Genomic DNA, 111,515 nt, shown 5'->3' with positions numbered 1-111,515 from the left:
TCCCCGGCCCGGACCGACGCTGGCACGGCCCGGCCGGCACCGCCGGCGGCCGCAGCCCGGACCCGGCCGACCGCCGTCCACTGCTCGGCGAACCCCTCGCCCTCGACCTGCTCAACACCCGCTGGGACGCCCCGGCCGGCACCCGCGACCTGCTCGACGACCTGGACGGCTACCGGATCTGGCTCTCCTCCGCGGGCCTCGCCGGCCTCTGCCCCGCCGACGGCGCCGCGCTCTCCGCGACCCGGCACACCCGCGAGGCGCTGCAGGCCACCCTCAGCCCCCCGTACGACCAGCGCCGGCCCGGCCGGGCGCCCGCCGACCCGGACGCCGTCCGCGAGGTCGACCGGCTGCTCGGCCGCGGCGCCCTGCGCTACCGGCTCACCGCCGACGGGCCCGCCACCACCGTCGAGGTCGACGACCCGGCCTGGCTGGCCGGCTGGCTCGCCCTCGACGACTACCTCCAGCTGCTCGGCACCGCCCCCGAGCGGATCCGCAGCTGCGCCGGACCGCACCGGCTGCCGCTCTGGTTCCTCGACACCTCGCGCAACGGCATGCGGCGCTGGTGCTCGATGGCCGAGTGCGGCAACCGCGCCAAGGCCGCCCGGCACTACCGGCGGCTGCGCGCCGAACAGCCCGCCGCCCGCGGCGGCGCCCGGGTCGCCGTCGGCTGACCCGCCGCGGACGCACGACGGGCGTGGCCGTGGCCCCGGGGAGTCGACTCCCCGGGGCCACGGCCGTCCCACGCGTCCTCGCGGACGCGGTGCGCCCTACTTGATGCGGTTGCCCGCCGAGCGCAGCTGCTGCGCCGCCTCGAGCACGCGGGAGGCCATGCCGGCCTCGGCCAGCTTGCCCCAGGTGCGCGGGTCGTAGGTGTTCTTCTTACCGACCTCGCCGTCGACCTTCAGCACGCCGTCGTAGTTGCGGAACATGTGGTCCACGACCGGGCGGGTGAAGGCGTACTGGGTGTCGGTGTCCAGGTTCATCTTCACGACGCCGTTCTCCAGCGCGGTGGCGATCTCCTCGGCGGTCGAGCCCGAGCCGCCGTGGAAGACGAAGTCGAACGGGTCGGCCTTGCCGTACTGCTTGCCGATCTCGGCCTGGAGCTCCGCGAGCAGCTCCGGCTTCAGCACGACGTTGCCCGGCTTGTACACGCCGTGCACGTTGCCGAAGGAGGCGGCCAGCAGGTAGCGGCCCTTCTCGCCCAGGCCGAGCGCCTCGGCGGTGCGCACCGCGTCGTTGACCGTGGTGTACAGCTCGTCGTTGATCTCGTGCGAGACGCCGTCCTCCTCGCCGCCGGTCGGGGTGATCTCGACCTCGAGGATGATCTTCGCGGCGGCGGCCTGGGCGAGCAGCTCCTGCGCGATCGCCAGGTTGTCGGCCAGGGTCTCGGCCGAGCCGTCCCACATGTGCGACTGGAACAGCGGGTTCAGGCCCTTGGCCACGCGCTCGGCGGAGACCGCCAGCAGCGGGCGGACGTAGCCGTCCAGCTTGTCCTTCGGGCAGTGGTCGGTGTGCAGCGCGACCGTGACGTCGTACTTCGCGGCCACGATGTGCGCGAACTCGGCCAGCGCGACGGCGCCGGTCACCATGTCCTTGTTGTGCTGGCCGCCCAGGAACTCCGCACCACCGGTGGAGATCTGGATGATGCCGTCGCTCTCGGCCTCGGCGAAGCCGCGCAGCGCGGCGTGCAGGGTCTGGGACGAGGTCACGTTGATGGCCGGGTAGGCGAACTTGCCCGCCTTGGCCCGGTCCAGCATCTCGTTGTAGACCTCGGGAGTTGCGATGGGCATGCGAATTCGCTCCTGTCGGTGTGGGGCGATCGAACGACGCTGTCCGATGCTCTTACGCCTCTGGCTCACGGCGTGCTTCGCGGTACGAGAAGAGGGTGGTCCTCGACCGCAGGCCGGACACCGGGGCCATCTTCCCAGACTCACCCTCCGCGGTCACCCACGGCCCGCCAGTCGGGACGCGAACGGCGCCTACGCGCCAGTAGCCCCACGGGTGCGCCCGGACGGGCCCACCGGCCACCGCTCCTTAAGCCGTCTTCAACAGCAGGGCGCTATCCTGCGCGCGTGGACTACAACCAGCTCGCCGTCAATCTCCTCGACGCCAAATCGCTGATCTCGTCGCTGGGCGCCATCGGCCTGCTCGCGATCATCTTCGCCGAGACCGGCCTGCTGGTCGGGTTCTTCTTCCCCGGTGACTCGCTGCTGATCCTCGCGGGTGTGGCCGCCTCCGGCGCGGCCTCCTCGGTGCTCGGCGAGGGCGCCAGGCTGCCGATCGCCCTGCTGCTGATCGGGGCGCCGCTCTGTGCCATCGCCGGTGCGCAGCTCGGCCACTTCATCGGGGCCAAGCTCGGCCCCCGGATGTTCGACAAACCCGAGTCGAAGATCTTCCGCCGCGAGTACGTGGTGAAGGCCGAGTACTACTTCGAGAAGTTCGGCCCGGCCAAGGCCGTGGTGATGGCCCGCTTCATCCCGATCGTGCGGACCTTCCTCAACCCGGTCGCCGGCACCCTGGAGATGCCGGCCCGGACCTTCTTCGTCTGGAACGCCGTCGGCGCCGTGCTGTGGACCGAGTCCATGCTGCTGATCGGCTACTTCTTCGGCGACGCTATGGCTCCGGTGATCGACAAGTACCTGATCCCCGCGATGGCGCTGATCATCCTGATCTCGATCTCCCCGATCATCATCGAGGTGATCCGCGAGCGCCGGAAGAAGAAGGCCGGCGGCGACGTCCCGGCGGCGGAGCCGGTCAGCACCGGCCGCCACCGCAAGAACTGACGGGCCCCTGCCCGCCCCGGACACGGCAACGGCCGGTGTGACACGTGGTTTCACGTGAAACACCGGCCGTCACCGTTTCCGGCCCCCGTACCGGCCCGATCCGGGCGGCACGGGGCCGTACGGGCTCAGAGGCCCAGGTCGTCCAGGGTGTAGGCGGTCACGTACGGCAGGCCGGTCTCCGCGATCGCCGGGGCCGCGCCGCGCTCCACGATCACCGCGACGCCGACCACCTCGGCGCCCGCCTCGCGCAGCGCCTCCACGGCGGTGAGCACCGAGCCGCCGGTGGTGGAGGTGTCCTCGACCGCCAGCACCCGGCGGCCCTTCACGTCCGGGCCCTCGATCCGGCGCTGCAGGCCGTGCGCCTTGCCCGCCTTGCGGACCACGAACGCGTCCAGCTTCCGGCCGCGGGCGGCGGCGGCGTGCAGCATCGCGGTCGCCACCGGGTCGGCGCCCAGGGTCAGGCCGCCGACCGCGTCGAACTCGAGGTCCGCCGCGGCGTCCAGCATCACCCGGCCGACCAGCGGCGCCGCCTCGGCGTCCAGCGTGATCCGGCGCAGGTCGACGTAGTAGTCGGCCTCCAGCCCGGAGGAGAGGGTGACCTTGCCGTGCACGACGGCCTTGTCCTTGATCTGCGCCAGCAGGGCGTCGCGGTCCTCAGTGCTCATGAGCAGCCAGTCTAAGGGCCGCCACCCTCCGCTCAGCGACGGCGCAGCGCCCGCACCAGCACCACGGCACCGCCGATCAGCGCCACCCCGCCGCCGATCACCCAGGGCATCGCACTGCGCTCGCCCGCCCCGCCGGTGAGCAGCGTGGGCTCCGGGCCGCCCCAGCGGCTGGCCGCCCGGGCGCGGGCACTGCGGGCCGGGGGAGTCGGCGCGTAGCGGCCGTGCGGCGGCGCGTGGTCCACCTCCTCCGCCGAGCGGCCCACGATCGACCGCCGCACCGGCCCGGACGCCGCCGGCTCCGGCTGGTACTCGAACCCCGCAGGCTCCGGCTCGGGCGAGGGCAGCGGCTCGTCCTCGTCCGAGAAGGCGATCAGGTCGGACAGGTCGTCGTCGAGGTCCCGCTCCGCCCGGTCGTCCAGGTAGACCACGGTCGCCCCGGGCTCCTCCTCGTCCCCGGACTCGCCCTCGGACTCGCCCTCGGGCTCCCCGGGCTCCTCCGCCTCCGCGGCGGCCTCCTGCGGCTCCTCGACAGGCTCGGCCTCAGGCTCAGCCTCTGCCTCAGGCTCCTCGACGGCCTCGGCGGCGGGCTCCTCGACAGCGGGCTCCTGGACAGGGACGGCCGGCGTCTCGGGCTCCTCGGCCTCCTCGGCCTCCTGGGCCGACTCCGCGGGCTCCGCGGCCTCTGCGGCAGTCTCCTGCAGCTCCTCGACGGCGGGCTCCTCGACGGGGGCGGGCTCCGCCCCTGCCTCGACGGCAGGCTCTTCGACGAGCGGCTCGACGGCCTCGGCGGCAGGCTCCTCGACGGGGGCGGTCGGCGTCTCGGGCTCTTCCGCCTCCGCGGCAGCCTCCTGCGGCTCCTCGACAGGGGCGGGCTCGGGCTCAGGCTCAGCGTCTGCCGCAGGCTCCTCGACGGCCTCGGCGGCGGGCTCACCCTCGGCCTCCGCCTCGACGGCAGGCTCTTCGGTGGCCTCGGCCGCGGGCTTCTCGGCCTCCTGGACCGACTCCGTCGCCGCAGGCTCCTCGACGGTGGCGGGCTCCTCGGCAGGGGCAGGCTCAGCCCCCGCCTCGGCCTCGGCGGGCTCGGCAGCCGTCTCCTCGGTTTCGTCGTCCGCCGGCGGCAGGACGGCGTCCGGGCCGGCGCCGGCCTCGACGGCGAGGGCGGCGACGAGGCGGTCGAGGAGTCTGCGGCCGGCCGTCTCCAGGACGTCGTCCGGGAACTCGGCGAGGCGGCCCTCGGCGCTCAGGTCTCCGGCGAAGCGCATGACGCTGCCGTCCGCGTGGTCGTGCACGCTGACCCGCACGGTCGCGGTGACCTCGCCGGAGCCCCGGACCTCCTCGCCCTCGGCGAGCGCGGTGAGCACGCCCTCGCGTCCGGGGATCAGCGAGAGCGAGCCGCGGTAGGTGATGGTGGAGCTGCCGACGCGCAGCCGCAGCCGCCCGTCGACCTGCCCGTCCGGTGTGCGGGACGTCCCGGCGTCGGTGCTCAGGCCGGGGACGCAGCGGGCCAACAGCTCGCTGTCCTGCAGGACCTGCCGGACGGCGTTGGCCGGCAGCGGGACGACAACCTCATGCTCCATACCGGCGAGCCTACCCACCCGGGTGCCCGGTGCGGGGGGTTGGCGTCGGGTCGATCCGCGGAGGTTCGGCAGCTGTACACGGACGGCCCCCGCAGCCCTGCCGCCGCGGGCGGGCCGGGCGGGCGGCGGGGGCTCAGCCGAGCAGCCGGTAGGGGGCCGGCAGCCGTGCGGGGCGGCGGGCCGCGAGTCTCGCGGCGGACTCCCGGAGTCCGTCGGTGGTGAGGGCCCGCGGCGGCGGGGCGTCCCGGCCGAGGGAGAGCACCGGTTGGCTGCGGGCGGCCAGCAGGAAGGCCGGGCGGGGCGCGGCCGCGGGGGTGTGCGGGCAGGACGGCGGTGCGCCGGGCGGGGCCTGGTAGGCGACGGTGCGCAGGCCGTCGGCGCGCAGTCCGGCCTCCGCCGTCCACAGGCCGCGGGCGACGGCGCCGCCGCGGACGGCGAGCCGGCCGCCGGGGGCGAGCCGTCCGGCCGCCAGCCCGAAGAACTCCTGGCTGTGTGCGGCCCGGCCGGTGTCGCCGTGCGGCACGGGCAGGTCGGAGACGATGACGTCGAAGCGCGGGCGGCCGGTGCGGCGCAGCCAGGCGATCGGTTCGGCGTGCACCACCCGCACCCGGGGGTCGTCGTAGGCGTGCCCGGTGAGGGCGGCGAGGGCGGGGTCGCGGCGGACGAGGGCGGTGAGTGCCGCGTCCGGTTCCACCACCACGACCTCGCGGACGGCGGAGTGCCGCAGCACCTCGCGGACGGCGGGGCCGCCGCCGCCCAGGACCAGGACCCGGCCGTTGGGCGTGCCGGCGAGCGCGGGGTGGACGAGCGCCTCGCTGTCCCGGTACTCGTCCGGGCCGCAGACGGCCAGCCGGCCGCCGACGAAGAGCTCCAGCGGTGCGGTGGTGCCGGGGCCGCCCGCGAGCACGATCTCCTGGTCGCGGCCGGGCACCGCCAGGCGGACCTGCGCCCCGTACAGGGCCTGTCGGGCGGCGCGCTCGATCGCGCCGGTGAACGCGGCGGCGCAGGCCAGGACGGCGAGGACCAGTCCGCAGCCGGCCCAGAGCAGCAGCCGGGCCCGCGGCGGCGGCTCCTCGCGGAACAGCCACAGCACCACGGCCGCGCCGGCCACCGCGTTGACCGCTCCGGTGGCGAGCGCGCCGGCGGCCGGGCCGAGGGCGGGCAGCAGCAGGAAGGGGAAGGCCAGCCCGCCGATCAGCGCACCGACGTAGTCGGCGGCGAACAGGTCGGCGACCGCCCGTCCGGCGTGTTCCCGGCGGATCCGCTGGACGAGGGTCATCAGCAGCGGGATCTCGGCGCCGATCAGCACCCCGATCAGGAAGGTGGTGCCGGTCAGGCCGGCGGCGGCCGTCCGGTGGCCGTCCAGCCAGGCCCAGCAGGAGTACAGCGCGAGCACCGACAGCCCGCCGGTGAGCGCCAGCCCGCACTCCACCAGGGCGAAGGCGGTGGCGGGGCGGCGGGCCAGCCGTTTGGCGAGCAGCGAGCCGACGCCCATCGCGAAGACCATCACCGACAGCACCAGGGAGGTCTGGGTGACCGAGTCGCCGAGCAGGGTCTGCCCGACGGCGACGAGTTCCAGTTCGTAGACGAGGCCGCAGGCGGCGCAGACGAAGGCGGCCAGCAGGACCAGCGGCCGGGCCAGTCGGCCGCGCACGCCGGGCGGGGCGGCACCGCCGGTCCACGGCCGGGCGACGGCCCGGACGCGGGGTGCTTCGGCGCGGCCGTCGAGGCCCGGCCGAGCGGGTGGATCCGCCGGACGGTTGATCATGCGCAAACGCTAGCGACATCCACCGGCCGTGGCGGCACCCGTTGGAAGGACGCCGCACCAGATGGAATTGACGGTTCGTCGGCGTTCCGGTCGGGCGCTGCTCCGTTCGCGTGAATCACCCGGCCTCGGCCGCCCAGCCGGCGCCCTGCAGCACCAGGGCGGAGCGGGTGCACACCAGTCGGCCCTCCTGCGGGTAGGCGTGCCAGGTGCGCCAGAGGACCCGCCGCTCCTCGCACTGCGCGACCAGGGCGGTGAAGGCGCAGGGGTCGCCGGGGAAGATGCCCGCCAGGCCGTGCGGGTGTTCGGCGACCAGGGCCAGCAGTTCCTGGGCCCGGGCGGCGAAGGTGTGCGCGGGCAACTCCTCGATCCGGGCCGCGAACTCGTACTCCCAGCCCGCCACGCGTTCCGCCACCCGGGCGGGCAGCGGGGTGCGGCGGCCGGGCAGGCAGGCCACGGTCTCCAGGCAGTCGCCGGGTCCGGCGGCCACCACGACCTGGTGCGAGGCCCCGAGCAGGCGCAGTTGCAGGGTGGCCGTGCCGACCCCGGCCGCGCCGTCGGCGGGGGCGTCGAAGCTCAGCTCCCGCACGGCCAGCGCGGGCAGCGGCTCGCCGCCCAACTGCCAGGCGAGGTCGCCGGCGCGGGTGTCCGTGTACGAGGTCTGCAGTGTGGTGAGCATGCTCCGCTCCGCGTTTCGAACTCCGTAACGCGCCCGCCGTCAGCGTCCGACTCCACCGACGGGCCGGCGTTCGAGGCTGTGCGGTCCAGGACGCGGCCGACCGTGGAAGGAAGGATTCCGGCTGGAGACTCAGCAGCAGAGAAGCACGAATTCCGCGGGTCCGTCGGGGATTTACCCATCCTCGACCAGCATTCACCGTTCCGGGTGGAACGGCCGGAGCGCCCCGCTCATTCGGGGTGTCGACTCTGCGAACCGTGTTCCCATGCACCCGCGTACGCGCCGTCCGCGCCGGGGGTGCGCCCCGCGTACCCGCTCACCCGTTCGGCCTCCGGGGACCGGGCCGTCGGACCAGGTCCCCCGGAGGCGGCGCTCAGAGGCGGCGCAGCCGTTCGACCGCCTCCCGGAGCACCTGGTCGCGCTTGCAGAAGGTGAAGCGGACGAGGGAGCGGCCCTCGTCGGTGTTGTCGTAGAAGACGGCGTTGGGGATGGCGACCACGCCGCAGCGCTCGGGGAGGGAGCGGCAGAAGTCGGCGCCGTCCTTCTCGCCGAGCGGGGTGATGTCGGTGGTGATGAAGTACGTGCCCTCGGGGACGAAGACCCGGAACCCGGCCTCGGCGAGCCCGTCGGCGAGCAGGTCGCGCTTGCGGAGCAGGTCGGCGCGGAAGCCGTCGAAGTACTCGTCGGGCAGCCGCAGGGCCTCGGCCACCGCGTACTGGAAGGGGCCGGCCGAAACGTACGTCAGGTACTGCTTGGCGGTGCGGACGGCGGCCACCAGCTCGGGGCTGCCGGTCACCCAGCCGACCTTCCAGCCGGTGAAGGAGAAGGTCTTGCCGGCCGAGGAGATCGAGACGGTGCGCTCGCGCATCCCCGGCAGCGCGGCGAGCGGGTGGTGCCCGCCGCTGAACACCAGGTGCTCGTAGACCTCGTCGGTGACCACCAACAGGTCGTGCTCGACCGCGAGTTCGGCGATGGCGCGCAGCTCGTCGGCGTTCAGGACGAGGCCGGTGGGGTTGTGCGGGGTGTTGATCAGCAGCAGCCGGGTGCGCGGGGTGATCAGGGCGCGCAGCTCGTCCAGGTCCGGCCGGAAGGCCGGCGGGCGCAGGGTGAGCGGCACCCGGACGGCCCCGGCCATGGCGATGCAGGCGGCGTAGGAGTCGTAGAAGGGCTCGAAGGCGATCACCTCGTCGCCGGGTTCCAGCAGGGCCAGCAGTGCGGCGGCGATGGCCTCGGTGGCGCCGGCGGTCACCAGGACCTCGGTGTCCGGGTCGTAGGTGAGGCCGTGGAAGCGCTGCTGGTGCTCGGCGACCGCGGTGCGCAGCTCGGGGATGCCGGGGCCGGGCGGGTACTGGTTGCCGCGGCCCTCGCGCAGGGCCCGGACCGCCGCCTCACGGACCTCCTCGGGCCCGTCGGTGTCGGGGAAGCCCTGCCCGAGGTTGATCGAGCCGGTCGCCGTGGCCAGGGCGGACATCTCCGCGAAGATCGTGGTGCCGAGGCCGTTCAGGCGGCGGTTGAGCAGGGGCCGGGCTTCCATGGGGTCTCCAGCGGTGTCGTCGGCGGCTGCGCCCACCGTAGTGCCCGGACCGGGCGCTTCCCAGGGGCCGCCGGGGCCGACGCGCGGGCGGCCGGAGGACGGCCGGAGGACGGGTCGGGCCCGCACCCCGGCGTACCGGAGTGCGGGCCCGACCGCGGACCTGGCGGGATCAGGCGTCCTCGCCGCCGTCCTCGGGCTTGTCGCCCTCCTCGATGTCGCCCTGGAGGCCGAGGCGCTCGATCATCCACTGCTCGAAGCCGACCGAGGCCTGGGTCCAGTTCGCGGTGGTGGTCACGAAGTACTCCAGGCTCACACCGGTGCCGACGATCATCTGGGACTCGCCGATCAGGCGGACGACGCCGTCCTCGTGGGTGTGGGTGTAGACCTTCGGCCAGAGGGTCTCGCGGTTCCACTCGTCGACGAGGTCGAGGATCTCGCCCTTGCGCTCCAGCTCGTACGCGCGGTCGTAGAAGGCGCGGACCGCGAAGAGCTCCTTCTGGTCGCCGCGGAACATGTAGTAGACGCGGAAGCCCTCCCAGGGAGCGGTGAGGTCACCGTCATCGTCGACGACGTGCTTCAGCTGCATCTGGTCGAGCAGCTGGGCGACCAGGTTCTGGTCCGGCACGATCACCGGCGGAGGGCCGGCCGGGGCGCCGCCGGGCTGGCCGCCCTGCGGCGGCTGGGGCGCGCCGAACGACGGGATGGACGACGGGTCGATGCTCATGGGGTCCTCAATCTCACAGCACGGGGAGTGGTCGGCGATGAGAGACCGCCTCCATGTCCCATCCTGCCTCATCCGGGCCCGCGGGCACAGGGCCTCCCGGGCGGCGGCGGGGCGGTCCGCCGCCGAACGGTCGCCCTGGTCAGAAGATCTGCAGCCAGCGCACGGTGCCCTCCGCGCCGTTGTCGTAGTAGTGGTCGTCCTCCCAGGTCCACGGGTCCAGGTGGCGGGTCACCCCGCCGTTCACGCTGGTGTAGTAATACAGCAGGTTGTTGCCGGAGTAGATGTTGTCGACCTTGTAGATGGTCACGTCGGCGTAGCCCGCGTTGGCGAAGCACAGGTGCCCGGACCACCCGTAGTTGTAGATGTTGACGAAGTCCGTCCGTCCGTTGCAGCTGACCCGGTTGATCGCCGAGGCCCCGGTCGCGGGCAGGGCGAGGACGAGGGCCGCTGCGGCCGCCGCAGTGAGGGCGGCCTGCTTCCATCGGCGTGTCATTGCGGTCACCGTTCCTGTGCGGGGCCGGACGGGCCGGCCGACGGTCGTGGCGGACGGGAGTTTGGCAACCGCCCCGTCGGCCGGGCCAGGTGGTTGTCAGGACGTTGAACGGCAGAACGACCGGTCGGTACGGACAAACCAGATTCTTGAGTGATTCATGTCACGCGATGGCGGATCGGAACGCGTTGCCGCCCGCCACGGCGGCGGTTAGTTTGCGGTGCAACCCTCCCGGCGGCGACAAGTGCGGCCGCCGGACGTCCGGTTGGGTGCGTCGACTGACGAGGAGTCGTACGGTGGGGGATTTCGGGGCGGGGGCGCCGCAGGACCGGTTGGGGACACTGCTGCGCAGCATCCGGCTGGACCGGGGGATGACCCAGGAGGAACTGGGTGCGGCGTCCGGCATGAGCGTGCGGTCCATCCGCGATCTGGAACGCGGGGTCTCCTGCCCGCGGATCTCGACGCTGCGGCTGCTCGCGCACACCTGGCAGCTGTCGGAGGCCCAGCGGGCCGAGCTGCACCGGCTGGCCCGGGCCAAACGCGACGGCGCGGGAGACACCCGGGGGAGCGGGGCACGACCGTGAGGGCGGCCGCCGGGCGGCGGTCCGCCGCGGCGGTGCTGGCGCTGCTCGCGCTCGTCGGCTGCGGCGCGGGAGGGGACGGCACGCCCGCCCCGGCGCTCACCCCGCCGGCCCTCGGAGCACCCACCGCCCCGCCGTCGGGGCGCGAGGGGATGCTGGCCCTGCCGCTGTCGGCGTACGGGTCGGACCGCGAGCAGAACGCCCGCCGGGAGCAGGCCGTCCGCGCGCTGACCGCCGACTGCATGCACGCGGCCGGCTGGACGGGGTTCACCGGGGACGACGCGCTGGACAGCGGCGGCGAGGTCCCCGACGCGTCGGCGCTGCCGGCCGGGGCCTTCGGCTACCTGCGGGCCGAGGTGGCCGCCGTCCAGGGCTTCCACGGCCCGACCGCGGCGGCCCCGGTGCGCACGCCGAGGCCGCCGGCCTCCGAGGCGGAGGGCACGGCGGCCCAGGGGTGCGTGAAGAAGGCGCTGACCGCCGTCCGGCCGGCCGACACCGCCGGGTCCGAGCTGGTGGACGCGCTGTTCGGGCGGTCGCTGGAGGCGACCGGCCGGGACGCCCGGGGGGGGGGGGGCCCCCCGGGGGGGGGGGGGGGCGGCCCTTCGCCGTGCCTCACGGCTCCTGCGGGAGCAGCAGCCAGAGCGCCAGGTAGATCAGGAACTGCGGGCCGGGCAGCAGGCAGGACAGCAGGAAGATGATCCGCACGGTCCACGGGGCGAGGCCGAAGCGCTTGGCCAGCCCGGCGCAGACGCCGGCGATGACGCGGTTGTGGCGGGGGCGGGCGAGCGTGCTCATGGGGTGACTCCCGGGTCGCGGGCCCGGTCCGGTCCGTCCGGCGGGCATGTGTCCATCGTGCTCGGCCGGGCCGCCGGAAACGTCAGCCCCGATAGTGATCCACGCCCCTGACCTCTCACCGGGGCGGCGGACGCCGCTCTCAGGGTCGCCCTCAGGGCCGCCCCCGAGACGCACAGCCGGCCGGCGGTGCCGACGGGCCCGTGGGGGAGGCGCATTCGGGCTCGGGAGCAACGGCTTGCCGGGTCGCGGGCGGCTGCGTGGGCGGTGTCGGCGGCAAGTCCGCGGTGGAGAAACGGTGTTACCGAGTCTGCTCGCACGGGCCCGTCGGGGCGGCTCGTCCGGCCCATGAGCAACGGCTTGCCGGGTCGCGGGCGGCTGCGTGGGCTCCGCCGGCGGCAGGTCCGCGGCGCGGGAGCGGCGTTACCGGGCCGGGCCGGAGTCGAGTCCGCTCGCACGGGCCCGGGCGCCGACGTGTTGCCGTGTCGCGGACAGCTCTGTGGGCGCCGTCGGCGGCAGGTCCACGGTGGGGAAACGGTGCTGCCGGGCCTGGGTGGCAGCCGAGTTCGCTCGCACGGGCCCGCGGGGGCAGCTCGTCCGGGTTCGGAACCAAGGCGTGGCGCCGGGTCGCGGGCGGCCGCGTGGGCTCTGCCGGCGGCGGGTCCGCGGCGCGGGAGCGGGGTTACCGGGACGCGGCCGCCGGCCGTGCCGCGCGGGTGTCACCGGACGGTGGGGCTGCCCGGGGTGGTGAGGCGGCCCAGCGGGGAGGCCGGGGAGGCGAGTTCGTAGGTGCGGTGGTGCGGCTGCGCGGCCGGGAGGGCGGCGCGGCGCCGGCGGCGGGCCCGCAGCCGGAGCAGGGCGCGGGCGGCCGGCACCAGCAGCAGGTGGCAGGCGGCCGCACCGGCCGTGCCGAGGATGATGTCGTCGACGTTCAGTACGTGGCCCGGGGTCCAGCTCTTCAGGATCTCCAGCCCGGTCGCCAGCAGGGCGGCCCCGCCGACGGTGCGCAGGAAGGACGGCAGCACGGGAGTGCGCAGCCGGCCGACCGCGATCGGCAGCAGCACCCCGAACGGGGCGAGCGGCAGGATGCCGGCCGCGAGCTGCCGGGCCCCGGCGTAGCCGCCGAGCGCGAGCGCCCGGTCGACGGAGGCCAGCGGGGTCAGGTTGGCCGGGTAGGTCCAGTTCACCGCGTTGGGCGTCAGCACCAGCCAGGCGAGCAGCACCGCATAGCCGGCCAGCAGGAGCCGTGCGGTCGTCCGCAGCGTGCGGCAGGCCTCCGGCGGCTGGGTCCGACCGGTCGGCCCGGTGTCCTCGATCGGGTCGTCCCCGGCCGCTGCGCCGGTGCGGGTGGTGGTGCCATGTCGGTGCACAACCGGGTGGACGCGGTCTCGGCCGCGGACGGTTCCACCGCCCCGGCCCGGGCGGCTCAGGGGCAGTGCGAGGCCGAAGCGCTCGGCGTCGGCGTGACGCTGAACAGCGGTGCCGGGCTCTTCGCCGCGACGGACGGCGCGCCGGTCGGGGCCGGCGAGGCCGCCGTCGGCGTGGCCGCCCGCGGCACCTGCACGGGGCTCGGGCAGGCCGTGCGGCTGGCGGGCGCCCCGGCGTCCACCGGGACCGCCGTCGGCCGGATGCCGCAGCCGGCGGCGGCTCCGGCCAGCAGGACCAGTGCCGCCGCCCTCCGTACCGCGCTCACTGTGCGTCCTCCTGGCTGGGTGGGGTGTGCGGCAGGGTCAGGGTGAAGACCGCGCCGCTCTCCCCGTTGGCGGCCGTGATGGTGCCGCCGTGGATCTGTGCATTGGCCATCGCGATGGACAGCCCGAGGCCGCTGCCCTCGGAGCGGGCCCGCCCCTTGTCGGCCTTGTAGAAGCGGTCGAAGACGTGCGGCAGCACCTCCTCGGGGATGCCCGGCCCGCTGTCGCGGACCTCGACGACCACCCGGTCGCCCTCCTGCCGGACGACGACCCGGACGGGAGAGCCGCCGTGCTTGAGGGCGTTGCCGATCAGGTTCGCGAAGACGACGTCCAGCCGGCGCGGGTCGGCCATCAGCCGGATGCCGCGCGGCGCGTCCACCTCGACGGCGTCGTACCAGGCCCGGCCGTCGATGCAGGACATGATCAGGTCGGCTATGTCCACCTCGTCGGCGACCAGCTTGGCGGTGCCGGCGTCGAAGCGGGTCACCTCCATGAGGTTCTCCACCAGGTCGGACAGCCGCCGGGTCTCGCTGACCACCAGGCGCACCGCGGGCTCGATCATCGGGTCCAGCGAGTCCGCCTCGTCCTCCAGGATGTCGGTGACGGCGGTCATCGCGGTGAGCGGGGTGCGCAGTTCGTGCGACATGTCGGCCACGAAGCGGCGGCTCTGCGCCTCGCGGGCGCTCAACTCCTCGACCTGGTGCGACAGCGACTCCGCGGTGCGGTTGAACGTCCGGGCGAGGTCCGCGAGTTCGTCGCCGCCCTCGACCTCCAGCCGGGTGTCCAGCTTGCCCTCGCCGAGCCGCCGGGCGGCCTCGCCGAGCCGGCGCACCGGCCGCAGCACGGTCGAGGAGGCGGCCTGCGCCAGCAGCGCCGAGCCGATCAGCGCCAGCAGCGTGGCGATCGCCAGCGACCAGCCCAGCGTGTTGAGATCGGCCCGCTCGTCCTCCAGCGACTTGAACATGTACGCCGTCGGGCCGGAGGGCACCACCTTCGTCCCGCCGACCAGGAACGGCCGGTTGCCCAGGTTCACCCGCTGCCAGTACAGGTGGTACGGGTACTGGTTGCCCGCGCCGACCTCCCGCTGGGCGGCCACCGCCCGCTGCAGCGCCTGCGGCACGTCCTGCAGGGTGAACCGCGACGGGTCGGTGGAGACCGCGCACCCCGGCTGCGCCGGATCGGTCACCACCACGTCGTAGTTGAGCCCGGACGAGGCCACCTGCTGCGCCAGGTAGGCGAGTTCCGGGCAGGTGGACTCCAGCGGCAGGTCGGAGACGTTCCGGGTCAGCGACACCCGGAAGTCGTTCAGCGCGGTGTCCTGGGCGCGCTTGAGGACGGCGTCGCGGTTCAGCCAGTACGCGATGCCGGACGCCGACACCGCGGTGATCAGCGCGACCGCGGCGAACACGGCGATCAGGCGGACCCTGAGCGAGCGCAGCCGCCGCCAGGGACGGCGGCGGCGCGGCGGGGTCTGGGGGTCAGTCAACAGGTCTCACAGACGGGAACGGGAACAGGCGGTCGGCCGGGGCGGTCACTGCATCGGCGGGTCGAGCCGGTAGCCGACCCCGCGCACGGTGCGGATCAGCGTCGGCGCGGACGGCACGTCCTCGACCTTGGCCCGCAGCCGCTGCACGCAGGCGTCCACCAGCCGGGAGTCGCCCAGGTAGTCGTGCTCCCACACCAGCCGCAGCAGCTGCTGCCGGGACAGCGCCTGGCCGGGCCGGCGGCTCAGCTCCAGCAGCAGCCGCAGCTCGGTCGGGGTGAGCTGCAGGTCCTGGCCGTCCTTGGTGACGGTCATCGCCGAGCGGTCGATGACCAGGCTGCCGTAGGTGGAGGAGTCCGAGGACTCGCGTTCTCCCCGGCGCAGCACGGCCCGGATCCGGGCGTCCAGGACGCGCGGCTGGACCGGCTTGACGACGTAGTCGTCGGCGCCGGACTCCAGGCCCACCACCACGTCGATGTCGTCGGAGCGCGCGGTGAGCAGGATGATCGGCAGCTGGTCGGTCCGGCGGATGCGACGGCACACCTCGAAGCCGTCGATGCCGGGCAGCATGACGTCCAGGACGATGAGGTCCGGACGCTGCTCCTTGAACAGCTTCAGGCCGTCCTCGCCCGAGGCAGCGGTGGCCACGCGGTGGCCCTGGCGGGTGAGGGCGAGTTCGAGGCCGGTCCGGATGGCGTCGTCGTCCTCGATCAGAAGCAGGAAAGGCACGGGCTCATTCTGGCCCACCCGGGGCCACAGATCACCCACCCGGGTGGTTGCTGAACGGTCGCGGGAACCGGAGGCGCCGGTTCGGGCGTCCGGGCGGGTGTGACAGCGGTGTGCCCGGACGCCCCGGGCGCTGTGACAGCCCTGTGACAGTCGGCGGACACCGCCATGACGACGGGCGGGCAGGATTTTCCTTGTCGCCGGGAACGACCGGGTGAGAACCGGGAGGAACGGCGACGGGGAACCGCACGTACCGACCATGGGGGCGCACGATGAACGCAACGCTTCTGACCCGCAACGCGGCCGTCCGCGCAGCGCGTTCGACCGCGAACCCGCGGACCAGGTACGAGGTGCGGACCGACGAGACTTCCGGTGCCGTGATCGTACGGGGGTGCGCACACCGCACCGGAGCCCACCGCCCCAACGGCGGCGGGCACGGGGGGGAGCTGTACGGGATCGGCCACCGGGGGAACGCGGCCGACAGCAGCTCGACCATGACGCTCCGGGGGATCCTCCCGGTGGGTCAGGGTCGGGCCATCCCGACGGGGGAAGGCCTGCGCGGCACCGGCTCGGGGGAGCCGGACGCCCGCCAGGCCGCAGGCACCACGCTGCTGCGGCTCACCCCCGCGGCGGCCGGTGCCGAGGACGGTCGACAGGGAGGCGCGCAGGGGGAGTGCTCGCCCGAGGCGGCGGACCGCATCGCGGAGTTCACCGCATACGTGCGCGAGCGCCGCGCCTCCCTGTACGCCACCGCGTACCACCTCACCGGTGACCGCTACGAGGCCGAGGACCTGCTGCAGAGCGCGCTCTTCAGCACCTACCGCGCCTGGGACCGGATCGCCGACAAGGCCGCGGTCGGGGGCTACCTCCGCCGCACCATGACCAACCTGCACATCTCCGCCTGGCGGCGCCGCAAGGTCAACGAGTACCCGACCGAGGAGCTGCCGGAGACGGCCGGCGACACCGACGCGATGGGCGGCACCGAGCTGCGCACCGTGCTCTGGCAGGCGCTGGCCAAGCTGCCGGAGAACCAGCGGACCATGCTGGTGCTCCGCTACTACGAGGGCCGCACCGACCCGGAGATCGCCGACATCCTCGGCATCAGCGTCGGCACCGTCAAGAGCAGCATCTGGCGCGCGCTGCGCCGGCTGCGCGACGACGAGCAGCTCAACCGGACGGGCGACACCGTGCACGCCTTCGGCGAGCTGGTCGCCTGACCGCACACCACAGGACTCCCGTCGGGGGACGGGTGAAGGGGTCGCGGAAGCGCGGATGGCCTACTCGGGGGAGTGGCCGCCGACGGGGGAAGCCCGCAGCCCCGCAACAGCAGGAGCCCGGTGCCGGGGAGAGGCACCGGGCTCCTGTGCGTCCGCCCGGGCACGCTCAGAGCGCCAGCCGCAGCTGGAGCCAGGCCGACAGCCGGTCGTCCGGGTGCTCCAGGTCCAGGCCGAACAGTTGCCCGGCCCGCCGCAGCCGGTACTTCAGCGTGTTCGGATGTACGCCGACCCGCTCCGCCGCGGTCGCCACCGAGCCCACGGCGTCCAGCCACGCCGCCACCGACCGGGCGTACTCCGTGCGGTGCTCCCGGTCGTGCGCCAGCATCGCCTCCACCGCCGGGTGCCGCAGCTCCGGGCGCCGGGCCAGCTCGTCGGCGACCTTGGCCAGCAGCACCCGGGCGTGGACGTCGGTCAGGCCGGCGACCGCGGCGCACCCGGGATCCGCGGAGATCACCCGCAGTACGTCGTCCACCTCGGCCCGGAGCGCCGGCACCGCCTCCAGATCCTCCGCCGGCCGGCTCACGGCGGCCCGCACCAGCCCGCCGCCGCTCGGCCCGAGCGCCGCCACCGCCTGCTCCGCCAGCCGGCGCGCGGCCGCCGGTCCGACCTCGGCGAGCAGCACGTAGACCGTCCGGCCGACGGCGGCCACCGCCGCCTCCCCGTGCACGGCTGCCCAGTGCCGCGCCGCCGCCGCGGCGAGCCGCACCACCGAGGGCGGTTCGTCGGCCGGCAGCCGCAGCGGGGTCAGCCCGACCAGCACCAGCCGCGGCCGTTCCGGCAGCCCCAGCGCGTACCGCAGGTCCGCGGTGCGCCCGCCGCCGTGCAGTGCGTCGCGCAGTCCGTCCTCCCGCGCCCGCAGTTCCAGTTCCTGTGCGCTGCGGCGGCGCAGGATGTGCAGCGCGGCCAGCCGGGCGCCGTCGCGCATCGCCCGCTCGCCGGCCGGGTCCAGGCCGTCCGGGCCCTCGATCGCCCAGATGGTGCCGAGCGGCAGGTCGCCCGCCCGGATCGCCACGGCAGCCCGGGGCAGCTCGTCCTCGGCGAGGGTCGGCAGCCGCATCACGCCGGGCGCGGCCAGCACCTCCCGGTACTGGGCCGGCTGCTCGGCCTGGTCCGGCACCCGGCGCTCCAGGATGCCGCGCCGCCGGAGCTCGTCGATCCGCTGGTCGGGCAGCGCGGAGTAGGCGAGCACCCGCCGGTCCAGATCCTCGACCGCCACCGATCCGCCGGTCACTGCGGCGATGGCGTTGGCCAGCGCGAACAGCTCCTCGCTCGTGCCCTCCATTGGCGATTGCGCATCATCCATGTCCCGACCCTAGGCGATTGCGCCAAAGACGTCCGCCCGGGCCGCCGCCACGATGGCTGTGCACCGCAGCCCACCCCCGGAAGGGGCACCATGCAGGACCAGCTGATCGGCCTTTTCCCGCCCGGCACCGAACTCGACGACGACGGCGCCCTGGTGATCGCCGGCTGTCCGGTGGCCGAACTCGCGGAGACGTACGGCACCCCGGCGCTGATCGTGGACGAGGGCGCCCTGCGCGCCCGGGCCCGCGCGTACGCCGACGGCCTCGCCGCCCGCTGGCCGAACTCCCGGGTCACCTTCGCCTCCAAGGCCTTCCCGTGCACCGCCGTCTACCGGGCCCTCACCGAGGAGGGCCTCGGCATCGACGTGGCGAGCGGCGGCGAACTGACCCTCGCCGTGGCCGGCGGAGCCGACCCGGCCGGCCTGGTCGTGCACGGCAACGCCAAGACCTCCGAGGAACTGCGGATGGCCGTCGACGCCGGTGCCGGGCTGATCGTGGTCGACAACTTCGACGACATCGACCGTCTGGAGCTGATCCTCGCCGAACGGCCCGGCCGCGAGCAGGGCGTCCTCGTCCGGGTCACCCCCGACATCCGCCCGGACACCCACGAGGCCGTCTCCACCGGCCAGGCCGGCTCCAAGTTCGGGCTGCTGCTGCCCGAGGCCCGCGAGGCGATCGCCCGGCTGCGTGGCAGCGACCGGTTGCGCCTGGACGGCGTCCACGTGCACGTCGGCTCGCAGATCATGGACACCAAGCCGTTCGAGCAGGCCGTCGAGGCGGTCGCCGGGCTCGGCACGTTCGACGTCTACGACCTCGGCGGCGGCCTCGGCGCCCGCTACACGTACCGGGACAGCCCGCCGAGCGTGGACGAGTACCTCGACGCCCTCGTCGACAGCGCCCGCGGCACCCTGCCCGCTGCCGCCCGCATCCTGATCGAGCCCGGCCGCTCGATGACCGCCGAGGCAGGCGTCTCGCTCTACCGGGTGGTCACCGTCAAGCACGGCCGCCCGACCTTCGTCGCGGTCGACGGCGGCATGGGCGACAACCTCGAAGTCTCGCTCTACCAGCAGCGGTTCGAGGCCACCGTGGCCACCCGGGTGGGCGGCGGCGGGCCCGTCCGGCTGGTCGGCCGGCACTGCGAGTCCGGCGACGTGCTCAGTGCGGGCGTCCCGCTGCGCGACCCCCGCCCCGGCGACCTGATCGCCGTCCCCGTCACCGGCGCGTACACCTACGCGCTCGGCAACAACTACAACGGCGCCCGCCGGCCCCCGGTCGTCTTCTGCCGCGACGGCCGCCACCGCGCCGTGGTGCGCCGGGAGACGTACGGCGACCTACTCCGCCGCGACCTGGACTGACCCGACCCCCCACCCCCGTACGAGAGGTCCACCATGGCATCGGACGTGACGCTCCGCCGGCAACTCCTCAGACGCAAGCCGGTCGGTGCCCTCCAGGGCGGCGGCGAACTGCGCCGCACCGTCGGCCTGTTCCAGCTCACCATGATCGGCATCGGGGCCACCATCGGCACCGGGATCTTCTTCACCCTGGACTCGGCGGTGCCGGAGGCCGGCCCGGCCGTCGTGCTCTCCTTCGTGATCGGCGCCGTCACCGCCGCCCTCACCGCCTTGTGCTACGCCGAACTCGCCTCCGCCGTGCCGGTCTCCGGCTCCTCGTACTCCTACGCCTACGCCACCCTGGGCGAGTTCGCCGGCTACGCGGTCGGCTGGTGCCTGCTGCTGGAGTACGCCGTCTCCGGCGCGGCGATCGCGGTGAGCTGGGGCCAGTACCTCAACGACCTCACCGAGCGGCTGTTCGGCTTCCAGCTGCCGCAGGCGATCGCGGCCCCGCCCGGCGCCGGCGGCTGGGTCAACCTGCCCGGCGCCGTCCTGGTGCTGCTCTGCTGCCTGCTGCTGGTCCGCGGGGCGAAGCAGTCCGCGCTGGTCAACACCGTGATGGTGCTGGTCAAGCTGGCCGTGCTGGCGCTCTTCGTGGTGGTCGGCGCGACCGGGTTCCACGCCGCCAACCTGCACCCGTTCGCGCCGATGGGCACGGCCGGGATCGGCGCCGCCGCCTCCACGGTGTTCTTCTCCTTCATCGGCCTGGACGCCGTCTCCACCGCCGGCGAGGAGGTGAAGAACCCCCGCCGCACGCTGCCGCTGGCGATCGTCGGCGCGCTGCTGGTGGTCACCGCCGTGTACGTGCTGGTCGCCCTGGTCGGTGTCGGCGCCCAGCCGTGGACGGCCTTCGGCGGGCAGGAGGCCGGCCTGTCGGCGATCCTCACCCGGGTGACCGGGGCGGGCTGGCCCGGGCTGCTGCTCTCGGCCGGCGCCGTGCTCTCCATCGTCAGCGTCGTCCTCGTGGTCCTCTACGGGCAGACCCGGATCCTGTACACGATGAGCCGGGACGGCATGCTGCCGGAGCTGTTCCGGCGGGTCGGCCCGCGCAGCGGCACCCCGGTCGCCGGCACCGCCGTCGTCGGCGCCCTGGTCGCGGTGCTCGCCGCCGTCGTCCCGCTGGACGTCCTCGCCGACCTGACCAGTCTGGGCACCCTGGTCGCCTTCGCCGTGGTCTCCCTGGGCGTGCTGATCCTCCGGCGCACCGCCCCCGACCTGGAGCGCGGCTTCCGGGTGCCCGGCCACCCGGTGGTGCCCCTGCTGTCCGTCGCTTTCTGCGGCTACCTGCTGTACGGGCTGCCGGCGGACACCTGGCTGCTGTTCGCGGTGTGGCTGGCCCTGGCCGTGGCCGTCTACCTCGGCTACAGCCGGCACCACTCCGCGCTGCAGCAGGCCGACCGGGCCGAGGCCGGGCCGGTGCTCACCGGTACGGCGCCCTGACCGGTGCGGCTCCCCGGGCGCCCGGTCAGGCCGCGACGCGGACCGGCCGGACGTCCGCCACCGCACGCACCCGCCGCTCGGCCTCCGGGCCGGCGCAGGCGTGCGCGCCGAGGGCGGTCTGGCGGGACACGATGCCGCGCTCGGCACGCATCAGCCGCCAGCCGCGCCGCAGCAGGTAGGGCACCGACTTGCGGCCCTCGCGGACGTCCCGGCGGAAGCGCCGCCAGGCCGTGGTGGACGGGCGGTTGCGCAGGCACAGCGCGTCGCCGAGCAGCCCCTCGGCCTCGCAGCGGCCGACCAGCTCGGCGGCGAAGATGCCCTCCGCGACGAACGCGGCCGCGCCGCCTAGGTCGAACGGGCGGACCCCCACCCGGCCGTTGTCCGGGATCGAGTACACCGGGACGTCCGCACGGCCGTCCTCGACCAGCGCCCGGATCACCGCCATCGCCTGCTCGGCGTGCCAGGAGGCGGGCGAGTCCCAGTCCGTGCCGCCGTCGTCCGGCAGCTGCGGCAGCGTCGGGTCGTCGCCGTCCTTGTAGAAGTCGTCGAGCTGGAGCACGGGCAGGCCGGTGCGCTCGGCGAGGGAGGACTTCCCCGATCCGGAGGGTCCCGACAGCAGGATGACGCGGGCGCGCTGGATCGGCGCCGGGTTCAGCGGGGTGTCACTCACGGGACACCAGTCTGACGCATCACCGGCGTTCACCGGTACCGCCGGGACGCCCCCGGGCCAATCTCACACGGACCTCCGGGGGGCGCCGTCAGACCGACCCGTCCACCGGGCCGCCCAGGGCGAGCCGGGTGGTCACCAGGTAACGGCTGTGCACCTGGACGAACACCGCCGCGCCGCCGTCCGGCGGCAGGTAGCCGGTGGCCGCCCAGTCCTGGTCGAACCAGTCCGCCGGCTCCGGGTCGCGGTGCTCACCGCCGAGCCCGAACTCCAGCCACGGGTGCCGGCGGGAGCCGAAGGCGGCGGTGGGCCGGCCCGGGGTGAACAGCAGGCTCCCGTTCTCGAACGCGGCCGGCCAGCCCGGGCGCTCGGAGCGCACCGAGCACGGGATGCGGGTCGGCAGGCCGGCCATCAGCCGCCGGCGCGCCCGCCGTGCGCGCAGCGCCCGCAGCGGCCCGTCCCCGAACAGAACCGCCAGGTCGGCGGCCAACTCCCACATCGTTTCGTCCTTCCGGTCGTTCCTGCCCGGTTGGACTCGCGGAGGGGCCCGGCCAGTTGCCCGCCGACCGGCCGGAACCCGCAACGACGAAAGTGGGACCCGCACCCCCGGTCGGGAGGGTGCGGATCCCACTTTCGTCGCGGCCCGGTGGTCAGATGCCCATCGGGTGCCAGACCGTCTTGGTCTCCAGGAAGGAGGTCAGCCGCTTGGTGCCCGGCTGCTGGGTCCAGTCCGCGGCGGCCGGGTCGGCGGCCGGCCGCAGGACGCGCTTGAGGGTCTCGGCGGCGGCGGCCTCCAGGGCGGCGGGCGAGCCCGGACCGTCCTGGTGCACCGCGCCGGTCAGGTCGAGACCGTTGACGTCCTGGTGGGACGCCAGCGTGGGGGCGATGTCGGCCGTGCGGCCGGACAGCACGTTGACCACACCGCCGGGCAGGTCGGAGGTGGCGAGCACCTCGCCCAGCGACAGCGCCGGCAGCGGCGCCTCGGCGGCGGCCGCGACCACGGCGGTGTTGCCGGTGGCGATCACCGGGGCGATCACCGACACCAGGCCGAGGAAGGAGAAGCCGTGGCCGGCCTGCGGCGCCAGCACGCCGACCACACCGGTCGGTTCGGGCGTCGACAGGTTGAAGTACGGGCCGGCGACCGGGTTGGCGTTGCCGGCGACCTGGGCGACCTTGTCCGTCCAGCCCGCGTACCAGACCCAGCGGTCGATCGCGGCGTCCACCAGCGAGGCGGCCTTCTTGACGCCCAGGCCCTCGGCGGCGGCGACCTCGGCGGCGAACTGCTCGCGGCGGCCCTGCAGCATCTCGGCGACCCGGTACAGCACCTGGCCGCGGTTGTACGCGGTGGTGCCGGACCAGCCCTTGACCGCGGCGCGCGCGGCCACGACGGCGTCCCGGGTGTCCTTGCGGGTGCCGAGCGGGGCGTTGCCGAGCCACTGGCCCTTGGAGTCGGTCACCTCGTACACCCGCCCGCTCTCGGACCGCGGGAACTTCCCGCCGACGTACAGCTTGTAGGTCTTGAGGACGTCAAGACGCAGTGCCAGATCAGACATCGAGGTAGGCCTCCAGACCGTGTCGGCCACCCTCGCGGCCGTAACCCGACTCCTTGTAGCCGCCGAACGGCGAGGCCGGGTCGAACTTGTTGAAGGTGTTGGCCCAGACCACACCGGCCTTGAGCCGGCTCGCCGTCCACAGGATGCGCGAGCCCTTCTCCGTCCAGATGCCGGCGGAGAGGCCGTACGGGGTGTTGTTGGCCTTCTCGACCGCCTCGGCGGGGGTGCGGAAGGTCAGCACCGACAGCACCGGGCCGAAGATCTCCTCACGGGCGATCCGGTGGGCCTGCGAGACGCCGGTGAACAGGGTCGGGCGGAACCAGTAGCCGGTGCCCGGCAGGTCGCAGGAGGGCGACCAGCGCTCGGCGCCCTCGGCCTCGCCGGCGTCGGTCAGCTCGGTGATCCGGGACAGCTGCGCCGAGGAGTTGATGGCGCCGATGTCGGTGTTCTTGTCCAGCGGGTCGCCGACCCGCAGGGTCGACATCCGGCGCTTGAGCGCCTCCAGGAACTCGTCCTGGACCGACTCCTGGACGAGCAGCCGGGAGCCCGCGCAGCAGACGTGGCCCTGGTTGAAGAAGATGCCGTTGACGATGCCCTCGACGGCCTGGTCGATCGGCGCGTCGTCGAAGACGATGTTCGCGGCCTTGCCGCCGAGCTCCAGCGAGAGCTTGGTGCGGGTGCCGGCCAGCTGCCGGGCGATCGAGCGGCCGACCGGGGTGGAGCCGGTGAAGGCGACCTTGTCCACGTCCGGGTGGGCGGTCAGCGCGGCGCCGGTGCGGCCGTCGCCGGTGACGATGTTGACGACGCCCTTCGGCAGGCCCGCCTGGCGGCAGATCTCGGCGAAGCGCAGCGCGGTCAGCGGGGTGGTCTCGGCCGGCTTGAGGACGACCGTGTTGCCGGTGGCCAGCGCCGGGGCGATCTTCCACGCCAGCATCATCAGCGGGAAGTTCCACGGGATGACCTGTGCGGCGACGCCGACCGGCCGCGGGTTGGGGCCGTAGCCCGCGTAGTCCAGCTTGTCCGCCCAGCCCGCGTAGTAGAAGAACCACGCGGCGACCATCGGCACGTCGAAGTCGCGGGTCTCGCGGATCGGCTTGCCGTTGTCGATCGACTCCAGCACGGCCAGCTCGCGGGAGCGCTCCTGGACGATCCGGGCGATCCGGAACAGGTACTTGGCGCGCTCGCTGCCCGGCAGCGCCGACCAGTCGGCGAAGGCCTTGCGGGCGGCGGCGACCGCGCGGTCGACGTCCTCCCCGGTGCCCTGCGCGAACTCCGCCAGCACCTGCTCGGTGGCCGGGTTGACGGTCTTCAGCGCCTCGCTGCCGGAGGAGTCGACGAACTCGCCGCCGATGAAGTGGCCGTAGGAGGTCGCGATGTCGCCGGCCGCGGCCGGGGACTCCGGGGCGGGGGCGTAGGTGAAGAGGCCGCCGCGGGGGGCCTGCGCCACGGGCGCGTCGGTCTTCTTGGTGTTCTTGGCCATCTGTCTCAGTCCACCGTCACGTAGTCAGGGCCGGAGTACCGTCCGGTGGTCAGCTTCTGGCGCTGCATCAGCAGGTCGTTGAGCAGGCTGGAGGCGCCGAAGCGGAACCAGTGCGGGCTCAGCCAGTCGTCGCCCAGCGTCTCGTTGACCATCACCAGGTACTTCATGGCGTCCTTGGTGGTCTTGATGCCGCCGGCCGGCTTCACGCCGATCTGCACGCCGGTCGCGGCGCGGAAGTCGCGGACCGCCTCCAGCATCAGCAGGGTCACCGGGGGAGTGGCGTTCACCGCGACCTTGCCGGTGGACGTCTTGATGAAGTCCGCGCCGGCCAGCATCGCCAGCCAGGAGGCGCGGCGGACGTTGTCGTACGTCTGCAGCTCGCCGGTCTCGAAGATCACCTTGAGGTGGGCGGAGGTGCCGTCGGGACGCCGGCAGGCCTCCTTGACCGCGGTGATCTCGTTGAAGACGTCCAGGTAGCGCCCGGACAGGAAGGCGCCGCGGTCGATCACCATGTCGATCTCGTCGGCGCCGGCGGCGACCGCGTCCACCGTGTCGGCGAGCTTCACCGGCAGGGCCGCGCGGCCGGCCGGGAAGGCGGTGGCGACCGAGGCGACCTGGATGTCGGTGCCGCGCAGCGCCTCCTTGGCGGTGGCGACCATGTCCGGGTAGACGCAGATCGCCGCGACCCGCGGAGCCGTCGGGTCGGACGGGTCGGGGTTCCGGCCCTTGGTGCACAGCGAGCGCACCTTGCCGACCGTGTCCGCGCCTTCCAGCGTGGTCAGGTCGATCATCGAGATCGCCAGGTCGATGGCGTACGCCTTCGCCGTGGTCTTGATCGAACGGGTGCCGAGGGTGGCGGCGCGAGCCTCCAGGCCGACCTGGTCGACGCCGGGCAGGCCGTGCAGGAAGCGGCGGAGCGAGGCCTCGGACGCCGCGACGTCCGCGAGGCCGCTGCCCGCAGCGCCGGGGGCGTGGGCTGCAAGAGTGGACATAGTCACCAGACCAGCATATCTACGCGCGTAGCGATCCGCTAGGGAGGGGCTGTTTTCGATGCCGGACCGAGATGTGGCGCCCCACCGCCCCCGGACGCCCCCGAGGGCCGGGAAGAATGCCCTGGTGACCTCCGCAGCCGAACAGCCCGCACCCCGCAAGAAGACCGGCCGGCGCCCCGGCGGCGCGGACACCCGGCGGACGGTGCTGGAGGCCGCCCGGGCCGAGTTCGCCGCCCTCGGCTATCAGAAGGCGAGCATGCGGGCGATCGCCCGGGCCGCCGGCGTCGACGCCGCCCTGCTGCACCACTACTTCGGCAGCAAGGACAAGCTCTTCCTGGCCGCCCTGGAATTCCCCGTCGACCCGCGGCTGATCGTCGACCAGGTACTGGCCGGCGACCGCGCGCAGGTCGGCGACCGCGTCGCCCGGTTCGTCCTCGCCCTGTGGGAACAGCCGACCGTCCGCGACCGGCTGCTCGCCGTCCTGCGGACGGCCGCCGCCTCCGAGGAGGTCGCCGCGCTGATGCGCGGCTTCATGGTCACCGAGGTGGTCTCCCGGGTCGCCGTCGGCCTCGACGTGCCGCAGCCGGAACTCCGCGTCGAACTGGTGATGTCGCAGATCCTCGGCCTCGCCATGGCCCGCTACGTGATCGCCGTCGAACCGCTGGCCTCCGCCCCGGGCGAGGACCTGCTGCCGCTGCTGGCCCGCGCGGTGCAGGGGTACCTCGTCGAGACCTGAGGCCTTCCTCTCCGAGGGGGCAGGCAGGCCAGGGGTGCTGGGGCACCTCCCGGCCGAAGGCTGGGGCGGAACTGCGCAGTCCGGGAGCGGGCGTCGTGACGGCATCGGGGTGCCCCTGATTCGCCAGTGAGCCGTATCCGAGTTGCGCAGTTCCCCGCGCCCCCTGGGGTTTTCTACGGCTCCAGGAGGCCGAGGGTGGTGCCCCCAGCGCCCCTGGGGTGCCTCCTCCTTTTACGGCTGCAGGAGGCCGAGGGTGGTGGCGAAGGCGGTGAAGGTGGGGGCGGCGACCCGCCAGGTGTATTCGCGGGGGTTGGTCCAGATGTCGCTGCCCACCACCCGGGGGTCGGCCGGGTCGGTGCGGTAGTCGAGGGCGAGGGCGGTGTCGTCCCCGGCGGTGCGGGCGACCGCGATGAGTACGGCCCGTTCGGCGTCCAGCCACGGCAGTTCGACCGGGTCGGCGGCGGTGCTGCCGCGGGCCTGCCGGAAGAGCGGGCCGAGGTCCTCGCCCGAGAGGTCGTCGAGCGAGGCGGACTGGCGCCGCACCGCCGCCACGTCGGGCAGCAGCTCCACCGGGTCGGCGAACCAGGGCAGGGCGGCCGCGAGTGCTTCGTCGCCCGGGTGTCGCCAGCGGCCGTCGGCGATCAGGTCGAGCAGCAGTTGCGGCAGCGGCAGCCCCCGCACGGTGCCGGGGGCCTCCCGGTCGGTCCCGGTCGGCAGGGCGGCGTCGGTGGGGTCGGCGGCGGCGGTGTCGTCGGAGGGCGGGGCGGGGGCGTCCGGTGCGGTCACGCGCCCACCCTGCTGGTCGGCGGGCCCGTTGTCCATGCCCGGGCCGCCCCGGGCCGCCCCGGTCCACCGCGCGACATCCCGAGCGACATCCCGAGCGACACCGTGCGGCACCCCGAGCCGTCGTGCCGGGTCTCTTGACGGCCGGGGTGTGGAACGCAAAACTCATCGCATGATGAATTCTGAGGCGGGGCCCGGCCCCGCGATCCGGACCGCCGGCCTCACCGTGGTCCGCGGCGGCCGCCCCGTCCTGCACGGCCTCGACCTGGAGATCCCGCGCGGATCGGTCACCGGACTGCTCGGCCCCAGCGGGTGCGGCAAGACCACCCTGCTCCGCTCGGTCGTCGGCGTGCAGCGCACCGCCGGCGGCACCGTCGAGGTGCTCGGCCGCCCGGCCGGGGACGCCGCGCTGCGCCACCGCGTCGGCTACGTCACCCAGGCGCCCTCCGTCTACGCCGACCTCACCGTCACCGAGAACCTCGCCTACTTCGCCGCCGTCCTCGGCGCACCGAAGGGCGACCCGGACCGGGTGATCCGCCAGGTCGGCCTGACCGGCCACGAGAACGACCCCGCCGGGAGGCTCTCCGGCGGCCAGCGCGCCCGCGTCTCGCTCGCCGCGGCCCTGCTCGGCGCCCCGGAGCTCCTCGTCCTGGACGAGCCCACCGTCGGCCTCGACCCGGTGCTGCGCCAGGACCTCTGGCAGCTCTTCCGCGGCCTCGCCGAGGAGGGCGCCACCCTGCTGGTCTCCAGCCACGTCATGGACGAGGCCACCCGCTGCGACCGCCTGCTGCTGATGCGCGACGGCCGGCTGCTCGCCCACGACACCCCCGCCGCCCTGCTCGCCGCCACCGGGGCGGCCGACATCGACAGCGCCTTCCTCCGCCTGGTCGAGGACACCCCCCGCACCGCCGACACCGTGGAGACCGGCCGATGAACACCCGGCGCACCCTCGCCACCGCCCGCCGCGTCCTCGCTCAGCTGCGCCACGACCCGCGCACCCTCGCGATGCTGCTCGTCGTCCCCTGCGTCCTGCTGACCCTGCTGCGCTACATGTACGACGGGCAGCCGGACACCTTCGACCGGATCGGACCGGCCCTGCTCGGGGTCTTCCCGCTGCTGGTGATGTTCCTGGTCACCTCGGTCGCCATGCTGCGCGAGCGCACCTCCGGCACCCTGGAGCGGCTGCTCACCATGCCGCTCGGCAAGCTGGACCTGCTGCTCGGCTACGCCCTCGCCTTCGGCCTGGTCGCCCTCGTCCAGGCGGCGCTCGCCTCCGCGCTGACCATCGGCCTGCTCGGCCTCGACGTCGCCGGTCCGACCTGGCTGCTGTTCGCCGTCGCGGTCGGCGACGGCCTGCTCGGCATGGCACTCGGCCTGCTGGTCTCCGCGTTCGCCGCCACCGAGTTCCAGGCCGTGCAGTTCCTGCCCGCCGTGCTGCTGCCGCAGTTCCTGCTCTGCGGCCTGTTCGTGCCCCGCGAGCAGATGGCGGACGTGCTGCGCTGGGCCTCCGACGTGATGCCGCTCTCGTACGCGGTCGACGCGATGGGCCGGCTCACCGTGCACAGCGGTGTCGGCAGCGAGGTGGTCACGGACCTCGCGGTGATCGCCGGCTGCGCGCTGCTGGCCCTCGGCCTCGGCGCGGCCACCCTCCGCCGCCGCACCCCCTGACCCGGCGCGGCGGACGCACGCCGCGCCGCGCCGCCGGACCGGCCCCGGTCCGGCGGCGCCCGCCGTGACCCGGGGGAATCCGGCGGCCGGGGTCCCTGGGGCGGACGGGTCCCATGCGGCAGAATCGTCCCCATGACCGAATCCGACGGCACGCCCCACCCGGGTCCCGCCGCCCCCGAGGAGCCGCAGTACGCCGACCGCGTCTACCGCTCCGGCCCGGGCATCATCTCCGGTGTCCTGCTGCTCGCCGTGGCCGCCTGGCTGATCGGCGACGCCGTGATCTCCGGCACCGGCCGCACGCCCTGGGTGGCGCTCGCCGCCGCGCCGGTCTTCGTCTTCCCGGTGATCGCCTACACGCTGCGCCCCGCGGTGTACGCCAACGAGCGCCGGCTGCTCGTCCGCAACCCGCTGCGCAGCGTCCACGCGCCGTGGTCGCAGGTGGAGGGGCTGCGGTCGGGGTACTCGGTCGAGCTGTTCGCCGGCGGGCACAAGTACCAGGTCTGGGCGGTGCCGGTGTCGATCCGCCAGCGGAAGGCGGCGAGCCGCCGGGCGATGCGGGTCGCCAAGGACGGCACGCCGTCGGCGCCGCTGCGGCCGGGCGAGAACGACCCGACCCGGGCCTGGTCCGACCAGGTCGTCGGGAACCTGCAGGAGCTGGCCGAGCGGTGCGCCGGCCGGCCCGAGGCCAAGGGCGAGGTGACCGTCAGCTGGTGCTGGTGGGTGATCGTGCCGACCGTGGCCGGCCTGATCGCGCTGATCACCCTGATCGTCGCAGGCTGACGCCCGCGTCGTACGGACGCACGGGCCCCCGCCGACCCGAGAGGTCGGCGGGGGCCCGTTGGCGTGTGGCGGCGCCCGGCGGACGAAGCGGGGTGTCCGCCGGGCGGCGCCGGGCCGTCAGGCGCCGATGCCTGCGGCAGTTGCGAGGTCGCGCTTGATGCCGTCGAGCAGGGTGGCGGCCCGCATGCGGGCGTCGGCCAGTCCGGCGGCGTCGGCGACCGGGAGGACGACCTCCAGGTAGCACTTGAGCTTGGGTTCCGTGCCGGAGGGCCGGACGACGATCCGGGCGGAGCGGACGCCCTCGCCGGCCAGGTAGTAGCGCAGGCCGTCGGTGGCCGGCAGGTCGGCGGAGCCGGCCGTGAGGTCGTCGGCCCGGGTGACCTGCAGCCCGGCCAGGACCGTCGGCGGCCGCTCGCGCAGCCGGTGCATAGCCTCGGCGATCAGCGCGAGGTCGTCGACCCGGGCGGAGAGCTGGTCGGTGGCGTGCAGGCCGTGCTCCAGCGCCAGGTCGTCCAGCAGGTCGGTGAGGGTGCGGCCGGAGCGCTTGAGGGTCGCGGCGAGCTCGGCGATCAGCAGGGCGGCGGTGATGCCGTCCTTGTCGCGGACGCCCTCCGGGTCGACGCAGTAGCCGAGCGCCTCCTCGTAGCCGTAGCGCAGGCCCTCGGCGCGGGAGATCCACTTGAAGCCGGTGAGCGTCTCGGTGTAGCCGAGGCCCGCGGCGGCGGCGATCCGGCCGAGCAGGGTGGAGGAGACGATGGTGGTGGCGAAGGTGCCGCCGACCCGCTTGGCGACCAGGGCCGAGCCGAGCAGCGCGCCGACGTCGTCGCCGCGGAGCATCCGCCAGCCGCCGTTGTCCGGGACGGCCACCGCGCAGCGGTCGGCGTCCGGGTCGTTGGCGATGACGATGTCCGGGCCGGCGGCGGCGGCCGTCCGGAAGGACAGGTCCATCGCGCCGGGCTCCTCCGGGTTGGGGAAGGCCACGGTCGGGAAGTCGGGGTCGGGCTCGGCCTGCTCGGCGACGACGGTGGGCGCCGGGAAGCCGGCCTGCTTGAAGGCGGCGAGCAGGACGTCCCGGCCGACGCCGTGCAGCGGCGTGTAGACCACGTCCAGCGCGCGGGCGCCGGCCGGGTCCAGCACGGTGACCGCGCGGTCGAGGTAGGCCTCGACGACGTCGTCGCCGAGCACCTCCCAGCCGCCCTCGGCGAGCGGGACGTCGGCGAGGGCGCCGATCGCGTCGATCTCGGCGGCGATCTCGACGTCCGCGGGCGGCACGATCTGCGAGCCGTCTCCCAGGTAGACCTTGTACCCGTTGTCCTGCGGCGGGTTGTGGCTGGCCGTCACGGTGACGCCGGCCGCGGCGCCGAGGTGGCGGATCGCGAAGGCGAGCACCGGGGTGGGCAGCGGCCGCGGCAGCAGGGCGGCGCGCAGACCGGCGCCGACCACGGCGGCGGCGGTGTCCCGGGCGAAGTCGTACGACTTGTGCCGGGCGTCGTAGCCGATCACCACGAGGTCGCCCAGCCCGGGGTTCTTGCGCACGTACGCGGCGAGGCCGGCGGCGGCGCGGATCACCACGGCGCGGTTCATCCGCATCGGTCCGGCGCCGAGTTCGCCACGCAGGCCCGCGGTGCCGAACTGGAGGCGGCCGGCGAAGCGTTCGGCCAGCCGGGACCAGGCGATCCGCTCCCCGGACTCGGCGTCGGGGCCCTCGGCGGCGGCGAGCAGCTCGGTGAGCTCCGCGCGGGTCTGCGGGTCGGGATCCTCGGCGAGCCACGCACGGGCCCGGGCGAGGAGGTCGGTGGTGGGTGCCTGCGCCATGCTGCGAGCTCCAAACGGGGGTGTGGGCCGGCCGGCGGCGGCCGCGGCACCGGGGGGGTGCCGCGGCCTGCCGCCGGTCTACTGATTCTGCGTCAGTGCGGGCTCAGATCCGCTCAAGGACCTTCGCGAGCAGCGCGCCCATCCGCTCGGCGCTGGCCTTGCCGGCCTCCAGCACCTCTTCGTGGTTGAGCGGCTCGCCGGTGATGCCGGCGGCCAGGTTGGTCACCAGGGAGATGCCGAGCACCTCGGTGCCGGCCTCGCGGGCGGCGATGGCCTCCAGGGTGGTCGACATGCCGACCAGCTCGCCGCCGATCACCCGGGCCATGTTGACCTCGGCCGGGGTCTCGTAGTGCGGGCCGCGGAACTGCACGTAGACGGCCTCGTCGAGGGTCGGGTCGACCTCGCGGCACAGGGCGCGCAGCCGCTTGGAGTAGAGGTCGGTGAGGTCGACGAAGTTGGCGCCGACGATCGGCGAGTCGGCGGTGAGGTTGATGTGGTCGCTGATCAGGACCGGCTGGCCCGGGGTCCAGCCCTCGCGCAGGCCGCCGCAGCCGTTGGTGAGGACGACGATCCCGCAGCCCGCGGCGGCGGCGGTGCGGACGCCGTGCACCACGGTGGCCACGCCGTGGCCCTCGTAGTAGTGGTTGCGGCCGAGGAAGATCAGGGCGCGCTTCTCGCCGATCTTCACGGAGCGGATCTTGCCGGCGTGCCCGGCGACGGCGGGGGCGGGGAAGCCAGGGAGTTCGGTGACCGGGAACTCGGCCACGGTCTCGCCCAGGGCGTCGGCGGCCGGCACCCAGCCGGAGCCCATGACGAGGGCGACGTCGTGGCGGTCGACGCCGGTCAGCTCGCGGAGGCGGTCGGCGGCGGCCCGGGCGGCGGCGTAGGGGTCGGCGGAGACGACCGACTGAGGAGATGCGTTCACGGGTCCGAGGATAGACAAGATTCGCCTACGCGCGTAGACAATCCCGCCAAGACGCGCCGGATCGTTACCCGAATCATCCGGAAATACCGTGACAGGCGGCCTGCGGACACCCCGGTCCGTCGGATCGCACGAGGCCGCGGACCCGGTCGTGGCGCCCCCGGGCGGTGCCGTCCCGGCCGCGGCGGGCCGCGGCCGGGCTCAGCAGGGGCGGCGGCGCAGCTCGTGCACGTAGTCGTCGGGGGCGCCGGCGCTCTCCGCCGCGTCCGCGATCAGCCCGAGGTAGCGGGCGGCGGGCAGGCCGCCCTCGTAGTCGTTCAGCACGTACGTCCAGACCGGGATGTCGCCGTCCAGGGTGTGCGCCCGCAGCCGGATCTTGCGGTAGATGCCGAGCTGCACGCCCTCCCAGCGGTCGAGCCCCTCCTCGTCCATCGGCGAGACGTCGTAGAGCGAGACGAAGACCTGGTCCTTCTCGTCCTCCACCACCGTCGCCAGCGAGCCCTCCCAGCCCAGCTGCTCGCCGCCGAAGGTCAGCCGCCAGCCGTCCAGCCAGCCGGTGCCGCGCAGCGGGGAGTGCGGGGCGCGCCTGGTCATCTGCCGGGCGTCGAGGTTCGTGGCGTACGCGGCGTAGAGCGACATGGGCGCCAGCCTACGGGAGAGCGCTGCCCCGGACCGGAACGGGCGGGCCCGAGGGGGCGCCCGCAGGAGCCCGCCGAAGGGCCAGGACAGGAGGCAACGCCCCCGGCGTGGCTTTGGTTCCGGCATGCGGGAGAATGGTGCCCGTGACTCGGATCGTGATCATCGGTGGCGGACCCGGCGGATACGAGGCGGCCCTGGTGGCCGCCCAGCTCGGCGCGGAGGTGACCGTCGTCGACCGCGACGGCCTGGGCGGATCGGCGGTGCTGACGGACTGTGTGCCGTCCAAGACGCTGATCGCCACCGCCGAGGTGATGACGACCTTCGACAGCTCCTACGAGGAGCTCGGCATCATCGTCGCCGACGACACCCCGCCGCTCGCGCAGTCCGCCCGGGTGGTCGGCGTCGACCTCGGCAAGGTCAACCGACGCGTGAAGCGCCTCGCGATCGCCCAGTCCCACGACATCACCCAGGCGGTCACCCGGGCCGGCGTCACCGTGCTCCGCGGCAAGGGCCGGCTCGGCGCCGGCGGCCAGGCGGTGGACGGATCCCGCGAGGTCGTCGTCGACCGCGAGGACGGCACCACCGAGACGGTGCGCGCCGACGCCGTGCTGATCGCCACCGGCGTGCACCCGCGCGAGCTGCCCGACGCCCAGCCGGACGGCGAGCGGATCCTCACCTGGACCCAGGTCTACGACCTCGACGAGCTGCCCCGCGAGCTGATCGTGGTCGGCTCCGGCGTCACCGGCGCCGAGTTCGCCGGCGCCTACCAGGCGCTCGGCTCCGACGTCACGCTGGTCTCCAGCCGCGACCGGGTGCTGCCGGGCGAGGACCCGGACGCCGCCGAGGTGCTGGAGGACGTCTTCCGCCGCCGCGGCATGAACGTGATGAGCCGCTCGCGCGCCGAGAGCGCCAAGCGGATCGGCGACAAGGTCGAGGTCACCCTCTCCGACGGCACGGTCATCGAGGGCACCCACTGCCTGATGGCGGTCGGCTCGATCCCCAACACCGCGGACATGGGCCTGGAGGAGGCCGGTGTCGCGCTGAACGACTGGGGCCAGATCAAGGTCGACCGGGTGTCCCGCACCACCGCCCCGGGCGTCTACGCGGCCGGCGACTGCACCGGCGTCTTCATGCTCGCCTCGGTCGCCGCCATGCAGGGCCGGATCGCGATGTACCACGCGCTCGGCGACGCGGTGCAGCCGCTGAACCTGAAGACCGTCGCCTCCAACGTCTTCACCGACCCGGAGATCGCCACGGTCGGCTACACGGCCGCCGACGTGGCCGGCGGCAAGATGGACGCCGTCGAGGTGAAGCTGCCGCTGCGCGGCAACCCGCGGGCCAAGATGCAGGGCATCCGGGACGGCTTCGTGAAGCTGTTCTGCCGCCCCGGCACCGGCATCGTGGTCGGCGGCGTGGTCGTCGCGCCGCGCGCCAGCGAACTCATCCATTCGATCTCGCTCGCCGTGGACAACAACTTGACGGTCGAACAGGTGGCCGGCGCGTTCACCGTGTACCCGTCGCTGTCCGGCTCCACCGCGGAGGCCGCCCGGCAGCTGCACATCCGCAAGCGCGAGGGCTCGGACTCCTGACCTGCCGCGCGCACCGCCCTCCGCGCTCCACCCGCGCGGCCGAGCGTGCGCGGAGCCGCCCGCGGCGCGAATTGTACGGTCGCGCGCCGCTCGTACGTGAGCGTTTCCGGCTACTGGCTGCAAACGCCTGAAAGCAGACGGTCATTCACGTTACCGTCGGTTCCGTGTTTGCTGCAGAACGTCGCCAGTTGATCCTCGAAATGGTGCGCGCCAACGGAGCGGTCTCGCTCCGGGAGTTGGCCCGCGTCGTCCAGACCTCCGAAGTCACCGTCCGCCGGGACGTCCGGGCCCTGGAGGCCGAAGGGCTGCTCGACCGCCGGCACGGCGGGGCGGTGCTCCCCGGAGGCTTCAGTCGGGAGCCCGGCTACCCGCAGAAGACCCATCTCGCCGCGGCCGAGAAGAGCGCCATCGCCGACCTGGCCGCCGGCCTGGTCGAGGAGGGCGACGCCGTGGTCGTGGGCGCCGGCACCACCACCCAGGAGCTGGCCCGCCGGCTCGCCCGGGTGCCCGGCCTCACCGTGGTCACCAACTCGCTGCTGGTCGCCCAGGCGCTGGCGCACGCCAACCGCGTCGAGGTGGTGATGACCGGCGGCACCCTGCGCGGCTCCAACTACGCCCTGGTGGGCAGTGGCGCCGAGCAGTCGCTGGCCGGCCTGCGGGTGTCGAAGGCGTTCGTCTCCGGCAGCGGGCTGACCGCCGAGCGCGGCCTGTCGACCACCAACATGCTGTCCGCGAGCGTGGACCGCGCACTGGTGCAGGCGGCGACGGAGGTGATCGTCCTCGCCGACCACACCAAGCTGGGCTCCGACACCATGTTCCAGACGGTGCCGACGGAGGCCATCACCCGGCTGGTCACCGACGAGCAGTCCGCCGCGCAGGACCCGACCGCCCGGGAGCTCGACGCGCTCGCCGACTGCGGGGTGCAGATCTCGCTTGCCCCGCTCGGCACGCCCGCGGAGCCGACGGTGCACAGCGGCGGCCCGGCGCACCCGATGACGCCGCACCAGGCACCGCCTGCCGGCGGCCCGCGGCGCACCGCACCGCCCGGCACCCCGCTGCCCGGCCAGCGCCGCCCCGGGCACGCCGCTCTGATGGCCCCGCCCGCCGGCCACCGGCCGGCCCTGAGCCGGCCCTGAGCCGGCCCCGAACGGCCGACGGCCGGCCCGCACACCCGAGGGGTGCGGGCCGGCCGTCCGACGTCTGACGCGGGGTCAGTTGTCCTTGATCTCGCAGAGCGCGGCGCCGCTGCTGACGCTGGCACCGACCTCGGCCTTGAGGCCGACGATGGTGCCGGCCTTGTGGGCGTTGAGCGGCTGCTCCATCTTCATGGCCTCCAGGACGACGATCAGCTCGCCCTCGGCGACGACCTGGCCCTCCTCGACGGCGACCTTGACGATGGTGCCCTGCATCGGCGAGGCGAGGGTGTCGCCGCTGACCGCGGAGCCCGCCTTCTTCGCGCCGACGCGGCGCTTGGCGACCTTGGTGCCGGTCGCCGCCGGGGCGCTCGCGACGCCCAGCGAGGACGGCAGCGAGACCTCGATCCGCTTGCCGCCGACCTCGACGACGACGGTCTCGCGGCCCTCGGCCTCCTCGCCCTCGGCGCCGGCTCCGGCGAACGGCGGGATGGTGTTCTGGAACTCGGTCTCGATCCAGCGGGTGTAGACCGAGAACGGCGCGTCGCTGCCGTGCACCTCGGGCGCGAACGCCGGGTCGGTGACCACCGCGCGGTGGAACGGGATGGCGGTCGCCATGCCCTCGACCTTGAACTCCTCCAGCGCACGGGCGGCGCGCTGCAGGGCCTGCTGCCGGGTGCTGCCGGTGACGATCAGCTTGGCGAGCAGCGAGTCCCAGGCGGGGCCGATGACCGAACCGGTCTCGACGCCGGCGTCCAGGCGGACGCCCGGGCCGGACGGCGGGGCGAACAGCGACACCGTGCCCGGGGCGGGCAGGAAGTTGCGGCCCGGGTCCTCGCCGTTGATGCGGAACTCGATCGAGTGACCGCGGATCTCCGGGTCGTCGTAGCCGAGCTCCTCGCCGTCGGCGATCCGGAACATCTCGCGGACCAGGTCGATGCCGGTGACCTCCTCGGAGACCGGGTGCTCGACCTGCAGACGGGTGTTGACCTCCAGGAAGGAGATCAGGCCGTCCTGGGAGACCAGGAACTCGCAGGTGCCGGCGCCGACGTAGCCCGCCTCGCGGAGGATGGCCTTGGAGGCGCGGTACAGCTCCGCGTTCTGCTCGTCGGTCAGGAACGGCGCGGGGGCCTCCTCGACCAGCTTCTGGTGGCGGCGCTGCAGCGAGCAGTCTCGGGTGGAGACGATCACCACGTTGCCGTGCTGGTCGGCCAGGCACTGGGTCTCCACGTGCCGCGGCTTGTCCAGGTACTGCTCGACGAAGCACTCGCCGCGACCGAAGGCGGCGACCGCCTCGCGGACGGCGGACTCGTACAGCTCGGGGATCTCCTCGAGCGTGCGGGCGACCTTCAGGCCGCGGCCGCCGCCGCCGTACGCCGCCTTGATGGCGACCGGCAGGCCGTGCTCGGAGGCGAAGGCGACGACCTCGTCGGCGCCGGACACCGGCTCCGGCGTGCCGGCGACCAGCGGGGCACCGGCGCGCTGGGCGACGTGCCGCGCGGTGACCTTGTCGCCGAGGTCGCGGATGGCCTGCGGCGGCGGGCCGATCCAGATCAGACCGGCCGCGATCACGGCCTCGGCGAAGTCGGCGTTCTCGGAGAGGAAGCCGTAACCGGGGTGGACGGCGTCCGCACCCGCGTCGGCGGCCGCCTTGAGCACCTTGGCGATGTCCAGGTAGCTGGTCGCGGGGGTGTCGCCGCCGAGCGCGTAGGCCTCGTCGGCCGCGCGGACGTGCAGCGCGTCCCGATCAGGCTCGGCGTAGACGGCGACGCTGGCGATACCGGCGTCCCGACACGCCCGGGCGACGCGGACAGCGATCTCTCCGCGGTTGGCGATGAGCACCTTGCGCACTGTGGCTCCCTTCTTGAACCTCGTTGAGTCTAGGGATCTGAGGGCACTACCGGCGAGTAGTCCCTGGTGGTGAGCTAGCCCACACGGAGCGTCACCCGATTTCGTGATCACGCGACCACGCAGCGGCAGACCCCGCTGGTAGAGACGCTACGCGCCGCGGTCCGTCGCGGCGCGCAGCGGCCCCGGGCCGTCGGTGCGGGCCCGTGGCCTTCGCCACACGGAGGTCAGGCCGCCGCCGTGGCGGCCGCCGGCGCCGGCCTGGCGGTCGCCTTGGCGGTGACCTCCGCGGCGAGCTCGACCACGTCCGGACCGTACGCCCCGGGGTTGACCACCTTCAGCACCACCACGAACGTGCTGTCCGTGCCGTGCCGCCGCGCCAGCGCGCGGTGGTTGGCCGCCAGGTAGCGGACCGCCGCGTGGTTGGACGTGGAGGTCTGACCCGATATCAGGAAGACCGGCCGGTCACCCGATCCGGCGTGCACCCTGGCCAGCAGGGCGTACACCGGCACGCCCTCCTGCACCGGCCGGGTGAGCGGGAACTCCTTGTCGCCCACCGTGATCGTGAGGTCGGTGTCCCCCGCGGCGGAGGTCACCCCGGGCAGCCAGGACGCCAGGTGGGCGGCCGTCCGGTTGTTGCTGGACGGCCCGCCGAGGCAGAACTCCGCCTTGGCACCGAGCCCCTGACGCACCTGGTCGTGCGCCACGATCTCGGCCCGCGCCCCGCACTCGCGCACCAGGGCGGCGAGTTCCATCAGCGCGTACACGTCGTTGCGTGCGACGGCCGTGGAGGCGCGCGCCCCGGCGTCCCGATTGACCACCAGGAGGCACTCGGTGCCCTCCGGCATGCCGAAGAACCGCTGGGTGCGCTCCAACCGGCGCCGGCGGCGCACGGTCTGGGCGAGCCAGCCGATGCCCGCGCTGATGGCCGACGCCACCAGCCCGAGCACCACGTTGAGGACGCTGTCGGTCATGTCCCCCGCTCCTTCCGGCCGACGGCTGCGTCAGCCTATCGGGGGACGGTACGGGGCCGGGCTGGCCCGCCGCGACAGTAGTTCGCCCCCGGTTCTGTCCGATTCCGCAGGGCACTGTGCGGAGCGGACCGTTCCGCTTCGCGTCGCCGCCGGTGGAGACTGGTATGGACCATTGACGCTGCCTGCGGCTCCCCCTAACGTGACGCCCCGTCGGGCGGCGGCCGGCCGCCCTCGGCCCGGGGAGACGATGTGATGCGGACCACCACGGCGCTACGGCTCGCGACCGCGCTGGCGGCGGCCGCGGTGCTGGCGGGCTGCTCCTCCGGCGGCGGCACACCCGCGCCCGCGGCCGCGAGCGGCCCGGAGAGGTACGGCTGCCTCACCGAGGAACAGGCCGCCAAGGGTTCGGTCACCGTCGACGGGCTCGCCCCGGTGCAGGCCTACTTCCGTGACTCCGACACCGGCGGCGCGAAGACCGCCGTCGTCCTCTCGCACCAGAACGGCGGCAGCCTCTGCGACTGGATCCCCTACCTGGACGCCTTCACCAAGGCCGGCTACGCGGTGCTGCCCTACACCGCCAACGGGAACGTCTCGGACAACATCCAGCAGGCGGCCGGCTACCTGAAGACCAAGGGCATCGCCGCCCTGGTGCTGGTCGGCGCGTCCAAGGGCGGCACCGGCTCGATCGTCGCCGGCTCGCTGCCCGACCTCGCGGTGCCGCCCGCCGCGGTCGTCTCGCTCAGCTCGGCCGAGTCCTTCGGCGGCGACAGCGCGAGCAACGCCGTCAAACGGCTGACCGTCCCCGTGCTGTTCGCCGCCGAGGCGGGCGACCAGCCCTTCGCCGACTACGCGCACGGCCTGCACGACACGGCCGCCGCCAAGGACAAGCAGCTCAAGATCTACCCGGGCTCCAACCACGGCGCCCCGCTGCTCTCCGACGGCGCGATGCCCGACGTGCTGGCCTTCCTGGCCCGCACCGCGCCGCCGAAGCGCTGACGCGCGGGGGCTCAGACCCAGAGGTCGGTGATCCGCACGCCCAGGTCGGCCAGCAGGCGGCGCAGCAGCGGCAGCGACAGGCCGATCACGTTGCCCGGGTCGCCGTCGATGCCCTCCACGAACGGCGCCGACCGGCCGTCCAGGGTGAACGCCCCGGCCACGTGCAGGGGCTCGCCGGAGGCGATGTACGCGGCGACCTCCTCGTCGTCCGGGGTGCCGAAACGGACCGTGGTCGAGGCGGTCGCCGAGGACTGCCGGCCGGTCGCGGTGTCGACGACGCAGTGGCCGGTCTGCAGCACGCCCGACCGACCGCGCATCGACCGCCAGCGCTCCAGCGCCTCGGCGGCGTCCGCGGGCTTGCCGAGCGCCTGCCCGTCCAGCTCCAGCACCGAGTCGCAGCCGATCACCAGCTCGCCGTCGGACAGGCCCGCGGCCACCGTCTTGGCCTTCGCCTCGGCGAGCACCAGGGCGAGTTCGGCGGGGGTGGCGGCGGTCAGCGCGTCCTCGTCGACCCCGCTGACCCGGACCTGCGGGTCGAGGCCGGCCTGGCGGAGCAGCCCGAGCCGGGCGGGGGAGGCGGACGCGAGGACGAGGATGCGGCGATCGGTCATGCGGCCCAGCCTAGGGGCAACCGGCGAGAGCGAGGGCGCCCCCGGGCAAGCCCTGCCGGAGGGCCCTACCGCACCAGCAGCACGGCCGCGACGAAGCCGAGGACCGCCAGCAGCAGGCCGGCGCGGCGGAGCATCCGCTGCGCCCTCCGCGCTTCCGGGGAGGGCTCGTCGCGGGGGTCTGACCAGAGCACCTCACCAGCCTGCGCCGCGGCCGCGGACGGCGCCTGAGTACGCGTACTCAAACCCTCGTCCTCCGTCCGGAACCCTTGACGTGCGGGGCGGCCGGCCCTCCAATGGTCCGGACGACTTGTCGCGTCCATGATCCGTGCGGGCGGAGGACGCGGCAGCGCCACCAGGTCAGGGACTCCCCGGGTGCCCACCGGCGTCCGGCTTCCGCATGTTCCAGCCGAGGAGACGTACCGTGTCCCGTTCGTCCGTCAGATTAGAGGCCGTCCGCCCGTATGCGGTGGCCCTGTTCCGCGTCGTCGCCGGCCTGTTGTTCACGGCCCACGGCGCTGCCTCGCTGTTCGGCGTCCCGGCCGGTGGCCGGGGCGGCGCGACGGTGGAGGCGTGGTCCTGGCCCGGCTGGTACGCCGCGGTCATCCAGCTCGTCGGCGGCGCCCTGGTGCTGCTCGGGCTCGCCACCCGGGCCGCCGCCGTCGTCTGCTCCGGCTCGATGGCGTACGCCTACTTCTCCGTGCACCAGGAGCACGCGCTCTGGCCGATGCAGAACGGCGGCGAGCCGGCCGCGCTGTTCGCCTGGGTGTTCCTGCTGATCGCGGTGCTCGGCCCGGGGGCGGTGGCGCTGGACGGCCTGCTCGGCCGCCGGCCGGTCGCCACGGGCTGACCGGCCCGCCGCAGCACGCAGCACGCAGAACGGCCCGGCGCACCGCCCCGCGCAGGGGGGTGCACCGGGCCGTCCGGCGGCTCGGCTGCTAGCGGGCCCAGCCGGAGGTCCGCCAGGCGGCGGGGCCGGGGGCCGGCATGGTGCGCATCTTCCGCGCGTGGTCGCGCCACGGGGATGCCGGGCCGCCCGCCCGGCCGGCCGCCTCGGCGTCGCCCCCCCTGGGCCGGGGCCTGCGCGGCGGCGGCCCGGGATTGGACCACCGCCAGGACGGTGGCCAGCTCCTCGGGGGTCGGCTGCCCGTGCAGCACCTGGATGGGGGCCATGGGTCGATCCTCTCCCGGAACGGACTACAGCGGAATGTTGCCGTGCTTCTTCGGCGGCAGCGTCTCCCGCTTGCCGCGCAGCGCCCGCAGTCCGCGGACGACGTGCCGGCGGGTCTCGCTCGGCGCGATGACCGCGTCCACGTAGCCGCGCTCGGCGGCCAGGTACGGGTTGAGCAGGGTGTCCTCGTACTCGGCGACCAGCTCGGCGCGGCGGGCGTCGACGTCCTCGCCCGCCTTGGCGGCCTCGGACAGCTCGCGGCGGTAGACGATGTTGGCCGCGCCCTGGGCGCCCATGACGGCGATCTGGGCGGTCGGCCAGGCCAGGTTGAGGTCGGCGCCGAGGTGCTTGGAGCCCATGACGTCGTAGGCGCCGCCGAAGGCCTTGCGGGTGATCACGGTGATCAGCGGCACGGTGGCCTCGGCGTAGGCGTAGATCAGCTTGGCGCCGCGGCGGATGATGCCGTCCCACTCCTGGCCGGTACCCGGCAGGAAGCCGGGCACGTCGACGAAGGTCAGCACCGGGATGTTGAAGCTGTCGCAGGTCCGCACGAAGCGGGCGGCCTTCTCGCTGGCGTCGATGTCCAGGCAGCCGGCGAGGTCCATCGGCTGGTTGCCGACGATGCCGACCGGGTGGCCCTCGACCCGGCCGAAGCCGGTGATGATGTTGCCGGCGAACAGCGGCTGGGTCTCCAGGAACTCGCCGTCGTCCAGGACGTGCTCGATCACCTTGTGCATGTCGTACGGCTGGTTCGCCGAGTCCGGCACGATGGTGTCGAGTTCGAGGTCCTCGTCGGTGATCGAGAGGTCGGCCTGCTCGGGGTAGGCCGGCGGGTCCGAGAGGTTGTTGGAGGGCAGGTACGACAGCAGGTTCTTGACGTACTCGATCGCCTCCTTCTCGTCCGCGGCCAGGTAGTGGGCGTTGCCCGACTTGGTGTTGTGGGTGCGGGCGCCGCCCAGCTCCTCCATGCCGACGTCCTCGCCGGTGACCGTCTTGATGACGTCCGGGCCGGTGATGAACATGTGCGAGGTCTGGTCGGCCATCACCACGAAGTCGGTGATCGCGGGGGAGTACACCGCGCCGCCGGCGCAGGGGCCCATGATCAGCGAGATCTGCGGGACGACGCCCGAGGCGTGCACGTTGCGGCGGAAGATCTCGCCGTACAGGCCGAGCGAGACCACGCCCTCCTGGATCCGGGCGCCGCCGGAGTCGTTGATGCCGATGACCGGGCAGCCGGTCTTCAGCGCGAAGTCCATCACCTTGACGATCTTCTCGCCGAACACCTCGCCGAGGGAGCCGCCGAAGACGGTGAAGTCCTGCGCGAAGACGGCGACCTGACGGCCGTCGACCGTGCCGTAGCCGGTCACCACGCCGTCGCCGTACGGCCGGTTCTTCTCCTGGCCGAAGTTGGTCGAGCGGTGCCGGGCGAACTCGTCGAACTCGACGAACGAGTCCTCGTCCAGCAGCTCCACAACCCGCTCACGCGCCGTCAGCTTGCCCTTGGCGTGCTGCTTCTCGACGGCCGCGGACGAGCCGGAGTGCACCGCCTCGTCGATCCTGCGCCGCAGGTCGGCGAGTTTCCCGGCGGTGCTGTGGGGGTCGTACGGCGCCTCGGTCATTGAGGTGGCTCTCCCTGGTCCTTGGCCGCTCCCGAAGCCGACGACGGCATGAGGGCAGGGCGGCACTGCGACTACCGCCAAGTAGCGTAGCCAGCCGCGCGCGAATCGTGTTATGGCCAGCGACACAGTGTGTCGGCCCTCCCTTCTGCGGCACGATGGAACGGCCTGTGGCCGGGGCGCCCGCAGCCGCCTCCGCGCACCCCCGCCGGCACCGCGCGGGGCCCGCGCGCCCCCCTGCGCCGCGGCGGCCTCGCCGGTGCCCCGTCGGTAGGCTGGCCAGGTGACCGACGCCGAGCAGCCCGAGCCCACCCGTCCCCGCCGCAGCGGCCTGCGCGGCCTCGGCCAGGGCGCCGGACCCTCCCCCTGGACGGACCTCGAACGCCCGCCGCTGGACACCGTGGCCCTCCGTCGCGACCTGGTCGTCCCCGGCGGCCTGTGGACCTCCTTCGACGTCGTCACCGAGACCGGCTCCACCAACACCGACCTCGCCGCCCGGGCCCGCGACGGCGCCCCCGAGGGCGCCGTCCTGGTCGCCGAGGCCCAGCACGCCGGCCGCGGCCGGATGGAGCGCCGCTGGAGCGCCCCGCCGCGCTCCGGCCTCTTCCTGTCGATGCTGCTGCGGCCCACCGGCGTGCCGGTCGAGCGGTACGGCTGGCTGCCGATCCTGGTCGGCGTCGCCGCGGCCGCCACCGTCGCCAAGATCGCCGAACTCGACACCGGGCTCAAGTGGCCGAACGACCTGCAGGTCACCGTCGGCGGCGAGGAACGCAAGATCGGCGGCATCCTCACCGAACTGTCCGGCGGCGCCGTCGTCGCCGGACTCGGCATCAACGTCTCGCTGCGAGCCGAGGAACTCCCGGTGCCCACCGCGTCCTCGCTCGCCCTCGCCGGCGCCGCCGTCACCGACCGGCAGACCCTGCTGCGCGGCCTGCTGCGCGAGTTCGCCGAGCTGTACGGCGAGTGGCGGGCCGCCGCCGGCGACCCGCACGCGAGCGGACTGCTGCCCGCCTACACCGCCCGCTGCACCACGCTCGGCCGCCCGGTGCGGGTGCAGCTGCCGGGCGAGCGCGAACTCACCGGCGAGGCCGTCGCGGTGGACGGCGACGGACGGCTGGTCGTCCGCACCCCGGACGGTGCCCGCCACCCGGTCGCCGCCGGCGACGTCGTGCACGTCCGCCCGGAGCGTCCGGACTCCGCCTGATCCGGACGGATGCCCCGGATTGCGGGATTCCGTGCGAACATTCCACCTGGCAGCGGTGTGAGGCGCGCCACTACCCCCGGGTGGTCGGCCGCCCTTGACAGGCAGGACAAGAGGAAGTGCGGCGACCGCACGGGGATGGACCGGTGGCAGACGAGGAATCGGGCAACGGCAACGGCGGCCACGGCACCGGCGGGGCGGGCGAACGCACCGTCGCGCTGGACCTGGAACGGCTGATCCTCGACGCCCCGCGCAAGTACACGCCGTACCAGGCGGCCCGCGCGGCCGACGTCCCGATGGACCTCGCCACCCGGTTCTGGCGGGCGATGGGCTTCCCCGACATCGGCCAGTCCCGGGCGCTCACCGACAACGACGTGATCGCCCTGCGCCGCCTCGCCGGCCTCATCGAGTCCGGGCTGCTCAGCGAGCCGATGGCGATCCAGGTCGCCCGCTCCACCGGCCAGACCACCGCCCGGCTCGCCGGCTGGCAGATGGACACCTTCCTGGAGAACCTCACCCAGGCCGTCGAGCCCGGCCTCACCCGCGCCGAGGTCGCCTACCCGCTCACCGAGCTGCTGCTGCCCGAGCTGGAGCAGTTCCTGGTGTACGTCTGGCGCCGCCAGCTCGCCGCCGTCACCGGCCGCGTGGTGCACGCCGCCGAGGACAACGAGATCACCAGCGGCCGGCTCGCCGTCGGTTTCGCCGACCTGGTCGGCTTCACCCGGCTCTCCCGCCGACTGGAGGAGGAGGAGCTCGGCTCGCTCGTCGAGACCTTCGAGACCACCTGCTCCGACCTCATCGCCGGCCAGGGCGGCCGGGTGGTCAAGACGCTCGGCGACGAGATCCTCTACGTCACCGAGGACCCGGCGGTCGCCGCCGAGATCGCCCTCTGCCTGGTGGAGACGCTCGCCAAGGAGGACACCATGCCCGCGCTGCGGGTCGGCATGGCCTTCGGCACCGTCACCTCCCGGATGGGCGACGTCTTCGGCACCACCGTCAACCTGGCCAGCCGGCTCACCTCCATCGCCCCGCGGGACGCCGTGCTCGTCGACGGCGAGTTCGCCACCGCGCTGGAGCAGACCGGCGCCGTCCCGCCGTACGTGCCGGACGACCCGGCGGGCCGGCAGGCCGAGGGCGGCTTCCCCTTCCACCTGCAGCCGATGTGGCGGCGCCCGGTGCGCGGCCTCGGCCTGGTCGAGCCCTGGCTGCTCACCCGGAGCCACGACCCGGAGTGACCGCGGGCCGCCGCGTGCCGCGAACCCCCGCGACTTCACCTTGACAAATCGGGCAATGCCTTACCAAATCGCCATAATCTTGGTCCAGGATGGATGCGCACCAGGGCGGACCAAGGGACGAGGCGATCCGGTTGAGCGGTGAGGCGGACAGCGCGGCGGACGGAGCCGGCCGACCCCCTGCCACCCCGGACGCGCGCCTGCGCGCGGTCGTCGAACTCGCCCACGACATGGCCGGGGCGCTGACCCCGCTGGAGGCCGTCCGGGCCGCCGCCGTCCGCGCCACCGCCGCGCTGGGGGCCACCATGGCCGCCGTCTCGGTCTGGGACCGCGAGTCCGGCCGGCTCCGGGTGCTCGCCAACTACGGCGAACTCGCCGCCGGCGAGGAGGAGTTCCCCGAGGACGAGTCCTACCCGGTGGCCGACTTCCCGGAGATCGTCACCTACCTCGACGAACACTGGACGACCGGCCGGCTGCCCCGCGCCTGGGTGCAGACCGCCGAGGACACCGACCCCGGCCCGGCACCGGACCACCCGGCCGCCGGCGCCTTCTGCCTGCAGCGCGCCGCCGGACTGCGCCGGCGCGGTCGCGAGTGCTGCCTGGTCGCCCCGATCGTCCTGCACGGCCAGGCCTGGGGCGAGCTCTACCTCGCCCGCCGCGCCGGACTGCCGGTCTTCGACGAGGCCGACGTCGACTACGCCACCCTGCTCGCCGCTCAGATCTCCGCCGGCCTCTCGCAGACCGAACGCCTCGCCGACCTGCGCCGGCTCGCCTTCACCGACCCGCTCACCGGCCTCGCCAACCGCCGCGCCGTCGACGCCCGGCTGGAGAGCGCCCTGCAGGCCCACAACCGCGACAACACCGTCGTCAGCCTGGTCGTCTGCGACGTCAACGGCCTCAAACGGGTCAACGACCAGCTCGGCCACGAGATGGGCGACCGCCTGCTGGAACGGTTCGCCCACCAGCTCTCGCTCTGCGCCGCCAAACTGCCCGGCAGCCTCGCCGCCCGGCTCGGCGGCGACGAGTTCTGCCTGCTCGTCGAGGGCCAGAAGGCCGACGAGGTGGTGGCCGTCGCCGAGGACCTCTGCGCCCGCGCCCTGCAACTCACCGAGGGCGAGGGCGTCGCCTGCGGCGTCGCCTCCACCGGCGACTCCATCGGCCCGGTCTCCACCGCCGACCGGCTGTTCCGGCTCGCCGACGCCGCCCAGTACCGCGCCAAGGCATCCCGGGCCGCCCACCCCGTGGTGGCCGGCCGCAGCCACGGCCCCGGCTTCTCGCCCGACCCGACCGTGCTGCTCGCCGACGGCACCGACCCGCACCACCGGGCCGACGGCCGCCGCGGCGGCCCCGGCCAGCGCGGCAACGGCGACCGCCGGCGCGTCCGCGGCGCCGGCCGCAGCGCCGACCCCGGCCAACTGCTCACCACCGTGCTCGCCGCGCTCGACCAGAACGAGGTCCACCGCACCAGCCACCCCGCCGACACCCTGGCCCGGCTGGTCACCGTCGCCGAGACCTCCGCCCGGCTGCTCGACGCCGTCGCCTGGTGGGTCTCCTACGTGCCGCCGGGCTCGCACCTGATGCGCACCGCGCAGCACGCCGTGTACCGGATGACCAGCGGCCCGAGCAGCTCCGGCGCCGCCACCCAGCGCGCCCAGATCGAGGCCCCGGACGCCGTGTTCGACCTGCGGCACTACCCGCTCACCCGGCGGGCGGCCCGCGGCGGCGGCTTCGCCCTGCGGGCCGGTGCCGCGGGCAACGACCCGTCCGAGGAGGCCGTGATGGTGGTCAGCGGCTACAAGGGGATGGTCGCCGCGGGCGGCCCCAACGCGGCCGGCGGCTGGCTGGTCGAACTCTTCGCCGACGACACCACCCTGCCGCTCGGCCAGATCGCCGCCGCCCTGCGCTCCCTGGTCGCCGTCGCCCTCTCCGGCCCGACCTCCCCACCGCCGGACTAGCGCCGCTTTCGAAGGCGCACGGGGCAGCCCCCACGCGCCCCTGGTGGTGCACCCGCGCCGCCGGATTCGCGCCCAGGGGAGTGGAACCGCTGCGGCGGGGCATCCGACGGGGTGGCTGCGACGAGCCCGCACGGGGTACGTCACAGCTGGGCCACAGGGCCCGTCCGGGGGCTGTGCCCCGCGGGCCGCGGCTGCGACAGTGGCCGGACAGCATCGGGGGACCTGGGAGGGACCATGCGCACCAAGTTGGCGGGGGCACTGCTCGCACTGGCACTGGCGGTCGGCGGTTCGGCGCTGGCCGGCGGCGAGGCCGCGGCGGCGAGGCCCCGCACCGCACCCGCGGTGGCCGTTCAGCAGGCCCCGGCCCAGGCGCCCGCCCAGGCCCCGGCCCGGGCCCGCGCGCTCGGGCAGGCGGCGGCGCCCGCCCTCGCCCCGGCGGCGTCCAAGCAGAAGACCAAGGTGGCGAAGTCCAAGTCCAAGTCGAAGAAGAAGAAGAGCTTCTTCGGCACGGTCGCCGGCATCGTGATCGGCGTGGTGATCCTCGGCATCGTGCTGATCGTCATCGTCGTCGTGGTGATGGCGATGCGCCGCAGGAACTGACGGAGCGCCGGGTGGCGGCCCGTCAGCCGGCCGCCACCCGCTCCGCCCCGGCGTACACGTTGGCGCTCTCGCCGCGCAGGAAGCCCACCAGGGTGAGGCCCAGCTCCTCGGCGAGATCGACCGCGAGCGAGGACGGCGCCGAGACCGCGGCCAGCAGCGGCACGCCCGCCAGCGCCGCCTTCTGGGTCAGCTCGAACGAGGCCCGCCCGCTCACCAGCAGCACGTGCCCGGCGAGCGGCAGCCGGCCCTCCCGCAGGGCCCAGCCGATCACCTTGTCCACCGCGTTGTGCCGCCCGACGTCCTCGCGGGCGCAGAGCAGCCTGCCGTCCGCGTCGAACAGCCCGGCCGCGTGCAGCCCGCCGGTGGAGTCGAACGCCCGCTGCGCCGCGCGGAGCCGCTCCGGCAGGGCGTAGAGCAGGGCGGGGGAGACCCGCAGGGCGTCCCGGTCGACCGGCCAGCGGCTGTGCGTGCGCACCGCCTCGACGGTGTCCCGGCCGCAGAGCCCGCAGGCGCTGGTGGTGAGCAGGTTGCGGTGCCCGGAGAGCGGCGCCGCGTCGCCGCGCACCGTCGCGTCCACCACGTTGTAGCTGTTGACGCCCTCGTCGTCGGTGCCCGCGCAGTAGCGCAGCGCGGCCAGCTGCTCGGTGCGGTGGACGACGCCCTCGCCGACCAGGAAGCCCGCGACCAGGTCGAAGTCGTGGCCGGGGGTGCGCATGGTGACGGTCAGCGGCTCGCCGCCGAGCCGTATCTCCAGCGGCTCCTCGGCCGCCAGCGCGTCCGGGCGCACGCCCGTCTCGCTGCCGCGCAGCCGGACCACCCGGCGCCGTACCGTCGCCCGTGCCATCGACCCTCCGCATGCCGTGTCCGCTGTGCCCAGCCTGCGGCACCGCCCCGTCCTGACGGAAATCCTGGCCGCGGTCGGTCCCCGGCGGCCGCAGAACGCGTCCCGGCCAGCGGTTGTCAGATTCCCATTCACCTGATCTCATTGTGCATATGGATATGCACGGTGCTGTGGCCCCCGACGCGCCACTGGTCCAGGTCGGCAAGGCCGACGTCACTGCCGAGGACGTCCTCGCCGTCGCCCGCGGCAACGCCCGGGTCGAGATCGGCCCGGACGCGCTCGCCGAGATGGCCGGCGCCCGCGCCCGGATCGACGCGCTCGCCGCCGAGCCGCGCCCGGTCTACGGCGTCTCCACCGGCTTCGGCGCCCTCGCCGTCCGGCACATCAGCCCCGAGCTGCGCGCCCAGCTGCAGCGCTCCCTGGTGCGCTCGCACGCCGCCGGCATGGGCCCGGTGGTCGAGCGCGAGGTCGTCCGCGCCCTGGTCTTCCTGCGCATGAAGACCCTCGCCTCCGGCCGCACCGGCGTCCGCCCGCTGGTCGCCGAGACCATGGCCGCCCTGCTCAACGCCGGCATCACCCCCGCCGTCCGCGAGTTCGGCTCGCTCGGCTGCTCCGGCGACCTCGCCCCGCTCTCGCACTGCGCCCTGGTGCTGATGGGCGAGGGCACCGCCTTCGGCCCCGACGGCGTCGAGAAGGACGCCGCCGAGCTGCTCGCCGCCGCCGGCATCGAGCCGGTCGAGCTGCTGGAGAAGGAGGGCCTCGCCCTCATCAACGGCACCGACGGCATGCTCGGCATGCTGGTCATGGCCATCGCCGACCTGCAGAAGCTCTTCACCACCGCGGACATCACCGCCGCGATGAGCCTGGAGGCGCTGCTCGGCACCGACAAGGTGCTCGCCCCCGAGCTGCACGCCCCGATCCGCCCGCACCCCGGCCAGGCGCTCTCCGCCGCCAACATGCTGGCCGTGCTCAAGGGCTCCGGCCTGACCGGCCACCACCAGGACGACGCGCCGCGCGTCCAGGACGCCTACTCGATCCGCTGCGCCCCGCAGGTCGCCGGCGCCGGCCGCGACACCGTCGCGCACGCCCGTACCGTCGCCGAGCGCGAGCTCGCCGCCTCCGTCGACAACCCGGTGGTGCTGCCGGACGGCCGGGTCGAGTCCAACGGCAACTTCCACGGCGCCCCGGTCGCGTACGTGCTGGACTTCCTCGCCATCGCCGCCGCGGACCTCGGCTCGATCTCCGAGCGCCGCACCGACCGGCTGCTCGACAAGGCGCGCTCGCACGGCCTGCCGGCCTTCCTCGCCGACGACCCGGGCGTGGACTCCGGCCTGATGATCGCCCAGTACACCCAGGCCGCCCTGGTCAGCGAGAACAAGCGGCTCGCCGTCCCGGCCTCGGTGGACTCCATCCCGTCCTCCGCGATGCAGGAGGACCACGTGTCGATGGGCTGGTCGGCCGCGCGCAAGCTGCGCCAGGCGGTCGCCAACCTGACCCGGGTGCTGGCCGTGGAGCTGGTCGCCGCCGGCCGGGCGCTGGAGATCCGTGCCGAGGGCGGCAGCGGCCCGATCGCCCCGGCCACCGCCGCCGCGATCGCCGCGGCCCGCGAGGCCGGCGTCGGCGGCCCCGGCCGGGACCGCTTCCTCTCGCCCGACCTGGAGGCCGCCGCGGCGCTGGTCGCCTCCGGCGCGCTGGTCACCGCGGTCGAGCGGGTCACCGGCCCGCTGGGCTGACGTCCCGGCGGGACGGCCGGGCTCAGTACCGGTCGTCCCGCCGCCGCTCCCGGCTCCGGCCGGCCCGCGCGGAGGAGATGTTGATGCCGACGATGCCCGCCCAGCAGACGATCAGGCCGGGCAGCCGGGCGCTCTCGGCGGCGATCGCGGACAGCGGGATGCCCATCACCAGCGAGAGCACCTGCACCTTGAACTGGGGGTTCCCGGTCCGCCGCACCGGCTCGGCGGCACCGAGGCGCTCGGTCACGCGCTGCTCGACCCGGGCGTCCAACCGCTCGTCCAGGCGGGCGAGGAAGGAGGCGACGATCTCCGCCTCGTACTCCTTGCCGAGCTCCTTGCGGGTCTGCACGGCGGCGTCGAGGTCGCGCGCGAGGTCGTCCTTGGAGAGGTCCATGGCCCCAGCCTGGCCGCGTCGGTGGGCCGCGGTCCACCGCCGGAGCGCGATCTCGGGGACGGGTCAGGGCCGTCTCGGGGTGACCCCGGGGGCGACCCCGAGCCCGACCCCGCCCCCGGTACCGGCCGCGCGGGCCGTCCCGACCCGCGAAACACCGTTGCCCGCATGCCAGGACTGCGCGACAGTCGTCCCAGCCGCCGCCGCCAACGGTGCGCAGCGCTCACGAGCTCGGAGGAACCGCCGATGACAGCCCTGGACGAGACCGGCACCGCGGGCCCTTCCGCCCGACTCCTCCAGCTGTTCGAGGGCCACCGGCTCACCCCGACCCAGCGCCGGATCGCGCACTCCCTCGTCCGGCACGCCACCGAGGCGCCGTTCCTGTCCAGCGTGGAGGTCGCCGAGCTGGCCGGCGTCAGCCAGCCGTCGGTGACCCGCTTCGCGGTCGCGCTCGGCTACGACGGCTACCCGGCGCTGCGCAAGCAGCTGCGCGAACTCGGCGCGGGGGAGTCCGCGCCGTCCGCGGAGACCCCCGCGGACGCCGTCCGCAACGAGCACCAGCTGGCGGTGCTGGCCGAGATCGAGCACCTGCGCCACCTCGCCGAGCTGCTCGCCGACCCGGAGCCGATCGTCCGTGCCGCCCGACTGCTCGCCGCCTCCCGGCCGCTGCCGGTGCTCGGCCTGCGGGCCGCCTCGGCCCAGGCGCACGGCTTCGCCTACTTCGCCGCCAAGGTGCACCCGGACGTCCGGCTGCTGGACGAGGGCGGCTCGATGCTGGCCGACCGGATCGAGCAGGCCGCCTCGGCCGGTGCCACCGCGCTGGCCTGCTTCGCCCTGCCCCGCTATCCGCGGGAGCTGATGGACGCCCTGATCACCGCCCGGGAGTGCGGGCTGACGGTGGTGACGGTCGCCGACAGCGCCTTCGCGCCGGTCGCCAAGCTCTCCGACCTGATGCTGCCCGCCGCGGTCGGCACCGGCCTGGTCTTCGACACCGCCTGCGCGCCGATGATGCTCGGCCGGGTGCTGCTGCAGACCATGTGCGACGAGATCCCCGGCGCCGAGGCCCGGCTGGAGGCCATCGAGCAGTCGGCGACCGCCCGCGGGCTGTTCCTGGAGTAGCCCGCCGTCCGTCCGGCGCGCCGCTGCCCGCCTCCCGGCGTGCGGAGCCGGTGCACGGGGGCACCCGGCGGCGCGCGGGGTGCAACTGTGCGCGTTTCGACGGGTTGGCGCCCGCCCAGGAGCGGGCATCCCCCAGACAGGGCCCGGCCGCGGGCCGGACGGGGGTGAACGGGATGCGGGTGATCCACCAGATGAGACCGACCGCTCGGCTGGCCGACGGGGCCGACGAGTGGTCCTGTCCGACCTGCGGGCGGCGGATCGTGCTGCGCCGTCCGCCGGACCCGGGCATCACCGTGCTGGACGCCGGCGACGAGTCCGCCGTGCACATCGGGATCACCGAGCCGACCGCCGCCGAGCGGGCCGCCGCGGAGGCGGCCGAGCGGTACGGGCTGGGTCCGGTCCAGGAGATCCCGCGTCCGCCGGCCCGTGGGCCGCGGGACGCCCGGGAGGCGGAGCAGGGTGCGGCCGGCCGGGAGCCGGCCGTCGACGCCCGGGACCGCGCCTGGCTGGCCGAGATCGGCATCGACTGGGAGGGCGGCGCGGCCGCCTGAGCCGGTCGGGGGCGGCGGCGGGAATAGCCGCCGCCGCGGGTTCGTTCAGCCGCATGTAGTTGAAAGCTGAACGATCTGGAGAGTGAGCGCCATGCAGTTCGGGATCTTCACCGTGGGTGACGTCACCGAGGACCCGACCACCGGCCGGACGCCGACCGAGCACGAGCGGATCAAGGCCATGGTGGCGATCGCGCAGAAGGCCGAGGAGGTGGGCCTGGACGTCTTCGCGACCGGCGAGCACCACAACCCGCCGTTCGTGCCGTCCTCGCCGACCACCATGCTCGGCCACATCGCGGCCCGCACCGACCGGCTGATCCTCTCCACCTCGACCACGCTGATCACCACCAACGACCCGGTGAAGATCGCCGAGGACTTCGCGATGCTCCAGCACCTGGCCGACGGCCGGGTCGACCTGATGCTCGGCCGCGGCAACACCGGCCCGGTGTACCCGTGGTTCGGCCAGGACATCCGCCAGGGCATCCCGCTCGCGATCGAGAACTACGCGCTGCTGCACAAGCTGTGGCGCGAGGACGTGGTCGACTGGCAGGGCCGCTTCCGCACCCCGCTGCAGGGCTTCACCTCGACCCCGCGCCCGCTGGACGGCGTCCCGCCGTTCGTCTGGCACGGCTCGATCCGCAGCCCCGAGATCGCCGAGCAGGCCGCCTACTACGGTGACGGCTTCTTCGCCAACAACATCTTCTGGCCGAAGGAGCACTTCCAGCGCCTGGTCAACCTCTACCGCGAGCGGTACGCGCACTACGGCCACGGCACCCCGGAGCAGGCCGTCGTCGGCCTCGGCGGGCAGGTCTTCCTGCGCCGCAACTCGCAGGACGCGGTGCGCGAGTTCCGCCCGTACTTCGACAACGCCCCGGTCTACGGGCACGGCCCGTCGCTGGAGGAGTTCACCGAGCAGACCCCGCTGACCGTCGGCAGCCCGCAGGAGGTCGTCGACAAGACGCTCACCTTCCGCGAGTCCTTCGGCGACTACCAGCGCCAGCTCTTCCTGGTCGACCACGCCGGCCTGCCGCTGAAGACGGTGCTGGAGCAGCTGGACCTGCTCGGCGAAGAGGTGATCCCGGTGCTGCGCAAGGAGTTCGCCTCCGGCCGCCCGGCCGGCGTGCCGGACGCCCCCACCCACGCCTCGCTGCTCGCCCGGCGGGACGCCGCCGACGCGACCGCCGACAACACCCCCGAGGAGGTCCGATGACCGCCCCGCTCAAGCTGGTCGCCGTGTCGGCCGGCCTGTCCGTGCCCTCGTCCACCCGGCTGCTCGCCGACCGCCTGGCCGGCGCCGTCCGGACGGCGCTGGAGGGCCGGCGGGAGGTCGAGGTCGAGGTGGTCGAACTGCGCGGCCTCGCCCGGCCGATTGCCGACCACCTGGTGACCGGCTTCCCCGGCCCGGAGCTGCGGGCCGCCCTGGAGTCGGTGGAGGCCGCGGACGGCCTGATCGCGGTCACGCCGGTCTTCAGCGCCTCGTACAGCGGCCTGTTCAAGTCCTTCTTCGACGTGCTCGACCGGGAGGCGCTGACCGGCACCCCGGTGCTGATCGCCGCCACCGGCGGCACCGCCCGGCACTCGCTGGCCCTGGAGCACGCCGTGCGGCCGCTCTTCGCCCACCTGCGGGCGGTCGTGGTGCCGACCGCGGTGTTCGCCGCCTCCGAGGACTGGGGCCCCGGCGGCGACGCCGAGGGGCTCGGCCCGAGGATCGCCCGGGCCGGCGGGGAACTCGCCGACCTGCTCGCGGGACGCCCGCCCCGGCCCCGGACGGGGCCCGAGGTGGTGCCCTTCGAGCAGCAGCTGGCGGCCCTGCGCGCGGGCTGACGGCACGCTCCACGGCGGGCGGCGGGACCGGACGGTCCCGCCGCCCGCCGTCGTGTTCCGGGGGGCGCGCCGCCGCGCGGGGCGGCACGGATCCTGGTCCGATTGGTGCTGAGGTCTGGCTTCCGAGTGAATGACTGGATATATTCAGTCTCGGTAAGCCTGAATGAATTCATCCGCAAGGAGGCCGGAGGCATGGTGGACCAGGTGAGCGGCCCGCGCGAGGTGCGCGCGGCACGGGGGACGCAGCTGACCGCACAGGGCTGGCAGCAGGAGGCCGCCCTGCGGATGCTCATGAACAACCTCGACCCGGAGGTCGCCGAGCACCCGTCGAAGCTCGTCGTCTACGGCGGCACCGGCAAGGCGGCCCGCGACTGGCGCTCGTACGACGCCATGGTCCGCACTCTGCAGAACCTCAAGCAGGACGAGACCATGCTGGTGCAGTCCGGCCGGCCGGTCGGCGTCATGCAGACCCACGAGTGGGCGCCGCGCGTCCTGATCGCCAACTCCAACCTGGTCGGCGACTGGGCGAACTGGGAGGAGTTCCGGCGCCTGGAGTCGCTCGGCCTCACCATGTACGGCCAGATGACCGCCGGCTCCTGGATCTACATCGGCACCCAGGGCATCCTCCAGGGCACCTACGAGACCTTCGCGGCCGTCGCCGACAAGAAGTTCAACGGCACCCTCGAAGGCACCATCACCCTCACCGCCGGCCTCGGCGGCATGGGCGGCGCCCAGCCGCTCGCCGTCACCATGAACGGCGGCGTCGCGATCTGCATCGACTGCGACCCCTCCCGGATCGCCCGTCGGATCGAGCACCGCTACCTGGACGTGGAGGCATCGAGCCTCGCCCACGCCCTCGAACTCGCCACCGCCGCCCGGGACAAGAAGCAGCCGCTCTCCATCGGCCTGCTCGGCAACGCCGCCGAGCTCGTCCCGCAGCTGCTCGCGATGGACGCCCCGATCGACATCGTCACCGACCAGACCAGCGCCCACGACCCGCTGAGCTACCTGCCGATCGGCGTCGCCTTCGACGACATGGCCACCTACGCCGCCGAGAAGCCCGCCGAGTTCACCGAGCGCTCGCGCGAGTCGATGGCCAAGCACGTCGAGGCCATGGTCGGCTTCCAGGACCGCGGCGCCGAGGTCTTCGACTACGGCAACTCGATCCGCGGCGAGGCCCAGCTCGCCGGCTACGACCGGGCGTTCGCCTTCCCCGGCTTCGTCCCGGCGTACATCCGCCCGCTGTTCTGCGAGGGCAAGGGCCCGTTCCGCTGGGCCGCGCTCTCCGGCGACCCGCAGGACATCGCCAAGACCGACAAGGCCGTCCTCGACCTCTTCCCGGAGAACGAGTCGCTGCACCGCTGGATCAAGATGGCCCAGGAGAAGGTCCACTTCCAGGGCCTCCCGGCGCGCATCTGCTGGCTCGGCTACGGCGAGCGCGACAAGGCCGGCGAGCGCTTCAACGACATGGTCGCCTCCGGCGAGCTGTCCGCGCCGATCGTCATCGGCCGCGACCACCTCGACTGCGGCTCCGTCGCCTCCCCCTACCGCGAGACCGAGTCCATGCTCGACGGCTCCGACGCCATCGCCGACTGGCCGCTGCTCAACGCCATGGTCAACGTCGCCTCCGGCGCCTCCTGGGTCTCCATCCACCACGGCGGCGGCGTCGGCATCGGCCGCTCGATCCACGCCGGCCAGGTCACCGTCGCCGACGGCACCGCCCTCGCCGGCGAGAAGATCCGCCGGGTGCTCACCAACGACCCGGGCATGGGCGTCATCCGGCACGTCGACGCCGGCTACGACCGCGCCGTCGAGGTCGCCGGCGAGCGGGGCGTGCGCGTCCCCATGGGCGAGCTGTGACCGACACCTTCCAGCGGATGTGGGCGGAGCTGCTCCCCGTGGGCCGCTCCGCCTCGTCCGGCGGCTACCGCCGCTTCGCCTGGAACTCCGCCGACGCCGAATGCCGGGCCTGGTTCGAGCAGCAGGCCCGCGACCGCGGCCTGCACCACGAACTCGACCACAACGGCAACCAGTGGGCCTGGCTGGGCGATCCGCACGGCGAGGGCGCCGTGGTCACCGGCTCGCACCTGGACTCCGTACCGGACGGCGGCGCCTTCGACGGCCCGCTCGGCGTGGTCTCCGCCTTCGCCGCCCTGGACGAACTCCGCTCCCGCGGCGCCCGGTTCACCAAGCCGCTGGCGATCGTCAACTTCGGGGACGAGGAGGGTGCCCGGTTCGGCGTCGCCTGCATCGGCTCCCGGCTCACCGCCGGCGTCCTCTCCAAGGAGCAGGCGCACGGCCTGCGCGACGCCGACGGCATCCGGCTGCCCGACGCCATGGAGAAGGCCGGGTACGACCCCGACGCCATCGGCGCCGACCGCGAACGGCTCGCCCGCATCGGCGCGTTCGTCGAACTCCACGTCGAGCAGGGCCGCTACCTCGCCGAGGGGCAGAGCGTCGGCGTCGCCAGCGCGATCTGGCCGCACGGCCGCTGGCGGTTCGACTTCCACGGCGAGGCCAACCACGCCGGCACCACCCGCATCGAGGACCGCCGCGACCCGATGCTCACCTACGCCAACACCGTGCTCGCCGCCCGGAAGAAGGCGAAGCTGGCCGGCGCCCTCGCCACCTTCGGCAAGGTCGCCGTCGAGCCCAACGGCACCAACGCCATCGCCTCCCTCGTCCGCGGCTGGCTCGACTCCCGCGCCGCCGACGAGGCCACCCTCGACGAGGTCGTGGAGGAGATCCGGCGGGCCGCGTACGAGCGCGGCGAGCGCGACGGCGTCCGGGTCGAGCTGACCCGCGAGTCGTACACGCCCGTCGTCGACTTCGACGGCCCGCTGCGCGACCGGCTCGCCCGCGTCATCGGCCGCGCCGACGGACACCCCGTCCCGGTGCTGCCCACCGGCGCGGGACACGACGCCGGAATCCTGGCATCGGCCATTCCGACCGCCATGCTGTTCGTACGTAACCCGAGCGGAGTCTCGCACTCCCCGGCGGAGCACGCCGAGGAGGACGACTGCCTCGCGGGTGTGGCCGCGCTCGCCGACGTACTGGAGGACCTCGCATGTCAGGGCTGACGTACTGGGCGGAGCACGCCTGGCTGCCGCACGTCAGCGGCACCGTCGTCGAGAAGGACGTGCTGATCACCGTCGGGCCCGGCGGGCGGATCGGCCACGTCACCCCCGACAGCGGGCCCTGCCCGCCCGGTGCCGTCCGGCTCGGCGGCCTGCTGCTCCCCGGTCAGGCCAACGCGCACTCGCACGCCTTCCACCGGGCGCTGCGCGGCAACGTCCAGGTCGGCTCCGGCACCTTCTGGACCTGGCGGGACACCATGTACCGCTTCGCCGGCGCCCTCGACCCCGACAGCTACCTCGACCTCGCCACCGCCGTCTACGCCGAGATGGCCCTCGCCGGCATCACCGCCGTCGGCGAGTTCCACTACCTGCACCACGCCCCCGGCGGCAGCCGCTACGAGGACCCCAACGCGATGGGCCTCGCCCTCGTCGAGGCGGCGAACCGGGCCGGCATCCGGATCACCCTGCTCGACACCTGCTACCTCTCCTCCGGCTTCGGCGAAGAGGTCACCAAGCCGCAGCTGCGCTTCAGCGACGGCGACGCCGACGCCTGGGCCGCCCGCGCGGACGCCCTCAAGCCCACCGAGCACGCGAGGATCGGCGCCGCCGTCCACTCCGTCCGCGCGGTGCCCGCCGACCAGCTGGCCACCGTCGCCCACTGGGCCGCCATGCGGAAGGCCCCGCTGCACGTCCACCTCTCCGAGCAGACCGCGGAGAACGACGCCTGCCTCACCGCCCACGGCGTCACCCCCACCCGGCTGCTCGCCGACCACGGCGTGCTCGGCCCCCGGACCTCCGCGGTGCACGCCACCCACCTCACCGACGAGGACATCCGGCTGCTCGGCGACTCCGGCACCACCATCTGCATGTGCCCCACCACCGAACGGGACCTCGCGGACGGCATCGGCCCGGCCCGCCGCCTGGCGAACTCCGGCTGCCCGGTCAGCCTCGGCAGCGACAGCCACGCGATCATCGACCCCTTCGAGGAGGCGCGGGCCCTGGAGCTGAACGAACGGCTCCGCACCCGCACCCGCGGACACTGGACGGCACACGCCCTGCTCCGCGCCGGCACCGAGGACGGCCACGCCTCCCTCGGCTGGCCCGAGGCCGGCCGGATCGAGGCCGGCGCACTCGCCGACTTCACCGCCGTCGCCCTGGACAGCGTCCGCACCGCGGGGCCCGGGCCGCAGCTCGGGGCGGAGACCGCGGTGTTCGCGGCCACCGCGGCGGACGTCCGCCACGTGGTCGTCGGCGGCCGCCACATCGTCAAGGACGGCGTCCACCAGCTCGTCCAGGACGTCCCCACCGCCCTCCGCAACGCCATCACCTCCCTCGGGACGTAGGCACTCGGCCCGAGGGGCAGCGACCCCGGGGGCGCGGGAACTGCGCAGTCCGGGAGCGGGCATCGAGACGGAACAGGGTGACCTCGGTTCGTCCGTGAGCCGCATCCGGACCGCGCGGTTCTCCCCCGGCCCGGCGGCCGGGAGGTGCCCCCACGCGCCCCCACCGGCGTTCCCCACCGTGAAAGGACAACGTTGAGCACCCTCATCACCGGCATCGGCAGTCTGGTCACCAACGACCCCGGGCTCGGCGCGGGCCCGCTGGGGCTGGTCGAGGACGCGGCCGTCGTGGTGGACGGCGACCGCATCGCCTGGGTCGGACCGGCGGCCGCCGCCCCCGCCGCGGACGACCGCTTCGACGCGGCCGGCCGCGCCCTGCTCCCCGGCTTCGTCGACTCGCACTCCCACCTGGTCTTCGCCGGCGACCGCACCGCCGAGTTCAACGCCCGGATGTCCGGCCGGTCCTACTCGGCCGGCGGCATCCGGACGACCGTGGCCGCCACCCGGGCCGCCTCCGACGCGGAGCTGGACGCCAACCTCGCCCGCTTCCTGCGCGAGGCGCTGCGCCAGGGCACCACCACGGTGGAGTGCAAGTCCGGTTACGGCCTGACCGTCGAGGACGAGGCGCGGGCGCTGCGGATCGCCGCCAGGCACACCCCGGAGACCACCTACCTCGGCGCGCACGTGGTGGCGCCCGAGTTCGCGGACGACCCGGCCGGCTACGTGGAGCTGGTGACCGGCGAGATGCTGGACGCCTGCGCCCCGCACGCCAAGTGGGTGGACGTCTTCTGCGAGCGCGGCGCCTTCGACGGCGACCAGGCACGCGCCGTCCTCACCGCGGGCGCGGCCCGCGGCCTGGTGCCGCGGGTGCACGCCAACCAGCTGTCGTACGGCCCGGGCGTGCAGCTCGCCGTGGAGCTGGGGGCGGCGTCCGCCGACCACTGCACCCACCTGACCGACGAGGACGTGGCGGCCCTGGCCGGCTCCCGGACCGTGGCGACGCTGCTGCCCGGTGCCGAGTTCTCCACCCGCGCCGAGTACCCGAACGCCCGCAGGCTGCTGGACGCGGGCGCCGCGGTGGCGCTCTCCACCGACTGCAACCCGGGGTCGAGCTTCACCAGCTCGATGGCCTTCTGCATCGCGGTCGCGGTGCGCGAAATGGGGATGACCCCGGACGAGGCGGTGTTCGCGGCCACCGCCACCGGCGCCCGGGCGCTGCGCCGGACGGACGTCGGCACCGTCACCGTGGGCGCCCGCGCGGACCTGCTGCTGCTGGACGCCCCCTCGCACGTGCACCTGGCCTACCGCCCGGGTGTGCCGCTGACGGCGGCGGTGTGGCGCAACGGCGTGCGCGAGGTCTGAGGCCCGCGGGGTCACCGGTACCCCGGCGGGACGGAAAGGGAGGGCGCGATCCGCGCCCTCCCTCGTTCCGTGCAGGGTTGTGCCCTGGGCGGGTCCATTTTTTCCGGTTCGCCCCGCCCGGGACAACCGCCGACCGGGGGGATTCCGCACCCGGTGCACCCCGCCGGTCGGCGGGTACGGCAGCGGCCCGGCACGGATGGTCCGTGCCGGGCCGCTGCGTCGCGCCGGGTGCGTCAGTGCACGTCGCCCATGAGGCGGACGACCTTCTTGCGGTACATCGCGAGGCCGAGGCCGGCGACGATCGCGGCCACGCCCTGGACGGCGAAGTACCAGGTGGTGCCGGTGGCGTCGCCCAGCACCAGCTGGACGATGGCGGCCACGCAGTCACCGGCGGTGACGGCGAGGAACCAGACGCCCATCATCTGGCTGGCGTACTTCGCCGGGGCCAGCTTGGTGGTGACGGAGAGGCCGACGGGGGAGAGGGTCAGCTCGCCGACCGTCTGGACCAGGTAGACCACGGCCAGCCACAGCGGGGTGACCTTGACGCCGCCCGCGGCGGCGGCCATCGCCAGCATCATGACCAGGAAGGAGGCGCCGATCATCAGCAGGCCGATGGCGAACTTCATGGTGGTGCTGGGGTTCTTGCCGCGGCGCGAGAGCGCCACCCAGAGCCAGGCGAAGACCGGGGCCAGCGCCATGATGTAGAGCGGGTTCAGCGACTGGAACCAGCTGGACGGGAACGCGAACCCGAACAGCGTGGAGGCGGTGCTGTCGTCGGCGAAGACGCTCAGGGTGGAGCCGGACTGGTCGTAGATCATCCAGAACACGGCGGCGGCCACGAAGAACCAGATGTAGCCGCTCATCTTGGACTGCTCGGCCTCGTCGAGGTCCTTGTCGCGCTTGACCCGGGCGAAGACGAACACCGGGATCGCGATGCCCGCGATCGACAGCGGCCAGATCGCCCAGTCGATGGTGAAGCGGCCGCTCAGGACGACGACGGCGTAGAACGCGACCGCGACGGCCAGCCACAGGCCGGCCTTGCGGAGGACCGCGCGCTTCTCGTCGGCCGGCATCGGGGCGGTCACGACGTCGCTGGCGGCGGCCAGGTGGCGGGTGCCGAGCAGGAACTGGCCGAGGCCGAGCGCCATGCCGACGCCGGCGAGGGCGAAGCCCAGGTGCCAGTTGACGCTCTGGCCGACGGTGCCGATGACCAGCGGGGCGGCGAAGGCACCGAGGTTGATGCCCATGTAGAAGATCGTGAAGCCGCCGTCGCGACGCGGGTCGTTCGGGCCGTCGTACAGGTGGCCGACCATCGTCGAGATGTTGGCCTTGAGCAGGCCGGAGCCGAGCGCGATGAAGCCGAGGCCGGTGAAGAACGAGGCCGGGAACGGCACGGCCAGCAGGAAGTGGCCGATCATGATGATCGTGCCGCCGAGCGCCACGGTCTTGCGGGCGCCGAGGAAGCGGTCGGCGATCCAGCCGCCCGGCAGGGCGAGCAGGTACACCATCGCGTTGTAGACGCTGTAGACCGCCGTGGCCACGGCGATCTTCATGCCGAGGCCGCCCTCGGTGGTGGCGGCCGTCATGTAGAGCACCAGCAGGGCACGCATGCCGTAGAAGCTGAAGCGCTCCCACATCTCGGTCATGAAGAGGGTGGCGAGCCCTCGGGGGTGCCCGAAGAAGGTCTTGCCACTGGGAGGGGCCTGGCGGATGCCGGCGTCCAGGGTGGTAGTCGCCATGTGTGGTGGGTTCCTTGCCTGTGTTCGTCCGCCGAGGGGTGTTGGCGGGCGGGGACCGGACCACTGTACGGGGGCGATGGCATGACATTTGATGACAAGTGCGTGGGCGTCGGTATTGTCCGAGTAAAGTCCCCGCGACTACAGGTCATCCATTCGATGGTAACTCGGAAAATCTTCCTTCGAAACGAAGATCGAATGACAGAATCTCCGATTGTCACCCTCCGAAGCGGCTCTCGACGCGGACATGGCGGGCCAAAGGTAACGATCACGGCTCTGTGAAACAGTTCACAGCGCCTTGCGATCACCGGAGCGGACTACCATCACCCCCATGACCTGTGTGCTGCTGGCCGAGGACGACCCGGCAATCTCCGAACCGCTGGCCCGCGCGCTCCGTCGCGAGGGGTACGACGTGCTCGTGCGCGAGGACGGGCCGGCCGCGCTGGCCGCGGGCCTCGCCGAGGACGTCGACCTGATCGTCCTGGACCTCGGCCTGCCCGAGATGGACGGCCTGGAGGTCTGCCGCAGACTGCGTGCCGACGGCCGCAGCTGCCCCGTGCTGGTGCTCACCGCCCGGGCCGACGAGGTGGACACGGTGGTCGGCCTCGACGCCGGCGCCGACGACTACGTCACCAAGCCCTTCCGGCTGGCCGAGCTGCTGGCCCGCGTCCGGGCGCTGCTGCGCCGCGGCAACGTGGACCAGCTCACCACCGGCGCCCACGGCGTCAAGATCGACATCGAGTCGCACCGCGCCTGGCTCGGCGAGGAGGAGCTCACCCTCTCCGCCAAGGAGTTCGAGCTGCTGCGGGTCCTGGTGCGGGACGCCGGCCGGGTGGTCACCCGCGAGGAGATCATGCGCCAGGTCTGGGACACCACCTGGTGGACGTCCACCAAGACCCTGGACATGCACATCTCCTGGCTGCGCAAGAAGCTCGGCGACGACGCCGCGAACCCGCGCTACATCGCCACCGTCCGCGGCGTCGGCTTCCGGTTCGAGAAGAACTGACCCCGGCCGTACCTCGGCAGCACCCGAACCACCGACCCGAGCGAAGGCGTTCCCCGGCGTGAAGCGCAGAATGATCAACTCGCTGCTGGGCGTCGTCCTGGTGGTGGTCGCGGTGTTCTGCGTCCCGCTGGCGCTCATCGAGAAGCAGAGCATCGTCAACGCCGCCGAGGACCGGGTCGACGCCGCCGCCGTCCGGGTCCTCGGCCTGGTCGAGAACCGGCTCGCCGCGGGCGAGCCGGTGACCGGCGAGAAGTTCGCCGCCCAGGTCACCGACGGCTCCTTCGTCACCGTCGACATCCCCGGGCAGCCGCTGATCGCGGCCGGCCGCCCGGTCGACGGCCCGGCGCTGACCGCCACCGAGGAGGGCGCCAGCGGGGAGACGGTGACCGTCCAGCAGTCCCGCGAGGACGTCGACCACGAGATCGGCAACATGCTGCTGCTGCTCGGCGTGGTCGCCCTGCTCGCCGTCCAGGCCGCGGTGGCCCTCGCGGTCTGGCAGGCCAAGCGCCTGGCCCGCCCGCTCACCGAACTCGCCGAGACCGCCGAGCGCCTCGGGTCCGGTGACCCCCGCCCCCGCGACCGCCGCTACGGCGTGCCCGAACTCGACCGGATCGCCGAGGTGCTGGACGTCAGCGCGGTGCGGATCGCCCGGATGCTCACCGCCGAGCGCCGGCTCGCCGCCGACGCCTCGCACCAGCTCCGCACCCCGCTCACCGCGCTGTCCATGCGGCTGGAGGAGATCACCGCGCTCGCCGAGGAGCCGGACACCGTCAAGGAGGAGGCGACGATCGCCCTCCAGCAGGTGGAGCGGCTCACCGACGTCGTGCAGCGGCTGCTCACCAACCAGCGGGACCCGGCCAGCCCGACCGCCGTCACCTTCGACCTCGACGAGGTGCTCAAGCAGCAGGTCGAGGAGTGGAGCGCCCCGCTGCGGGCGGCCGGCCGCCGGCTGCTGATGGAGGGCATGCGCGGCACCACGGTGGTCGGCACGCCCGGCACGGTGGCCCAGGTGATGGCCACGCTGATCGAGAACTCGCTGATGCACGGCGGCGGCGACATCACCCTGCGGGTCCGCCGCACCGGCTCGTCGGTCGTGGCCGAGGTGCAGGACGAGGGTCCGGGCGTCCCGCCCGAGCTCGGCAACCGGGTCTTCGAGCGGGCGGTCAGCGGACGCAACTCCACCGGCATCGGCCTGGCCGTCGCCCGCGACCTCGCGGAGGCGGACGGCGCCCGCCTGGAGCTGCTCTCGCTCAGGCCCCCGGTGTTCGCGCTCTTCCTCGGCAGCGGCCGGGACGAGGACGCCGTCGAGCCGCGGCGCTGAGCGCGGCCCGGCCGGGCGTCACTTCGCGTAGTGCGGTTCCTCGGCGGCCAGCAGCAGTTCGGCCTCGGTGACCACCTCGGGCTCGGCCGCGGCCTCGGGCCCGGCCAGCTCCGGCATCGCCTTGAACACCCAGGTGCGGTAGGAGACGAAGCGGAAGACCGTGCCGACCGCCAGACCGGCCACCTTGGCGGCGACCTGCTCCATGTGCGTGTTCAGGCCCAGCGCGTAGACCGAGAAGCCGAGCACGCCGGTCTCGATCAGCATGCCGGCGCCGCTGAACACCAGGAAGAGCGTGATCTCGCGCTTGCGGGAGGCCGCGTCGCGGTCCTTGTAGAGCCAGTACCGGTAGCCGAGGTAGTTGGTGGCGATGGCCACCAGGGTCGCCGCCACGTTGGAGCGCAGCGAGGCGAGGTTCAGCCCGTTGATGCAGACCCAGAAGACCAGGAAGTTGACCACCACGCCGCTCAGCCCGACGACGCCGAACTTGATCATCTCGCCGGACATGCCGCGCAGGCGCTGCACCAACGAAGGCTGGGTCGCGGTGGTCGTGGTCATCCGGGTGTCTCCTGAGTGACGTACGGGAGGACGAGCGGTGCCCGCGCGGGCGCAGCGCGAAGGGGCGCCTCGTGTACGCACGTGCGTGGCGAAGGCCCGGGCCACCAGGCTACTCGCTCCCACGGGCCCCATCGGCGCCCGGTCGCCCTCCCGTCTCCCGGTGAACCACCGGTGCACCGGCTCCGACCGGCCCGGATATCCTGGGCAGCGTGACTTTCGCGGGCAGTGCAAAATTTCCAGTGGTCGGCGTGATCGGTGGCGGACAGCTGGCGCGCATGGCGCACCAGGCCGGCATCCCGCTCGGCATCCGTTTCCGGCTCCTCGCCGACACCCCCCAGGACTCCGCGGCGCAGGTGGTGTCCGACGTGGTCCTCGGTGACTACCGGGACCTGGAGACGCTGCGCCGCTTCGCCGCCGGCTGCGACGTGATCACCTTCGACCACGAGCACGTGCCGACCGAGCACCTGCGGGCGCTGCAGGCCGACGGCGTGGCCGTCCGGCCCGGCCCGGACGCCCTGGTGAACGCCCAGGACAAGGGCGTGATGCGGGCGAAGCTGGACTCGATCGGCGTGCCCTGCCCGCGCCACCGGATCGTCGCCGACCCGGCCGACGTGACCGCCTTCGCGGAGGAGGGCGCCGGCTACCCGGTCGTCCTGAAGACCGTCCGCGGCGGCTACGACGGCAAGGGCGTCTGGGTCGTCGCCGACGAGGCCGAGGCCGCCGCGCCGTTCCTGGCCGGCGTTCCGGTGCTGGCCGAGGAGAAGGTCGACTTCCTGCGCGAGCTGGCCGCGAACGTCGTCCGCTCGCCCAGCGGCCAGGCCGTCGCCTACCCGGTGGTGGAGAGCATCCAGGAGAACGGCGTCTGCGCCGAGGTCACCGCGCCCGCGCCGGACCTCGCCCCGGAGCTCGCCGCCGAGGCCCAGCAGCTCGCGCTGCGGATCGCCGGCGAGCTGGACATCACCGGCCACCTCGCGGTGGAGCTGTTCCAGACCCGGGACGGCCGCATCCTCGTCAACGAGCTGGCGATGCGCCCGCACAACTCCGGCCACTGGTCCCAGGACGGCTCGGTCACCTCGCAGTTCGAGAACCACCTGCGGGCCGTCCTCGACCTGCCGCTCGGCGACCCGCGCCCGCGCGCCCCGTGGACGGTCATGGTCAACGTGCTCGGCGGCGACTACCCGGACATGTACCACGCCTTCCTGCACTGCATGGCCCGCGACCCCGGCCTCAAGATCCACATGTACGGCAAGGACGTGAAGCCGGGCCGCAAGGTCGGCCACGTCAACGTCGTCGGGGACGACCTCGACGACGTCCGTGAGCGCGCCCGCCACGCGGCCGCCTACCTGCGAGGGACGATCACCGAATGACCAACCCCGAGGCTCCGCTCGTCGGCATCGTCATGGGCTCGGACTCCGACTGGCCCGTGATGGAGGCCGCCGCGCAGGCGCTGGCCGAGTTCGAGGTCCCCTTCGAGGTGGACGTCGTCTCCGCCCACCGCATGCCGCGCGAGATGGTGGCGTACGGCGAGCAGGCGCACGCCCGCGGGCTGAAGGCGATCATCGCCGGGGCCGGCGGCGCCGCCCACCTCCCCGGCATGCTGGCCTCCGTCACGCCGCTGCCGGTCATCGGCGTCCCGGTGCCGCTGAAGTACCTGGACGGCATGGACAGCCTGATGTCGATCGTGCAGATGCCCGCCGGCGTACCGGTGGCCACCGTGTCGATCGCCGGCGCCCGCAACGCCGGCCTGCTGGCCGTGCGGATGCTCGCCGCCTTCGACCCGGAGCTCGCCGAGCGGATGGTGGACTTCCAGGCCGAGCTGAACGCCCAGGCCACCGAGAAGGGCAAGAAGCTCCGCGCCCGCGCGGGCGGCAACCAGGGCTGAGCCCCTCGACCGGCCCGGGCCGATCGCCCGGGCCGGGCGGGCGCGCCGGTGTAGAACGGGGGGATGACCCCTGAACTGCTCGCCCGCGCCCGCGCCGTGCTCCGCGACACCCCCGTGGTGGACGGGCACAACGACCTCCCCTGGGCGATGCGCTCCCAGGTCGGCTACGACCTGGGAGCGCTCGACCTGGCGGCCGACCAGAGCGCCCGCCTGCACACCGACCTCGGCCGGCTCCGCGCCGGCGGGGTCGGTGCGCAGTTCTGGTCGGTTTACGTGCGCAGCGACTTCGCCGGCGACCGGGCGGTCAGCGCCACCCTGGAGCAGATCGACTTCGTGCACGCCCTGACCGCGCGCTACCCCGGGGTGCTGCGCCTCGCGCTGACCGCGGACGACATGGAGGCGGCCCGCGCCGAGGGCCGGATCGCCTCGCTGATGGGCGCCGAGGGCGGGCATTCGATCGACAGCTCGCTGGCCACCCTGCGCGCCCTGCACACCCTGGGCGTGCGGTACCTGACGCTCACCCACAACGACAACGTGCCGTGGGCGGACTCCGCCACCGACCTGCCGGCCGCGGGCGGCCTGACCGCCTTCGGCGAGGAGGTCGTCCGCGAGATGAACCGGCTCGGCATGCTGGTCGACCTCTCGCACACCTCCGCCGACACCATGCGGGACGCGCTCCGGGTCTCCGAGGCGCCGGTGATCTTCTCGCACTCCTCCGCGCGCGCCGTCTGCGACCACCCGCGCAACGTCCCGGACGACGTGCTCGCCGCGCTGCCCGCCAACGGCGGCCTGGCGATGGCCACCTTCGTGCCGAAGTTCGTGCTGCCCGCCGCGATCGAGTGGACGCTGGCCGCGGACGAGAACATGCGCGCGCACGGCTTCCACGCACTGGAGACCACGCCCGCCGCGATGGACTGCCAGCGCGCCTACGAGGCCGCCCACCCGCGGCCGGTGGCCACCCCGGCCACGGTCGCCGACCACCTCGACCACATGCGGGAGGTCGCCGGGATCGACCACATCGGCATCGGCGGCGACTTCGACGGCACCGCCTTCGTCCCGGCCGGGCTGGACGACGTCGCCGGCTACCCGAACCTGATCGCCGAACTCCTCGGCCGCGGCTGGTCCGAGGCCGACCTGTCCAAGCTGACCTGGCACAACGCCGTCCGGGTGCTGCGCGGGGCGGAGACGGCGGCCCGTCGGCTGCAGGCCGTCCGCGGCCCGTCCATCGCCACCCGGGAGCAGTTGGACGGCCGGGGTTGACCTTGCCCCTGGGGCAGACGGGAGCGTGGACGACGTGGAGGACGAAGCACTGCTCGGCATCGGCGCGTTCGCCCGCCGCGCCCGGCTCTCGGCCAAGGCGCTGCGGCTGTACGACCGGCAGGGCCTGCTGCCGCCCGACCGGGTCGACCCGGTCACCGGCTACCGGTACTACCGGGAGGACCGGCTGCAGGCGGCCCGGCTGATCGTCCGGCTGCGCGGGCTGGACATGCCGCTCGCGACCGTGGCCGAGGTGCTGGCCGCGCCCGGGCCGCGGGCCGCCGAACTGGTGGCCGCGTACTGGGAGTCGGTCGAGCACCGGATCGCGGCGCAGCGCGAGCTGGCTTCGCACCTCCGCATCCGACTGGCAGGAGACGAAGGGAGATCGGACATGTACCGGATCGAGGAGCGCGAGGTCCCGGAGCAGCTGGTGCTCACCGAGCAGCGGCACGCCCGGCCGGAGGACCTGCCGGTGTGGATCCCCGAGGCGACCGGGCGGCTGGTCGCGGCCGCGGGGGAGTACGGCGGGGTCGCCGCGGCGCCGTTCGTGGTCTACCACGGCGAGGTCAGCGAGGACAGCGACGGGCCGGTCGAGGTCTGCGTGCCGATCGCCGCCGCGCAGGCGGACGGCGTCGCGCACGCGCACCGGACGGAGCCGGCGCACCGCGAGGCGTACACCACCATCACCAAGGCGCAGGTGGCCTACCCGCAGATCCTGTCGGCCTACGACGCGGTCTTCGAGTGGGCGAAGGCCGAGGACCGCACCGTGGTGTCGGCCCCGCGCGAGGTCTACTTCGCGGACTGGGCCGCCGCCGCGGACGGCGAGCCGGTCTGCGACATCGCGGTGCCGGTGGAGTAGCGGAACGGCCGCCGGGGGCGGCGGGTCAGAGCAGCGGCAGCTCGATGGCCGGGCACTTGTCCATGACCATGTCGAGCCCGGCGGCCCTGGTCCGCTCCCAGGCGGCCTCGTCCACCACGTCCAGCTGGAACCAGACCGCCTTGGCGCCCACCACGACGGCCTGGCCGCCGACCTCGCCGGCCAGGCCGCTGTTCACGAACACGTCGACCACGTCGACCGGGAAGGGGATGTCGGCGAGCGTGGCGTAGCCCTGCTCGCCGAGCACCGTCTCGGCCTTCGGGTGCACCGGCACCACGCGCTTGCCGGCCCGCTGCAGCACCCGGGCGACGCCGTACGCCGCCCGTCGGGTGTTGGTGGACAGGCCGACCACCGCCCAGGTGTCGCCGGACTCCCGGAGGATCCTGCGGACCGTCGCCTCGTCTCCGTACGTCATGCCGGGGACAACCCGTGCCGGGCCGCGGTCATTCCGCGCCGGGCCGGCCCATCGCCCGGTAGGTCCAGCCGGCGGCCCGCCAGGCGGCCGCGTCCAGCACGTTCCGGCCGTCCAGGATCCGCCGCTCGGCGACCAGCGCGCCGGCCTCCGCAGGGTCGAGCTCGCGGAACTCCTGCCACTCCGTCAGGTGCAGCACCACGTGGGCGCCCTGAACGGCCTCCAGTGCGGAGTCCGCGTAGGACAGGCTGGGGAACATCTTGCGGGCGTTGTCCATCGCCTTGGGGTCGTACACGGTGACCTGGGCGCCCTGCAGCTGGATCTGCCCGGCGACGTTCAGCGCGGGGGAGTCCCGGATGTCGTCGGAGTTCGGCTTGAAGGCCGCGCCGAGCACGGCCACCCGGCGGCCCAGGAAGCCGCCGCCGCACTGCTCGCGGGCGAGCTCGACCATCCGCGAGCGGCGCCGCATGTTGATCGAGTCGACCTCGCGCAGGAAGGTCAGCGCCTGGTCCGCGCCCAGCTCGCCGGCCCGGGCCATGAACGCCCGGATGTCCTTGGGCAGGCAGCCGCCGCCGAAGCCGAGGCCGGCGTTGAGGAACCTGCCGCCGATCCTGGCGTCGTAGGAGAGCGCCTTGGACAGCTGGACGACGTCCGCGCCGGCCGACTCGCAGACCTCGGCCATCGCGTTGATGAACGAGATCTTGGTGGCCAGGAAGGAGTTCGCGGCGGCCTTGACCAGCTCGGCCGTCGGGAAGTCGGTCACCACGAAGGGCACGCCCTCGGAGACCGGCGTCGCGTACACCTCGCGCAGCAGCTGCTCGGCGCGCTCGCTGCGCACGCCGACCACCAGCCGGTCCGGGTGCAGGGTGTCGCCGACCGCGAAGCCCTCCCGGAGGAACTCCGGGTTCCAGGCCAGCTCGGCCTGCTCGCCGACCGGCGCCAGGGCGGCCAGCCGCTCGGCCAGCCGGCTCGCGCTGCCGACCGGCACGGTCGACTTGCCGACCACCAGGGTCGGCCGGGTCAGGTGGACGGCCAGCGAGTCGAGGGCGCTGTCGACATAGCTCATGTCGGCGGCGAACTCGCCCTTCTTCTGCGGGGTGTTGGTGCAGATGAAGTGGACGTCGCCGAACTCGGCCACCTCCTCGTACGAGGTGGTGAAGCGCAGCCGGCCGGTCGAGCCCTCGTGGCCGGGCACGTGCTTGACCAGCAGCTCGGCGAGGCCCGGCTCGTACATCGGCACCCGGCCCGCGGCGAGCGACGCTATCTTCTCCGGGTCGATGTCCAGGCCGAGCACCTCGAAGCCGAGCTCCGCCATGCAGGCGGCGTGCGTCGCGCCGAGGTAACCGGTGCCGATCACCGTGATGCGGAGGGCCACGTGCTTCCCCTTCAGTCCAGGTTGCCGGGCCGCCCGGGGTGACCGGCGGCCGCAGCCACTGATGGTAGCCGGGGCCGGGCTCGCGGCGAACCCCGTCGATAACGGCGCGGTTGCCGAAATCCCGACCCGGGCCCGCGGGGGCGCGCAGGGCGGCACAATGCGCGCATGGCAGCGAGGGAGCGCGACGAAGCGGCGGGGGAGCGCCCGGCAACGCTGAGCCTCTTCGAGGGCGTGCGGGCGGACGGGGCGGACGACGGGGACGGGGACGAGGGGGCCGCCGACGGCGCCCCGCCGTCCGGGGACGGCGAGGACCGGCGCAGGCGCCGCACCCGCCGGGTGCTGGTCTGGACGCTGGTGGCGCTGCTCGGCCTGCTGTTCGGCGGGGCGGGCGCCGCCTACTGGACGGTGGACCACTACGCGTCCTCGGTGGACCGGATCCCCGGGGCCTTCCCCACCCTGCCGGTCGACAGGCAGCCGGCGGCCGTGCCGAACGCCGGCACCACCTTCCTGCTGGTCGGCCTGGACGCCCGCTCCGACGTGGCCACCACCGGCAAGGAGGCGAAGGCGCCCGCCTGGAAGGCCGGCGCGCAGCGCAGCGACACCATGATGCTGCTGCACATAGCGGCCGACCGGAGGAGCGCGTCGATCATCTCGCTCGCCCGCGACACCCTGGTGGACGTCCCCGGCCACGGGAAGGCGAAGATCAACGCGGCCTACTCCTGGGGCGGCCCGTCACTGATGGTCGAGACGGTGCAGAACCTCACCGGTATCCGGATCGACCACATCGCGGTGATCGACTGGAACGGCTTCCGGGCGCTGACCGACGCGGTCGGCGGCGTCGACATCACCGTTCCGCAGACCATCGAGGGCCGCGGCGAGGCCCGCCAGTGGGACGCCGGCACCCACCACATGGACGGCGCGCAGGCACTGCTCTACGTCCGCGAGCGGTACGGACTGCCCAACGGGGACCTGGACCGCAGCAAGCGCCAGCAGAACTTCCTGCGCGCCCTGATGATCCAGACCATGGACGCCGGCACCCTCGGCAGCCCGGCCCGGCTCACCGGCCTGCTGCAGGCCGTCGGCGAGGTGGTCAGCGTGGACGACCGGCTCAGCAACACCGACCTCTACGAGCTCGCCTGGAGCCTGCGCGGGCTGCGCCCGGACGGCGTGCGCTTCATGAACGCGCCTTTCGGCGGCTTCGACAGCGTGGACGGGCAGTCCGTGGTGCTGCTCGACCGGGCGGCCGCGACCACGCTCTGGGAGGCGGTCCGCAACGACCGCATGGACCAGTACCTGGCCGAGCACAGCACCACCAGCGACACCCTCGGCGACAGCGTGCGGTGAGCCGTGCGGCGGCCGCCTGTTGTGCATGTCACGCTGCCGGGGGATCGCGGTGCGCGCCTAGAATGAGTGGTGATACAGCTACTTAACGGTAACTAACCACGCTAGGGGCGAGGCAGATGGCGGGCAATTCCGGAGCGGATTTCGACCTCTTCCGGTTGGCCGAGGAGCACGACATGCTCCGTGACGCGGTGCGGTCGCTGGCCGAGGCGAAGATCGCCCCGTTCGCGGCCGAGGTCGACGAGCAGGGCCGTTTCCCGAGCGAGGCGCTGGAGGCGCTGCAGGGCAACGACCTGCACGCGGTGCACGTGCCCGAGGAGTACGGCGGCGCCGGCGCGGACGCGCTGGCCACCGTGATCGTGATCGAGGAGGTCGCCCGGGTCTGCGCCTCCTCCTCGCTGATCCCCGCGGTCAACAAGCTCGGCTCGCTGCCCGTCCAGCTGTCCGGCTCCGAGGAGCTGAAGGCCAAGTACCTCGGCGCGCTGGCCCGCGGCGAGGGCATGTTCTCCTACTGCCTGTCCGAGCCGGAGGCCGGCTCGGACGCGGCCGGCATGAAGACCCGCGCGGTGCGCGACGGCGACTTCTGGGTCCTCAACGGCGTCAAGCGGTGGATCACCAACGCCGGCGTCTCCGAGTTCTACACCGTGATGGCCGTCACCGACCCGGAGAAGCGCTCCAAGGGCATCTCCGCGTTCGTGGTCGAGAAGGGCGACGAGGGCGTCTCCTTCGGCGCCCCGGAGAAGAAGCTCGGCATCAAGGGCTCGCCGACCCGCGAGGTCTACTTCGACAACGTGCGGATCCCCGCCGACCGGATGATCGGCGCCGAGGGCACCGGCTTCGCCACCGCGATGAAGACCCTCGACCACACCCGGGTCACCATCGCCGCCCAGGCGATCGGCATCGCCCAGGGCGCCCTCGACTACGCCAAGGGCTACGTCCAGGAGCGCAAGCAGTTCGGCAAGGCCATCGCCGAGTTCCAGGGCGTGCAGTTCATGCTCGCCGACATGGCGATGAAGCTGGAGGCCGCCCGGCAGCTCACCTACGCCGCCGCCGCGAAGTCCCAGCGCACGGACGGCGACCTGACGTTCTTCGGCGCCGCCGCCAAGTGCTTCGCCTCCGACGTCGCGATGGAGATCACCACCGACGCCGTCCAGCTGCTCGGCGGCTACGGCTACACCCGCGACTACCCGGTCGAGCGGATGATGCGCGACGCCAAGATCACCCAGATCTACGAGGGCACCAACCAGGTCCAGCGCATCGTCATGGCCCGCAACCTCCCGTAGGCCCCCGGGCCCCGACAGGTCCCCCGTCAGGCGAGCCGCCCGCCCGCCGGACGGGGGACCTGCGGCGTTCCGGGCCGCTCCGCCCCGGTCCCCGGCGTCCCGGGCCCGTCCGCTCCTGGCCGCTCGCGCAGGCCGATGCAGCGCGCCGGGATGCCGGCCCAGATCTCCCCGCGCCCGGTGGAGCGGGTCAGCACCGCGTTGGCGCCGACGATCGTCCCGGCGCCCACCGTCAGCACGCCCTCCTTGCAGACGATCCGCGCCCCGGCGCAGACCACCACGCCGTCCTCCAGCACCACCCGCCGCATCGCGCTGCTCTCCTGCGGCACCCACGGGTCGGCCCGGCCCACGGTGACCCCGTTGTAGAGCGTCACCCCGGCGCCGATCGTGGTGTACGGGTGCAGCACCGTGCCGAAGCCGCGGTGGAACACCGCCAGCCCCGGCCCGATCTCCACCGCGGCCGGCACCTCCATCCCGTACAGCGCCAGGGCCTCCTGGACGAGGCGGCCCAGCAGCGGGTGGCGGCGGCGGTAGATCAAGGACGTCACCAGAGACATGCGGCACATTGTGACGGAGCGGCGACGCAGCGTCCCCGAAACCGGCGTGCGGGGCCGCGCACCGTCCCCAGGACGGCGCGCGACCCCGCACGGGCGCCGCAACTGCGCTGTGGTGCGCCTACTTCTTCAGGTCCGGCACCGGGGTGTCGTTCTTGAAGGCGTCGAAGACCTGCTTGGACTTGGTCGCGTCCCACTTGACCGCCGACTCGCCGGTCGGGGTGCGGAAGTCCGGGTTGCCGATCGGCACCGTGATGGACTTGCCGTCACCGCCGGAGACGCCCTTCATGGCCAGGAAGAGCGAGCCGAGGTCGGTCAGGCCGGCGTCCTCGTCCACGATCAGGGTGCCCAGGCCCGAGCTCACCATCGGGTAGAAGGTGAACGGGTTCAGCAGGGTCGCCGGGGAGGCGGCCTGGCTCGCCAGCGCGCTCAGGAACTTCTGCTGGTTGCGCATCCGGCCGAGGTCCTGGTCGGCCATCTGGTGCCGCTGGCGGACGAAGGCGAGCGACTGCTTGCCGCTCAGGGTCTGGCAGCCGGCCTTCAGGTCGAGGCCGGAGTCCCGGTCCTTGACGGCCTGGTCGATGCACATGTCCACACCGCCGACCGAGTCGACGATCCCGACGAAGCCGGCGAAACCGATCTCCGCGTAGTGGTCGATGTGCACCCCGGTGTTGGTCTCCACCGTCTGCACCAGCAGCCGGCCGCCGCCGCGCGCGAAGGCCGCGTTGATCTTTGACGTCGCCTGCGGGACGGTCTTGCCGCTGCCGCTGGTGTCCAGGTGCGCCGGGATGGTCACCCAGGAGTCGCGCGGGATCGACATCAGGGTGTTCCCGTTGTCGCCGATGTGCAGCAGCATCATCGAGTCGCTGCGCTTGCCCTGCGCCGAGCCGGTGTGCAGCGCGTCCTCGTCGGCGTCCGACAGGCCCTCCCGGCTGTCCGAACCCACGATCAGCCAGTTGGTGCCCTTGCCCGCCGCCGGACGGTTGTCGTACGGGGCCAGCACGTTCTCGTGGTTCAGCTTGGAGTCGGCCCACACGTAGGTGCCGATCCCGGTCACCAGCAGCGCGCCGACCAGCGCCAGCGCACCGACCTTGATCTTCCGGCTGCGCGGCCAGCGCGGGGCCGCGGCCGGCGCGTCCGGCCCCGGGCCGCCCGGGCCGCCGGGCCGGACGGGCGCGCCGGGTGCACCGGGACCCGCCGGACGGCCGTGACCGGGCTGCTGCGGCACCCCCTGCCCGCGGTCCTGCTGCGGCGGTCGGCCGTAGCCCTGCTGCTGCGGCGGTACGGCCGGACCGCCGTACCCGCCGTGGCCCCCCTGGGCACCCCCCTGGACACCGCCCGGCGCCCCCGCACCGGCACCGCGCGGGTTGAGCTCCGGCGGCAGCGGCGGGTCGGCGGCCGCACCGCCCTGGCGGTACCCGCCGTTGCCCTGCCCGTACGCGCCCCCGCCCCCCGGGCGGTCCTCCTGCCACGTGTTCATGTGGGAGAGGATGCCCGAAACCGGCACGCCGCAGTTGTCCGGCCCCCGCCCCGGAGCCCCTTGTATCCGATTTGATGCACGGCGCGGACGGATCGGCGGAATGTTCACCTGCTGGAACCAACCTTGACCGGCCGAAACGGCCCGTGCTTGCATCGTCGCCATGGGACAGCGAAGGATCCTCACGCGTCGGCGGCACGTCGACCTGCTGCGCGTGGCCCGCTCGCTCTGTCGTGGCTGACCGTTCGCCGACACCCCGTGCCCGCACCGCCCGCCCGGCCTCCCCAGGCCCGGACGCGCCGTGCCGTACCGCTTCCGATCCCCGCCGCGCCCCCACCGCGGCCCCGCCGCAGCCTTCCCGGGCACCCGCCCGCCGAGCGGCCCGCCACGACCCGAGGTGAACCCATGGCCACCGTCCTGTCCGTCTCCGGCTCCCCGTCGCCGACCTCCCGCACCACCCGGCTGCTCCGCCACGTCGACACCCTGCTCACCGCGCACGGCCACGAGGTCGTCCCCTTCGAGGTCCGCAGCCTGCCCGCCGAGGCCCTGCTCTCCGCCGACACCTCCGACCCCGCGATAGCCCGGGCACTGGAGCTGTTCGCCGAGGCCGACGGCATCGTCATCGGCACCCCCGTCTACAAGGCCGCCTACTCCGGACTGCTCAAGACCCTGCTCGACGTCCTCCCGCAGTACGCGCTGCGCGGCAAGGCCGTCCTGCCGCTCGCCACCGGCGGCTCGCCCGCCCACGTCCTCGCGGTGGACTACGCGCTGCGCCCGGTGCTCAGCTCGATGGGCGCCGGCCACATCACCCAGGGCTGGTTCGTCCTGGACCGCCACGTCACCACCCGGGAGGACGGCACCACCGCCCTCGAACCGGAGACGGAACTGCAGCTCACGCCGGTGGTCGACACCTTCGCCGCGGCGCTCGTGCGGACCGGGGAACTCGTCGCCGCCGGCTGACCCTGGTACCGGGGGTGCGGTCCCCTAGGGGGAGGGCGGCCGCACCCCGTACATCTCCCGGTCAACCGGCTTCCTCCCGACGGAGGACGAGACGGTTCCCGCCCGCTCCTAACGTGGTTCCTACAGCCTGCTCCTCCTTCCGGGGTGGTGCTGGCCCCACCTCCAAGACGGCTGCCTGCACCATGTCGCAGCACCGGCGGCCCTTGGCAGGCTGTGGGGCAACGGGTGGACGACGTACCGAGGAGAACCCAGTGACGACGGCAGCCAAAGCCGTGCATGACCACCAGACGCCGGGCGGGCAGGGCGCCTTCGCCGCCTCCGCACGCCAGGTGACCAAGGCCTACGGCGCCGGGGAGACCCGGGTCACGGCCCTCGACGCCGTCGACGTGGACATCCACCGCGGACGGTTCACCGCGATCATGGGCCCCTCGGGCTCCGGCAAGTCGACCCTGATGCACTGCCTCGCCGGCCTCGACACGGTCACCGAGGGGCGCATCTGGATCGGCGACGCCGAGATCACCGGCCTCAAGGACAAGCAGCTCACCCGGCTCCGCCGGGACAAGATCGGCTTCATCTTCCAGGCGTTCAACCTGCTGCCCACGCTGAACGCCCTGGAGAACATCACGCTCCCGATGGACATCGCCGGCCGCAAGCCCGACGCCGCCTGGCTCGACCAGGTCATCGAGACGGTCGGCCTCGCCGGGCGCCTCAAGCACCGGCCGACCCAGCTCTCCGGCGGCCAGCAGCAGCGCGTCGCGGTCGCCCGCGCCCTCGCCGCCCGGCCCGAGATCATCTTCGGTGACGAGCCCACCGGCAACCTCGACTCCCGCTCCGGCGCCGAGGTGCTCACCTTCCTGCGCCGCTCGGTCGACGAGCTGGGCCAGACCATCGTCATGGTCACCCACGACCCGGTCGCCGCCGGCTACGCGGACCGCGTGCTGTTCCTCGCCGACGGCCGGATCGTCGACGAGATGCACTCCCCGACCGCCGACTCCGTCCTCGAGCGCATGCGCCGCTTCGACGGCAAGCGCACCAGCTGAGCCGGGGGACGCACCGATGCTGCTCAAGACCTCACTACGGAGCTTCTTCGCCCACAAGGGGCGAATGGTCCTCTCACTGATCGCCGTCGTGCTGTCCGTGGCCTTCGTGTCCGGCACGCTCGTCTTCTCCAACACCGCCACCGGCACCTTCGACCGGCTCTTCGCCTCCACCGCCTCCGACCTGTCCGTCGGCCAGGCCAAGGACAAGCTCACCGCCGGCGAGCAGGACGGCGGCGCGCCCGCCACCGTCCCCGTCGACACGGTGCAGAAGCTCGCCGGCCTGCCCGGCGTGAAGACCGCCCTCGGCCAGGTCTTCGTCCAGAGCGCCACCCTGGTCGACCCGGCCACCAACAAGTCGGTCGGCCCGACCTCCGGCGCGCCCACGCTCACCGGCAACTGGGTCGACACCCCGCGCAACTCCGTCGACATCACCTCCGGCAGCGCCCCCAAGGGCGCCGGCCAGATCATGCTCGACGCCGACACCGCCAAGAAGGCCGGCCTCAAGCTCGGCAGCCAACTGCGCGTCATCACCCGCAGCGGCAACTACGACTTCACCATCTCCGGCATCGTCACCTTCCGGACGACCAACCCCGGTGCGGCGCTGGCCTTCATGGACACCCCCACCGCCCAGCAGGACCTCCTCGGCACCACCGCCTACACCACCGTCGAGGTCTTCGGCGACGGCAGCCGCACCGACGACCAGCTCAAGCAGCAGGCCCTCACCGCCCTCGGCACCGGCTACGAGGCCAAGACGGCCGCCGAGCAGAAGGCCGAGAACAACAAGGGCGTCGGCTCCTTCCTCAACTTCATGAAGTACGCCATGCTCGGCTTCGCCGGCATCTCCCTGCTGGTCGGCGGCTTCCTGATCATCAACACCTTCTCCATGCTGGTCGCCCAGCGCACCCGCGAGATCGGCCTGCTGCGCGCCATCGGCGGCAGCCGCAAGCAGGTCAACCGCTCGGTGATGGTCGAGGCGCTGATCCTCGGCGTGCTCGGCTCCACCATCGGCCTCGCCGCCGGTCTCGGCCTCGCCACCCTGCTGATCCAGCTGATGAAGGCCGTCGGGATGAACCTCGACGCCTCCTCGCTGGACATCACCTGGACGGTCCCGGCCGCCTCCTACGCGGTCGGCGTGCTGATCACCCTGCTCGCCGCCTGGTTCCCGGCCCGCCGCGCCGCCCGGATCTCCCCGATGGCCGCCCTGCGCGACCACGGCACCCCGGCCGAGGCCTCCGCCAACCGGATCCGCATCGTCGTCGGCCTGGTCGTCACCGGCCTCGGCGCGGCGAGCCTGGCCGCCGCCGCGAGCGCCGACAAGGCCGCCACCGGCGGCCAGTGGCTCGGCCTCGGCGTGCTGCTCAGCCTGATCGGCTTCGTGGTCATCGGCCCGCTGCTCGCCACCGGCATCATCCGAGTGCTGGGCGCCTTCCTGCCGGCCCTGTTCGGCCCGTCCGGCAAGCTCGCCCAGCGCAACGCGATGCGCAACCCGCGTCGCACCGGCGCCACCGCCGCCGCCCTGATGATCGGTCTCGCCCTGGTCACCGGTGCCTCCGTGGTGACCTCCTCGATGGTCAGCTCGGCCAACGCCCAGATCGACAAGTCGGTCGGCGCCGACTACATCGTCGCCGGCCAGGGGCCCGGCACCACCCTGACCCCGGCCATGGTCACCGCCGCCAAGGCGACCCCGGGCCTCGCCCACCTCACCGAGGCCAAGGAGGTGCCCGCTAAGGTCACCGCCCCGGACGGCGCCGGCACCGAGACCAAGCTGGTCGCCGCCACCCGGACGTTCGCCGAGGACTTCCGCCTCAAGTCCACCGCCGGCAGCATCACCGCCGCCTTCGACGGAGGCATCGCCGTCCCCCAGGACTGGGCCACCCAGCACAAGGTCAAGATCGGTGACTCGGTCAAGGTCGACTACGGCCGCGGTCGCACCCAGTCGCTGCCGGTCGGCCAGATCATCGACTCCGGCGAGTCGCTGTTCTCCGGTGCCTACATCGTCAACACCGACACGGTCACCAAGGTCGTCCCCGAGAAGGACCTGCCCGCCAGCATCCAGCTGTACGGCAAGGCCGCGCCCGGCGCCGACCCCGGCCAGACCCTGACCGCCCTGCAGAAGTCCCTGGAGGCCTACCCGCAGATCAGCGTCCGCGACCAGGCCGGCTACAAGGACCTGATCCAGCAGCAGGTCAACCAGCTGCTCTACATGGTCTACGGCCTGCTCGGCCTCGCGATCGTGGTCGCCGTCCTCGGCGTGGTCAACACGCTCGCCCTCTCGGTGGTCGAGCGGACCCGCGAGATCGGCCTGCTGCGGGCGATCGGCCTGTCCCGCCGTCAGCTGCGCCGGATGGTCCGTCTGGAGTCCGTGGTGATCGCGGTGTTCGGCGCGCTGCTCGGCACCGGCCTCGGCCTCGCCTGGGGCATCACCTCCCGCGAGGTGCTCGCCGGCCAGGGCCTGGACATCCTGACCGTCCCGGTCGGCACCATCGTCGGCATCCTGGTCGCCTCGGCGGTGGTCGGCCTCCTCGCCGCCCTCCTCCCGGCCTTCCGGGCGGGACGGATGAACATCCTGGCGGCCATCGCCACCGACTGACCGCACCACCGACGGGGGCCCGCGGTACATCCGCGGAACCGAAGGGGCCGGGCCGAGCGCCCGGCCCCTTCGGCGTTCCCACCGGCATCCCCTTCGGTGCATGCGGCGCGCCGTGCCGCCGCGCCCTCGGGCGGTCCCTGCCCGCGGCCACCACAGCGGCCCCTGCCATCATCGCCGCATGTCAGAGACGTCTCCCGCGGTAGACCCGGCTGCCGCCACCACCGCTGCCCCGGCTGCCGGAGCCCGGGCCGCCGGCAGCGCGGCCGCGTCCGGCGAGGAGACGCCCGCGGACGGTCGGCGCGAGCCGGCCCGGGTGGTCGGCATGCCGCTGGTGGCCCGCTGGGCCGTGGGCCCGGTCGTCGGAGTGATGTCGACCCTCTATGCCGCCGATGCCACCCGCCCCGGCTGGTGGGGCGGGCTGGTGGTCCCGCTGGGCGGAGCGCTCATGGCGCTGCTCGCCTTCTCCAGGACTTCACCTGGCAGATCGGCCAGGACCGCGACGGCCTGGTGCTGACCTCGGCCCTGCGGGCACGCCGCTGGAGCTGGGACGAGGTGAAGGACGCGTCGGCCCGCGGGAGCACGTTGACCGTGCGGTTCACGGACGGCCGGCAGGTGTCCGTCCGCAACTGGTCGACCCGGGTGGACGGTGTGCGCCTCAACCCCGGCGGCTTCGCGGTCTTCATGGCCGACGTGGTCTCCGCGTCGGCCCGCTCCCCGCAGCGCCGCCCGGCCGAGGTCCTGCCGGCCTCGGCCGTCGGCCGCCCGCAGCTGCTGCTGAACCGGCTCTCGCTCGCCGTCCTGGTGCTGGTCACGCTGGGCTGCCGCTTCCTGTGACACCCCTGATCACCCGGTGCGTCTCGGCGTCCGACACGCACGACGCGCCTGAGTGCCCGCCCGCACCGCCGCTCAGCCGCAGCTGATCTCGCTGCCCGTCTCCGCCGCCACCGCGGGCCCGGGCGAGGCCGACGAGGGTGCCGACGTCGACGGCGAGGCCGGGGCCGCCGCGGGACCCGGGGCGGAGGGTGCGCCGGAAGGGGAGGCCGGTCCGCGGTAGTCGCCGCCCACCACGACCTGCAGGGTCGCCCCCAGGCCCGGGACGGGAACGAGTTCGGCACCCGGCAGGGCGGCCGCGAGGGTCTTCGCCGACTCGTCCCAGCGCGGGTCGTAGCGGACGGCCGTGCGCGTGGTCACCGTGTCCGCGTTGGAGGGGGTGCCGGTGGTGGCGAACCCCGCCCGGCGCAGCTCCTCGTCGACCCGGAACCCGAGGCCGGTGAGGCCGGTGCCGTTCAGCACCTGGACCCGGATCTGTCCGGCCGGGACGGTCCCGGCCGCGGCGGGCGCCTCGGTCGCCGCGACGGGGGAGGCGGAGGGCGCCGGCGCGGCGTGCCCGGTCAGCGGCTTCCCCTGCCGGACGGTGTCGAACAGCGCCTTCGCGGCCTTGGCGTCCCACAGCACCGTCGACCCCCACCCGGGGACCTGGTGGTCGACGTCGGACACCGGCACGGTCGCGAAGTCGGCGGAGGCCGCGGAGAGGTCCTTGAGCCGGCTCGCGAAGTCGAGCAGGGCCGAGGTGGAGAGCCCCTTGTCGGCCTTGACCGCCTTCAGCGCACTGCCGAGCACCGTGCCGAGCCGGGCCGGGTCGAGCATCACGTCCTGCGCGGTGGCCTGCCGCAGCAGCTGGGCGACGAACCGCTGCTGCCGGTGCATCCGCCCGAGGTCGGAGCTGCCGTCGACGTGCCGGGCCCGGACGTACTTGAGGGCGCCCGCCCCGTCCAGCCGGCTGGTGCCGGCCGGCAGGTCCAGTCCCGAGTACGGGTCCTTGAGGGGCTTGGCGGTGCACACCTCGACCCCGCCGAGCGCGTCCACCGCGCTGACGAAACCGAGGAAGTTGATCTGCAGGTAGTGGTCGATCCGCAGGCCGGTGGCCTGCTCGACGGTGCGGACGGTCAGCGGGGCGCCGCCCATCCCGTACGCCGCGTTGATCTTGCCCTTGGCGGCGGGGACCTGGCGGTGGGTGGCCGGGTCCTGGTGGGCCGGGATCTCCACGTAGGAGTCGCGGGGGATGCTGACCACGGTGGCCCGGCCGCCGTTCCCGGCGAGCTGCACCACCATCAGGGTGTCGGTGCAGTGGCAGGACTCGCCGCCCGCGTGCAGCACGTTCTTGAGGGTGCTCTCCGGGATGCCCTCGCGCTCGTCCGTCCCGGCCACCAGGAAGGTGGTGAGCCCTTCGTCGGCGGGCCGGTCGGAGCCGCCGCCGATGGCGTCGACCCGCTGGATCGCGTCACCCAGGCCGTGCAGCACCACCCAGCCGCCGCAGGAGGTGGCCAGCACGGCCAGTGAGAGGCCCACGGTGGCCCAGCGGCCCCAGCGGCGTAACCCGCCGCTCCGCCGCCGACCGGCGGCCGGTGGGGGAGCGGAACCGCCGTGCGCGCCGCCCCGGGGCCCGCCGCGTCCGCCGTCGGCCCCGCCACGTCCACCCGCACCCCCGAGCCCCGCACCCCCGAGCCCCGCACCGCCGACCCGCCCCCGGTCCTGCCGCCCGGTGCTGTCCCGCCCGGTACCGCCCCGACCAGCACCACCGCGACCAGCACCACCGCGGCCCGCCCCGTTCTGACCCGCCCCGTTCCGGCCCGTGTTCCCGCGGGCTGCGCCGCCCTGGCCGCCGGGGTGCCCGTGCGCGCGGCGGGGCGGCGGCGGTCCGGGACGGCGCGAGGTGGGCATCTTCGGGATGGTAGGCCCGCGGCAAGGTCGTCCGTGCCACGGCACGCCGCCCGTCACCCGCCCCGGCGAAACGTTCCACCCGGCGGATCCGGGCATCCGTCGGGCACCTGCCGGGCCCCGGCGGGACCCCGTCGGGGCGGCCGGAGGACCCTCGCCTGACACCACCCGGGCAGCGCCGGTACGGTGGGCGCGATGAACACCAAGGCTGCTGAGGAGCTGCCGGCGGTCTCCGTGATCATGCCGGTGCTCAACGAGGAACGACACCTGCGCACCGCCGTCCGGCACATCCTGGAACAGGAGTACGCCGGTGATCTGGAGGTGGTGATCGCGCTCGGCCCGTCCACCGACCGGACGGACGAGATCGCCGCCGAGCTGGTCGCCGAGGACCCGCGGGTCAAGACGGTGCCCAACCCCACCGGCCGCACCCCGGCCGCGCTGAACGCCGCGATCCGCGGCTCGCGCCACCCGATCGTGGTACGGGTCGACGGACACGGTCTGCTGACGCCGGGCTACATCGCGACCGCCGTCCGGCTGCTCGGCGAGATGGACGCCGCCAACGTCGGCGGCATCATGCACGCCGAGGGCGAGACCGAGTGGGAGAAGGCGGTCGCCGCCGCCATGACCTCCAAGATCGGCGTCGGCAATGCGGCCTTCCACACCGGCGGCCTGGCCGGCCCGGCCGAGACGGTCTACCTCGGGGTCTTCCGCCGCGAGGTGCTGGAGCAGCAGGGCGGCTACAACGAGGAGTTCATCCGCGCCCAGGACTGGGAGCTGAACTACCGCATCCGCCAGGACGACGGCCTGATCTGGTTCACCCCGCAGCTGAAGGTGACCTACCGGCCGCGGCCCAGCGTGCGGGCGCTCGCCAAGCAGTACAAGGACTACGGCCGTTGGCGCCGGGTGGTGACCCGCTACCACCGCGGCTCGGTGAACCTGCGCTACCTGGCCCCGCCGGCGGCCCTGCTCGCCTGCCTGGCCGGTCTGGTGCTGGGCGCGGCCGTCCACCCGGTGTTCCTGGTCGTCCCGGGCGGTTACGTGCTGGGCATCCTCGCCGGTTCGGTCCGCGAGGGCCGCGGGCTGTCCGCGAAGGCCCGGCTCCAGCTGCCGGTGGCGCTCGCGACCATGCACATGAGCTGGGGCTTCGGCTTCCTCACCTCGCCGCGCAGCCTCGCCCGCCGGGTGATCGCCAGCAAGCGCCCCGAGCCGATGGCCCCGCGCACCGAGAACGCCTGACCCGCCCCCGCCGGGCCGGCCGCCGTACCGCGGCCCGCCCGGCACCCCGGGGCCGGGGCGAAAACGCCTCCCCGCCGGGCCCGCCGCCGCTATCTTCGGCGCCATGGGGATCACCGAGGGGGCGGCGGACGGCACCGGCGGGCGCGCGGACGTCCGGATCGAGCCGACGGCCGACGTCGACGAGCGGGCCGTGATCGGCCCCGGCAGCACGGTGTGGCACCTCGCGCAGGTCCGCGAGCACGCCGAGATCGGTGCCGAGTGCATCATCGGCCGGGGCGCCTACGTCGGCCCCGGCGTGCACCTGGGCGACCGGGTGAAGCTGCAGAACCACGCCTTGGTCTACGAGCCCGCGGTGGTCGAGGACGGCGTCTTCGTCGGCCCGGCGGCGGTGCTCACCAACGACCTCTATCCGCGTTCGGTCGACCCCGAGGGGCGGCTGAAGCGCGGCGACGACTGGCAGGCCCGCGGGGTGACGCTCCGCCGCGGCTGCTCGATCGGCGGCCGCGCGGTGCTGGTCGCCGGTGTGACGGTGGGCCGCTGGGCCCTGGTCGCGGCCGGTGCGGTGGTGCACCGGGACGTCCCCGACTTCGCGCTGGTGGCCGGGGTGCCGGCCCGCCGTATCAAGTGGGTGGGCCGGGCCGGCGAGCCGTTGGAGCCGGCCGGCGAGGGCGTCTGGCGCTGCCCACGCACCGGCGAGCGGTACGCCGAGGCGGACGGCCTGCTGTCCCCGCTCGCGGAGAGCCCGTCCCCCCTCGCGGAGAGCCCGTCCCCGCTCGCGGAGAGCGTGGACGGGCCGTCCGCCTGAGTGTCCGTCAGTAGGTGTAGCGGTTGCCCTGCGGGACGACCGTCATGCAGTCCTTGTCGTTGTCCGAGGTCTCCGCCTCGACGGTGGTCGGCAGCGCGGTGGGCGCGGGGGCGGCGGTGAAGGCGGTGCCGCTCTTCCAGTCCGCGCCGATCACCAGGCTCAGCGTCGTGGACGTGCCGGACTCCGCCAGGGCGCTCGCCGGCAGGCCGAGCGCGGCGGCGACCACCTGGGCCTTGGCCTGCTGGCCCGCGCCGTAGGTGAGCTTGGTGGTGTCCCGGGTGCCGCCGCCGGGCGCCGTCGCCGCCTTGGTGAACCCGGCCGCGACCAGGGCCTTCTTGACGTCGCCGGCCCGGTTGGTGACCCCGGTGCCGTTCTGGACGGTGACCGCGATCGTGCTCTTCGCGGGCGCGTCGGCACCGGCCGTCGGCGAGGGCGCGGCGGCGGGGGTCGGTGAGGCGGACGCGGCCGGGCCCTTGTCGTCCAGCGGTTTGTCGGCGAGCAGCATCTTCCAGATCTGCTGCACGTCGTTCTGCTTGAGGATCAGCTTGGCCGCGGGGTTCTTCGGGTCGGGCAGCACCGGAACGGTCAGCGTCGTCGTCCGCTCGGTGGGCACCTGCTTCAGCTCGTTGCCGAGGTCGTAGAGCTTCTTGAGGTCGGCGATGTCCTTGTCGACGCTCAGCGACTTGGTGGCGGCCTCGGCGAGCGACATCAGCTGCCCGGGGTCGCTGAGCCGCCCGCTGGACTTCAGCTCGCGGATCATCGAGCTGAGGTACATGTGCTGCGCCTTGGTGCGGCCGAGGTCGGAGCCCCAGGCGTCGCGGGTGCGCAGCCACTTGAGCGCGTTCTCGCCCTGGACCTTGCTGGTGCCCTTGGGCAGCTTGAGGTCGGTGCCGCCGTGGCCGGGCTGGTAGCGGTCCCACATGTTGCGGTCCACGCAGACGGGCACGCCGCCGATGGCGTCGGCCATCCGGACCACGCCGCTGAAGTCGACCATCATGTAGTGGTCGATGTCGAGGCCGGTCAGGTTGATCCAGGTGCCGACCACGCAGCCCGGACCGCCGCGGGCGAGAGCCTCGTTGATCGGGGTGTGGGTGGTCGACTTGTAGGTCGTGCCCTTGTCGTCGTGACAGGTCGGGATCGTCACCATGGTGTCGCGCGGGATGCTGATCATCGAGGCGTTGGAGCGGTCGGCGGAGACGTGCAGCAGCATCTGGACGTCGGCCAGGCCGGGGCGGGACGCCTCGTCGGCGGAGCCGCCGAGCGCCACGTTCTCGGAGGAGGCGCGGCTGTCGGTGCCGATCATCAGGATGTTGAGCGGGGTCCGGCCCTTGGAGTCGGGTGCGGTGCGGGCGCCCTGTTCGTCCGTCAGGTTCTTGGTACCGGCCTGGATGTTGCCGTTGAGGTGCCGGTAGTACAGGTAGCCCGCGCCGCATCCCACCACCAGGGTGGCCCCGGTGGTGATGGCCACGACGCGCAGCCAGCGCCGGCCGCCCGGCCGCCGGGACGCGCCGTCCTGCCGGGCCCGCCGGGCGGCGGCCCGGCCACCGGGTATCGGCTCAACGCTCGTCATGTGGTCCGCCCAGTCTCCTGCCCCGGTGGCCGGCCGGCCGGTGGGGCGATCCCGGACCGTCCGGCGGGCACGCGGCACGGAAGCCCCCGTGCCGGCTCGGCCCGGTCTCCCCCTGGCCGGTCGGTCTACAGACAGGACGCTTCGCGCGGCCGAAAGGTTACAGAACCGACTGTGTCAGGACGGAAAATGACGTAGTGTCCCGCGGCCGCTACTTCGCGCACACATCGGTGTCGTCGGCCCGGACGCGCTGCAGGTTCTCCGGCGGCGCGGTCGGCAGCGGGACGGTGGAGGCCGGGGACGACGGGCCGGCGCCCGGCGCGGCCGGGCCCGCGGAGGCGGCCGGCGGGACGTAGTCCCGGCCGAGCACCACGACCAGGCCGTCCTCGGGGCTCAGCTTCGCGCTCTGTCGCACGGAGTCGGTGGGCAGCCCGAGGGCGGTGGCGAGCGCGGCCGCCTCCTCCGCCCGGCCTGCCGGGTAGCCGATCGAACTGGCGGCGGCGGCCTGGGTGTTGCCGCCGACGGCGGCCTTGCTGAAGCCCTTGGCCTGGAGCTCCGCGGTGGCCCGCCCGGCCTGCCGGCCGACCCCGCTGCCGTTGCGGACGGTCACCTCGACCTCGGAGGGGTCGAGCAGCGGGCCGAGCCCCGGGTGGCCGGAGGCCCGGCTGGCCGGCGTGGCCGAGGACCGCGCGGCGACACCGGCCGCCCCGACCGCGGACGCGTCGGCGGGTGCCGTGGGGGCGGCGGGGTCCAGTGAGCGGTCGGCCGCGACGAGCGCGAACAGCTGCGCGGCGTCGGGCTGGCGCAGCGCGAGCCGGCCCTTGTTCCGGGGGTCGTCCTGTACCGGCACCGTGGCGAAGGTGATGTGCCCGGCGTCGACCCTGCCGAGCTCCAGCGCGAGGTCCTTGAGCCGCCGGACGTCGTCGATCCCGGAGTCGACGGTGAGCGCCTTGGTGGCGGCGTCCGCGAGCTGCCAGAGCTTGGTGGGGCTGGTCAGGGTGTCAGTGCTCTTGATCTTGCGGATCATCGAGCTCAGGAACTGCTGCTGCAGCGGGATGCGGGTGAGGTCGCCGCCCAGGCCGACGGCGTGCCGGGTGCGGACGAAGGCCAGTGCCTCCTCGCCCTGCACCACATGGCGGCCCCTGGTCATCCGCAGGTGGGAGTCCGGGTCGTCGATGTTCTTGGCCGCGCACACCTCGACGCCGCCGACCGCCGTCGAGAGCGTCTTGACCGCCTCGAAGTTCACCATCATGAAGTGGTCGACGCGGATGCCGGTCAGCTTCTCCACCGTCGTCCAGGTGCAGCCGGGGTCGCGGCCGTCCTCGCCGAGGCTGGTGTTGAACATCGCCCGCCGCTTGCCGGGGATCCGCCGGTCCCCGGTGCGGCACTCCGGGATCTGCACCATCAGGTCGCGGGGGATGCTCAGCACGGTGGCGTTGGTGCGGTCCCGGGAGACGTGGAGCAGCAGGGTGGTGTCGGCGTGCCCGGTGCTGCCCTCGTCGCCGTAGGCGCGGCCGAGGCCGACCCGGCTGTCGGTGCCGATCACCAGGACGTTGACCGCGCCCTCGATGGCGTGCGGCCGCTCGGACTCGGTGCCGACGTGCACGTCCACCGAGGCGATGTTGGCGTTGAAGTGCTGGAACGCGAAGTACGCGCCGCCGCAGCCGGCGACCAGGGCCAGTGCGGCGGTGATTCCCGTCCAGCGGGCGAGGCGGCGGCCGCGTTCGGCGGACCGGAGGCCCCGGCGGCGCTCCGCCCGCCCGCCCTCGGCGAGGGCGGAGGCCCCGGCTCTCCGGCGGCTCCCGGGGGCCGGGACGTACGGGGAGCCGTCGGGCCGCGGACCGCTCGGGTCGGCCGCACGGGAGTAGGCGTCCGGGGCGGTGCCCGGACGCCGCTGTCCGCTGTTCATCCGGGAAACCCTAGACGAGCCCGCACGGCCGGCCGCCCGCATCGGACGGATGTGACCCGGTCCGGTGAACCGTCAGAAACGGTGGAACGCCCGCGCGTTCGGACGCCCCCGAAGGGGCCCGCCGGTGCGCGGGCGTTCCGTGGCGGGGCCGGGCCCGCCGGGTGGATCGGTCGGCCGGGTTCGGCCGTTCGGGTTCAGCCCAGGCGCAGCGTCACCCGTTCGGCGTCGATGCGCTTCTCCCACTGATCCGCCGTCAACCCCTCGGAGTTCCGGCAGAGCACCACCGAGGCGCCGGCGGCGAGCGGCGCCAGCAGCCCCGCCTCCAGCCCGGCCCAGTCGTCGTACGACAGCGTGGACAGCACCCGGTCGCCGGGGCCGATGCCCAGGCGCGCCGCACCCTCGCGGGCGAGCTGCACGGTCTGTTCGCCGGTCAGTTTCAGCGGCAGGCCGTCGATGTGGGTCTCCAGGGCCTGGGAGTCCGGGTGGACGGGCGAGTACGGTGCGAACCGGTCGCCCTGGCCGGGCACCTCGGCGGCGTAGTCGAGGAAGCCGTCCGGCCGCTGGGGGAAGCGGCCGCCCAGCGGACGGAGGGCGAGCGCCACCCGTTCGCCGGAACAGGCCTCGGCGGCCTCCAGGCCGTCGGGTCCGCTGATCACCAGGTCGGCGGAGCCGGGGTCGCCGCCGGGCACGGCGGTCACCCCGACGGACCAGCAGGCCAGCAGCCAGACCGCGGTCTGCCAGTGCGCGGGCAGCAGCAGCGCGGCGCGGTCGTCGGGGCCCGCGTTCAGCTCGTCCTGGAGGAGGTTGGCGGTCTTGGCGACCCAGTTGCCGAAGGTCTTCGCGGAGAGCTCGACCCGTTCACCGGTCGAGTCGTCGTAGAAGGTGATCAGAGGGCGGGAGGGGTCGGCATCGGAGGCACCGGGGCGCAGATAGGCGTGCAGCAGCTCGGCGGGGATGCGGGCGTCGGCAGCGAAGGGCGCAGTCATGGTGCGGTCCAGCCTACGGCCTCCTCATGGACGTCCGGCAGGGGCGTCGACCTCGGCCGAGCGGCGTGGCGGCTGAGGTTTTTTGCCGTCAATATCCGATTTATGCGCCTTGAACGAAGGGCCGCCCTCGCGGCGGCCGCCACCACGACCACCCTGCTGCTCACGACCCTCGCCGCCGTGCCCGCGCACGCGCGGCCCTCGGCGGGCGGCGTCACCACCATCCCCCTGGAGGGTTCCGGGCTCCGCGGTCCCGACACCCTCCGCGACCTCGGCCCGCGGACCACCGGCACCTTCGCCCTGGTGGGCGTCAGCTGGGACGACCCGTCGGAGACCCTCGACGGCGGCGTGCAGGTCCGCACCCGCAGCGCGACCACCGGAGAGTGGAGCGCCTGGCACGACCTCACGGCGGAACGGGACGACCGGCCGGACGAAGTCACCGGACGCGGCGCCACCGCCCCGCTCTGGGTCGGCCCGAGCAACGGCGTCGCCGTCCGGGTCAAGGCCGGCAGTCGGCCCTTCCCGGCCGGGTTACGGGCCGAACTCGTCGACCCCGGCGCCGATCCGGCCGTCACCCCCGAGCCGCGGCCCGCCGAGCCGGCCCCGCGCGCGGCCGGTGCCGCCCCGCGCCCCGGCATCGTCACCCGGGCCGGCTGGGGCGCCGACGAGTCGATCCGGGAGAGCGGCTTCGTCTACACCGGCGACGTCCGCGCGGTCTTCGTCCACCACACCGACACCGCCAACGACTACAGCTGCGGCGACTCGCCGAAGGTCATCCGGGCGATCTACCAGTACCACGTGAAGAGCCTCGGCTGGCGGGACATCGGCTACAACTTCCTGGTCGACCGCTGCGGCACGATCTACGAGGGCCGCGCCGGCGGCGTCGCCGAACCCGTCCTCGGCGCGCACACCCTCGGCTTCAACACCAACTCCGCCGGCGTCGCCGCCCTCGGCACCTACGTCACCGACGAGGCGCCGGAGGCCCAGATCGACGGCATCTCGCAGATCGCCGCGTGGAAGCTCGGCCTCACCGGCAAGGACGCCCAGGGCACCGCGACCCTCGTCTCGGCCTCCGACGGCAGCAAGTACAAGAAGGGCACCTCGGTGAAGTTCAACGCGATCTCCGGCCACCGGGACGCGTTCAACACCGAGTGCCCCGGCGAGGAGCTGTACGCCCGGCTCGGCGACATCCGCGCCTGGGCGGCCACCCTCCAGGGCCGGTGAGCCCGACCGCCCCGGACCCGACCACCGGCCGGACCCGCCGCCCCCGCGGCCGGTCCGGCCGATCCGTCGCTCCGGCCCGTGCCGGGCGCCCGGCCGCCGGGCGTATCGTTCGAGGCGCCCGCGCGGCACGGCGGGCACCGAGGACGAGAGGGAGCGAGGCGCGATGCCGGGCACGGTACGGCGGTGGCGCCCCGGCCACCCGCTCGACCTCGGCCGCACCCTCTTCCCGCTCCGGCGCGGACCCGCCGACCCGTCCTTCCGCACCACCCCCGACGGCTCGGTCTGGCGCGCCTCCCGCACCCCGGCCGGCCCCGGCACCCTGCGGATCACCCCGCGCTCCGGCGAGATCGAGGCCCAGGCCTGGGGCCCCGGCGCGGACTGGCTGCTCGACGCACTGCCCCGGCTGCTCGGCGCCGACGACGACCCCGGCGCGCTCGTCCTCCCGCCCGGCCCGCTGCGCGAGGCCCAGCGCAACCACCCCGGCGTCCGCCTCGCCCGGACGGGCCTGGTCATGGACTCGCTCGTGCCGGCCGTCCTGGAACAGAAGGTCACCACCCTGGAGGCCCACCGCGCCTGGCGGACGCTGCTGCACGACTTCGGCACCGCGGCCCCCGGACCGGTGGACGGCCTGCAGGTGGCGCCGTCCGCCCGCGACTGGGCGACGATCCCCAGCTGGGAGTGGCACCGCGCCGGGGTCGACCCGAAGCGGTCCGCGACCGTCGTCCGGGCCGCCCGCCTCGCACCGCGCCTCGAGGAGGCGTCAGGCTTCGACCACGAGCAGGCCTTCGCCCGGCTGACCGCCGTCCCCGGCATCGGGGTGTGGACGGCGGCCGAGACGCTGCAGCGCGCCAACGGGGACCCGGACGCGGTGTCCGTCGGCGACTTCCACCTGCCGAACACGGTCGGCTGGGCGCTGGCCGGGCGGCCGCGGAGCGACGACGCCCAGATGCTCGACCTGCTGGAGCCCTACCGCCCGCAGCGCCACCGCGTCTGCCAGCTCATCGGCCTCACCGGATCCCGCGCCCCCCGCTACGGCCCCCGCCTCACCCCCAACGACCACCGCCACCGCTAGCCCCACCTGCCGGAGGGACCACCCCAGGGGCGCGTGGGGAACTGCGCAACCCGGGTGCGGGCCCGTCCTGCGGGTCGGGGCAGGCAAGTCAGGGGCGCGGGGAACTGCGCAACCCGGGTGCGGCGCGCTGTGCTGACCGGGGTCGCCCTGATCAGTACGCAGCACCACCCTCGGACTGCGTAGTTCTCCCCAGCCTTCGGCCGGGAGGTGCCCCCATGCGCCGCGCTGCCCTCCGCAGGAGAGCTTCACCGAACCGTCAGGAACCGCTCCGCCGACCGTTCCGGCCGTTCCTTCGGCGGTTCCGCCGGGCGGCCGACGGCGACGGCGCCCATCGGGTCCCAGTCACCGGGCAGGTCGAGGACCTCCCGGACGGTGTCCCGGCAGAACATCGTGGACGACACCCAGGCGGTGCCGTACCCCTCGCCGGTGAGTGCGACCAGCAGGTTCTGCACGGCCGCACCGATCGCCACCGTGAACATCTCCCGTTCGGCCGCGGCGCGCCGCCCGTCCGGGTAGCTGTGCGAGCCGTCCATGACGAGGCAGGGCACCACCAGGTAGGGGGCCTTGCGCAGGACGTCCCCGCGGGCGGTCCGCCGGGCGATCCGCTCCTCGTCCCAGCCGTCGAGCTCCCGCAGGTCGCGCCGCCAGGCCGCCAGCATGGCGTCCAGCAGGGCGGTGCGGGTCCGCGGGTCCTCCAGCAGGACGAACCGCCACGGGGTGGTGTGGTGCGGTGCGGGGGCGGTGACCGCGGCGGCGACCGCGCGCCGGACGGCGGCCGGGTCGACCGGTTCGTCGGTGAAGCTGCGGACGGTGCGCCGCAGGGTGACGGCCCGGCGCAGTGCTTCGGAGGTGCCGAGGCGGAACATGTCGTCGGCGGCGGGCCGGATCAGCGGCCGGACGCCCTCGCCGTGCCCGTCGGTGACGAGGTGGCCGAGGCCGCGGACCACGGCGACGGGGGTGCCGCTGGTCTTGCCCTTCACCAGGTCGCCCGCGGCGGCGAGTTCGTCGGCGGTGGCGGTGACGGTGAGCTGCAGCAGGTTGCCGTGGCCGTCGGTGCGGCCGCGGTGGTCGTCCAGGACGGGCAGTCCGGCCGCGCCGATGGCGACGTCGGTGAGGCCGGTGCGCCAGGGGCGGCCGAAGGTGTCGGTGAGGAGGACGGCGAGCCGGCGGCCGGTGAGTTCCTGGAGCCGCTCGCGGAGGGCGCGGGCGGAGCCGTCCGGGTCCTCGGGCAGCAGCAGGACGGTGCCGGGCGGGGTGTTGGAGGCGTCGACGCCGGCGGCGGCCATCACCAGGCCGTTGCGGTTCTCGACGATCCGGGCCGGGCCCCGCCGGGCGACCACCCGGACGGTCTCGGCGTCGATGGCGGCCTCCCGGTCGGCGGCGTGCAGGACGCGGCCCTCGGCCTTGCTGACGATCTTCGAGGTGACGAGCAGGATGTCGCCGTCCTCGAAGCTGCCGTGCTTGGCGAGGAGTTCGGCGAGGTCGGCGCCGGGTGCGATCTCCGGGAGGCCGGTGACCGGGAGGATCTCCAGGCTCACGCCCGCACCTCCGCGGCGAGCTCCAGCGCGGCGCGGGCCATCGCGGCGGTCGCCGGCACGTCGGTCATCATCAGCGGGACGGCGCGGCAGCGGATGCCGGCGGCCTCGACCGCGGCGACGGCGGCCTCGTCGGCGGTGTCCACCAGCCATCCGTCCAGCAGGTCGGCGCCGTAGTGCAGGGCGACGGCGTCGGCCGCGGCCTCGACGCCGACGGCGGCCAGCACCTTGTCCGCCATGCCGCGGACGGGGGCGCCGCCGACGATCGGCGAGAGCCCGACGACCGGGGCGGCCGCGTCGGCGACCGCCCGCCGGATGCCGGGCACGGCGAGGATCGTGCCGACGGACACCACCGGGTTGGACGGCGGGAGGAGGATCACGTCGGCCTCGGCGATCGCCTCCAGGACGCCGGGGGCGGGCTTCGCGGTGTCGGCGCCGACCGGCACGATCGCCTCGGCCGCGACCTCGGCGTGCAGCCGCACCCAGTACTCCTGGAAGTGCACGGCCCGGGTTCCCCGGTCGTCGGTGATCCGCACGTGCGTCTCGACCCGGTCGTCGCTCATCGGGATCAGCCGCACGCCCGGCTGCCAGCGGTCGCAGAGCGCCTCGGTGACGGCGCTGAGCGGGTAGCCGGCGGAGATCATCTGGGTGCGGACGATGTGGGTGGCGAAGTCGCGGTCGCCGAGCCCGAACCAGTCGGGTCCGACCCCGTACGCCTTCATCTCCTCCTTGACGGACCAGGTCTCGTCGGCCCGGCCCCAGCCCTGTTCCTCGTGGATCCCGCCGCCGAGGGTGTACATCACGGTGTCGAGGTCCGGGCAGACCTTGAGTCCGAAGAGGTGGATGTCGTCGCCGGTGTTGCCGATGACGGTGATCACGTCGCCGGGGGCGACGGCCTCCTTCAGTCCGCGCAGGAAGCGCGCCCCACCGATTCCGCCAGCCAGTGCCACGATGCGCATGGGGTCATCCTGCCAGCCGGCGGGGCGGCTACCGCGGTTCGGGCTGGTGCTCCGGCACGGCGGCGGCGCCGTACTGGTTCATCTCGACCAGGCCGGGCGTGTAGAGGTGGACGGAGACGGCGGGCTCCAGCGCGGCGTTGACCATCTCGTGCAGGTAGCCGCCGGAGAAGACCCGCTGCGTGCCCGGTCGCAGCACCCGGGTACCCTCGCCGGCCGCGGTCAGGGACCGCTCGGTGAGTTCGCCCTGCACGACGGCCATCACGCCGGCGGAGTCGCCGTGGTCGTGGAACCCGCTGCTCTGGCCGGGCAGCCAGCTGAGCAGCCAGACCTCGTAGCCGGGGCCGGTCTCCAGCCGGGCGTACCAGCGGGTGAGCGCGTCGTAGCGGACCAGCGGCTCCCAGCGGGCGCGGTCGGCGGCGATCTCGCGCACCAGTCGGGCCCGGTCGGCGACGGTGACCGGGGCGGCCGGGTGGCGCGGCAGGTCGGTGCGGGCGAGGTGGGGGAAGGCGAGCGGGTCGCCGGCGATGGAGACGTCGCTCAGGCCGTCGGCCCAGGGGTGCCGCGGGGCGGCGATGCGCACGGCGGTGCGGGTGGTGACGAGTGCGTTCTTCTTGCGGTCGCGGTTGCGCGGGCGGAGGCGGGGCATTCGCACGGGAGTCCTCGGATCGGCCGGGGTCGGTCGGGTGGTGAGCCGATCCGCGGTGGTTCGGGGACGTGTCGCGCGGGCGGCCTCGATGTTCGGGCTGTGTGCGGCGCGCGGTGGGACGCGTGCGCCTAGATACAGCAGGAACAGAGGCGACAACAGAGCTGGTTCGAGGCAGCCCGCGGGGCGGCCTGGCGGCCGACGGGGCGGGAGACGAACCGATACATGGGGGACAGGAGACCTCACCCGTGGGTCCGGTGTCAACCCGATCTCCGGGACATTCAGGACGGATCATGCACCAACCACCGGATGGAGTGATAAATCACCCTCTAGGTTTCGATGCGAAGATCGCCGGGAAGGCAGCCCGGTACCCGGGCAACCGGGCCGCCTCCGCGGGCGTCTTCTTGATCGGGAGCAGGTTCCGGCCCGATCGCCGGGACCGCCTCGGCGGGGCCGGCCGGTGCTGACCGGACGTCAGATACCGGATACCTTTGGGCGGTTACGTCTGCTCCAGGGCAAATGTCCGGGTTGTCCGGATATGTACACTATTGGTAGCGGCTTGGTTCCGGGGAGTGAATCCTCGACCCAATACCAGAGCTCGGCTTGACTGGGCCAGAGCGGCGCAACTGTAATTTCACTCGTGTCGTTCCGCCGCTCAGGCAACGGCAACACCACGGGGACGCCAAGAGGGGCAGAGGAGGCGCGCCAGATGAGCGAGCTCTTTGAGCTTTTGATCGGTGACGGCATCGCAGAGGACGAAGAAGAGGAACTCGGCTGGCAGGAGCGCGCACTCTGCGCCCAGACCGACCCGGAGTCCTTCTTCCCCGAGAAGGGCGGCTCGACCCGCGAGGCCAAGAAGGTCTGCCTCGCCTGCGAGGTTCGCTCCGAGTGCCTGGAGTACGCCCTCGCCAACGACGAGCGCTTCGGCATCTGGGGCGGTCTCTCCGAGCGCGAGCGCCGTCGGCTCAAGAAGAGCGCGGTCTGACGAACCGAACCCCCCAGCAGTGCCGGGCGCCCCACCGGTCGGTGGGGCGCTTTCGCGTCCCCGTGCCCGTCCTTCCCCTGTACCGGCGGCGCCCCCGCGAGGCGGAGCCGTTAGTGTGGTGCGCCATCCGGATGCTCGCCATCCGGCGCCCGCGCACCGCCGCCCGCCCCGCGGGTACCGGCCACCCCGGTGGACCGGGCCCCACCGGACGGCGCGCGCACCACCCGCCGTCGTCCACCGGCTGCGTCCGCCGAAGGCTGCGTCCGCCGAAGAACCCCTGGGGCCCGCGAACTCGATGACTGCCTACAGCCACCAGAGCGGCTTCTCCGCTGCCCGGCCACCCGCGTACCCGCGGCACCTCGTCACCGCCGTGATCGTCTCGCACGACGGCGCGCGCTGGCTGCCGCAGGCCCTCGCCGGCCTGCTCGGCCAGGACCGGCCCGTCCAGCGCGTCCTCGCCGTCGACACCGGCTCCACCGACGCCTCGCCGCAGCTGCTCCAGGACACCCTCGGCGACTGGCTGCCCGAGAGCGGCCCGCTGGTGCTCGGCCGCCGCTCCGGATTCGGCAACGCGGTCGCCCAGGCCGTCTTCAACAGCCCGCCGCTGCGCCCCGAGGACCTCCCGTACAGCCTCGACCCCTCCGGCTACGACCCGGTCACCGGCGGCTGGGACGACTACGACGACCCGCTGGGCCGGCAGGAGGACGGCCTCGGCCGCACCGGCCCGCGCGAGGTCCACCCCACCGAGTGGCTCTGGCTGCTGCACGACGACTGCGAGCCGCAGACCGACGCGCTGCGCCGGCTCCTCCAGGTCGCCGACTCCACGCCCTCCGCCGCCGTGGTCGGCCCCAAGCTGCGCAGCTGGTACGACCGCCGGCAGCTGCTGGAGGTCGGCGTCACCATCGCCCGCTCCGGCCGCCGCTGGACGGGCCTCGACCGCCGCGAGCAGGACCAGGGCCAGCACGACCAGGTCCGCCCGGTGCTCGCCGTCTCCAGCGCCGGCATGCTCGTGCGGCGCGACGTCTTCGAGGAGCTCGGGGGCTTCGACAAGGCACTGCCGCTGATGCGCGACGACGTCGACTTCTGCTGGCGGGTCAACGCCGCCGGCCACCGCGTCGTCGTCGCCCCCGACGCCGTGCTCCGGCACGCCGAGGCCGCCAGCCGCGAGCGCCGCGCCATCGACTGCGGCCCCGAACACCCGCACCGGGTCGACAAGGCCGGCGCCGTCTACACCCTGCTCGCCAACTCCCGCGGCGCGCTCTTCCCCTACGTCCTGCTCCGGATGATCCTCGGCACCCTGCTGCGGGTGCTCGCCAACCTCGTCGGCAAGGACCCCCGGCAGGCGTACGACGAACTCGCCGGCCTCAACCACGAGCTCATCCGGCTGCCCCGGCTGCTGCTCGCCCGCAAACGCCGCAAGCGCACCCGCTCCGCCGACGCGCTCGACGACCGCAGCCTCTTCCCGGCGCCCGGCGCCACCGCCCGGCTCGCCGTCGAGACCGCGATCTCCTCGCTCGGCATCGGCCGCGGCGACGACCACGGCGCCGGCCGGCACGGCTCGGTCGAGTCCGGGCCCGGCGACGACGACGCCGACGACCTCGTCGTCGAGCAGTTCGTCCTGCTGAAGAAGCTCGTCCGGCGCCCGGCGCCGGTGCTCTTCGCCGCCCTGCTGGTGTTCGCCCTGGCCGCCTGCCGCAGCCTGCTCGGCACCGGCGACCTCTCCGGCGGCGCCCTGCTCCCGGCCTCCGACGGCCTGGCCGGGCTGTGGAGCACCTACGCCGGCTCCTGGCACCCCGTCGGCACCGGCTCCACCGCCGCCGCCCCGCCCTACCTGGCCGTGCTCGCCGTCCTCTCCGGGCTGCTGTTCGGCAGCGCCAACCTGGCGCTCACCCTGATCGTCGTGCTGTCCGTGCCGCTCGCCGCGGTCAGCGCCTACCTGGTCTCCCGGCCGCTGATCGGGTCCAAGATCGTCCGGGCCTGGGCCAGCGCCACCTATGCGCTGCTGCCCGCCGCCACCGGCGCGATCGCCCAGGGCCGGATCGGCACCGCCGTGTTCGCCGTCCTGCTGCCGCCGCTGGCCCGCGCCGCGGCGATCGCGGCCGGCCTCGGCATCCGCAGCGAGAGCGCCGCCAAGGGCGCCCGGCCCGGCTGGCGGCCGGTCTGGATGACCGTCTTCATGCTCACCCTCTCCACCGCCTTCGTCCCGCTCGCCTGGGCGATCGCGGTGCCGCTCTGCCTCGCCGCCCTCGCCCACGCGGTGCTGCGCGGCGGCGCGTTCGGCTCCGGCGGCACCGCGCTGCGGCTGCTCGGCCTGCGCGTGGTGGTCATCCTCGGCGTGCCCGTCCTGGTGCTCGCCCCCTGGTCGCTCCAGGTGCTGACGCACCCCTCGCGGCTCCTGCTGGAGGCCGGCGTCCCCGTCTTCAGCGGCCACGCCGCCACCCCGCTCGGCCTGCTGCTCGCCAACCCCGGCGGCTCCGGCACCCCGCCGGTCTGGCTCTCCGCGGGCGTCGTGCTCGCCGCGCTCGCCGCGCTGCTGCGCGCCGACCGGCGCCGCGCCGTGCTCGCCGCCTGGGGCGCCGCCGGCGCCGGCCTGGTCTTCGCCGTCGCCGTCGCCGGCACCACCGTCATCCCGGCGTCCGGCGGCCCCGGCACCGCGGCCTGGGCCGGCCCGGCCACCCTGCTGACCGGCGTCGCCCTGCTGGCCGCCGCCGCGATCGGCGCCGACGGCGCCAACGCCCGCGTCTCCGGCATCGCCTTCGGCTGGCGGCAGCCGGTCGCCGCGCTCGTCCTCGCCAGCGCCGTGCTCGCCCCGGTCGGTACCGCCGTGTGGTGGGCGATCGCCGGCGCCGACGGCCCGCTGCAGCGCACCCGCGAGTCCCAGCTGCCCGCCTTCATCGCCGAGCAGGCCGGCACCACCGACCGCTCCCGCACCCTGGTGCTGACCGGCAAGGCGGACGGCAGCGCCGTCGGCTACGCCCTCGTCCGCGACGCCGGGCTGACCCTCGGCCAGGCCGAGGCCACCGTCGACGCCGCCGCCACCCAGGGCCTCACCGGGCTCACCGGACGCCTGCTCGCCGGATCCGGCGGCGACCAGGCCAAGGCGCTCGCCGCCTACGGCATCGGCTACGTCGAGGTGAAGGACCCGCTGACCGCCAAGGTCCGCGACGTGCTCGACACCACCCCCGGCCTGTCCCGGCTGAGCCGCGACAACGGCATCGCCATCTGGCAGGTCACCGGCGCCCCCGCCACCCGCGCGGTCGTGGTCGCGCCCAAGGGCGGCGGCACCACGCCGCTGCCGTCCGGCGCCCACGACATCGTCACCGACCTCCCGGACGGCCCGGCCGGCCGCGTGCTGCGCATCGCCGAGCAGGCCGACCCGAAGTGGCAGGCCACCCTGGACGGCCGCGAGCTGGAGGCCGCCGCCCTGGACGGCGACTGGGCCCAGGCCTTCAAGCTGCCCGCGCAGGGCGGCCGCCTGGAGGTCACCCGCACCGGCAGCCTCCCGCACACCGGCTGGATCGCCGGCCAGCTGCTGCTCGGCGTGGTCGTGCTCGTCCTCGCGCTGCCCGGTCGGCGCAGCACCAAGGACGACGACCTGCCCGAGGACGTGGTGGCCGCCCAGGCGCTCGCCGCGGCCGCCGAGCCGCCCGCGCCCGGCAGCCGCCGCGCCCGCCGGATGGCCGAGCGCGGCGAGGCCGACGGCACCGAGGGCGACACCGGCGTCTACGCGGGCATCCCGCAGCAGGGCGGTGCCGACGGCCCGGGTGCCGACGACTACGCCGACCCCTACCAGGCCGACCCGTACCAGAACGGCTTCCAGGACGCGTACGGCTGGGACCGGCAGGACGCCGAGGACCCGGACGGCCGGGGGACCGAGTACGACCAGCAGGGCTACGAGCAGCAGCAGGGCTACGAGCAGCAGGGGTACGACCAGCACCAGGGCTACCCGCAGGGCTACGAGCAGCAGCAGGGGTACGAGCAGCAGGGGTACGAGCAGGGCGGCTACCAGCAGCCGCAGCCCGGCTACGACGGCACCCAGTACGCCGACCCGTACGCGCCCTACGGCTACGACGGCCAGCAGTACCAGGGCTACCCGCAGGAGCAGCAGCCCTGGGTGCCGGGCCAGCAGACCGGCGAGCCGTACTACGACCCCGACGGCGGCCAGCAGGACGGATACACCAACGGCGGTCACCCGCACCACCACGGAACGGGGAACTGACCCGCGATGAAGAAGCCCAGCATCAAGGCCGCCGGCCTCAAGAAGCCGAGCCTGCCCGAGATCAAGAAGCCCAGCTTCGACGGCCTGCCCGGCGGCAGTCGCACCGGCCGGTCGCTGCTGGCCGCGGTGGCCGTGCTCGGCGTGGTCTTCGGGATCGCCGAGCTCCGCCCGCCGGCCGACCCGTCCACGGCCGGTGCGCCGGGCGGCGCCACCACCGCGCAGGTGGAGCGCAGCACGCTGGTGTGCCCGCCGCCGATCCAGGGCCTGTTCGCCAACACCGACCTGACGCTGTACGACCCGGCCGGCGGCAAGGCGGAGGGCGGCACCGCCTCGCTCTCCGACGTCGCGCCGCCGGCGGGTGCCACGGCGAAGCCCTCCGGCAGCGGTTCCGCCCAGCCGTCCGGGAGCCCCTCGGCGAGCCCGTCCGGCAGCGCGTCCTCGAAGCCGTCCGGCAGCGCTTCGGCCAAGCCGTCCGCCGGCGCCCCGGCGGCTCCGGCCGCGGGCCCCCGGCTGACGCTGGCCAAGCCGGGTGTCCCGGTCACCGGCCGCGGTCTCGCCGGCGACACCGCGCCCGGCACGGTGGCCACCGCCGAGGGCGCCTTCGCCCCCGGCTTCGGCCTCTCGCAGACCACCACCTACCTGGACCAGGCCCGGGCCGGCCTCTACGGCCTGGACTGCGCGCCCTCCGGCACCGACTTCTGGTTCGCCGGCGCCAGCACCGCCCAGGGCCGCGACGACTACGTCAACCTGGTCAACGCGGACTCCGCCCCGGCGACGGTCGACATCCGGCTGGTCGGCGCGAAGGGCGCGATCGACGTCGAAGCGGCCAACGGCATCACCATGGCCCCCGGCAGCTCCCAGCGGGTCCGGCTGAAGTCCCTGCTCACCACGGCGGTGGAGCCGGACCTCGCGGTGCACGTGGTGGTGCGCGACGGCCGGGTCGGCGCCGCGCTCAACGTCTCCGACGAGGGCAAGGGCGGCGACTGGGTGGCCGCCTCCGCGGCGCCCGCCGCCGTGCAGGTGCTGCCGGGCCTGCCGGCCGAGCTGGCCTCGGCCCGGCTGATCGTCGCCGCCCCGGCCGACGACGACGCCGACCTGAAGATCCAGATCTCCGGCAAGAACGGCTGGTTCACCCCGGCCGGCAAGGAGAGCCTGCACGTCAAGGCGGGCATGGTCGCCGCCCTGGACCTGGGCCCGTTCGAGCACAGCGAGGCCGGCGCGATCCGGCTCAGCCCGAGCGACCCGGCCCACCCGACGCCGGTGGTCGCCGCCGTCCGGGTCGACCGGGCGAACAACGGCAAGGCCGACGCGGCCTGGATCAGCGCGGCCGGCCCGATCGGCAAGCGCGCCGGACTGGCGGACAACCGCGGCGGCGGCGCCACCACGCTCTACCTGACCGCGACGGGCTCCGCCGCGGCGAAGGTCAGGCTCACCGCGTCCGCGGGCACCGGCGGCGGCACCCCGGCGACCAAGGAGGTCGACGTCCCGGCCGGCAGCACGGTCGTCGTGCAGAACCTGGAGCCGGCCGGCCTGAACGGCGTCTACGGGATCACCGCGGAGACGGTCTCCGGCGGCCCGGTGGTCGCGGCCCGGATGCTCGCCCTGCCGCAGAAGGACGTCCCGATGTTCACGGTGCAGGCCTTCCGGGACGACCACAGCACCGTCACGGTGCCGTACGCGCAGAACGACCCCGGTCTGGTGCTGCGCTGAGCGGAGGGGCGGTCAGTCCTCGTCGTAGCGGGGGTCGATGGCGTCGGGCGACAGCCCGAGCAGTTCGGCCACCTGCTCGATGAGGACCTCGTGGACGAGCGCCGCCCGGTCCTCGCGCAACTTCGCGCGGATCTCGATCGGGCGGCGGTACACCACGATCCGGCTCTTGCGGCCCTGCGCGGCGGGGACGACCCGGCCGAGCGGCACGCCGTCCGGGTCGGACTCGCCCCGGCCGGGCAGCGGCACCTCCTGGACGGCGAACTCCACGTCCACCAGCTGCGGCCACCGGCGCTCCAGCCGCTCCACCGACTCGCGGACGTAGTCGTCGAACAGCTCGGAACGGGTCAGCGAGATCGGCACCTGCGGCGGTGCGAGCGGTCCGCGCAGGCCGCGGCCGTGCCGGTCCCGGTGGCGCGCTCGGCGCTGCCCACCGGCCGGTGACGGAGGTGTGGGGCTGTCCATATCAGTGTCGAGAGTAGTCCCTGACCCGGCCGGAGCGGACCACCCCGGGGCCGGTGCGGCGGCGACACGGAACGCCCGGCGGGGGTGGGTCGTCGCGGCCCGCCCGGGAGTGCTGTACCGTCCACCCTCGTGAGCTCTGTACGTCGTTGTTCGCGGACCGCGTGCGGCCGGCCGGCCGTGGCGACGCTGACGTACGTCTACGCGGACTCCACCGCCGTGCTGGGCCCCCTCGCGACCTACGCCGAACCGCACTGCTACGACCTGTGCGCCGAGCACGCCGAGCGGCTGACCGCTCCGCGCGGCTGGGAGGTCGTCCGCCTCGCCGCCGACGCCGGCCCCGTCCGCCGCACCAGCGACGACCTGGAGGCGCTCGCCAACGCCGTCCGCGAGGCGGCCCGCCCGCAGGAGCGCACGCCGCGTCAGGGCGGCACCCACGACGCCGACTCCGGCGAGATCGGCAGGCGCGGTCACCTGCGCGTCCTGCGCTCCCCGGACAACTGACCGAGGGCCCGGGAGGCACGTCGGCGACCGGGCGCCCGATGATCTGACGACAGCCCCGCCACGGCCGGTAGTGTGGCTGTCGGCCGCGTTGGCCGCACCGCACACCGCACGAATCTGGAGCCCGACGTCCATGAGCCTGCCGTCCTTCCTGCTGGAGATCCTGGTCTGCCCGCAGTGCCACGCGCCGCTCGCCGAGAGCTCCGACCGGGACGAGCCGGAGCTGCGGTGCACCGGTGACACCTGCGGCCTGATCTACCCCGTGCGCGACGAGATCCCCGTCCTGCTGGTCGACGAGGCCCGCCGCCCCTCCTGACCCCCGCCCGGTGAGCCCGTTGGAGGCCGGCCGCATGCTCGACGACACCCTGCTCGACGATCCGGCCGCCCTGCAGCGCGCCGACCGGCAGCACGCCCTGCTGGCGCTGGCCGGGGCGGGCGCCCGGATCCGCACCGCCGTCCGGCTCGCCGACGAGGCCGGACTGGCCTCGCTGCGGCCCGAGGGCCGGCCGCGCACCCTCCTGGTCGCCGGTCACGGCAGCGCGCTGACCGCCGCCGAAGTGCTCGCCGCGGTCGCCGTGCCCGCCTGCCAGGTGCTGCCGCTCGGCCCCGCCGAGGCCCGCCGGGGCACGCCGGACTCACTGGCCGCGGGGCTGGCCTGGCAGCTGCCCGGCTGGGTCGGCCCGCTCGACCTGCTGGTCGTCAGCAGCGCCTCCGGCCTGGAGGGCGGCCTGATCGGCCTCGCCGAGCAGGCGTACGCACGCGGCTGCGCGATCGCCGTCACCGCTCCGTCCGGCAGCCCGCTCGCCCAGGCGGCGCTGCAGGTCCGGGCGCTGCCGCTGCCGTTCGCGCCGAGCGCGGTCGAGCCGTCCGAGGACCACGAGGGCGAGCCCGACCTGCCGGCCGAGGACCCGGGGGCGCTCTGGGCGCACCTCGCCCCGCTGATGGCCCTCGCCGACCGGGTCGGCGCCGCCCAGCTGCCGGCCGGCTCCATGCAGGGCGTCGCGGACCGCCTCGACGAGGTCGCCGTCCGCTGCCGCCCCGACTCGGCCGCCTACCTCAACCCGGCCAAGGGCCTGGCCGCCCAGCTCTCCGGCACGGTGCCGCTGGTCTGGGCCGACGGTCCGGTGCCGAACGCCGCCGCGACCCGCTTCGCCGCGATGCTCGCCGACCGGGCCGGCCTGCCCGCGCTGCCCGGGCCGCTGCCGCGGACGCTGACCGCCCACCGCGGCATGTTCGTCGGCCACCTCGGCGCGGGCGCCGACCCCGACGACTTCTTCCGCGACCGGGTCGACGAGCCGGAGCCGCTGCAACTGCAGGTCGTGCTGCTGCGGCACACCCCCGGCCGTCCCGAGGACGCCGACCCGGGCTTCGCGGTCTCCCGCGCCCGCCGGCTGGCGCAGGCCCACGACGTGCGGCTCACCGAGTACACCAGCACCCTGGACGACCCGCTGCAGGCGCTCGCCGAACTCACCGGCCCGACCGACTTCGCCGCGGTCTACCTCGGCCTGGCCCGCTGACGGCCGCCGTCCCGCCCTGACCGGAGATCAGGCTTCCGGTCCGGGCGGGATACTGTGTGCGCTCGACAGCTGAGCCACCGGCCGTAGAGGCCCAGTCGGAGGGACCGGACCACAGCATGAGCACCGAAGGCGGCACCAAGGCACTGGTCGCGGCGCTGTCCGCGAACCTGGCGATCGCGGTCGGCAAGTTCACCGCCTTCGCCTTCACCGGGTCCTCGTCGATGCTGGCCGAGGGCGTCCACTCGGTGGCCGACTCCGGCAACCAGGTGCTGCTGCTGATCGGCGGCAAGCGGTCCACCCGCGAGGCGAGCGAGCAGCACCCCTTCGGGTACGGCCGCGAGCGCTACGTCTACGGCTTCCTGGTGTCGATCGTGCTGTTCAGCCTCGGTGGCATGTTCGCCGCCTACGAGGGCGTCGAGAAGATCATCCACCCGCACGAGCTGCGGGACTGGGGCTGGGCGGTCGGCGTCCTGGTCTTCGCCGTGGTGATGGAGGGCTGGTCCTTCTGGACGGCCTTCCAGGAGTCCGCCAAGGCCAAGGGCTCGCTCGGCTGGTCCGAGTACATCCGCCGGGCCAAGGCCCCCGAGCTGCCGATCGTGCTGCTGGAGGACAGCGGCGCCCTGATCGGCCTGGTGCTCGCCCTGCTCGGCGTCGGGCTCACCGTCATCACCGGCAACGGCGTCTGGGACGGCATCGGCAGCCTGTGCATCGGCCTGCTGCTGATCGTCATCGCGCTGGTGCTCGCCTCCGAGACCAAGTCGCTGCTGATCGGCGAGTCCGCCGACAAGGAGGTCGTCGCCGAGATCCGCGACGCCCTGGTCGACCACGACACCGTGACCGACGTGATCCACATGCGCACCCTGCACGTCGGCCCGGAGGAGCTGCTGATCGCCGCGAAGATCGCGGTCAACGCCGAGGACACCGCCGCCCAGGTCGCCGCCGCGATCGACGCCGCCGAGGCCCGGGTGCGCCGCGCCGTCCCGATCGCCCGCGCCATCTACCTGGAGCCCGACATCTACAGCGCCGAGAAGGCCGCCGCCGGCCCCGACCCGGAGGCCACCCCGGGCGGCCCCGGCCCCGACCGGCACTGACGGTCCGACACCCCGGCCGCCCCGCGCACGGACCGCGCGGGGCGGCCGAAAACCGTGCCCGGCTTGCTCGTGGCCCGGCCGCCCGGTCCCCGGCTCGGTGTAGATTCGTCCCCAGAGCCAAACGTCGCTGCTGATGGCGGTCGATCGGGGCCGGCGCCCCGGTCGAGGGAGAGAGGTCCTCCGACGGATTGTGCCGCGCAGCAGAGTGCCGACCAGTGGCCGCTCTGCGGCCAAGCACACCCGTAGACAGGCCCCCCGCAGCGAGGAGCATCCCGCATGTCGTCCCTTCTCAACGGTGACTTCAAGGTCGCCGACCTCTCCCAGGCGCCGTTCGGCCGCAAGGAGATCCAGCTCGCCGAGCACGAGATGCCCGGCCTGATGTCGATCCGCAAGGAGTACGCGGCCTCCCAGCCGCTGGCCGGCGCCCGGATCACCGGCTCGCTGCACATGACCGTGCAGACCGCCGTCCTCATCGAGACGCTGACCGCGCTCGGCGCCGAGGTCCGCTGGGCCTCCTGCAACATCTTCTCCACCCAGGACCACGCCGCCGCCGCCATCGCGGTCGGCCCCGAGGGCACCGTCGAGGCCCCCGCCGGCGTCCCGGTCTTCGCCTGGAAGGGCGAGACCCTGGAGGAGTACTGGTGGTGCACCGAGCAGGCGCTCACCTGGCCGAACGGCCAGACCCCGAACATGATCCTCGACGACGGCGGCGACGCCACCCTGCTGATCCACAAGGGCGTCGAGTTCGAGAAGGCCGGCGAGGCCCCGGACCCGTCCACCGCCGACAACGACGAGTACCGGATCATCCTCGAGCTGCTCAACCGCACGCTCACCGAGTCCCCCGCCAAGTGGACCGAGATGGCCTCCACCATCAAGGGCGTCACCGAGGAGACCACCACCGGCGTCCACCGCCTGTACGAGATGCACCGCGACGGCAAGCTGCTGTTCCCGGCCATCAACGTCAACGACTCGGTCACCAAGTCGAAGTTCGACAACAAGTACGGCTGCCGCCACTCGCTCATCGACGGCATCAACCGCGCCACCGACGTCCTGATCGGCGGCAAGGTCGCCGTCGTCTGCGGCTACGGCGACGTCGGCAAGGGCTGCGCCGAGTCGCTCCGCGGCCAGGGCGCCCGCGTCATCGTCACCGAGATCGACCCGATCTGCGCGCTGCAGGCCGCGATGGACGGCTACCAGGTCGCCACCCTGGACGACGTCGTCGAGACCGCCGACATCTTCATCACCACCACCGGCAACAAGGACATCATCCTCGCCTCCCACATGGAGCGGATGAAGCACCAGGCCATCGTCGGCAACATCGGCCACTTCGACAACGAGATCGACATGGCCGGCCTCGCCAAGCTCCCCGGCGTGGTGAAGACCGAGGTCAAGCCGCAGGTCCACGAGTGGCGCAAGGCCGACGGCCGCACCATCATCGTGCTCTCCGAGGGCCGCCTGCTGAACCTCGGCAACGCGACCGGCCACCCGTCCTTCGTGATGTCCAACTCGTTCGCGAACCAGACCATCGCGCAGATCGAGCTGTTCACCAAGACCGCCCAGTACCCGATCGGCGTCTACGTCCTGCCGAAGCACCTGGACGAGAAGGTCGCCCGCCTCCACCTCGACGCCCTCGGCGTCCGGCTCACCACCCTCACCCAGGAGCAGGCCGACTACATCGGCGTCCCGGTCGAGGGCCCCTACAAGCCGGAGCAGTACCGCTACTGATCCCGGCCCGCGCCGACCCCGGTCGGCCGCCCGCACCACGACGTGCGCCCGGTGCCCCCCCCGGCACCGGGCGCACGCCCGTTCCCCCCTCGGCCCGCTCGGCCGATCCGCTCAGACCGTGCCGCGCTCCCACGCCGCCGGGTCCGTGCCGACCGCCACCACGTGCGGGAACCAGCCCGCCACGCCGCCCACCGCGTCCAGCGCCCCGTTGCTCCCGACCTGCACGCACAGCATCAGGCCGTCGCGCTCCCGGCAGGACGCCGGGTCGACCGCGCCGCCCGACCCCGGCACCGCCCGCGTCCGGGGCAGCCAGTCCGTGCCGACCGGCACCACCGTGGTGCTGAACGCCTGCGTCGGTGACACCGAGACGGTCAGCCGCAGCCACCAGTCACCGGAGCCCGACACCGGCCGCAGCAGATCCGCGCCGGTCACCGCGTACGCCGCCGGCACCCCGGTCAGCCGCACCGGCAGCGGCACCGCCCGCCGGCCGAACGCCACCTTCTCCGCCACCCGCCGCGGCAGCGCCTCCCGCTGGTCCTGCGGCACCGAGGAGGAGGTCAGCTCCGCCCACCGGCCGTCCGCCGTGCGCCAGCGCAGCACCGTCGGCCCGTCCGACCGCTCCTCGGACACCACCCAGTACGCCTCCCGGCCGCCCACCGGCGCCGTCGCGCGGAGCGTCTCGGCCCTGCCCGGCTGCTGCTCCAGCTCCGGAGTCACCCCCACCGGGTACACGACCAGCGCGAAGCGCATCCCGCCGCCCGCCGCGTCGCCCGAAGCCTGCACCAGCGCCCCGTTCGCCCCCGACGAGTAGCGCACCGCCCGCACCTGCTCCGGCAGCCAGCCGAAGTCAGCCTCCACCGACAGCGGCGCGAACCCGTCCGCGGCCGGCGCACCCGCACCCGGACCCGGTACGCCCGGACGCGGCGTCACCGAGGGCGCCGCCGACCCGGCCCCCGGTCCCGCCGGACCGACCGGCGCCGCCGACCGGCCGCCCACCCCCGCCGCCACCGAACTGCACACCAGCAGTACCGCGGCGGCCGCCCCCCACACCGACATCCGCCGCCGGGCCACCCGGCCCCGCCCCTGCCGCACCGCCGCGCACACGTCGACGCCGCTCGGCGGCGCCGCCGACTCGGCCAGCTCCGCCAGCCCGGCGACCAGCTCCTGCTCCGACCTGACCCCGCTCACGCCTCCGCCCCTCCCGCCCGAGCAGGGACCACCCGGCGGCGCAGCGCCGCCAGCCCCCGCGAGGTCTGGCTCTTCACATTGCCCGTCGAGCAGCCCAGCACGTCCGCCGTCTGCTCCACCGTCAGATCGCAGTAGTAGCGCAGCACCACCGCCGCCCGCTGCCGCGGCGGCAGCGACGAGAGTGCCTGCCGCAGGTCCAGCGACGCGTCCAGGTCCGCCGCCACCACCGCACCGGCGTCCGGCTCGGACCCGACCGTCCGGATCCGCCGCCACCACGGCGACCGCTGCTCCGCCAGGTACGTGTTCACCAGCACCGTCCGCGCGTAGCCGTCCCGGTTCTGCACCTGCCCGACCCGCGACCAGTTCGCGTAGAGCTTGGTGATGCTCTCCTGCACCAGGTCGTCCGCCCGGTGCCAGTCCGAGCACAGCAGGTACGCGACCTTCCGCAGCCAGCCCGCCCGGGAGGCCACGTACTCGGTGAACTCGGCGTCGCGCACGTGCCGCGCGGAACCCGCCGTCCTCCCCATCGAAGGCCCCTCCTCCCACGTCCCGGCGGTACGCCCCGCACCGCCCGCCCCCCTGATGCAGCCGGGACCCGAAAAGGTTGCACGTAGGCTTCGGGCCATGCCCAACGGCCGCTACTCCCTGCACACCGACACCGGCCCCGCCGGCCACGGCCCCGCGCTGATCGGCGAGGAACGCTTCAGCTGCGCCCCGGGCCCGGCCGGCTGGCGGTACGTCTCCAAGACCTACGCGCCCGACGGCAGCGTCCTCGCCGCCACCGACCTCACCCTCGACTCCCGCTGCCGCCCGCTGCGCATGGAGCTCCGGGCGGGCGGCTGGCAGGTCCGGGGCGGCGCGGTCGACGGCGTCGCCTGGGTCCGGGCGGCCGCCGACGACCCGGCCGGGGACAGCGCCGTGGAGGGCCACGACCGGGCCCACGGCTTCACCGGCACCTCGCCGGCCTTCCTGATCGCCACCGCCCGGCTGCTGCGGCTGGAGCCGGGAGCGAGCACGCGGGTGCGCCTGGTGGAGCTCACCGAACCCGTCCTCGCCCCGCGCACCGTCGACCAGGGCTGGCAGCTGGCCGGGGTCGACACCCACGACACCGACAGCGGGCCGCTGCTCGTCGAGCGCTACACGGTCGCCGACCTCGCCACCGGCGAACAGCGGGCCGTCCACATCGCCGGCGACGTGGTGCTCTCCGCCCCCGGCGTCGAACTGGAGGAACTGCAGTCCCCGCCCAACACCTGGCCGGACCGCTTCACCGGCTGAGACCGGAGCCCGCGCCCGGTCAGGACGGCGGGGCGAAGCCCGTCGACGGCGCCGGGGGCGCCTGCGGCGGGACGGGAGTCTGCTGGGGAGGCAGCGGCGGCGCATACGGGGCCGGCGGGGCCTCCGTGATCGGCGCGATGTGCGGGACCTGCGGTGCGTACGGGCCCGGTGCGGGAGCCGCCGCGGGAGCCGGACCGCCCGGGGCGGGGGACTGCTGCCGGCGGGCCGCCTCGGCGGCCCGCTCCCACTCGCGCCGCTGCCGCTCGGTGAGGACGGCCGACAGGTAGGCCGCCGGATGCACGCCGTACGGCACCGGACGGCCCGTCCGCCCGGCGAGGTCGGCCGCGAGCCGCTCCGCCATCCCCGCCGCCACCGCCGGGTCGAGCTGGCCGAGCCGGCCCAGGAACTGCCGCACCGCCAGCCACAGTCCGTCCGGCACCGCCGAGAAGTCCAGTGCCACCAGCTGCTCGCCGATCGCGTGCAGCAGCGCCGGGGGAGCCGCCGGCAGCGCCGACTGCGCCCGCGCGGCCTGCGGCAGCCGCTCCCGCACCACCAGCGTGCCCGCGAAGACGTCGCCCAGCCGGCGGCCCTGCGGAGAGACCAGCGAGGCGATCACGGCCACCGTGCCCACGGACATCTGGATCTCCAGCACCGAGACCAGCCCGCGCACCAGCGCGTGCCGGAAGCGCACCGGCCCGCCGTCCGTCCGTACCACCCGCAGGCCGAGTGCCAGCTTGCCCAGCGAGCGTCCGCGCGACAGCGTCTCGACCAGCACGGGCAGCCCCAGCAGGAAGAACACGCTCAGGCCGAGCACCACCGCAGCGGCGGCCGCCTCGTCCAGCGCCGGCAGCGCGGCGAGCACCACCGTGCCGGTGACCATCAGCGCCACCGTCTCCACGGCCAGGTCCAGGGCGATCGCCAGTGCCCGGCTGGGCACCTTCGCCGCCCGCAGCCCCAGGACGACGGCCTCGCCCGTCACCAGGTCGCTCACCGCGTCCCCCCATCCGTTCCGTTCGTGATCCCCGGCGGCCAAACATACGGCCGCCCGCCTCTGGCAAGCTAGGCCAGCCCCCGCCCTCGCCGCCCCGTGGAAGTGAGCCGCATGGACCTGGACGTCTTCGTCGCCTCGCACCAGGAGGAGTGGCGCCGACTGGAGACCCTGAGCCGGCGGCGCAGGCCGAGCGGCGCCGAGGCGGACGAGCTCATCGCGCTCTACCAACGCGCCACCGGCCACCTCGCCCAGGTCCAGACGGCCGCACCCGACCCCGTCCTGGAGGGCCGCCTCACCACGCTCGTCGCCCGCGGCCGCAGCGCCGTGACGGGCGCCCGCACCTCCTCCTGGCGGGACGCAGGCCGCTACTTCACCGTCGGCTTCCCGGCCGCCCTCTACCGCGCCCGCTGGTGGTGGATCCCGGTCGGCGTCCTCTCCCTGCTGCTCAGCGCCCTCATCGCCTGGTGGGTCTCCAGCCATCCCGAGGTCCGCGCCAGCCTCGGGGCGCCCGAGCAGCTCCGCGAGATGACACGCCCGGGCGGCGGCTTCGAGGCGTACTACTCCGAGCACCCGGCCACCTCCTTCGCCTTCCAGGTGTGGACCAACAACGCCTGGGTCGCCGCCCAGTGCCTGGTCTTCGGCGTGCTGCTCGGCATCCCCGTGCTCTGGGTCCTCTTCGGGAACGTGATGAACCTCGGGATCGGCCTCGGCCTGATGTCCTCCGCCGGCCGCCTCGACCTCTTCCTCGGACTGCTGCTCCCGCACGGCCTGCTGGAGCTCACCGCCGTCTTCGTGGCGGCCGGCGTCGGCCTGCGCCTGGGCTGGACGGTCGTCGACCCGGGCCGCCGCACCCGCTCCGCGGCCCTGGCCGAGGAGGGCCGGGCCGCGATCGGCATGGCCATCGGCCTGGCAGCGGTGCTCATGGTCACCGGCGCCATCGAGGCCTTCGTGACCCCCTCCGGCCTGCCCACCTGGGCACGGATCTCGATCGGCGTCACCGTCGAGGTGTTGTTCCTGCTGTACGCCCTGGTGCTCGGCCGCCGCGCCGCTGCCTCCGGCGAGTTCGGCGACGTGGAGGCGGCCGACCGCACGGACCTCCAGCCCGTCGCGGCCTGAGACCGGCCCGGCGCCTGGTACGCTCTTGATCATCCCGAAGACCATTGACGTGGATTTGACGGGCTAGTAGGTTTGAACGGTTGGGGATGGCTGGACAACGGCCGGAACCAGGCGTAGTGTCTACGACACCGTCGAGCCAGGGCAGAGCGTCCGTTCGGACCGCCACCCGGCGAAGACAAATCCCGGGACTGAGCACTCCGAAGCTTTTGATAAGCTTCTGTGCGAAGTCGAAGGAAATCCCCCCAGTGGGAATCCGAGAAACAAACGGTCGGTAAAACGACCGGGCGCGGATCTGATAAGCTGGAAACACGAAAGAGCGAAACGCCCGGAGGGTC

At 74.1% G+C, this 111,515-nt stretch carries 101 protein-coding genes and 2 pseudogenes (1 of these 103 running past the window's edge); 54 read left to right on the top strand and 49 right to left on the bottom strand.

From position 1 onward, the window contains the following. Positions 1–671: the 3' portion of a CGNR zinc finger domain-containing protein gene (locus ABD353_RS04500; protein ID WP_344622135.1), read on the top strand. The gene continues 73 nt to the left of window position 1, outside the view; only the last 671 of its 744 coding nucleotides appear in the window; its start codon lies beyond the left edge, outside the window; the stop codon is at positions 669–671. Between the two features lie 96 nt (positions 672–767). Here the strand turns inward: ABD353_RS04500 and fbaA are convergent, their stop codons facing one another. After that, on the bottom strand, positions 768–1,790 hold the full coding sequence (gene fbaA / locus ABD353_RS04495; RefSeq protein WP_344622134.1) for a class II fructose-bisphosphate aldolase: 1,023 nt from the start codon (positions 1,788–1,790) through the stop codon (positions 768–770). A 282-nt stretch (positions 1,791–2,072) separates the two neighbouring features. On the opposite strand from fbaA, the gene ABD353_RS04490 reads away from it, so the two are divergent. Further along, a complete protein-coding gene (locus ABD353_RS04490) occupies positions 2,073–2,783 on the top strand; it encodes a DedA family protein (RefSeq protein ID WP_344622133.1) in 711 nt (236 codons plus the stop codon). 125 nt (positions 2,784–2,908) lie between these two features. On the opposite strand, the gene pyrE is transcribed toward ABD353_RS04490, so the two are convergent. From pyrE to ABD353_RS04455, 7 genes are all read right to left on the bottom strand, one after another. Continuing rightward, positions 2,909–3,448, bottom strand: coding sequence for an orotate phosphoribosyltransferase (gene pyrE, locus ABD353_RS04485; protein ID WP_030274601.1), 540 nt, complete (start codon positions 3,446–3,448; stop codon positions 2,909–2,911). A gap of 32 nt (positions 3,449–3,480) precedes the next feature. Next, positions 3,481–5,025, bottom strand: a complete 1,545-nt coding sequence (locus ABD353_RS04480) for an SRPBCC domain-containing protein (protein WP_344622132.1) — start codon at positions 5,023–5,025, stop codon at positions 3,481–3,483. 133 nt (positions 5,026–5,158) lie between these two features. Beyond that, a complete protein-coding gene (locus ABD353_RS04475; RefSeq protein WP_344622131.1) occupies positions 5,159–6,793 on the bottom strand; it encodes a spermine/spermidine synthase domain-containing protein in 1,635 nt (544 codons plus the stop codon). Positions 6,794–6,908: 115 nt separating this feature from the next. Beyond that, positions 6,909–7,469 (bottom strand): DUF2617 family protein, encoded by a 561-nt coding sequence (locus tag ABD353_RS04470; RefSeq protein WP_344622130.1) that lies wholly within the window; start codon positions 7,467–7,469, stop codon positions 6,909–6,911. A 370-nt stretch (positions 7,470–7,839) separates the two neighbouring features. Continuing rightward, entirely contained in the window at positions 7,840–9,000 is a 1,161-nt protein-coding gene (locus ABD353_RS04465; protein ID WP_344622129.1) for a pyridoxal phosphate-dependent aminotransferase, read from the bottom strand. Positions 9,001–9,169: 169 nt separating this feature from the next. Next, the gene (locus ABD353_RS04460; RefSeq protein ID WP_344622128.1) at positions 9,170–9,724 is read right to left on the bottom strand and encodes a type III secretion system chaperone family protein; all 555 of its coding nucleotides are present in this window, start codon (positions 9,722–9,724) and stop codon (positions 9,170–9,172) included. Positions 9,725–9,863: 139 nt separating this feature from the next. Beyond that, positions 9,864–10,217, bottom strand: a complete 354-nt coding sequence (locus tag ABD353_RS04455) for a beta/gamma crystallin domain-containing protein (protein WP_344622127.1) — start codon at positions 10,215–10,217, stop codon at positions 9,864–9,866. A gap of 293 nt (positions 10,218–10,510) precedes the next feature. Here ABD353_RS04455 and ABD353_RS04450 point away from each other — a divergent pair, with 293 nt between their 5' ends. Further along, positions 10,511–10,798, top strand: coding sequence for a helix-turn-helix domain-containing protein (locus ABD353_RS04450; RefSeq protein ID WP_344622126.1), 288 nt, complete (start codon positions 10,511–10,513; stop codon positions 10,796–10,798). Between the two features lie 337 nt (positions 10,799–11,135). Here the strand turns inward: ABD353_RS04450 and ABD353_RS04445 are convergent, their stop codons facing one another. The 6 genes from ABD353_RS04445 to ABD353_RS04420 form a co-directional block, all read right to left on the bottom strand. After that, positions 11,136–11,291 carry a hypothetical protein gene (locus tag ABD353_RS04445; protein WP_344622125.1) on the bottom strand — a complete coding sequence of 52 codons (156 nt, stop codon included), beginning with the start codon at positions 11,289–11,291 and terminating at the stop codon, positions 11,136–11,138. Between the two features lie 116 nt (positions 11,292–11,407). Next, positions 11,408–11,590 (bottom strand): PspC domain-containing protein, encoded by a 183-nt coding sequence (locus ABD353_RS04440; RefSeq protein ID WP_263105051.1) that lies wholly within the window; start codon positions 11,588–11,590, stop codon positions 11,408–11,410. A 716-nt stretch (positions 11,591–12,306) separates the two neighbouring features. Beyond that, a complete protein-coding gene (locus ABD353_RS04435) occupies positions 12,307–12,957 on the bottom strand; it encodes a VanZ family protein (protein WP_344622124.1) in 651 nt (216 codons plus the stop codon). Between the two features lie 56 nt (positions 12,958–13,013). Next, complete coding sequence (locus ABD353_RS04430) at positions 13,014–13,280, bottom strand: hypothetical protein (RefSeq protein ID WP_344622123.1); 267 nt, start codon at positions 13,278–13,280, stop codon at positions 13,014–13,016. After that, complete coding sequence (locus ABD353_RS04425; RefSeq protein WP_344622122.1) at positions 13,277–14,764, bottom strand: ATP-binding protein; 1,488 nt, start codon at positions 14,762–14,764, stop codon at positions 13,277–13,279. Before ABD353_RS04425 ends, ABD353_RS04430 begins: the two co-directional genes overlap by 4 nt. A gap of 45 nt (positions 14,765–14,809) precedes the next feature. After that, entirely contained in the window at positions 14,810–15,490 is a 681-nt protein-coding gene (locus ABD353_RS04420) for a response regulator (RefSeq protein WP_344622121.1), read from the bottom strand. A gap of 491 nt (positions 15,491–15,981) precedes the next feature. Here ABD353_RS04420 and ABD353_RS04415 point away from each other — a divergent pair, with 491 nt between their 5' ends. Further along, entirely contained in the window at positions 15,982–16,704 is a 723-nt protein-coding gene (locus ABD353_RS04415; RefSeq protein WP_425555077.1) for a SigE family RNA polymerase sigma factor, read from the top strand. 166 nt (positions 16,705–16,870) lie between these two features. Here ABD353_RS04415 and ABD353_RS04410 read toward each other — a convergent pair whose 3' ends face one another. Beyond that, on the bottom strand, positions 16,871–18,067 hold the full coding sequence (locus ABD353_RS04410) for a PucR family transcriptional regulator (protein WP_344622120.1): 1,197 nt from the start codon (positions 18,065–18,067) through the stop codon (positions 16,871–16,873). A 90-nt stretch (positions 18,068–18,157) separates the two neighbouring features. Between ABD353_RS04410 and lysA the strand changes: the two genes are divergently transcribed. Then, positions 18,158–19,420 (top strand): diaminopimelate decarboxylase, encoded by a 1,263-nt coding sequence (gene lysA / locus ABD353_RS04405; RefSeq protein ID WP_344622119.1) that lies wholly within the window; start codon positions 18,158–18,160, stop codon positions 19,418–19,420. Between the two features lie 33 nt (positions 19,421–19,453). Then, positions 19,454–20,896, top strand: coding sequence for an amino acid permease (locus tag ABD353_RS04400; protein WP_344622118.1), 1,443 nt, complete (start codon positions 19,454–19,456; stop codon positions 20,894–20,896). A gap of 25 nt (positions 20,897–20,921) precedes the next feature. Here the strand turns inward: ABD353_RS04400 and ABD353_RS04395 are convergent, their stop codons facing one another. From ABD353_RS04395 to deoC, 5 genes are all read right to left on the bottom strand, one after another. Then, a complete protein-coding gene (locus tag ABD353_RS04395) occupies positions 20,922–21,566 on the bottom strand; it encodes an ATP-binding protein (RefSeq protein ID WP_344622117.1) in 645 nt (214 codons plus the stop codon). An 88-nt stretch (positions 21,567–21,654) separates the two neighbouring features. Then, complete coding sequence (locus ABD353_RS04390) at positions 21,655–22,062, bottom strand: hypothetical protein (RefSeq protein WP_344622116.1); 408 nt, start codon at positions 22,060–22,062, stop codon at positions 21,655–21,657. Positions 22,063–22,213: 151 nt separating this feature from the next. Continuing rightward, positions 22,214–23,116 carry an aldehyde dehydrogenase family protein gene (locus ABD353_RS04385; RefSeq protein ID WP_344622115.1) on the bottom strand — a complete coding sequence of 301 codons (903 nt, stop codon included), beginning with the start codon at positions 23,114–23,116 and terminating at the stop codon, positions 22,214–22,216. After that, positions 23,109–24,596, bottom strand: a complete 1,488-nt coding sequence (locus ABD353_RS04380; protein ID WP_344622114.1) for an aldehyde dehydrogenase family protein — start codon at positions 24,594–24,596, stop codon at positions 23,109–23,111. The genes ABD353_RS04385 and ABD353_RS04380 overlap by 8 nt, the downstream gene beginning before the upstream one ends. A gap of 5 nt (positions 24,597–24,601) precedes the next feature. Next, positions 24,602–25,588, bottom strand: coding sequence for a deoxyribose-phosphate aldolase (deoC, locus tag ABD353_RS04375; RefSeq protein ID WP_344622192.1), 987 nt, complete (start codon positions 25,586–25,588; stop codon positions 24,602–24,604). A gap of 124 nt (positions 25,589–25,712) precedes the next feature. Between deoC and ABD353_RS04370 the strand changes: the two genes are divergently transcribed. After that, on the top strand, positions 25,713–26,324 hold the full coding sequence (locus ABD353_RS04370) for a TetR/AcrR family transcriptional regulator (protein WP_344622113.1): 612 nt from the start codon (positions 25,713–25,715) through the stop codon (positions 26,322–26,324). A 231-nt stretch (positions 26,325–26,555) separates the two neighbouring features. On the opposite strand, the gene ABD353_RS04365 is transcribed toward ABD353_RS04370, so the two are convergent. Further along, the gene (locus tag ABD353_RS04365) at positions 26,556–27,110 is read right to left on the bottom strand and encodes a hypothetical protein (protein ID WP_344622112.1); all 555 of its coding nucleotides are present in this window, start codon (positions 27,108–27,110) and stop codon (positions 26,556–26,558) included. A gap of 169 nt (positions 27,111–27,279) precedes the next feature. Between ABD353_RS04365 and ABD353_RS04360 the strand changes: the two genes are divergently transcribed. From ABD353_RS04360 to ABD353_RS04350, 3 genes are all read left to right on the top strand, one after another. Next, a complete protein-coding gene (locus tag ABD353_RS04360; RefSeq protein WP_344622111.1) occupies positions 27,280–28,041 on the top strand; it encodes an ABC transporter ATP-binding protein in 762 nt (253 codons plus the stop codon). Next, positions 28,038–28,775 carry an ABC transporter permease gene (locus tag ABD353_RS04355; protein WP_344622110.1) on the top strand — a complete coding sequence of 246 codons (738 nt, stop codon included), beginning with the start codon at positions 28,038–28,040 and terminating at the stop codon, positions 28,773–28,775. Before ABD353_RS04360 ends, ABD353_RS04355 begins: the two co-directional genes overlap by 4 nt. Positions 28,776–28,907: 132 nt before the next feature. After that, positions 28,908–29,555, top strand: coding sequence for a PH domain-containing protein (locus ABD353_RS04350; RefSeq protein ID WP_344622109.1), 648 nt, complete (start codon positions 28,908–28,910; stop codon positions 29,553–29,555). Between the two features lie 117 nt (positions 29,556–29,672). Here the strand turns inward: ABD353_RS04350 and ABD353_RS04345 are convergent, their stop codons facing one another. The 3 genes from ABD353_RS04345 to ABD353_RS04335 all read right to left on the bottom strand — a co-directional run bounded on the left by ABD353_RS04345 (position 29,673) and on the right by ABD353_RS04335 (position 32,931). Further along, positions 29,673–31,370: a phospho-sugar mutase gene (locus ABD353_RS04345; RefSeq protein WP_344622108.1), complete on the bottom strand. Its 1,698-nt coding sequence runs from the start codon at positions 31,368–31,370 to the stop codon at positions 29,673–29,675. 103 nt (positions 31,371–31,473) lie between these two features. Then, the gene (locus tag ABD353_RS04340; protein ID WP_344622107.1) at positions 31,474–32,295 is read right to left on the bottom strand and encodes a purine-nucleoside phosphorylase; all 822 of its coding nucleotides are present in this window, start codon (positions 32,293–32,295) and stop codon (positions 31,474–31,476) included. A gap of 198 nt (positions 32,296–32,493) precedes the next feature. Next, positions 32,494–32,931 (bottom strand): gamma-glutamylcyclotransferase family protein, encoded by a 438-nt coding sequence (locus ABD353_RS04335; RefSeq protein WP_344622106.1) that lies wholly within the window; start codon positions 32,929–32,931, stop codon positions 32,494–32,496. 134 nt (positions 32,932–33,065) lie between these two features. Here ABD353_RS04335 and ABD353_RS04330 point away from each other — a divergent pair, with 134 nt between their 5' ends. Continuing rightward, positions 33,066–34,520: an NAD(P)H-quinone dehydrogenase gene (locus tag ABD353_RS04330; RefSeq protein ID WP_344622105.1), complete on the top strand. Its 1,455-nt coding sequence runs from the start codon at positions 33,066–33,068 to the stop codon at positions 34,518–34,520. A 200-nt stretch (positions 34,521–34,720) separates the two neighbouring features. Then, a complete protein-coding gene (locus ABD353_RS04325) occupies positions 34,721–35,656 on the top strand; it encodes a DeoR/GlpR family DNA-binding transcription regulator (protein WP_486326980.1) in 936 nt (311 codons plus the stop codon). 75 nt (positions 35,657–35,731) lie between these two features. Here ABD353_RS04325 and ABD353_RS04320 read toward each other — a convergent pair whose 3' ends face one another. Further along, a complete protein-coding gene (locus ABD353_RS04320; RefSeq protein WP_344622103.1) occupies positions 35,732–37,504 on the bottom strand; it encodes an acetyl/propionyl/methylcrotonyl-CoA carboxylase subunit alpha in 1,773 nt (590 codons plus the stop codon). Between the two features lie 224 nt (positions 37,505–37,728). Next, positions 37,729–38,475, bottom strand: coding sequence for a hypothetical protein (locus ABD353_RS04315; protein WP_344622102.1), 747 nt, complete (start codon positions 38,473–38,475; stop codon positions 37,729–37,731). Positions 38,476–38,727: 252 nt separating this feature from the next. On the opposite strand from ABD353_RS04315, the gene ABD353_RS04310 reads away from it, so the two are divergent. Next, entirely contained in the window at positions 38,728–39,471 is a 744-nt protein-coding gene (locus ABD353_RS04310) for an alpha/beta hydrolase family protein (RefSeq protein ID WP_344622101.1), read from the top strand. 11 nt (positions 39,472–39,482) lie between these two features. On the opposite strand, the gene ABD353_RS04305 is transcribed toward ABD353_RS04310, so the two are convergent. Further along, complete coding sequence (locus ABD353_RS04305) at positions 39,483–40,082, bottom strand: nucleoside triphosphate pyrophosphatase (protein WP_344622100.1); 600 nt, start codon at positions 40,080–40,082, stop codon at positions 39,483–39,485. A 65-nt stretch (positions 40,083–40,147) separates the two neighbouring features. Continuing rightward, on the bottom strand, positions 40,148–40,273 hold the full coding sequence (gene mmpB / locus ABD353_RS04300) for a morphogenic membrane protein MmpB (RefSeq protein ID WP_263105079.1): 126 nt from the start codon (positions 40,271–40,273) through the stop codon (positions 40,148–40,150). A gap of 206 nt (positions 40,274–40,479) precedes the next feature. On the opposite strand from mmpB, the gene ABD353_RS04295 reads away from it, so the two are divergent. Continuing rightward, positions 40,480–40,929, top strand: a complete 450-nt coding sequence (locus tag ABD353_RS04295) for a DoxX family protein (protein WP_344622098.1) — start codon at positions 40,480–40,482, stop codon at positions 40,927–40,929. A 236-nt stretch (positions 40,930–41,165) separates the two neighbouring features. Here ABD353_RS04295 and ABD353_RS04290 read toward each other — a convergent pair. Beyond that, positions 41,166–41,252, bottom strand: a pseudogene (locus tag ABD353_RS04290) (acyl-CoA carboxylase subunit epsilon); the annotation flags it as partial. A gap of 24 nt (positions 41,253–41,276) precedes the next feature. Then, a complete protein-coding gene (locus ABD353_RS04285) occupies positions 41,277–42,869 on the bottom strand; it encodes an acyl-CoA carboxylase subunit beta (protein WP_344622097.1) in 1,593 nt (530 codons plus the stop codon). Positions 42,870–43,197: 328 nt separating this feature from the next. On the opposite strand from ABD353_RS04285, the gene ABD353_RS04280 reads away from it, so the two are divergent. From ABD353_RS04280 to ABD353_RS04265, 4 genes and pseudogenes are all read left to right on the top strand, one after another. Continuing rightward, a complete protein-coding gene (locus ABD353_RS04280) occupies positions 43,198–44,070 on the top strand; it encodes a biotin--[acetyl-CoA-carboxylase] ligase (RefSeq protein ID WP_344622191.1) in 873 nt (290 codons plus the stop codon). A 143-nt stretch (positions 44,071–44,213) separates the two neighbouring features. Then, on the top strand, positions 44,214–45,302 hold the full coding sequence (locus tag ABD353_RS04275) for an adenylate/guanylate cyclase domain-containing protein (RefSeq protein ID WP_344622096.1): 1,089 nt from the start codon (positions 44,214–44,216) through the stop codon (positions 45,300–45,302). Between the two features lie 227 nt (positions 45,303–45,529). After that, positions 45,530–46,657 (top strand): annotated as a pseudogene (locus ABD353_RS04270) (GGDEF domain-containing protein); the annotation flags it as partial. 831 nt (positions 46,658–47,488) lie between these two features. Continuing rightward, entirely contained in the window at positions 47,489–47,854 is a 366-nt protein-coding gene (locus ABD353_RS04265; RefSeq protein WP_344622095.1) for a hypothetical protein, read from the top strand. 22 nt (positions 47,855–47,876) lie between these two features. On the opposite strand, the gene fdhD is transcribed toward ABD353_RS04265, so the two are convergent. Beyond that, positions 47,877–48,698: a formate dehydrogenase accessory sulfurtransferase FdhD gene (fdhD, locus tag ABD353_RS04260; protein ID WP_344622094.1), complete on the bottom strand. Its 822-nt coding sequence runs from the start codon at positions 48,696–48,698 to the stop codon at positions 47,877–47,879. 155 nt (positions 48,699–48,853) lie between these two features. Here fdhD and hutH point away from each other — a divergent pair, with 155 nt between their 5' ends. Then, a complete protein-coding gene (gene hutH, locus ABD353_RS04255; RefSeq protein ID WP_425555072.1) occupies positions 48,854–50,428 on the top strand; it encodes a histidine ammonia-lyase in 1,575 nt (524 codons plus the stop codon). Between the two features lie 22 nt (positions 50,429–50,450). Here hutH and ABD353_RS04250 read toward each other — a convergent pair whose 3' ends face one another. Next, positions 50,451–50,822, bottom strand: coding sequence for a hypothetical protein (locus ABD353_RS04250; RefSeq protein ID WP_344622092.1), 372 nt, complete (start codon positions 50,820–50,822; stop codon positions 50,451–50,453). 243 nt (positions 50,823–51,065) lie between these two features. On the opposite strand from ABD353_RS04250, the gene ABD353_RS04245 reads away from it, so the two are divergent. The 8 genes from ABD353_RS04245 to hutI all read left to right on the top strand — a co-directional run bounded on the left by ABD353_RS04245 (position 51,066) and on the right by hutI (position 60,089). Then, positions 51,066–51,938 (top strand): MurR/RpiR family transcriptional regulator, encoded by an 873-nt coding sequence (locus ABD353_RS04245; RefSeq protein ID WP_344622091.1) that lies wholly within the window; start codon positions 51,066–51,068, stop codon positions 51,936–51,938. 191 nt (positions 51,939–52,129) lie between these two features. Then, positions 52,130–52,489 (top strand): hypothetical protein, encoded by a 360-nt coding sequence (locus tag ABD353_RS04240; protein WP_344622090.1) that lies wholly within the window; start codon positions 52,130–52,132, stop codon positions 52,487–52,489. 91 nt (positions 52,490–52,580) lie between these two features. After that, complete coding sequence (locus ABD353_RS04235; RefSeq protein ID WP_344622190.1) at positions 52,581–53,696, top strand: LLM class flavin-dependent oxidoreductase; 1,116 nt, start codon at positions 52,581–52,583, stop codon at positions 53,694–53,696. After that, complete coding sequence (locus ABD353_RS04230; RefSeq protein ID WP_344622089.1) at positions 53,693–54,310, top strand: FMN reductase; 618 nt, start codon at positions 53,693–53,695, stop codon at positions 54,308–54,310. The genes ABD353_RS04235 and ABD353_RS04230 overlap by 4 nt, the downstream gene beginning before the upstream one ends. Before the next feature lie 204 nt (positions 54,311–54,514). Then, positions 54,515–56,170 (top strand): urocanate hydratase, encoded by a 1,656-nt coding sequence (hutU, locus tag ABD353_RS04225; RefSeq protein ID WP_344622189.1) that lies wholly within the window; start codon positions 54,515–54,517, stop codon positions 56,168–56,170. Positions 56,171–56,187: 17 nt separating this feature from the next. Then, on the top strand, positions 56,188–57,390 hold the full coding sequence (locus ABD353_RS04220) for an allantoate amidohydrolase (protein WP_344622188.1): 1,203 nt from the start codon (positions 56,188–56,190) through the stop codon (positions 57,388–57,390). Next, entirely contained in the window at positions 57,378–58,730 is a 1,353-nt protein-coding gene (locus ABD353_RS04215; protein WP_344622088.1) for a formimidoylglutamate deiminase, read from the top strand. The genes ABD353_RS04220 and ABD353_RS04215 overlap by 13 nt, the downstream gene beginning before the upstream one ends. A gap of 144 nt (positions 58,731–58,874) precedes the next feature. Further along, on the top strand, positions 58,875–60,089 hold the full coding sequence (gene hutI / locus ABD353_RS04210) for an imidazolonepropionase (protein ID WP_344622087.1): 1,215 nt from the start codon (positions 58,875–58,877) through the stop codon (positions 60,087–60,089). A 233-nt stretch (positions 60,090–60,322) separates the two neighbouring features. On the opposite strand, the gene ABD353_RS04205 is transcribed toward hutI, so the two are convergent. After that, positions 60,323–61,828, bottom strand: a complete 1,506-nt coding sequence (locus ABD353_RS04205) for a peptide MFS transporter (RefSeq protein ID WP_344622086.1) — start codon at positions 61,826–61,828, stop codon at positions 60,323–60,325. Between the two features lie 328 nt (positions 61,829–62,156). Here ABD353_RS04205 and ABD353_RS04200 point away from each other — a divergent pair, with 328 nt between their 5' ends. Together ABD353_RS04200 and ABD353_RS04195 are read left to right on the top strand one after the other, a co-directional pair. Beyond that, positions 62,157–62,831 (top strand): response regulator transcription factor, encoded by a 675-nt coding sequence (locus tag ABD353_RS04200; RefSeq protein ID WP_030263072.1) that lies wholly within the window; start codon positions 62,157–62,159, stop codon positions 62,829–62,831. A gap of 58 nt (positions 62,832–62,889) precedes the next feature. Beyond that, on the top strand, positions 62,890–64,152 hold the full coding sequence (locus ABD353_RS04195; protein ID WP_344622085.1) for an ATP-binding protein: 1,263 nt from the start codon (positions 62,890–62,892) through the stop codon (positions 64,150–64,152). Between the two features lie 18 nt (positions 64,153–64,170). Here ABD353_RS04195 and ABD353_RS04190 read toward each other — a convergent pair whose 3' ends face one another. After that, complete coding sequence (locus ABD353_RS04190) at positions 64,171–64,707, bottom strand: GtrA family protein (RefSeq protein ID WP_344622084.1); 537 nt, start codon at positions 64,705–64,707, stop codon at positions 64,171–64,173. A gap of 209 nt (positions 64,708–64,916) precedes the next feature. Here ABD353_RS04190 and ABD353_RS04185 point away from each other — a divergent pair, with 209 nt between their 5' ends. The 4 genes from ABD353_RS04185 (at position 64,917) to ABD353_RS04170 (ending at position 68,705) form a co-directional block, all read left to right on the top strand. After that, entirely contained in the window at positions 64,917–66,074 is a 1,158-nt protein-coding gene (locus ABD353_RS04185) for a 5-(carboxyamino)imidazole ribonucleotide synthase (RefSeq protein ID WP_344622083.1), read from the top strand. Further along, positions 66,071–66,589, top strand: coding sequence for a 5-(carboxyamino)imidazole ribonucleotide mutase (gene purE, locus ABD353_RS04180; protein WP_344622082.1), 519 nt, complete (start codon positions 66,071–66,073; stop codon positions 66,587–66,589). The genes ABD353_RS04185 and purE overlap by 4 nt, the downstream gene beginning before the upstream one ends. 63 nt (positions 66,590–66,652) lie before the next feature. Next, positions 66,653–67,849, top strand: coding sequence for a dipeptidase (locus ABD353_RS04175; protein WP_344622081.1), 1,197 nt, complete (start codon positions 66,653–66,655; stop codon positions 67,847–67,849). Positions 67,850–67,874: 25 nt separating this feature from the next. Continuing rightward, positions 67,875–68,705: a MerR family transcriptional regulator gene (locus ABD353_RS04170; protein ID WP_344622080.1), complete on the top strand. Its 831-nt coding sequence runs from the start codon at positions 67,875–67,877 to the stop codon at positions 68,703–68,705. Positions 68,706–68,730: 25 nt separating this feature from the next. Here the strand turns inward: ABD353_RS04170 and ABD353_RS04165 are convergent, their stop codons facing one another. Both ABD353_RS04165 and ABD353_RS04160 read right to left on the bottom strand, forming a co-directional pair. Beyond that, positions 68,731–69,138, bottom strand: coding sequence for a CoA-binding protein (locus ABD353_RS04165; protein ID WP_344622079.1), 408 nt, complete (start codon positions 69,136–69,138; stop codon positions 68,731–68,733). Between the two features lie 28 nt (positions 69,139–69,166). Continuing rightward, positions 69,167–70,510, bottom strand: coding sequence for a UDP-glucose dehydrogenase family protein (locus ABD353_RS04160; protein ID WP_344622078.1), 1,344 nt, complete (start codon positions 70,508–70,510; stop codon positions 69,167–69,169). 165 nt (positions 70,511–70,675) lie between these two features. Here ABD353_RS04160 and ABD353_RS04155 point away from each other — a divergent pair, with 165 nt between their 5' ends. Together ABD353_RS04155 and ABD353_RS04150 are read left to right on the top strand one after the other, a co-directional pair. Beyond that, positions 70,676–71,854 (top strand): LCP family protein, encoded by a 1,179-nt coding sequence (locus tag ABD353_RS04155; protein WP_344622077.1) that lies wholly within the window; start codon positions 70,676–70,678, stop codon positions 71,852–71,854. 116 nt (positions 71,855–71,970) lie between these two features. Further along, positions 71,971–73,134 (top strand): acyl-CoA dehydrogenase family protein, encoded by a 1,164-nt coding sequence (locus ABD353_RS04150; RefSeq protein ID WP_344622076.1) that lies wholly within the window; start codon positions 71,971–71,973, stop codon positions 73,132–73,134. 26 nt (positions 73,135–73,160) lie between these two features. Here the strand turns inward: ABD353_RS04150 and ABD353_RS04145 are convergent, their stop codons facing one another. Beyond that, a complete protein-coding gene (locus ABD353_RS04145; protein WP_344622075.1) occupies positions 73,161–73,688 on the bottom strand; it encodes a hypothetical protein in 528 nt (175 codons plus the stop codon). A 118-nt stretch (positions 73,689–73,806) separates the two neighbouring features. Further along, a complete protein-coding gene (locus ABD353_RS04140; RefSeq protein ID WP_344622074.1) occupies positions 73,807–75,165 on the bottom strand; it encodes an LCP family protein in 1,359 nt (452 codons plus the stop codon). Positions 75,166–75,567: 402 nt separating this feature from the next. Between ABD353_RS04140 and ssuE the strand changes: the two genes are divergently transcribed. The 5 genes from ssuE to ABD353_RS04115 all read left to right on the top strand — a co-directional run bounded on the left by ssuE (position 75,568) and on the right by ABD353_RS04115 (position 80,586). Beyond that, a complete protein-coding gene (ssuE, locus tag ABD353_RS04135) occupies positions 75,568–76,122 on the top strand; it encodes an NADPH-dependent FMN reductase (RefSeq protein ID WP_344622073.1) in 555 nt (184 codons plus the stop codon). 182 nt (positions 76,123–76,304) lie between these two features. Then, complete coding sequence (locus tag ABD353_RS04130; RefSeq protein WP_425555071.1) at positions 76,305–77,162, top strand: ABC transporter ATP-binding protein; 858 nt, start codon at positions 76,305–76,307, stop codon at positions 77,160–77,162. Positions 77,163–77,178: 16 nt separating this feature from the next. Further along, positions 77,179–79,752 (top strand): ABC transporter permease, encoded by a 2,574-nt coding sequence (locus ABD353_RS04125; RefSeq protein ID WP_344622071.1) that lies wholly within the window; start codon positions 77,179–77,181, stop codon positions 79,750–79,752. A 178-nt stretch (positions 79,753–79,930) separates the two neighbouring features. After that, positions 79,931–80,266: a hypothetical protein gene (locus ABD353_RS04120; protein WP_344622070.1), complete on the top strand. Its 336-nt coding sequence runs from the start codon at positions 79,931–79,933 to the stop codon at positions 80,264–80,266. Further along, complete coding sequence (locus ABD353_RS04115; RefSeq protein WP_344622069.1) at positions 80,260–80,586, top strand: hypothetical protein; 327 nt, start codon at positions 80,260–80,262, stop codon at positions 80,584–80,586. Before ABD353_RS04120 ends, ABD353_RS04115 begins: the two co-directional genes overlap by 7 nt. A 72-nt stretch (positions 80,587–80,658) precedes the next feature. Here ABD353_RS04115 and ABD353_RS04110 read toward each other — a convergent pair whose 3' ends face one another. Beyond that, on the bottom strand, positions 80,659–82,101 hold the full coding sequence (locus ABD353_RS04110) for an LCP family protein (RefSeq protein ID WP_344622068.1): 1,443 nt from the start codon (positions 82,099–82,101) through the stop codon (positions 80,659–80,661). Positions 82,102–82,665: 564 nt separating this feature from the next. Here ABD353_RS04110 and ABD353_RS04105 point away from each other — a divergent pair. After that, complete coding sequence (locus ABD353_RS04105; protein ID WP_344622067.1) at positions 82,666–83,706, top strand: glycosyltransferase family 2 protein; 1,041 nt, start codon at positions 82,666–82,668, stop codon at positions 83,704–83,706. A 103-nt stretch (positions 83,707–83,809) separates the two neighbouring features. After that, entirely contained in the window at positions 83,810–84,511 is a 702-nt protein-coding gene (locus tag ABD353_RS04100) for an acyltransferase (protein ID WP_344622066.1), read from the top strand. A gap of 7 nt (positions 84,512–84,518) precedes the next feature. Here ABD353_RS04100 and ABD353_RS04095 read toward each other — a convergent pair whose 3' ends face one another. From ABD353_RS04095 to ABD353_RS04085, 3 genes are all read right to left on the bottom strand, one after another. Next, positions 84,519–86,081 (bottom strand): LCP family protein, encoded by a 1,563-nt coding sequence (locus ABD353_RS04095; RefSeq protein ID WP_344622065.1) that lies wholly within the window; start codon positions 86,079–86,081, stop codon positions 84,519–84,521. 208 nt (positions 86,082–86,289) lie between these two features. Next, on the bottom strand, positions 86,290–87,987 hold the full coding sequence (locus ABD353_RS04090; RefSeq protein ID WP_344622064.1) for an LCP family protein: 1,698 nt from the start codon (positions 87,985–87,987) through the stop codon (positions 86,290–86,292). 194 nt (positions 87,988–88,181) lie between these two features. Further along, positions 88,182–88,973, bottom strand: a complete 792-nt coding sequence (locus ABD353_RS04085) for a TIGR03089 family protein (RefSeq protein ID WP_344622063.1) — start codon at positions 88,971–88,973, stop codon at positions 88,182–88,184. A 102-nt stretch (positions 88,974–89,075) separates the two neighbouring features. Here ABD353_RS04085 and ABD353_RS04080 point away from each other — a divergent pair, with 102 nt between their 5' ends. Together ABD353_RS04080 and ABD353_RS04075 are read left to right on the top strand one after the other, a co-directional pair. Continuing rightward, the gene (locus ABD353_RS04080) at positions 89,076–90,194 is read left to right on the top strand and encodes a peptidoglycan recognition protein family protein (RefSeq protein WP_344622062.1); all 1,119 of its coding nucleotides are present in this window, start codon (positions 89,076–89,078) and stop codon (positions 90,192–90,194) included. Between the two features lie 163 nt (positions 90,195–90,357). Then, positions 90,358–91,266 carry a DNA-3-methyladenine glycosylase family protein gene (locus ABD353_RS04075; protein WP_344622061.1) on the top strand — a complete coding sequence of 303 codons (909 nt, stop codon included), beginning with the start codon at positions 90,358–90,360 and terminating at the stop codon, positions 91,264–91,266. A gap of 245 nt (positions 91,267–91,511) precedes the next feature. On the opposite strand, the gene ABD353_RS04070 is transcribed toward ABD353_RS04075, so the two are convergent. The 3 genes from ABD353_RS04070 to ABD353_RS04060 are packed head-to-tail and all read right to left on the bottom strand — an operon-like array spanning position 91,512 to position 94,406. Continuing rightward, complete coding sequence (locus ABD353_RS04070) at positions 91,512–92,804, bottom strand: coenzyme F420-0:L-glutamate ligase (protein WP_344622060.1); 1,293 nt, start codon at positions 92,802–92,804, stop codon at positions 91,512–91,514. After that, the gene (cofD, locus tag ABD353_RS04065; RefSeq protein WP_344622059.1) at positions 92,801–93,760 is read right to left on the bottom strand and encodes a 2-phospho-L-lactate transferase; all 960 of its coding nucleotides are present in this window, start codon (positions 93,758–93,760) and stop codon (positions 92,801–92,803) included. The genes ABD353_RS04070 and cofD overlap by 4 nt, the downstream gene beginning before the upstream one ends. Positions 93,761–93,788: 28 nt before the next feature. Then, positions 93,789–94,406, bottom strand: coding sequence for a cysteine dioxygenase (locus ABD353_RS04060; RefSeq protein ID WP_344622058.1), 618 nt, complete (start codon positions 94,404–94,406; stop codon positions 93,789–93,791). A 706-nt stretch (positions 94,407–95,112) separates the two neighbouring features. Between ABD353_RS04060 and ABD353_RS04055 the strand changes: the two genes are divergently transcribed. The 3 genes from ABD353_RS04055 to ABD353_RS04045 all read left to right on the top strand — a co-directional run bounded on the left by ABD353_RS04055 (position 95,113) and on the right by ABD353_RS04045 (position 101,317). Then, positions 95,113–95,388 carry a WhiB family transcriptional regulator gene (locus ABD353_RS04055; RefSeq protein WP_030276170.1) on the top strand — a complete coding sequence of 92 codons (276 nt, stop codon included), beginning with the start codon at positions 95,113–95,115 and terminating at the stop codon, positions 95,386–95,388. 295 nt (positions 95,389–95,683) lie between these two features. Continuing rightward, positions 95,684–99,607 (top strand): glycosyltransferase, encoded by a 3,924-nt coding sequence (locus tag ABD353_RS04050; RefSeq protein WP_344622057.1) that lies wholly within the window; start codon positions 95,684–95,686, stop codon positions 99,605–99,607. 6 nt (positions 99,608–99,613) lie between these two features. Further along, the gene (locus tag ABD353_RS04045; RefSeq protein ID WP_344622056.1) at positions 99,614–101,317 is read left to right on the top strand and encodes a DUF5719 family protein; all 1,704 of its coding nucleotides are present in this window, start codon (positions 99,614–99,616) and stop codon (positions 101,315–101,317) included. 12 nt (positions 101,318–101,329) lie between these two features. Here ABD353_RS04045 and ABD353_RS04040 read toward each other — a convergent pair whose 3' ends face one another. Continuing rightward, complete coding sequence (locus ABD353_RS04040; RefSeq protein WP_344622055.1) at positions 101,330–101,779, bottom strand: metallopeptidase family protein; 450 nt, start codon at positions 101,777–101,779, stop codon at positions 101,330–101,332. An 84-nt stretch (positions 101,780–101,863) separates the two neighbouring features. Between ABD353_RS04040 and ABD353_RS04035 the strand changes: the two genes are divergently transcribed. The 5 genes from ABD353_RS04035 to ahcY all read left to right on the top strand — a co-directional run bounded on the left by ABD353_RS04035 (position 101,864) and on the right by ahcY (position 106,610). Then, on the top strand, positions 101,864–102,280 hold the full coding sequence (locus ABD353_RS04035) for a DUF3499 domain-containing protein (RefSeq protein ID WP_344622054.1): 417 nt from the start codon (positions 101,864–101,866) through the stop codon (positions 102,278–102,280). A gap of 130 nt (positions 102,281–102,410) precedes the next feature. Continuing rightward, a complete protein-coding gene (locus ABD353_RS04030) occupies positions 102,411–102,593 on the top strand; it encodes a Trm112 family protein (RefSeq protein ID WP_263105126.1) in 183 nt (60 codons plus the stop codon). A 34-nt stretch (positions 102,594–102,627) separates the two neighbouring features. Beyond that, on the top strand, positions 102,628–103,794 hold the full coding sequence (locus tag ABD353_RS04025) for an SIS domain-containing protein (RefSeq protein ID WP_344622053.1): 1,167 nt from the start codon (positions 102,628–102,630) through the stop codon (positions 103,792–103,794). Between the two features lie 116 nt (positions 103,795–103,910). Further along, positions 103,911–104,885, top strand: coding sequence for a cation diffusion facilitator family transporter (locus ABD353_RS04020; protein WP_344622052.1), 975 nt, complete (start codon positions 103,911–103,913; stop codon positions 104,883–104,885). A 276-nt stretch (positions 104,886–105,161) separates the two neighbouring features. Beyond that, positions 105,162–106,610, top strand: coding sequence for an adenosylhomocysteinase (gene ahcY, locus ABD353_RS04015; RefSeq protein ID WP_344622051.1), 1,449 nt, complete (start codon positions 105,162–105,164; stop codon positions 106,608–106,610). A gap of 111 nt (positions 106,611–106,721) precedes the next feature. Here the strand turns inward: ahcY and ABD353_RS04010 are convergent, their stop codons facing one another. Together ABD353_RS04010 and ABD353_RS04005 are read right to left on the bottom strand one after the other, a co-directional pair. Next, positions 106,722–107,798 (bottom strand): hypothetical protein, encoded by a 1,077-nt coding sequence (locus ABD353_RS04010; protein ID WP_344622050.1) that lies wholly within the window; start codon positions 107,796–107,798, stop codon positions 106,722–106,724. Next, positions 107,795–108,325: a SigE family RNA polymerase sigma factor gene (locus tag ABD353_RS04005; protein ID WP_344622049.1), complete on the bottom strand. Its 531-nt coding sequence runs from the start codon at positions 108,323–108,325 to the stop codon at positions 107,795–107,797. Before ABD353_RS04005 ends, ABD353_RS04010 begins: the two co-directional genes overlap by 4 nt. Positions 108,326–108,422: 97 nt before the next feature. Here ABD353_RS04005 and ABD353_RS04000 point away from each other — a divergent pair, with 97 nt between their 5' ends. Continuing rightward, positions 108,423–109,073, top strand: coding sequence for a hypothetical protein (locus tag ABD353_RS04000; protein WP_344622048.1), 651 nt, complete (start codon positions 108,423–108,425; stop codon positions 109,071–109,073). A 19-nt stretch (positions 109,074–109,092) separates the two neighbouring features. Here the strand turns inward: ABD353_RS04000 and ABD353_RS03995 are convergent, their stop codons facing one another. After that, positions 109,093–110,064, bottom strand: a complete 972-nt coding sequence (locus tag ABD353_RS03995; RefSeq protein WP_344622047.1) for an RDD family protein — start codon at positions 110,062–110,064, stop codon at positions 109,093–109,095. A gap of 111 nt (positions 110,065–110,175) precedes the next feature. Here ABD353_RS03995 and ABD353_RS03990 point away from each other — a divergent pair, with 111 nt between their 5' ends. Continuing rightward, positions 110,176–111,180: a stage II sporulation protein M gene (locus tag ABD353_RS03990; protein ID WP_344622046.1), complete on the top strand. Its 1,005-nt coding sequence runs from the start codon at positions 110,176–110,178 to the stop codon at positions 111,178–111,180. Positions 111,181–111,515 lie beyond the last annotated feature (335 nt).

The sequence above is a fragment of the Kitasatospora arboriphila genome (genome assembly GCF_039528095.1).
In the GTDB taxonomy this organism is placed as follows: Bacteria; Actinomycetota; Actinomycetes; order Streptomycetales; family Streptomycetaceae; genus Kitasatospora; species Kitasatospora arboriphila.
The sequence above is the reverse complement of the archived record's forward strand: the minus strand, read 5'-3'. Positions and strand labels throughout refer to the sequence as shown.

What these genes read in the sequence shown, in the direction of transcription:
- fbaA (WP_344622134.1), bottom strand. Translation starts at nt 1,790, where the DNA reads ATGCCCATCGCAACTCCCGAGGTCTACAACGAGATGCTGGACCGGGCC.
- pyrE (WP_030274601.1), bottom strand. Translation starts at nt 3,448, where the DNA reads ATGAGCACTGAGGACCGCGACGCCCTGCTGGCGCAGATCAAGGACAAG.
- ABD353_RS04480 (WP_344622132.1), bottom strand. Translation starts at nt 5,025, where the DNA reads ATGGAGCATGAGGTTGTCGTCCCGCTGCCGGCCAACGCCGTCCGGCAG.
- ABD353_RS04475 (WP_344622131.1), bottom strand. Translation starts at nt 6,793, where the DNA reads ATGATCAACCGTCCGGCGGATCCACCCGCTCGGCCGGGCCTCGACGGC.
- ABD353_RS04470 (WP_344622130.1), bottom strand. Translation starts at nt 7,469, where the DNA reads ATGCTCACCACACTGCAGACCTCGTACACGGACACCCGCGCCGGCGAC.
- ABD353_RS04465 (WP_344622129.1), bottom strand. Translation starts at nt 9,000, where the DNA reads ATGGAAGCCCGGCCCCTGCTCAACCGCCGCCTGAACGGCCTCGGCACC.
- ABD353_RS04460 (WP_344622128.1), bottom strand. Translation starts at nt 9,724, where the DNA reads ATGAGCATCGACCCGTCGTCCATCCCGTCGTTCGGCGCGCCCCAGCCG.
- ABD353_RS04455 (WP_344622127.1), bottom strand. Translation starts at nt 10,217, where the DNA reads ATGACACGCCGATGGAAGCAGGCCGCCCTCACTGCGGCGGCCGCAGCG.
- ABD353_RS04440 (WP_263105051.1), bottom strand. Translation starts at nt 11,590, where the DNA reads ATGAGCACGCTCGCCCGCCCCCGCCACAACCGCGTCATCGCCGGCGTC.
- ABD353_RS04415 (WP_425555077.1), top strand. Translation starts at nt 15,982, where the DNA reads ATGACGCTCCGGGGGATCCTCCCGGTGGGTCAGGGTCGGGCCATCCCG.
- ABD353_RS04410 (WP_344622120.1), bottom strand. Translation starts at nt 18,067, where the DNA reads ATGGATGATGCGCAATCGCCAATGGAGGGCACGAGCGAGGAGCTGTTC.
- lysA (WP_344622119.1), top strand. Translation starts at nt 18,158, where the DNA reads ATGCAGGACCAGCTGATCGGCCTTTTCCCGCCCGGCACCGAACTCGAC.
- ABD353_RS04400 (WP_344622118.1), top strand. Translation starts at nt 19,454, where the DNA reads ATGGCATCGGACGTGACGCTCCGCCGGCAACTCCTCAGACGCAAGCCG.
- ABD353_RS04390 (WP_344622116.1), bottom strand. Translation starts at nt 22,062, where the DNA reads ATGTGGGAGTTGGCCGCCGACCTGGCGGTTCTGTTCGGGGACGGGCCG.
- ABD353_RS04385 (WP_344622115.1), bottom strand. Translation starts at nt 23,116, where the DNA reads ATGTCTGATCTGGCACTGCGTCTTGACGTCCTCAAGACCTACAAGCTG.
- ABD353_RS04380 (WP_344622114.1), bottom strand. Translation starts at nt 24,596, where the DNA reads ATGGCCAAGAACACCAAGAAGACCGACGCGCCCGTGGCGCAGGCCCCC.
- deoC (WP_344622192.1), bottom strand. Translation starts at nt 25,588, where the DNA reads ATGTCCACTCTTGCAGCCCACGCCCCCGGCGCTGCGGGCAGCGGCCTC.
- ABD353_RS04360 (WP_344622111.1), top strand. Translation starts at nt 27,280, where the DNA reads ATGATGAATTCTGAGGCGGGGCCCGGCCCCGCGATCCGGACCGCCGGC.
- ABD353_RS04355 (WP_344622110.1), top strand. Translation starts at nt 28,038, where the DNA reads ATGAACACCCGGCGCACCCTCGCCACCGCCCGCCGCGTCCTCGCTCAG.
- ABD353_RS04350 (WP_344622109.1), top strand. Translation starts at nt 28,908, where the DNA reads ATGACCGAATCCGACGGCACGCCCCACCCGGGTCCCGCCGCCCCCGAG.
- ABD353_RS04345 (WP_344622108.1), bottom strand. Translation starts at nt 31,370, where the DNA reads ATGGCGCAGGCACCCACCACCGACCTCCTCGCCCGGGCCCGTGCGTGG.
- ABD353_RS04335 (WP_344622106.1), bottom strand. Translation starts at nt 32,931, where the DNA reads ATGTCGCTCTACGCCGCGTACGCCACGAACCTCGACGCCCGGCAGATG.
- ABD353_RS04330 (WP_344622105.1), top strand. Translation starts at nt 33,066, where the DNA reads ATGGTGCCCGTGACTCGGATCGTGATCATCGGTGGCGGACCCGGCGGA.
- ABD353_RS04325 (WP_486326980.1), top strand. Translation starts at nt 34,721, where the DNA reads ATGGTGCGCGCCAACGGAGCGGTCTCGCTCCGGGAGTTGGCCCGCGTC.
- ABD353_RS04315 (WP_344622102.1), bottom strand. Translation starts at nt 38,475, where the DNA reads ATGACCGACAGCGTCCTCAACGTGGTGCTCGGGCTGGTGGCGTCGGCC.
- ABD353_RS04310 (WP_344622101.1), top strand. Translation starts at nt 38,728, where the DNA reads ATGCGGACCACCACGGCGCTACGGCTCGCGACCGCGCTGGCGGCGGCC.
- ABD353_RS04305 (WP_344622100.1), bottom strand. Translation starts at nt 40,082, where the DNA reads ATGACCGATCGCCGCATCCTCGTCCTCGCGTCCGCCTCCCCCGCCCGG.
- ABD353_RS04295 (WP_344622098.1), top strand. Translation starts at nt 40,480, where the DNA reads ATGTTCCAGCCGAGGAGACGTACCGTGTCCCGTTCGTCCGTCAGATTA.
- ABD353_RS04285 (WP_344622097.1), bottom strand. Translation starts at nt 42,869, where the DNA reads ATGACCGAGGCGCCGTACGACCCCCACAGCACCGCCGGGAAACTCGCC.
- ABD353_RS04265 (WP_344622095.1), top strand. Translation starts at nt 47,489, where the DNA reads ATGCGCACCAAGTTGGCGGGGGCACTGCTCGCACTGGCACTGGCGGTC.
- fdhD (WP_344622094.1), bottom strand. Translation starts at nt 48,698, where the DNA reads ATGGCACGGGCGACGGTACGGCGCCGGGTGGTCCGGCTGCGCGGCAGC.
- hutH (WP_425555072.1), top strand. Translation starts at nt 48,854, where the DNA reads ATGCACGGTGCTGTGGCCCCCGACGCGCCACTGGTCCAGGTCGGCAAG.
- ABD353_RS04250 (WP_344622092.1), bottom strand. Translation starts at nt 50,822, where the DNA reads ATGGACCTCTCCAAGGACGACCTCGCGCGCGACCTCGACGCCGCCGTG.
- ABD353_RS04245 (WP_344622091.1), top strand. Translation starts at nt 51,066, where the DNA reads ATGACAGCCCTGGACGAGACCGGCACCGCGGGCCCTTCCGCCCGACTC.
- ABD353_RS04240 (WP_344622090.1), top strand. Translation starts at nt 52,130, where the DNA reads ATGAGACCGACCGCTCGGCTGGCCGACGGGGCCGACGAGTGGTCCTGT.
- ABD353_RS04235 (WP_344622190.1), top strand. Translation starts at nt 52,581, where the DNA reads ATGCAGTTCGGGATCTTCACCGTGGGTGACGTCACCGAGGACCCGACC.
- ABD353_RS04230 (WP_344622089.1), top strand. Translation starts at nt 53,693, where the DNA reads ATGACCGCCCCGCTCAAGCTGGTCGCCGTGTCGGCCGGCCTGTCCGTG.
- ABD353_RS04220 (WP_344622188.1), top strand. Translation starts at nt 56,188, where the DNA reads ATGTGGGCGGAGCTGCTCCCCGTGGGCCGCTCCGCCTCGTCCGGCGGC.
- ABD353_RS04215 (WP_344622088.1), top strand. Translation starts at nt 57,378, where the DNA reads ATGTCAGGGCTGACGTACTGGGCGGAGCACGCCTGGCTGCCGCACGTC.
- ABD353_RS04205 (WP_344622086.1), bottom strand. Translation starts at nt 61,828, where the DNA reads ATGGCGACTACCACCCTGGACGCCGGCATCCGCCAGGCCCCTCCCAGT.
- ABD353_RS04200 (WP_030263072.1), top strand. Translation starts at nt 62,157, where the DNA reads ATGACCTGTGTGCTGCTGGCCGAGGACGACCCGGCAATCTCCGAACCG.
- ABD353_RS04190 (WP_344622084.1), bottom strand. Translation starts at nt 64,707, where the DNA reads ATGACCACGACCACCGCGACCCAGCCTTCGTTGGTGCAGCGCCTGCGC.
- purE (WP_344622082.1), top strand. Translation starts at nt 66,071, where the DNA reads ATGACCAACCCCGAGGCTCCGCTCGTCGGCATCGTCATGGGCTCGGAC.
- ABD353_RS04175 (WP_344622081.1), top strand. Translation starts at nt 66,653, where the DNA reads ATGACCCCTGAACTGCTCGCCCGCGCCCGCGCCGTGCTCCGCGACACC.
- ABD353_RS04165 (WP_344622079.1), bottom strand. Translation starts at nt 69,138, where the DNA reads ATGACGTACGGAGACGAGGCGACGGTCCGCAGGATCCTCCGGGAGTCC.
- ABD353_RS04155 (WP_344622077.1), top strand. Translation starts at nt 70,676, where the DNA reads ATGGCAGCGAGGGAGCGCGACGAAGCGGCGGGGGAGCGCCCGGCAACG.
- ABD353_RS04150 (WP_344622076.1), top strand. Translation starts at nt 71,971, where the DNA reads ATGGCGGGCAATTCCGGAGCGGATTTCGACCTCTTCCGGTTGGCCGAG.
- ABD353_RS04145 (WP_344622075.1), bottom strand. Translation starts at nt 73,688, where the DNA reads ATGTCTCTGGTGACGTCCTTGATCTACCGCCGCCGCCACCCGCTGCTG.
- ABD353_RS04140 (WP_344622074.1), bottom strand. Translation starts at nt 75,165, where the DNA reads ATGAACACGTGGCAGGAGGACCGCCCGGGGGGCGGGGGCGCGTACGGG.
- ssuE (WP_344622073.1), top strand. Translation starts at nt 75,568, where the DNA reads ATGGCCACCGTCCTGTCCGTCTCCGGCTCCCCGTCGCCGACCTCCCGC.
- ABD353_RS04130 (WP_425555071.1), top strand. Translation starts at nt 76,305, where the DNA reads ATGTCGCAGCACCGGCGGCCCTTGGCAGGCTGTGGGGCAACGGGTGGA.
- ABD353_RS04125 (WP_344622071.1), top strand. Translation starts at nt 77,179, where the DNA reads ATGCTGCTCAAGACCTCACTACGGAGCTTCTTCGCCCACAAGGGGCGA.
- ABD353_RS04120 (WP_344622070.1), top strand. Translation starts at nt 79,931, where the DNA reads ATGTCAGAGACGTCTCCCGCGGTAGACCCGGCTGCCGCCACCACCGCT.
- ABD353_RS04105 (WP_344622067.1), top strand. Translation starts at nt 82,666, where the DNA reads ATGAACACCAAGGCTGCTGAGGAGCTGCCGGCGGTCTCCGTGATCATG.
- ABD353_RS04100 (WP_344622066.1), top strand. Translation starts at nt 83,810, where the DNA reads ATGGGGATCACCGAGGGGGCGGCGGACGGCACCGGCGGGCGCGCGGAC.
- ABD353_RS04095 (WP_344622065.1), bottom strand. Translation starts at nt 86,081, where the DNA reads ATGACGAGCGTTGAGCCGATACCCGGTGGCCGGGCCGCCGCCCGGCGG.
- ABD353_RS04090 (WP_344622064.1), bottom strand. Translation starts at nt 87,987, where the DNA reads ATGAACAGCGGACAGCGGCGTCCGGGCACCGCCCCGGACGCCTACTCC.
- ABD353_RS04085 (WP_344622063.1), bottom strand. Translation starts at nt 88,973, where the DNA reads ATGACTGCGCCCTTCGCTGCCGACGCCCGCATCCCCGCCGAGCTGCTG.
- ABD353_RS04080 (WP_344622062.1), top strand. Translation starts at nt 89,076, where the DNA reads ATGCGCCTTGAACGAAGGGCCGCCCTCGCGGCGGCCGCCACCACGACC.
- ABD353_RS04075 (WP_344622061.1), top strand. Translation starts at nt 90,358, where the DNA reads ATGCCGGGCACGGTACGGCGGTGGCGCCCCGGCCACCCGCTCGACCTC.
- cofD (WP_344622059.1), bottom strand. Translation starts at nt 93,760, where the DNA reads ATGCGCATCGTGGCACTGGCTGGCGGAATCGGTGGGGCGCGCTTCCTG.
- ABD353_RS04060 (WP_344622058.1), bottom strand. Translation starts at nt 94,406, where the DNA reads ATGCCCCGCCTCCGCCCGCGCAACCGCGACCGCAAGAAGAACGCACTC.
- ABD353_RS04055 (WP_030276170.1), top strand. Translation starts at nt 95,113, where the DNA reads ATGAGCGAGCTCTTTGAGCTTTTGATCGGTGACGGCATCGCAGAGGAC.
- ABD353_RS04050 (WP_344622057.1), top strand. Translation starts at nt 95,684, where the DNA reads ATGACTGCCTACAGCCACCAGAGCGGCTTCTCCGCTGCCCGGCCACCC.
- ABD353_RS04045 (WP_344622056.1), top strand. Translation starts at nt 99,614, where the DNA reads ATGAAGAAGCCCAGCATCAAGGCCGCCGGCCTCAAGAAGCCGAGCCTG.
- ABD353_RS04040 (WP_344622055.1), bottom strand. Translation starts at nt 101,779, where the DNA reads ATGGACAGCCCCACACCTCCGTCACCGGCCGGTGGGCAGCGCCGAGCG.
- ABD353_RS04030 (WP_263105126.1), top strand. Translation starts at nt 102,411, where the DNA reads ATGAGCCTGCCGTCCTTCCTGCTGGAGATCCTGGTCTGCCCGCAGTGC.
- ABD353_RS04025 (WP_344622053.1), top strand. Translation starts at nt 102,628, where the DNA reads ATGCTCGACGACACCCTGCTCGACGATCCGGCCGCCCTGCAGCGCGCC.
- ABD353_RS04020 (WP_344622052.1), top strand. Translation starts at nt 103,911, where the DNA reads ATGAGCACCGAAGGCGGCACCAAGGCACTGGTCGCGGCGCTGTCCGCG.
- ahcY (WP_344622051.1), top strand. Translation starts at nt 105,162, where the DNA reads ATGTCGTCCCTTCTCAACGGTGACTTCAAGGTCGCCGACCTCTCCCAG.
- ABD353_RS04005 (WP_344622049.1), bottom strand. Translation starts at nt 108,325, where the DNA reads ATGGGGAGGACGGCGGGTTCCGCGCGGCACGTGCGCGACGCCGAGTTC.
- ABD353_RS04000 (WP_344622048.1), top strand. Translation starts at nt 108,423, where the DNA reads ATGCCCAACGGCCGCTACTCCCTGCACACCGACACCGGCCCCGCCGGC.
- ABD353_RS03990 (WP_344622046.1), top strand. Translation starts at nt 110,176, where the DNA reads ATGGACCTGGACGTCTTCGTCGCCTCGCACCAGGAGGAGTGGCGCCGA.